Raw genomic sequence first — 90,339 nt, 5'->3', positions numbered from 1 at the left:
GCGGAGGCGACTGCCCGGGGTCGTCGTACGCGTCGGCGGCGTCCTCCTCGCGGGCCCACAGCTCCTCGAGGCGGCGCAGGGACTGCTCCCCGACCGGCTCGTAGGTGCTCGGGTCCTCGAGCCAGGCCGCGTGCGGGTCGAAGTCGTCGATGGTGCTCACCGACCCCACCCCCTGGTTTCGACCGCTCTGCCGTCCTGCTCCCAAGGCTAGGACCGACCACTGACATCCGAGCTCCGTCCGTCCTCAGGGCAGCTCGAACCTCCGCAATACAGAGCGGCACCGCAGAAGAGGCGCGAGGCGAGCCACAGCGTCGCCATCGCACTGGTACCGACCAAGGCGTCCCGCTCCCGTTTGACAGCACGGTGTGACAGGCCACGCAGAGCTGCGCTGTCGGGGCGCAGCGCGGCACCGTCGGACACTCCGCGCGTTACCGAGCTTCTATCGACCGATCAAGGATCCTTTGCGGAAGACCGCCAATCGCCTCGTCGTGGCCGCGGAGCACTTCGCTGGACCGGGGTGACTCCGTCGGGCGGTGGGCGCCGACGTGCGCCGGTCCCGCCCGTCGTCGCCGCTTGGGGCTGGCGGGCACCGCACTGGCAAGGGCATCGCCGCGCTCGTGCCCGTCGCCGTGGACTTGGGCCGGTCTGGCGAGGCGCCTCGTCTACGGAGAACTCAACGTCGTCGAGAGCAACGCCGTGCTCGCCACCCGCGACCTCTGCCGAGTGCGACCGCGCGACGATGGTTGGCCCACGCCTGGCTGCGGGACCCGCTCTTCGCCCCGTGGGGCGGTGCGCAAGGGCTCAGCGCAGGCGGGCGGCGACGTCCGGCATGGCGGCGCAGTAGTCCTCGACCAGCTGGCGGGCGACCTCGGTGGAGTCGACGAGCGGGTGGTTGGCGAAGGCGCGCCAGGCCAGCTCGCGCGAGCCCTCGTCCAGCGCCCGCAGGATCAGCTGCTCGCTCGCCTTGACGGTCGTGATGAGCCCGGCCATCTCCCCGTTGAGCGGCGCGACGGGGTGGGGGCGGACGACCCCGCGCTCCACTGTGCACGGCACCTCGAGGACGGCCGCTGCGTTGAGCTGCGGGACGAGCAGCTGCCCGCTGCCCAAGGAGTCGTTGCCGACCCCGAGGATCATCGTCGCCGCCTCCCCGGTGGCGAGGCCGGTCATGAGGTCGAGCGCGACCTCCTGGTACCCGCCGCCCTCGACGTCCTCGGTACGCCGACCGTGACGCTCCTCCTCGGGACGCGACTCGTTCATGTAGCTCGACTCGCGGTCGTGCCGCGTCGCGTCCCAGATCTGCAGGGCGCGGTCCGGCGCGGCCGCCGCCTCCCGGTAGAAGGCGCCCTGCTGGACGTCGAGGAACTCCCCACGGGTGGGCTCCCCGCCGGTGATCCGTTCCATCGCCTCGCGGTGGCGGTAGTAGTAGAAGAGGTACTCGTTCGGGATCGCGCCGATCGCGCGCACCCAGTCGAAGCCGAGGAGGCGCGCCTCCTCCATGCCGTCCAGGTGCTCGTCGGAGGCGAGCAGCTCGGGCAGGACGTCGCGCCCGTCGACGACCAGGGTGCGCAGCCAGCCCAGGTGGTTGAGGCCGACGTAGTCGAAGTCGACGCGCCGCGGGTCCTGCCCGGACACGCGCGCCGCCCGGCGCATGAGCCCGATCGGGGTGTCGCAGATGCTCACCACCCGCTCACCCAGCACGCGGCGCATCGCCTCGGTGATGATGCCGGCGGGGTTGGTGAAGTTGATCGTCCACGCGTCCGGGGCGTGGGTGGCGATCTCCTCGGCGAGCTGCAGCGCGTGCGGCACGGTCCGCAGCGCGTACGCGAGCCCGCCGGGGCCCACGGTCTCCTGCCCGAGGACGCCGAGGCGCAGCGCGGTGCGCTCGTCGGTGATCCGCCCCGCCGTCCCCCCGATACGGATCGCGGAGAAGACGAAGTCGGCGCCGGCGAGGGCCTCGGAGAGCGTCGTCGTCGTCCGCACCCGCGGGGGGCGGGCGAGGGACGGAGCGAGCTGGGCGAGGACGCTGCCGACGACGTCCAGCCGCTCGGCGGAGACGTCGTAGAGCCACAGCTCGTCGACGCGCAGCCGCGCGTCCCCGGCCGAGAGGGCCTGGAAGATCTGGGGGACGCGGAAACCGCCGCCGCCGATGACCGTGAGCTTCACGCTGTGATGACCTCCGTGCCGCTTGACCTCAGGGCGTCGAGCCCGGGCGAGCTCGACGTGGAACTGGTGACGAGGGTGTCGATCCCCTCCGGGCCGCACACGGCGAGGATGCCGGAGCCGGGGAACTTGTCGTCGTCGGCAACGAGCACGCGGCGCTCGGAGGCCGCCAGGATGGCGCGCTTGACCGGCACCTCGATGCTCGTGGAGTCGAGGACGCTGCCGTCGTCCCGCACCCCGCTCGTGCCGAGGAAGGCGATGTCGGCGGTGATCTGACCCAGCGCCTGCTCGGGCAGGGAGCCGACGAGGGAGTGGTAGGAGCGGCGCAGCACGCCGCCGAGGACGACGAGCTCGACGACGGCGTCCTCCCGCAGCTCGTCGACGACGGCCAGGGAGGCGGTGACGACGGTGACCTGGCGCCCACGCAGGTGACGGGCCACCTGGACGACCGTCGTGCCGATGTCGAGGACGACGACGTCGTTGTCCCGGACGAGGGACGCGGCGAGGGCGCCGATGCGCTCGCGCCCGGCGGTGCGGTCCCCGGCGACGGCTTCGAAGGGCCGCGCCTCGGGCTCGACGGCGCCGCCGCCGCGGACACGTTGGAGCCGGCCCTGCTTGCTCAGTAGGTTGAGGTCCCGGCGGATCGTCGACGTGCTCACCCCGAAACGCGCCGCGAGACGCCCGACGGCGACCTCGCCGTGGTCGTGCAGCTCGGCCAGGATCGCGTCCCGACGGGTCGTGGTCAACACCTGAATGAGATTAGCAGAACCGAGCATGAGCGGGCATGACTGTGCATAGAATGTCCGGACATGGAACCGGCGCCAGGCGGCGTCGTCCGCAGGGAGAGGAGCACGCGTGACCGACGAGCCCGTGGGGGAGACGGAGGCGCCAGTCCTCGACGTCTTCCTGTCCGGACCGCTCTTCCTCGACGTCGTCTTCTCCGGTCTCCCGACGCCGCCGCGGCCCGGCACCGAGGTGTGGGCGAGCGGCATGGGCTCCCTGCCCGGCGGCATCGCCAACCTCGCCGTCGCGGCGAGCCGCCTGGGTCTGTCGACCGGCCTGGCGACGGGCTTCGGCGGCGACGTCTACGGGCGCTGGTGCTGGGACATCCTCTCCGACGAGGCCATCGACCTCTCCCGGTCCACCCGCATCGCCGACCAGCACACCTCGGTGACCGTCTCCCTCGCCTACGACGGCGACCGGTCGATGATCACCCACGGACACGACCTGCCGGTGAGCTACGACGAGCTCATCGGCGACCCGCCGCCGACCCGCGCCGTCATCATCGACCTCGACGACGAGCGCGCCCGGGAGCGCTGGTGGCGGGAGGCGCGCGCCGCCGGGGCGAAGGTCTTCGCCGACCTCGGCTGGGACCCCTCGGAGAGGTGGGACGCGGGCCGGCTGGCCGCGCTCGAGGACTGCTACGCCTTCCTCCCCAACGCCGGTGAGGCGATGGCCTACACGCGCACCGACAGCCCGCAGGCGGCGGCACGCGCCCTCGCCGACCGGGTCCCGCTCGTCGTCGTGACGATGGGGGCGGAGGGCGCCGTCGCCATCGACTCCGAGACGGGCGAGGAGTGCCACGTGCCGGCCCTCGACGTCGAGGCCATCGACCCCACCGGGGCGGGTGACGTCTTCGTCGCCGCGTTCGCCCGCGGCTCCCTCGCCGAGTGGCCGCTGGCGCAGCGGCTCCGCTTCGCGGCCCTGTGCTCGGGTCTTGCCGTCCAGGAGTTCGGCGGCTCCCTCGCCGCTCCCGGCATCGGTGACCTCCACGACTGGTGGCAGCGGCTCGACACGGCGCGCGCCGAGGGCGATCCGGCCGCCGGGGCGCTGCACGACCACTACCGTTTCCTCCCGGACGTGCTGCCGGCCCGGCCTGGACGCGTGACCCGCCGGGCGGAAGCGACCTTCGCGCTCGAGTCCGACCTCTGAGCGAGTATCAACGGGGATCACCGGGCGGTACCCACCACCGCCCACGACGAAGGAGAATCAGCACCATGAGCCCACTACGAACCCGCCGCTCCACCGGCGTCGTCACAGCCGCCGTGGCGACTCTCGCGCTCGTCGCGGCGTGCACCCCCGGAAGCGGCGGCAACGACGACGAGACCGAGCCCGCCACCGACGGCGGCACGACGAGCGGGGAGGTCGTCACGGACATCTCCGGACTCGGTGACGTCACGCTCGTCGTGTGGGACCAGGAGGTCCGTGGCGGTCAGAACGAGCAGATCGAGCAGCTCAACGCCGCCTTCATGGAGGAGTACCCGAACGTCACCATCGACCGGGTCACCCAGTCGAACGACGACCTCACGACCACCCTGCGGCTGGCGCTCACGGGCGAGGACGCCCCCGACGTCACCCAGGTGAACAACTCGCGCTCGCAGATGAGCCAGTACGTCGCGGCCGGTCAGCTGCTCAACCTCGACCCGTACGCCGAGGCCTACGGCTGGACCGAGCGCTTCCCCGACTCGGTGCTCCAGAACACCCGCTACTCCGAGGACGGCGTCACCTTCGGCGAGGGCTCCGTCTGGGGCCTGCCCCAGGTGGGCGAGGTCGTCGGTGTCTACTACTCCAAGTCCAAGCTCGAGGAGCTCGGCCTCGAGGTGCCCGAGACGTGGGCGGACTTCGGCGAGCAGCTCGGCACCATCGCCGAGGCAGGCGAGACGCCCATGCTGCTCGGCAACCTCGACCAGTGGCCCGCCGCGCACGTCTTCGGCCCGATCCAGGGCGCCCACGTGGACCCCGAGGAGATCCGGGCGCTCGGCTTCGGCAACGAGGGCGCGAGCTGGGAGACCGAGGAGAACCGCGCCGCAGCCGAGGAGCTCCAGTCCTGGATCGACGCCGGCTACTTCAACGAGGGCTTCAACGGCGCCGACTACGACGCCGTGTGGCAGTCCTTCACCGAGGGCGCCGGGGTCTACCTCATGGCCGGCTCGTGGATCGGCCCGGACGTCGAGGCCGCCATGGGTGAGGACGTCGGCTTCTTCGCGCCGCCGCCCGTCGAGGCCGGCGCCGGCAAGGTGACGACCGGGGGCACCGGGATCCCCTTCGCGGTGACGGCACGCTCGCAGAACGCCGACGTGGGCGCGGCGTACATCGACTTCATCACGAGCGAGGAGGCCATGGCCGTGCTCGCCGAGACCGGCAACATGCCGGTCGTCGAGACCGCCGAGTACATGCCCGAGGCCGGCCTGCAGGCCGACATCTACGCCGCCTACGGCGAGGTCACCGAGGACGGCGCCCTGGTGCCCTACCTCGACTGGGGCACGCCCACGATGAGCGACACCCTCGGCCAGTCCCTCCAGTCCTTCATGGGCGGACAGCTCGACGTCGACGGGCTGCTCGCCGCGCTCGAGGCCGACTACAGCGAGTTCGTCGCCTCGGCGGAGTGACATGACGGCCCAGCCACGGGGCATCGTCGCGCCCGTCCCGCGGGCGGCCCGCAAGGGTCGCCCGCGGGGGCTGGGCCGGTTCGGTCTCACCCCCTACCTCTTCCTCGCCCCGGCCTTCGTCGTCTACGCGGCCTTCCTCCTCTACCCGCTGGGCCGGGCCGTGCAGATCTCCCTGTTCGACTGGGACGGGCTGAGCCTGGCGACCTTCGTGGGCCTGGACAACTACGTCGACGTCATCGCCGACGACCGCCTGCGCCAGTCCTTCTGGCACGCCCTCGTCCTCATCTTCTTCTTCTCCGTCCTGCCGGTGGCGATCGGCCTCGTCCTCGCGGCGCTCCTCGTGCGCGCCCGGGTCCGCGGCCTGCCCTTCTTCCGCACCGTCGTCTTCCTCCCGCAGGTCATCGCCATGGTCGTCGTCGCCGTCGCGTGGCGGCAGATCTACGCGCCCGACGGCCAGCTCAACACCCTGCTCGACGCCGTCGGGCTCGGCTCCCTCACCCGGGCGTGGCTGGGAGACTTCACGTGGACGCTGCCCGCCGTCGGTTTCGTCGGCACCTGGGTCTCCACGGGGCTGGTCACCGTGCTCCTCATGGCCGGCATGGCCAGGGTGCCGCAGGACCTCTACGAGGCCGCCACCCTCGACGGCGCCGGAGCGGTCCGCACGTTCCTCGCCATCTCGGTGCCGGCGGTCCGCGCGGAGATCGTCGTCGCGCTCACCCTGACGATCATCGCGGCGCTCAAGACCTTCGACCTCGTCTACGTGACCACCAGGGGCGGCCCGGGCACGTCGACGACGGTGCCGAGCTACGAGGTCTACCGCCGCGCCTTCATGGAGGGTGAGGTGGGCTCGGCGGCCGCCGTCGCCGTCGTCCTCACGATCCTCATCTTCGGCATCAACCTCGCCGTCAACCTCATCGGGGAGCGGGAGCGGTGAGGGTCTCCGCCGGGGAGCGCCTCGGGAACTACGTCATCCTCATCGCGTTCGCGGCCTTCGCGCTCGCGCCGATCGCCACCATCCTCACCACGGCCCTCGGGCCGGAGACGCCGCAGGACGCCGCCACGGGCGGCCCGGTGCACTGGGAGAACTTCGCCAGGGCGTGGGAGCAGGGCAGGTTCAGCGAGTACATGGCCAACTCGCTCCTCGTCGCCGCCGTCGTCGTCACGAGCGCGGCGGTGCTGTCGATCATGGCCGGCTACGCGCTGGGCGCGTTCGTCTTCCCCGGCTCCCAGGTGCTCTTCTACGTGTTCCTCCTCGGCATCATGGTCCCGGCCGAGGCGATCATCGTCCCGCTCTTCTTCGACTTCCAGGCGCTGGGGCTGACGAACACGATCTGGGGCATCGCGCTGCCGCAGGTGGCCCAGTCCGTCGCCTTCGGCACCTTCTGGATGCGTGCCTACTTCCGCGGCGCCAACCGCTCGATCATCGAGGCGGCCCGCCTCGACGGCGCCGGGCACCACCGGGTGCTGTGGCAGGTGCTGCTGCCGGTGGCCCGGCCCGCGGTCGTCACCCTCGTCCTCCTCACCTTCATGTGGACGTGGAACGAGTTCCTCATCCCGCTGGTCATGTCGCCCAACGCCCAGCTGCGGACGGCGCCGCTCGGCCTCGCGCTCTTCCAGGGCCAGTACACGCAGGGCACGGTGCTCCTCGCGGCCGGCGCGGTTCTCGTGGCCCTGCCGATGGTGGTCCTCTACCTCTTCCTCCAGCGTCACTTCATCCGTGGCATGCTCGAGGGAGCGGTCAAGGACTGAGCAGGTGCTTGCACAAGTGAGCATCGCGTCGTTAGGTTGTCCGCACAAAGTCCAGTGATGGGCGTCACGCGCAGACGACGTCGTCTGCTCGACGAGGAGGTAGTCGTGAAGAGAGGCATAGCCGCCGCAGCCCTTGCGGCGCTGGCACTGGGGGCGTTCGTCCCGACGGCGTCGGGTGACGAGACGCCACCGCTCACGGTGGACGAGCCCTCGATCGCCACCGAGGTCTCACCGAACAAGATCGACGTCATGGGCATCTGGGCCCACCCCGACGACGACGCGAGCTTCACCACGCCCTGCGGCGTCTGGCACGACAGGTACGACGTCCAGTGCGGCGTCATCATGCTCACCCGGGGCGAGGGCGGGTCCAACTCCGTGGGCGACGAGCAGGGCCCCGCGCTCGGCCTGCGCCGGGAGAACGAGGACCGCACCTCCCACTACCGCTCCGGGACCGTCGACATCTACAACATCGACGCCGTCGACTTCTTCTACAACACGAGCGCTGCCCTCACCGAGGACGTGTGGGGCTCTGAGCGCGTCCAGCGCCAGGTGGTCCACGTCATCCGCCAGACGCAGCCCGAGATCCTCACCGGCTTCTCGCCGTCGCTGGCATCGGGGCACGGGCACCACCAGTACGCGGGCCGGGTCGTCTGGGAGGCCGCGCAGATGGCCGCCGATCCAACCGCCTTCCCCGAGCAGCTCACCGGCCCGGACGCCGTCGACGTCTGGCAGGTCAAGACGATCACCTCCGGCGCCTCGACCCAGGGCGAGGGCGGCACGGCCGGACCGGGCTGCAACGACGGTTTCGTCCCGGCGCCGACCAACCCCTTCACCGTCGTCGGCACGTGGAGCGGCTACGACTCCCCGTACACCTGGCTCCCCGGCAACGTCCAGGGCCAGGAGCCGGGCACGGCCCAGACGTGGGCCCAGGTGGGCCGCGAGGGCAACCGGGCCCACCCCACCCAGGCGCGCGTCAAGCACACCGGGATCTGGGAGCCGCAGTGCCTGCGCTACGGCATCGCCGAGTCGCGGGTGCCCTTCCAGCCGAACGGGTCCCCGGAGAACGCGCGGGACGACGCCATCCTCTTCGGCTCGGTCATCGCCGACCCCGGCGGCATGCCCCTCGGATCCACCTACGACCTCGTGGTCGACGGCGACTTCCAGGCGCCGGGTGAGCCGTTCGAGGTGACCGTCAACGCGCGGTCCGGCGCCGGCACGATCGGCGCCGGCGCCGTGACGCTCGACGTCCCCGTCGGCTGGGCGGTGTCCGACCCGCAGGACCTGGGGCCGGTCACCGACGGCGCGCAGACCTCGGCCACCTTCACCGTCACGCCCACCGCCGACGCGACCCCTGGCCGGTACAAGCTCTCGGCGTTCTTCGACAACGGCGCCGTCACCGCGTACAACGACACGCGCATCGATCTCGTCCCCGGCGTCGAGGGCCGCTTCGAGCGCTGGGGCAACTACGCCGAGTACGAGGAGTGGGCCGAGGAGTTCACGTGGGTCGGCGGGCGCTCCGGCGCGAACTGGAAGATCGGCGCCGGCGAGACCATCTCGGTGCCGGTCGTCGTCACGAACCGCACGAGCGAGCCGCAGAGCGGTGAGGTCTCGGCCGCCGTCGAGGCTCCGCTCGAGATCTCCGAGCCCGCGACCTTCACCGACATCGCGCCCGGCGCGGAGACGACGGTGACGCTCACGCTCACCCACACCGACCCGACGTCCCTCGGCCTGGAACGGGACGCCCTCACGGTCCCGATCACGACGACGAGCGGGGCCGGCACGAGCACGGACGCGATGACGCTCGTGGTCGTCCCGACGACGGTGATCCCCGAGCTCGACACCGCACCGTCGGTCGACGGCGCGGCGGACGACGCCTACGGCGCAGCGCTCGACGTCAGCCGCCGCTGGGAGGGCGCGGACTGCGCCCCGGACGGCGTCGACTGCGGCACGGGCAGCTACGCGCGCGCCGGCTGGCACGGCGACGACCTTTACCTGTTCGTCAACGTCGTGGACGACGTCGCGAGCGCTGCCGCCACGCCCGAGCGCTGCTTCGGCCACTGGCTCGTCGACTCCGTCGAGGTGCTCCTCGACCCGCTCGGCGGGTCGCGCGACACCTCGACCACCTTCAAGACCGGCATCATGCCCGTCACCGACGACCCGACCGGCGCCGCCGGGCAGGGCCCGGACGGCCCGTGCTGGAGCCGGGACGCCGACGCCCACCAGGGCTTCTCGTCCGGGCCCCTGGCGGACCTGGTCGAGGAGGGGCCGAACGCACCGGGGCAGGAGGTCGCCGTCGACGTCGACATCGCGGAGGACGGCACCTACGCGGGCGGGGCGTACACGATCGAGGTGAAGATCCCGCTCGGCAACCTCCCCGCCGGCTTCGCGACGAGCGCAGCCCCGACGGGCGACGCCGCAACGAACGAGATCGACCCGGACTACCTCGGGTTCAACGTGACCCCGTACGACTCGGACAACCAGGACTTCATCGGCGACACCCGCCTGGCGTGGTCACCGTGGGGCAGCCAGCAGTCCGAGCCCTTCCGGTGGGGCCACGCCTACCTCGACGGGTACACCCCGCCGGAGGGTCGGCCGACCGAGCCGCAGGCGCCGATCATCCCGGACACCGCGCTGCTCGGCGTCGAGTCGCCGCAGACGATCCACCAGTCGGCGACCCGCGGTGTGACGATCTCCGGGCTGCCGGCGAGCCGGGCGATGACCGTCGACGACATCGAGATCGACGAGGAGGACGTGGCGATCAGCGTCACCTCCACCGAGCCCGGCACCGTCCGCGCCTTCCTGTGGCACGGGCAGCACGAGATCATCCCGGTCTGGGTCTCCAGCTGTGAGGGCGACGAGTACGGGTTCTCTGCGTGCTCGCCGGAGGACGGGGAGGCCGCCCCCTGGGCGCCGGACATGGGCGGTCGCCTGCTCGGGGCCGGCATGCTCGAGATCGAGGCGGGCGGCACGCTCGAGATCGGCATCGACGCCGCGACCCACGAGGCGCTGCGCGAGGACGGGTCGATCCTCATCTCCTTCCAGTCGGAGCAGGACGAGGTCAACGCCTGGCACTACCCGGTCATCGAGGGAGAGCTCCCGACCGAGGAGCCCACCGAGGAGCCGACGACGGACGAGCCGACCGAGGAGCCGACGACGCCGGCTCCCACGGACGGTCCGACGACGCCGGGTGCTCCCACCACCCCGCCCGCCGGCGGCGGGCCGGGCGGGCTGCCGTCCACCGGTGCGAACGTCGGCACGGTCGCGCTCGTCGCGCTGCTCCTGGCGCTGGCCGGCGGCGGGACGGCCCTGGCGGTCCGCCACCGCCGCACCCGCTGAGCACGGTGGGGACGCCCCGGCCTCCGGGGCGTCCCCACCCGCGCCCGCCGACAGTCGAGGTGCCGCCGCGCCTACCGTGCGAGGAGTGTCGTCTGGAACGTGTACCGGGACGCCCGGTAGATGTGACGCCCGAACTCGACGACCGTGTCGCTGTCCGCGATCGCCAGCCGCTCCATCGTGAGCACCGCCGCGCGGGCCGGCTCCATGAGGGTCCGTGCCTCCGCGGCCGTCGCCTGGCGGGCGCCGATCGTCTGGTGGGCCAGCCGCAGCCGCACCCCCCGTTCACGCAGCGCGGCGTACAGGCCGGCCCGCTCGAGGTCCGCGCGGGAGGGCGCGAGCTCGGTGCGCACGTAGTTCGTCATGAGGGCGAGCGGCTCGCCGTCGGCGTAGCGCAGGCGACGGACGACGACGACGTCGGTCCCCACCTCGAGCTGCATCCTCCCGGCGATCTCGTCGTCGGCGGGACGGAGCTCGTGCTCGAGGACCTCGGTGCGCGGCTCGCGGCCGGCCGCCGCGAGGTCGTCGTGGAGACTGGTGAGCTCCACGGAGCGGCGGATGAGCTCGGGGGCGACCTCCGTGCCCACCCCGCGCTTGCGCACGAGCATCCCCTTGTCGACGAGCTCCTGGAGGGCGCGCCTGGCGGTGGGCCGCGAGACCTGGAGCCGGTCGGCCAGCGCGAGCTCGTTCTCGATCCGCGTGTGCGGCGGCAGCTCGCCCGAGACGATCGCCTCCTGCACCACCGAGGAGATCTGGTGGTACAGCGGCACCGGGCTCGCGCGGTCCAGGTGCACCTGGGGGCGGTACATCTGCGGCGGCGTCATGGGTCCATCCTTGGATCGGCGACGAGGTGTCGGGGTGGCGGGCGAGATCCAGCTGTCGGCGAGAAGTCGGCTGTCGGTGACAACTCTGCTGTCGGCGACGGGAGGAGGGCGGGGGACGGGGGCCAGTTGTCGGGACAACCCCATCCTGCCACTGCGGCGGGCTCCCGGACGGGACATCAGTTTGTCACGACAAACGGTTGACCGGACGGAGGGGCTGGGGAAGAATCGAGGCGTCCACGGGCCGCGCGCAGGAGCGCGGCGCGAGATGAGGAGAGTGCGATGACGAGCTCGGCCCCACCGGAGGTCCTCACCTTCGGACGCAGCGGTGTCGACATCTACCCCCTGGCGACGGGAGTGGGCCTGGAGGACGTCGCGACCTTCGGCAAGTTCCTCGGGGGCAGCCCCACCAACGTCGCCGTCGCCGCCGCCCGCCTCGGGCGCAGCGCCGCCACCATCACCGGCGTGGGCGACGACCCCTTCGGGCGCTACGTGCGCCACGAGATGGTCCGGCTCGGCGTGAGCGACGCCTTCGTCGTCACCGACCCGACGCTCCACACCCCGATCACGCTGTGCGAGATCTTCCCGCCGGACCACTTCCCGCTCTACTTCTACCGCGAGCCCAGCGCACCGGACCTCCAGGTGCGGCCCGAGGACGTGCCCGTCGACGCCGTCCGCGGCGCCGGGGTCATGTGGTTCACCGTGACCGGCCTGTGCGAGGAGCCCTCCCGCTCCGCCCACCACACCGCCATCGAGGCACGCGCCCGCCGCCCGCTCACCGTCCTCGACCTCGACTACCGCCCGATGTTCTGGTCCTCCCGCGAGGAGACGACGACGGCGGTCCGCGAGCTCCTCCCGGGCGTCACCGTCGCCGTCGGGAACCGCGAGGAGTGCGAGGTGGCGGTCGGGGAGAGCGACCCGGACCGCGCCGCGGACGCGCTGCTCGAGGCGGGCGTCGAGCTCGCCGTCGTCAAGCAGGGCCCGCTCGGGACGCTGGCCAAGACCCGCGAGGAGCGCGTCGAGGTCCCGCCGACCCCGACGGAGGTGGTCAACGGCCTCGGTGCCGGGGACGCCTTCGGCGGCTCCCTGTGCCACGGCCTGCTCGCCGGCTGGTCCCTGGGCCGCACCATCGCCTCCGCGAGCGCCGCCGGCGCCATCGTCGCCGCGCGGCTGGAGTGCTCCACCGCGATGCCCACCGAGGAGGAGCTGCTCGAGGTCCTCGACCACGGCGCGCGCCCGCAGGACGTCGAGAGGCGGGTACGTGCTCACCGTTGAGGAGATCCGGCACGTGCGCCTGCACGAGCCCGGGCGGATCGCCCGGGCGCTGGCGGAGAGGCCGCGCGGCCGCCTGCCCGTGCCGGGCACCAAGCTCATGGTCATCGCCGCCGACCACCCCGCCCGCGGCTCCCTCGCCGCCGGCAGCTCCGCCATGGCGATGGGGGACCGGCGCGAGCTGCTCCGCCGCTGCGCCGCGGCCCTGGCCCGCCCGGGGGTCCACGGCTTCCTCGGCACCGCCGACGTCGTCGAGGACCTCACGCTCATGGGCGCCCTGGACGGCAAGCTCGTCTACGGCTCGATGAACCGCGGCGGCCTGCGCGGCTCGCGCTTCGAGATGGACGACCGGTTCACCGGGTACACCGCCCGCGCCGTCGCGGCGTCGGGCCTCGACGGCGGGAAGGTCCTCATGCGCGTCGACCTCGAGGACCCGGGCTCGCTGCGCACCGTGGAGAGCACGGCCCGCGCCGTCGACGAGCTCGCCGCCGCCGGCCGCACCGCGATCGTCGAGCCCTTCCTCTCCCGCCGCGAGGACGGCCGGGCGGTCAACGTCCTCACCACCGAGGCCGTCGTCACCTCCGTCGCGATCGCCGCGGGCCTCGGCGGGACCTCCGCGCACACCTGGCTCAAGCTCCCGCTCGTGCCGGACATGGAGGCCGTCGCCGCCGCCTCGACCCTCCCGGCGCTCATCCTCGGCGGTGAGGTGAGCGCTGACACCGAGGCCACCGCCGCCGGCTGGGCGCAGGCGCTGCAGCTGCCGGGGATCGAGGGGCTCGTCATCGGTCGCGCCCTCCTCTACCCCCACGACGACGACGTCGAGGGTGCCGTCGACCGGGCGGTGGCACTCCTGTGAGCGACCTCGTCCTGCGCGCCGGCGACACCGCCGGCGGCGCCTACGCCCTCGACGTCACCCCCGAGCGCGCCGGGTGGCGCTTCAGCGGCCTCAAGGTCCTCGACCTCACCCCCGGGGCCAGCGAGACGCTGGACACCGGGCCGGACGAGATGGTCGTCCTGCCGCTGTCCGGCTCCTGCGCCGTCGAGGTCCAGGGCGCCACCTACCCGCTCGCCGGCCGCCCCGACGTCTTCACCGCCGTCACCGACTCCCTCTACGTCCCCGCCGGCACCACCCTCACCGTCACCTCCGCGGGCGGCGCGACCCTCGCCCTCCCGACGGCGCGCGCCACCCGCCGTCGTCCCGTCGCCTACCAGGGCGCCGACGGCGTGCGGACCGAGCTGCGCGGCGCCGGGCAGGCCTCCCGCCAGGTCAACGACTACGCGATGGCCGGCGGGCTCGGGACCGACCGGCTCCTCGTGTGCGAGGTCCTCACCCCGGGCGGGAACTGGTCCTCCTACCCGCCGCACAAGCACGACGAGCACAGCGAGGTCGAGCGGGCGCTCGAGGAGATCTACTACTTCGTGGTTCGCCCCGGGCCCGACGGGCCGGGCGTCGCCTTCCACCGCACCTACGGCACCGCCGGCCGGCCCCTCGACCTCCTCGCCGAGGTGCGCTCCGGGGACGTCGTGCTCGTCCCGCACGGCTACCACGGCCCCTCGATGGCCGCGCCGGGCTACGACCTCTACTACCTCAACGTCATGGCCGGGCCCGCGGAGGACCGCACCTGGCTCATGACCGACGACCCGGCGCACGCCTGGGTCCGCGGCACGTGGGAGGACCAGGTCGTCGACCAGCGCCTGCCCATGACCCGTCCCGTCGAGCAGGGGGGCACGACATGACCGAGACGACACCGACGACCGTGCGCCTCACCGTGGCCCAGGCACTCGTGCGCTTCCTGTCGGTGCAGTACACCGAGCGCGACGGCGTGGAGCACCGCCTGTTCGCCGGGGTGATGGGGATCTTCGGCCACGGCAACGTCGCCGGGGTGGGCCAGGCCCTCCTGGAGAACGAGCTCGACCGCGGCCCGGGCGAGGAGCACCTGCGCCTCTACCAGGCGCGCAACGAGCAGAACATGGTCCACACGGCGGTCGGCTACGCCCGCACGGCCGACCGGCTGCAGACCCTCGCCTGCGTCGCCTCCATCGGGCCCGGCTCGACGAACATGGTCACCGGTGCGGCGCTCGCGACGATCGACCGCATCCCCGTCCTCCTCCTGCCCTCCGACACCTTCGCCACCCGCCGCCCCGACCCGGTGCTCCAGCAGCTGGAGAACGAGCAGCACCTCGACGTCTCGGTCAACGACGCCTTCCGTCCGGTCTCCCGCTTCTTCGACCGCGTCCACCGCCCCGAGCAGCTGCCCGCCAGCCTGCTGGGGGCGATGCGGGTCCTCACCGACCCCGCCGAGACCGGGGCCGTCACCGTCTGCCTCCCGCAGGACGTCCAGGCCGAGGCCCACGACTGGCCCGCCGAACTCTTCGCCCGCCGTGTGTGGCACGTGCCCCGCCCGGCGCCCGAGCCGGCGGCACTCGAGCGCGCCGCCGCCGTCATCCGCAGTGCCAGGCGCCCGCTCCTCGTCGCCGGCGGCGGGGTCGTCTACTCCGGGGCGAGCGCGGCGCTCACCGCGCTGGCCGACGCCACCGGCATCCCCGTCGTCGACACCCAGGCCGGCAAGGGGGCGATGAGCTGGGAGCACCCCTGCGCGGCGGGCGGGGTGGGGTCCACCGGCAGCGCCGCCGCCAACGCGCTCGCCGCGGAGGCCGACGTCGTCATCGGCGTCGGGACCCGCTACACCGACTTCACGACGGCGTCACGCACCGCCTTCCGCCACCCGGACGTGCGCTTCGTCAACCTCAACATCAAGGCCTTCGACGCCGCGAAGCACGCCGCCGAGATGGTCGTCACCGACGCGCGCGCCGGGCTGGACGCGCTGCGCGAGACGCTCACGGGACACCGCGTCGAGGAGGCCTACTCCCGGCGGGTCACCGAGCTCGTCACGGACTGGGCCCGCGTCACCGAGGAGTGCTACCACCGTGGCCACGGCCCGCTGCCCGCCCAGACCGAGGTCTTCGGGGCGCTCAACGAGCTCATGGGGGACGAGGACGTCCTCGTCAACGCCGCCGGCTCCATGCCCGGTGACCTCCAGGCCCTGTGGCGGGCGCGCACCCCCGTCCAGTACCACCTCGAGTACGGCTACTCGTGCATGGGCTACGAGATCCCCGCCGCCATCGGGGTCAAGCTGGCGCGGCCCGACAGCGAGGTCGTCGCCCTCGTCGGGGACGGCAGCTACCAGATGGCCCCGCAGGAGCTCGCGACCGTCGTCGCCGAGGGGCTGAAGATCGTCGTCGTCGTCCTCGAGAACCACGGCTGGGCCTCGATCGGCGCGCTCTCCGAGTCCCACGGCTCACAACGATTCGCCACCGCCTACCGCCGCCGTGACCCCGCCACCGGCCTGCTCGACGGCGAGCCGCTGCCCGTGGACCTCGCCGCCAACCTCCGCAGCTACGGCATCGAGGTCCTCGAACCGCGGTCGGTCGTCGAGTTCCGCGAGGCCTACACCGCTGCCGCGGCGGCCCGGGAGACGACGGCGATCGTCATCGAGACCGACCTCGAGGGCCAGGGCCCGCCGTCGTCGGCCTGGTGGGACGTGCCCGTGGCCGAGACCGCCCGCCTGGACAGCACCCGCCGCGCCCGCCTCGAGTACGAGCGTGCCCGGCGCGACCAGCGGCCCTACCTGTGACCGCCCGCTGGGAGGAGAGGAAGCGATGAGGACAATCCACCACTGGATCGCCGGTGCACCCTACGAGGGCGCCGCCGAGGCGACCACCCCCGTCCACGACCCCGCCACCGGGGAGGTGAGCGGTCACCTCGCTCGCGCGGACGCCGCCGTCGTCGCCGAGGCCGTGCGGACGGCCGCCGCGGCACAGCGCGACTGGGGCGCCACCTCGCTGGCGCGGCGCACCGAGATCATGTTCCGGATGCGCGAGCTCGTCGTCCGGCACACCGACGACCTCGCCCGGCTCATCACGGCCGAGCACGGCAAGACGCTGGACGACGCCCGCGGGGAGGTGGGCCGCGGCCGGGAGACGCTCGACTTCGCCTGCGGGATCAACCAGGCGAGCAAGGGGGAGTACACCGCCGACGCCTCCACCGGCGTGGACGTCCACTCCCTGCGCCAGCCGCTCGGGGTCGTCGCGGGGATCACGCCGTTCAACTTCCCCGTCATGGTCCCGATGTGGATGCACCCCATCGCCGTCGCCACCGGCAACGCCTTCATCCTCAAGCCCTCCGAGCGCGACCCCTCCGCCGCGAACCTCGTCGCCGAGCTCTACCGCGAGGCGGGCCTGCCCGACGGCGTGTTCAGCGTGGTCCACGGCGACCGGACCACCGTCGACGCGATCCTCGACCACCCGGGGATCGCCGCTGTCTCCTTCGTCGGCTCCACCCCCGTGGCCCGGTACGTCCGCGAGCGCGGCGCCGCCCGCGGGAAGCGCGTCCAGGCGCTGGGCGGGGCCAACAACCACGCCATCGTCATGCCCGACGGCGACATCGAGTACGCCGCCGCGCAGATCGCCTCCGGCGCCTTCGGCTCGGCGGGGGAGCGCTGCATGGCCGTGCCCGCGGCCGTCGCCGTCGGGGAGGCCGGGGACCTCCTCGTCGCGGCGCTGCGCCGGGAGGCGGAGCAGATCGTCGTCGGCCCCGGGGACCGCGACGGCGTCGCGATGGGCCCGGTCATCACCGCCGAGGCGCGCGAGCGCGTCATCCGCTACGCCACCGAGGCGATCGAGGCTGGCGCCGAGCCGGTGGTCGACGGGCGCGGGCTCACCGTCGAGGGCCACGAGCAGGGCTACTTCGTCGGCCCCACCGTGCTCGACCGGGTGAGCCCGGACGTCGGGGCCTACCGCGAGGAGGTGTTCGGCCCACTCCTCACGGTCGTGCGCACCGAGAGCTTCGAGGCGGCCCTCGAGCTCGTCAACTCCTCCCCGTACGGCAACGGCGCGGCGATCTTCACCGCCTCGGGGGAGTACGCCCGCCGCTTCACCCACGAGGTGGAGGCCGGGATGGTCGGCGTCAACGTCCCGATCCCCACCCCGGTGGCGTACTACTCCTTCGGCGGGTGGAAGGATTCGCTCTTCGGGGAGCACCACGCCCACGGCCCCGAGGGCGTGCGCTTCTACACCCGCAACAAGGTCGTCACCAGCCGCTGGCCCCACGTGGACCGACCCGTGCAGGCGTCGATGAGCTTCCCCTCCACCACCGACTGACCTCGAGAGGACCCACCCCCATGGTGAGCATCGCCGTCATCGGCGCGGGCCGCATCGGCGCCGTCCACGCCGCGACCGTCGCGCGCCACCCCGACGCGGAGCTGCGGCTCGTCCACGACCCCGTCGGCAACGCGGCGGAGCAGCTGGCCGCCGCGCACGGCGCGCGCGCCACCCGCGACCTCGCCGAGGTGTACGACGCCGACGACGTCGACGCCGTCATCATCGGCTCACCCACCCCGCTGCACGTCGACCACCTCGTGGGCGCGGTCCGCGCCGGCAAGGCGGTGCTCTGCGAGAAGCCCGTCGACCTCGACCTCGCCCGGGTGGACGAGTGCATCGCCGCGATCGCCGGCCACGAGGACCGGGTAATGGTCGGGTTCAACCGCCGCTTCGACCCGACCTTCGCGGAGATCCACGCCCGCGTGAGCCAGGGCGAGATCGGCCCGCTCGAGCAGCTGACGATCGTCAGCCGTGACCCCGCCCCGCCGTCACCCGCGTACGTCGGCGTCTCCGGGGGCCTCTTCCGTGATATGACGATCCACGACCTCGACATGGCCCGGTACTTCCTCGGGGAGATCGTCGAGGTGAGCGCGGTGGGCCAGCGCCTGGACCCGGCCTACGCCCACCTCGAGGACTTCGACGGTGCCGTCACCACGCTCGTCGCTGCCAGCGGGGCCGTGGCGACGATCGTCAACTCCCGCCACTGTGCCACCGGCTACGACCAGCGCCTCGAGGCGTTCGGCCCGCTCGGGTCGCTGGAGGCGCTCAACCAGACGGCGGGTTCGGTGCGCCACTCGTCGGCCACCCACGCGGGCGCGGCGGCGCCGTACCTCGGCTTCTTCCTCGACCGGTACGCGACCGCCTACCGCGACGAGCTCGGTCACTTCGTGGACGCCGTGCGCACCGGCCGGGCACCGTCCCCGACGATCGAGGACGGGCGCGCCGCGCTCGTCCTGGCGGACGCCGCCACCCGCAGCGCCGCCACCGGTGAGCGTGTCCGCCTGTCCACGGCCGCGACGACGAGGAGCCACCCATGAGGATTGCCGGAGCACCCATCAGCTGGGGCGTGTGCGAGGTCCCCGGCTGGGGGCACCAGCTGCGCCCGGACCGTGTGCTCACCGAGATGGCGGGCCTGGGGCTCACCGCCACGGAGTTCGGCCCGCAGGGCTGGCTGCCCGAGGCGCCCGCCGCGCGGGCGCAGGCGCTGGCCCCCTACGGCCTGGCCGCCGTCGGCGCCTTCGTCCCGGTGGTCCTCCACGACCCGGGGCACGACCCGGTGCCCGAGGTGGACCGCGAGCTCGACAGCTTTGCGGCGGCCGGCGGGGACGTCCTCGTCCTGTCCGCGGCCTCCGGCCAGGACGGGTACGACGAGCGGCCCGCGCTCGACGACGCCGGCTGGGCCGCGCTGCTCGGCAACCTCGACCGGCTCACCGAGCTCGCCGCCACCCGCGGCGTGCGCGCCAGCCTGCACCCGCACGTGGGGACGATGGTCGAGCGGGAGGAGGAGGTCCGCCGGGTCCTCGAGGGATCGGTGGTCCCGCTGTGCCTCGACACCGGCCACCTCCTCATCGGCGGCGTCGACCCGGTGGCGCTGGCGACCGAGCACGCCGCCCGCATCAACCACGTCCACGTCAAGGACGTCCGCCTGGACCTCGCCCGGCGTGTCCAGCGGGGGGAGACGACGTACACCGACGCGGTGCGCCAGGGCATCTACACCCCGGTGGGCACCGGCGACGTCGACTTCGCCGCGATCATCTCCGCGCTCGGCGGCGCCGGCTTCGACGGGTGGTACGTCCTGGAGCAGGACACCATCCTCACGGCCGAGCCGCCGGAGGGCACCGGCCCCCTCGAGGACGTGCGGCACTCGCTCGAGCACCTGCGTGCGCTCGCGGGGTAGGGCGCGCGCGCCGGCCCGCACCTCCCCGCTGCTCGTCACGCGGTGGAAACGAGCGCTCACACGCCCGTAACGGAGCCCGAGCATGCTTCCGGTCAACGGTCGCGCGTGGCGACCGACGACACAGGGAGATGCCCCATGCATGTCGAGCTGCAGACCCACCTGAGGAGCAGACGCCGAGCCGTCACGCGCGCGTCGGCAGCCGTGCTCGCCGCGTGCGCCGTCGCTGCCGTGCCGGTCACCGGTGCCCTCGCCGCCCCCACGTCGGCGGCTGCCGCGACGTCGGTCCATGACGAGATCCCCCTCGACCTCGCGACGGCCGGCATCCAGGAGATCCAGGCCGCCCTCGCTGCCGGTGAGCTGACCTCGGTCCAGCTGACGCGGGCCTACCTCGAGCGCATCGAGGCGTTGAGCATCGACGGGCCGGCGCTCAACGCGGTGCGGTCCATCAACCCCGCCGCTCTCGAACAGGCGGCACAGCGCGACGCCGAGCGCGCCGCCGGGACGGTGCACGGGCCGCTCCACGGCATCCCGGTGCTGCTCAAGGACCTCATCGACGTCGCCGGCATGGCCACGACCGCCGGGTCGGTGGCCCTGGCGGACTCCTACCCGGCCGCCGACGCGCCGGTGACGGCTGCCCTCGAGGACGCCGGGGCGATCATCCTCGGCAAGGTCAACCTCACCGAGTTCGCCAACTTCATGACGAGCGGGATGCCGGGTGGGTACAGCTCCCTCGGTGGCCAGGTCCTCAATCCCTACGACACCAGCCAGAGCCCGAGCGGCTCGAGTGCCGGGTCCGGCTCCGCGGCGGCCGCCGCGCTGGCCACGGTCACCGTCGGCACCGAGACGTCCGGCTCGATCCTCAGCCCCGCCCGGGCGAACTCGAACGTCGGCATCAAGCCGACCGTCGGGCTCATCAGCAGGACGGGCATCGTGCCGATCTCGGCGACGCAGGACACCGCCGGGCCGATGACGCGGAGCGTGTACGACGCCGCCGCCCTGCTGACCGGCATGGTGACGGTCGACGCCGAGGACCCGGCGACGGCGGACAACCCGAGCGTCGGTGTCGACTTCACCGCGTCGCTGTCGACGACGGCCCTGGAGGGCGCCCGCCTCGGGTACGTCGAGTCCGACGACCCCGTCTACGCCGCCGCCCTGGAGACGCTCGAGGAGCAGGGCGCCACCCTCGTGCCGGTGCAGGTCGGGCGCTCCTCCGCCGGGAGCATCCTCACCAGCGAGTACAAGCGGGACATCAACGCCTACCTGTCCCGGCTGCCCGCGGACGCCCCGATGAAGACGTTGAGCGACATCATCGAGTACAACACCGAGCACGCGGGCGCCGCGCTGAAGTTCGGCCAGACCCTGCTGCTCGCCTCGCAGGAGGTCGACCTCGAGGACCCGGACACCTACGCCCAGTACACCGCCCAGCGTGACCAGCTCGTGAGCGAGTCGCGGGAGGCGATCGACTCCGTGCTCGAGGAGAACGACGTCGAGGCGATCGTCTCCGCGTCGGCGACGACCGGGACGGCGGCGAGTGCCGGTTACCCCTCCGTCAGCGTGCCCGCCGGCTACGCGGCGACCAACCGCCGCCCGGTCAACATCGTCTTCCTCGGCACCGCGTGGAGCGAGGCGGCGCTGCTCGCCCTGGCGTCGGACTACGAGGACGCGGCGCAGGTGTGGCGGTCGCCCGAGGAGATCAACCCCTCGCTGTTCCGGTGCACCGGCATCAGCGCGGAGACCGAGTGGGACGACTCGTGCGCCCAGAACCCGCCGAGCTGGCCGGAGGAGCCGGAGCCCGAGGTGCCGGGGATGCCCGAGGAGCCCGGTGAGCCGGCGACTCCGCGGACCGGCTTCTTCCTCAACGACGGCTGGGACGCGTGGGCCGACCACGTCTTCCGCTACGGCCGGTTCACCGACGAGGTCCTCATCGGGGACTGGGACGGGGACGGGACCGACACCATCACGCTGCGCCGCGGCCGGGAGTTCCACGTGTCCGACGCCCAGCGCGGCGGCGACGCTGACCGCACCTTCACCTACGGCCGCGCCGGGGACGTCATCCTCGTCGGTGACTGGGACGGGGACGGCATCGACACGCTGGCCGTGCGCCGCGGCAACGAGTACCACCTGAAGAACAGCGTCAGCGGTGGCCCGGCCGACGTCGTCGTCCGCTACGGCAAGGCGGATGACGCCGTCGTCGTGGGGGACTGGGACGGACGAGACGGTGACACCCTGGCGGTGCGTCGCGGGGCGACCTACCACGTGAGGAACAGCGTGACGGCGGGGGACGCGGACACGGTCTTCACCTACGGCCGGTCGGGGGACACCGTCCTCGCCGGGGACTGGGACGGTGACGGCGTGGACACCTTCGCGGTGCGCCGCGGAGCGACCTACCACGTGAGGAACAGCCTCACCGGTGGCGACCCCGACCTGGTGCTGACCTACGGGCGCAGCGGCGACGAGGTCTACGTCGGGGACTGGAACGGGGACGGGACCGACACCCTCGGCGTCCGCCGCGCTCCGTGACCGGCTGATGCGCTGACCGCCCGGCGGTCGTGCTCGACCCCGCGCAGAGGCCCGCACTCGGTGGAGTGCGGGCCTCCGTCGCGTCCGCCGAGCGGTGGGCCGCGGGCGAGTAGGGCGGTAGCGTCTGGCCATGGCACCGACGAAGAGCCCCGCCGTCGAGATCGACGTGGCCGGCCGCCCCGTGCGGATCACGAGCTCGGACCGCGTCATCTTCCCCGAGCCCGGCATCACCAAGCGCGAGGTCGTCGACTACTACCTCGCCGTCGGCGACGGGATCCTGCGCGCGCTCCACGAGCGGCCGGTCACCCTCGAACGCTGGCCCAAGGGCGTGCACGAGGGCATGAAGCGGGCCACCCGCAGCGACCCGCACGGGGACGCGTTCTACCAGAAACGGGTGCCCGCCAAGGGCGTGCCGGACTGGATCGAGACGGTCGAGATCGCCTTCCCGAGCGGCCGCACCGCCGACGAGCTGTGCCCCACCGAGCTCGCCGCCGTCGCCTGGGCCGTCAACCTCGGGACGATCACCTTCCACCCGTGGCCGGTGCGGCGCGACGACGTCGACCACCCCGACGAGCTGCGCATCGACCTCGACCCGCAGCCGGGTACCGACTTCGCCGACGCCGTCGAGGTCGCTGCTGTCGCGCGGGAGTACCTCGCCGAGCTCGGCTGGCGCGGGTTCCCCAAGACGTCCGGGAACCGCGGGGTCCACGTCTACGTCCGCATCGAGCCGCGGTGGGACTTCACCCAGGTGCGTCACGCCGCGATCGCCTTCGGCCGCGAGCTCGAACGGCGCATGCCCGGGAAGGTGACGACGAGCTGGTGGAAGGAGGAGCGCGGGGAGGCCATCTTCGTCGACTACAACCAGAACGCCCGCGACCGCACGATCGCCAGCGCCTACAGCATCCGTCCGCTCGCCCACGCCCCGGTGTCCGCGCCGGTCACCTGGGACGAGCTGCCCGACGTCGACCCTCGCGACCTCACCGTGCGGACCATGCCGGCCCGCTTCGCCGAGCTCGGTGACCTGCACGCCGAGATCGACGACGTCGCCCACGACCTCACGCCGCTCCTCGAGCTCTACGCCGAGCAGGAGGCCGAGGGGCACTCGGACCTGCCCTACCCGCCGGAGTACCCGAAGATGCCCGGTGAGCCGGCGCGGGTCCAACCTTCGCGGGCGAAGAAGGCGGACTGACCGGGCCGCAGCACGACGGCGAGCCGCTCGGGTCCCGGCTCCGTCGCCATGGCCGCGCCGATCACCGTCGCCCCGGGACGCTCACCGCCGGAGGCGATCCCGGTCGATGGCACCTGCCCGAGGAGCGGTCCGCTACCGGACCAGCCGCGGCCGAACGGGGAGGTCGTGGTGACCCACCGATCGGGCGGTCACGGCGATCGCGGGAGCGAGGACGGCGAGCCATGGCAGCGCCCAGGCCCACAGGCCCATGGCGAGCAGACCGCCCTTGAAGAGTGCGGCGCCGCTGAGACCGGCGAGCCGCCGGCGTGGGTCTCGCGACAGTGACAGCGCGCCGACGACGCCCTCGTAACCGATGCCGATGAGCGTTCCCCACAGCCTCGGGTGCTCCCCGAACGTGCGGTCCCACAGTCCCTCGAGCGCCGCGGAGTGCCAGGGGGACAGCTCGGTGAGCCACCTCCCCAGCTCCGGGTAGAGCTGGGGTCTGGCCGTGACGAGCACGGTGTTGACGCCGGCGCCACCGACCATCATGGCGCCCACGGCGAGGCCCACGCCCCGCGGCCAGCGAGGTGCGGGCCGTTGCGCGCTCATGTCCGGACGGGGCCCGGCCGGCCCCCTAGACACGGGAGGACTCGGGGAGGAGACCAGCCAAATGCTCCCCCCAGGTGCGTGCCCGGTCGAGCTCACCGGGCAGGAGGGGCCCCTCCTGCCCCTCGACGTAGAAGCTCTCGGGCTGGGCCACGAGGGTGCAGCCGGCGCGACGTAGCGCCTTTGCCGCCTTCTTGCTCGCGGCGCCGGGCAGGTTCGGGTGGCGCGCATGCGTGTCGAAGGCTGCCACCGAGAGGCTGAGCCCGTCACCGGCGGACTCGATCCACTCCCGGATCCCGGTGCCACCAGGGTGGCCCCCACGCCGGGCAGCGTCCTCGCGGGTCTGTGGTCGGCTCATCCCGAACGCGTGCGTGGGACCGCCGACGACGAGGAGCGCAACGTCGAGACTGCTGGCCGATGGGGCAGAGCCCACCTCAAGCGCCTCGACCTGCAGGTGAGGGGACAGGCCGGCGGCGATCGCTTCGGCAACAGCCTTGGTGTTGCCCCACATCGACTCGTAAACGATGACTGCATCCACGGTGGTGCCTCCTCACGGAGGTGAGCTGGTCGGCGTAGCGCCGGGAGGCTCACTCCTCAAGCCCTGGCGGGAAGGACCCGCTGCCCACGATCGCGGCACGTGCCGCGGGCCGGGGCCGGTGACGACCCCGGGGTCGCACGTCCAGGATCCCGCGAGATCCACGGCCGCGCCAGGACCTTTGGTCCGCACCCTTCGTGTCCGGACGGGGGGATCAGGGACCAAAGACCCTCAACCGGGCATACCGGTCGCCTCACACTGGTGAGTGAAGTTCCATCATCGACAACCAGGAGGCGAGAACGATGGGCACTTCAACCACCAGCAGGCCTACTCCCGCAGGCGTCGCCGGCCAGGAGCGCATCGTGACATCGGTCGGGGTGCGCAGAACCCTCGCCGTCGGCCGCATCATCATCGGTTGGGTCTTCCTCTGGGCGTTCATCGACAAGACGTTCGGCCTGGGTTACATGACCCCGTCGGAGCGGGCCTGGATCAACGGGGGCACCCCCGCCCAGGGCTTCATCAAGGGCATCGAGGGTCCCTTCCACGACATCTTCCAGATCTTCGCCAACCCGTTCGGCGACGTTCTCTTCATGGTCGGTCTGCTCGGTATCGGGGTGGCCATGATGCTCGGTGCCGGGCTGCGCATCGCGGCTGTGACCGGCACGCTCCTGCTGTTCTTCATGTACCTCGCCGAGCTTCCCATGGCACTCGGTGGAACCAATCCCGTGGTGGACTCCCACTGGATCGAGGCCATGCTGCTCATCATCTCCGCCGTCACCCTCGCGGGGGACACGTGGGGCATCGGACGGTGGTGGGGAGGCAAGGTCGGCAACAGCTGGCTGCGCTGACCGGCGCAGCGCCGCCCGAGGAGCTCGTACCCAGGTCGAGCTCCTCGGGTTGTACGCCACTCCTTCACGGACGAGGAGGTCCCCATGGCTCAGGACGGTGCCGGTGTGGTCGTCGTCGGCGTCGACGGCTCGGAGAAGGACGACCGTGCCGTTGACTGGGCGGCGGACGAGGCGGCAGCGACGGCGGGCCGTCTCCACATCCTGCACTCCTTCTCGTTCCTGTTCGAGGGGCTGGGGGTCGGGCCCGAGATCGATGTGCACGATCTTGGGTCTGACCTCATCGGTGGCTACCGCGAGCGTGTCCGCCAGCGGTACCCGCAGCTCGCGGTGACGACTGAGGTCCTGCTCGAGGATCCTGCCGTGGCGCTCGTCCGGGCCTCCCGCGGAGCGAGCACGGTGGTGGTCGGGGCACGCGGGCTCGGACGCGTCTCCGGACGGCTGCTCGGCTCGGTCTCCCAGAAGGTCGCGGCCCACGCCCGCGGTGTGGTGGTCGTCGTGCGAGACACTGCTGCCGCACCCGAGGGGCCCGTGGTCATCGGCGTGGACCCCGGCCACACGGACCCTCGAGTACTGGAGTTCGGGTTCACCCAGGCGTCACGGCGCGAGACGGCCGTCCGGCTCGTCCACGCGCGCCCCACCCGGATCCGTCGGCTCACCGACCCGCGGCTGCAGCGGGAGATCGCTGGTGCCGCCGAGCAGCAGGCGATGGCCCTGGCGCAGCTCGCGGAGGACTGGGCGATCCGCTTCCCCGATGTGCCGGTGGACGTCGAGGAGATCGCCCGCCACCCCGTCGAGGCCCTCACCGCGCAGAGCGCCGACGCGTGCCTCCTCGTCGTCGGGAGCCGTGCCCGCTCACGACTCCCGGGCTTGCACCTCGGGTCGGTGGCACGCGGGGTCCTCGTGGAATGTCCGGTGGTCGCCGTTGTGCGTGTCACACCGCCGCCCTGACCGATCAGGGCCCAGCCCCACTGGTGTCAGGGAGGACGGCAAGAGTCCTGGAAGGAGGTCGTCGATGACTCACACGTGGCGGGTGGTCGGCCTGTTCTCGGCGGGTCGCGACACCCTGGCGCAGCGGGCCTGAGGGGAGCCGATCGTGCTCGCCTGGGTCGTGGCTCATGCCGGTCCCGTGGGGACAGGGCCGTTGCAGCAGGTCGAGCTCCCGGAGCCTGTCCCCGGCCCGGGACAGGTGCGCGTGCGGGTGGAGGCGTGCGGCGTCTGCCGGACCGACCTGCACCTCGCGGAGGGTGATCTTGCCCCCCGCCGACCTCGAACCGTGCCGGGTCACGAGATCGTCGGCCGGGTCGACGCGCGTGGTGATGGCGCCTACCGCTTCGTGATCGGTGACCGTGTCGGGGTCGCGTGGCTGAGGGGTACGTGCGGGCGGTGCCGGTGGTGCCGCCAGGGCCGGGAGAACCTGTGTCCCGGCGCCCAGTTCACGGGGTGGGACGCAGACGGAGGCTTCGCCGAGCTGACGGTCGTCGAGGAGGCGTTCGCATACCGTCTTCCCGAGACGGTGCGAGCCGAGTCGGCCGCGCCGCTGCTGTGCTCGGGCATCGTCGGATACCGAGCCCTGCGGCGAGCGTCGCTGCCCCCGGGCGGCCGGCTCGGGCTGTACGGGTTCGGTGCGTCCGCGCACCTCGTCGCCCAGGTGGCTGTCCGGCAGGGGGCGGTCGTGCACGTCATGACGCGTGCCCCCGCGGCGCGCGCCCTGGCGCTCGAGCTCGGCGCGGCCTCCGTGGGTGAGGCGGCTGCCCCGCCACCCGAGCCGTTGGATGCTGCGATCCTCTTCGCCCCGGTCGGTGACCTGGTGCCGCCGGCACTTCGCGCGCTGGACCGGGGCGGGATCTGCGTCGTGGCCGGGATCCACCTCAGCGACATCCCGCCGCTCGTCTACGAGCGCGAGCTGTTCTACGAGAAGGAGCTGCGCAGCGTCACCGCGAACACCCGCACGGACGGTGCGGAGTTCCTCCGGCTCGCGGCGGCGCTCGACATCAGGCCGCGCACGCACACGCGCCCGCTCACCGAGGCGGCCGACACGTTGGCCGACCTCGCCGCCGACCGCTACGAAGGCGCCGCGGTCCTCGTGCCGTAGGCCTCACCCCCGAGCAGCAGAAGGAGGCGCCGTGTTCGCGAACTGGCGGCGCACCGGAGCACGTCGCGGGGCGAACGCGGGCCGAGCGGGAGAACGCGGCGACGACCGGCTCGCGCCGGGGGACCCGTCACCGGGCGATGTGGTGGCGCTCCTGCGCGAAGGCGGGGTGTCTCCCGAGCTCCGGCCCACGGTCGGGACCACGGCGGCGACCGACGTCGAGCACGGCGGCCTGTCCGACGAGGAGGCCGCCCAGCGACTCGTGCGGGACGGGGCCAACACGCTGCCCACGGTGCACGGGCCGAGCCTCTGGCGGAGGCTCGGGGCCCAGCTGGTCAACCCCTTCGGGCTGCTGCTGTGGGTGGCCGCGCTGCTCGCCGGGGTCGCGGGCATGCCTCAGCTGTCCGTCGCGATCGTCATCGTCGTGGTTCTCAACGCGGCGTTCTCGTTCCTCCAGGAGGCGCGCGCCGAGCGGGCCGCGTCCCGCCTGCGGGCGCTGCTGCCGGCGATGGTGGCGGTGCGACGCGGTGGACGGGAGACCGAGGTCGATGCCAGCGCTGTCGTGCGCGGTGACATCCTCGTGCTGCGCCCCGGGGACCGGGTGCCGGCCGACGCGACCGTCGTCGAGAGCTCCGCCCTCCTCATCGACGTCTCCACGTTCAGCGGCGAGAGCGTCCCCGTCTCCGCGCACCCCGACGACGAGGTCTTCGCGGGCACGTTCGTCGTCGAGGGCGCGGGACTCGCGGCGGTGACACGAACGGGAGCAGCGACGAAGCTCGCCGACATCACCCGGCTCACGCTGACACCCCGAGGCCATCACACGCCGCTGTCAGCCGCCCTGCGCCGGTTCGTACGGACAGTCACGGTCGTCGCGGTCGGGGTCGGCGGGGCCTTCTACGCCGGGGCGCTGCTGGTCGGGCTGTCCGGGACGGACGGGTTCATCCTGGCGATCGGTGTGGTTGTCGCGCTCGTGCCCGAAGGACTGCTGCCCACCGTCACGCTCGCGCTGGCATGGGGAGCCGAGCGGATGGCGCACCGACAGGTTCTGGTCCGGCGCCTCGAGGCCGTCGAGACGCTCGGCTCTGTCACGTTCATCTGCACGGACAAGACGGGCACACTCACCCAGAACCAGATGACCGTCGTCCAGGCGTGGACGCCCACCGGGACCGCCTCCACCCACCAACCGGGCTACGACCCCCACGGAACCGTGGAGGTCACGTCAGCTGCCCGCCCGGCCGTCGTGCGCGCCGCGCGAGCAGCGACCGCGTGCTCCGACGGCTACGTCCTGGACGATGCCGGGCAGTGGCGCAGCCACGGGGACCCGATGGAGGCCGCGCTCGACGTCCTTGCCCAACGCCTCGGGCTGGACAGCGCGGCCGAGCGCCGCACGGTGTCAGCACGGTTCCCGTTCGACGCACGCAGGCGCCGGATGTCCGTCGTCACCGGCGAGGACGTCTTCGTCAAGGGCGCCCCTGACAGCGTGCTGCCGCTCTGCAGGCACGAGTCGCTCGACGGGGCCGGGCACGCGGATGCCGCAGCAGTCGTGGAGCGGTTCACCGCGGAGGGACTGCGGGTGATTGCCGTCGCGGGCCGCTCCACCGGTGGGACCGTTCCCGGGACCGCGAGCGAAGCCGAGCGAGACCTGGAGCTGTACGGTCTCCTGGGTCTGGAGGACCCGCCACGCCCAGACGTCGCCGCAGCGCTCGACACCTGCCGGGGAGCCGGCGTCGCCGTCGCGATGGTCACCGGGGACCACCCCGTCACCGCCCGTGCGATCGCCGACGAGGTCGGGCTGCGCACCGCTGCAGACCCGGTCTACGTCGCTGACGACCTTCCGACGGAGGAAGGTGCCCTCGGCGAGCTCATCGACCACGCGGGGACCGTCATCGCCCGCGTCTCACCGGAGCAGAAGCTACGCATCGCACGGGCGCTGCGTGCACGCGGACACGTCGTCGCGATGACCGGGGACGGCGTCAACGACGGCCCGGCGCTGCACGAGGCGGACGTCGGGGTCGCGATGGGGGCGTCGGGCACCGACGTCGCGCGAGAGGCAGCCGACATCGTCCTGCTCGATGACCACTTCGGCTCGATCGTCGCCGGGATCGAGCACGGCCGCGCCACCTACGTCAACATCCGCAGGTTCATCACCTACCACCTGACGTCCAACGTCGCCGAGCTCACCCCGTTCGTCGTCTGGGCCCTCAGTGGCGGGAACTTCCCGCTGGCGCTGAGAGTCCTTCAGATCCTCGCCATCGACATCGGTACCGACACCATCACCGCCGTTGCGCTCGGCGCCGAACCACCGGCGAAGCACCTGCTCAAGGGGCCGCCGGTGCGCGGCGCCCTGCTCAACAGAACCGCCGCCCGGCGTGCCTTCGCCGTCCTCGGCCCCGCGGGCGCCGCGATGTCGATGCTGGCCTTCCTCATCACCCTGGCTGATGCGGGCTGGTCCCCAGGTGAGCCGTTCCCCGGCCCCGGTGTGCTCGCCGCCGCGTCGGGCGCGGCGTTCTTGGCGGTGATCTTCTCGCAGGTCGCCAACGCCTTCGCGTGCCGCAGCTCGAGCAGGCCCCCGTGGCACCTGGGATGGGGCGGGAACCGGCTCCTCCTCATCGCCGTGACGGCTTCGGTGTCACTCGCCCTCGTGCTGCTCTGGGTGCCTCCGCTCGCGCACGCTCTGGGGCACACGGTCCCCCCGCCGGTCGGTTGGGCGGTGGCCGCGGCCGCGGCCGGCACGACGCTGGCGGTCGATGCGCTCGACAAGCGCATGCGGAGCGCCAGCGCGAGGGACGGACGGGCCCACCACACCGATGACACCGAGATCCACGACCCGACCTGGGGACGCATCAAAGGGGAGTGAGCGATGTCCTCGGCGACAGCTCCCGCCTCGCCCCGGCAGGTCCCGCCGGGAAGCCGTAGGTCCCTTGCGTGTCGATATACCGAGGAGGACGCTGGACGCACCGACGAAGGAGACAGCGATGGATGCAGCAACGGCCCCCCAGGGAGCTGTCGTCGCCGGTGTCGACGGCTCAGCCCTCTCCACCACTGCACTCCTGTGGGCCGCAGCCGAGGCCGAACGCATCGGCGCGCCCCTGCACGTGGTCCATGCCGTCATCGACGCCCACATGACGGGCAAGCTCATGGTCCTGGGCTCCGACGGCCCTGGCGACCCGGAGGAGCTCGGCGCGCAGGTGTGTACTGACGCCGCGAGCACCGTTTCCGCTGCGCACCCCCACCTCACGGTGACCACCGAGGTCCGCGTGGGCCGGGCTGCGCCCCAGCTCATCGAGGCATCCCGGGGGGCCAGCATGGTCGTCCTGGGCGCCCGTGGACACGGGCGGGTCGGCGGCCTGCTCGTCGGCTCGGTGTCCCAGCAGGTGGCGCTGCACGCGCAGTGCACGGTCGTCGTCGTCCGCGAGACCGACACCGCCGGGCCTGTTGTCGTGGGCATGGACGGATCACAGGAGGCTGTCGAGGCACTCCGCTTCGCCCTGCGCCACGCTGCCGGGCTCGGCACCGCGGTGAGAGTCGTGCGCGCGGAGTACGTCGAGACACCACCCGGAGTCCCGACTGGCGAGTGGTACGGCAACGTCATCGACCACATCAGGGAGCTCACCGAGACAGTGCGCTCGACCGTCGACGACGCCGTGCGGGACCATCCGGAGCTCGACATCGAGCTGCGGGTCGTCCACCAGCACCCGGTCGACGCACTCATCGAGCAGTCGACGAAGGCAAGTCTGCTCGTCGTGGGAAGCCGGGGCCTGGGAGGTTTCGCCGGCCTCCTGCTCGGCTCCGTGAGCCAGGCAGTCCTCTCCCAGGCGGTGGTCCCGGTCGCCATCCTGCCCCATGCCGGCCAGCCGCGGAACGCGCCCGAGGCTCGCGGCGTCGCGAGCTGAACGCCTCCTGCCTCTGCTGGCCGAGTGCCGCCGCTCCCCTCGCGCGAAACACGACGACATGACACACGCGACCAGCCACCGACAGGAGAGCGGTGACCGTCCGCTCGTCTCTGTCCCGCACGCCCGCGACGTGGGGGAGGTCCTCGCTGAGCTCGAGGTCGACCCAGACCGCGGGCTGCCGGCCGAGGCGACGCGCGCCCGGTTGGCGATCTACGGGGGGAACAGGCTGCCCCAGGCGGAGCGTGAGTCGTGGCTGGGGAGGCTGCTCCGCCAGTTCCACGACCCCATGATCTACGTGCTCGTCGCGGCCGGCGTGCTCACCGCTCTTCTCGGCGAGTGGATCGACACCACCGTCATCCTCGCCGTCGTCGTCATCAACGCGCTGATCGGCTTCGTGCAGGAGGGCAGGGCCGAAGGGGCCCTCGAGGGTCTCCGCGACATGCTCAGCCTCGACGCCAGTGTGCGGCGAGAGGGGGCCTGGCGCACGGTGCCCGCCGAGGACCTCGTGCCCGGCGACGTCGTGCGACTGGGCCCCGGCGACAAGGTGCCCGCCGACCTGCGCCTGCTGCACACGGCCGGTCTGCGGGTCGAGGAGTCCGCCCTCACCGGTGAGTCGGTGCCCACGGCAAAAGCCAGTGAGCCGGTCGAGGCACACGCGGGCATCGGTGACCGGCGCTCGATGGGCTTCTCCGGGACCGTCGTCGTGGCGGGCTCGGGCACCGGGGTCGTCACGGCAACCGGCACCGACACACAGATCGGGCACATCTCGACGCTGCTCGACGAGGTCGAGACCCTTGAGACGCCGTTGACCCGCGAGATGACCGCGTTCAGCAAGAGGCTCTCGCTCGTCGTGGTCGTGCTCGCCGCCCTCATGTTCGGGGTCAGCGCCGTCCTGCACAACCACACCGCGGCCGAGGTGACCCTGGCAGCGATCGGGTTCGCGGTGGCGGCGATCCCGGAGGGCCTGCCCGCCGTCCTCACCATCACTCTCGCGCTGGGGGTGCAGAAGATGGCCGGGCGCAACGCCATCACCCGGCGGATGAACTCGGTGCAGACGCTCGGTTCGGTGACCGTCATCTGCTCCGACAAGACCGGCACGCTCACCCGGAACGAGATGACCGTGCGAGCGGTGGTCACGCCCGTCGGTCGTTACGACGTGGGCGGCACCGGCTACGCCCCGGACGGCGGGATCTACCGGGCGGGCACGCCCGCGCTCCTCGAGGAGGCCCCCGACCTGTGCTCCCTCGCCGAGGTGGCCGCCCGCGCGAATGACGCTGCCGTCGAGGAGCGGGACGGGCAATGGCTCCTGTCCGGGGAGCCCACCGACGGCGCGCTGCGGACCTTCGGGCTCAAGGCCGGCTTCCCCGCCGTCGAGCAGGCCCGGGTGGCCGTCGTGCCGTTCGACTCCGACTACAAGTACATGGCCACCCTCGACGACACCGGGGACCGCGGCCTGGTCGTCCACCTCAAGGGCGCTCCCGACCGGATCCTCGACCGGTGCGACACCCAGGGCACCGGCCTGGACGACACCGAGCCGCTCGACCGCCAGCGTTGGGAGCACAAGATCGACGAGCTCGGCGCGCAGGGGCTGCGTGTGCTCGCCGGCGCGGCCCGCCATACCGACAGAACCGACCTCACCACCGACGACGTCGACGGCGGCGGGTTCACGCTCCTCGGGCTCTACGGCATCCTCGACCCACCGCGTGAGGAGGCCATCGACGCGATCCGTCAGTGCCGTGAGGCCGGGATCGCGGTCAAGATGATCACCGGCGACCACATCGGCACGGCGGCGGCGATCGGGCGGGAGATGGGGATCGGCGACCGCGCCGTCACCGGCACCGAGCTGGAGGGCGCCTCCGACGGCGAGCTGGGCACCATCGCCGCGGGGCACGACATCTTCGCCCGCACGAGCCCGGAGCACAAGCTGCGTCTCGTCCGTGCACTCCAGGCTCAGCACCATGTCGTGTCGATGACCGGTGACGGCGTCAACGACGCCCCGTCACTGAAGCAGGCCGACGTCGGGGTGGCCATGGGGATCAAGGGCACCGAGGCGACCAAGGACGCGGCCGACATCGTCCTGGCCGACGACAACTTCGCCTCGATCGAGGCCGCCGTCGAGATGGGTCGCACCATCGACGACAACCTGCGCAAGGCGATCGTCTTCCTGCTGCCGACCAACGGTGCGCAGGGCTTGGTGATCTTCGTGGCACTGCTCCTGGGGATCACGTTGCCGCTGACCCCGGTCCAGGTGCTGTGGGTCAACATGATCACCGCTGTGACCCTGTCCCTGGCGCTGGCCTTCGAGCCGTCCGAGCCGGGGATCATGTCCCGCCCCCCTCGCACGCCTGGCGGCTCCATCCTCACGCGGGCGTCGCTCGCGCGAATCGGCTACGTGTCACTGCTCATCGGTGGAGCGACGATGGCCGTCTTCCTGCTCGGGGAACGGGCCGGGGCGGACCTGGAGGTGTCGCGGACGGTCGCCATCAACACCCTCGTCCTCGGCCAGATCTTCTACCTGCTGGCCAGCCGGTTCGGCAGCAGCACGAGCCTGCGACGGGAGCTCGTCACGAGCAACCCGATCTCCTGGGTGTTCATCACCCTCATGCTGGTGCTGCAGCTCCTGTTCGTCTACACGCCGTTCATGCAGGTCGCGTTCGACTCGGCCGCGGTCACCGTCGGCCAGTGGTCGATCTCGCTGGCGGTGGGCGTGGCTGTGTTCGTCGTCGTCGAGCTCGACAAGGCCCTGGAACGCCGCTGACGGAGCACGAAGCGGCGGCCGGCGGCTCCTCGGCCGGGACGTTCGGCCCTGGTGCCCGGGCGTGCGCTCGGGAAGGATGGTTGGAGCGCACCCACCAGGTCGGCGGGCGACGGCCTCCGAACGCACCAGGGGAGTGGTCGCGATGAGCCACGACGACGCCGGCCCCCAGATCCGCACCCGGCTCCGACGGCGGGAGCCCAGGTTCCCGCTCGCTGCGCTGTGGGGGGCGCTCCTCGTCGCCGGGGGCGTGCTGCTTCTCCTGGAGGAGCTGGACCTCGTCACCGACGCCCGGTTCTTCTGGGCCGGTGCCTTCGCCGCCGTCGGTGGCGTGTTCGCGGCCGCCTTCCTGCTCGGAGCGGAGGCGTGGTGGGCGGCCATCCCGTCCGGGGCGCTCTTCGGTCTGGCCGTGACGACCGCCCTCGGGGATCCGGTCGGCGATGTGGCGGAGGCAGTGTCCGGGGGCGCCTTCCTCGGCCTGCTCGGTGCCGGCTTCTGGGCCGTGTACCTGCGCGAGCGCGGTCGGTGGTGGTCGATGATCCCGGGCGGGGCGCTGGCGACGTTCGGCGCGACAGGGGCGCTGGGAGCGCTGGGCCTCAGCTCCAACGCCCAGGGTGCGGTGCTGTTCCTCGGTCTCGGGCTGACGTTCCTCCTGGTCGCGGTCCTGCCCACCGGCGGTGGCCGGAACCGGTGGGCCTTGATCCCCGGCGGCATCCTCACCGCCCTGGGGTTGCTCATCGCCGCGGGCGCGGGCGAGGTGCTCGAACTGCTGGGGTACCTGTGGCCGGTGGTGCTCATCGGCGCCGGGATCCTCCTCCTGTGGCGGACGACGACCAGGAACCGCCATCCGCGATGAGCGAGGCCTCGGGTCCGAGACGCCGACGGTCCGCCGCCGGCGGAGCCGAGCGGCGCCGGCTGCGGCGGTGGTCCGCACGCTGCGCGTTGGCCGAGGGCGTCGGCATGGCCGTGTCCGCCGCTGCCGCGGTCGCGGCTGCCGGGTTGGTGCGCGGTCCGGCGGGCGCCGTCGGTGCATGGGGCGTCATCGTGGCGGGGGGACTGGTCGAGGGGGGTGCTCTCGGAGCAGCACAGGTCACGGCGATCGCCCCCGATGCTCCCACCGTGTCCCGGCGGCGGTGGCTGGTCGTCACCGTCGTCGTCGCCGGACTCGGCTGGGCGGCCGCCACGGCGCCGGCGGTCCTCGCCGAGGAGTCCGGCGAGAGAGCGGAACCCGCGCCTCTCATCACCCTCGCCGGGGCCGCGGCTCTCGGGCTCGTGATGGGCGCGCTGCTCGGCGGCGCGCAAGCCTGGGTGCTGCGCGGCGCCGCGGAGCTGCCCTGGCGCTGGGTGGGCGTGAGCGCCGCGGCGTGGACACCGGCGATGGTCGTGATCTTCGCCGGCGCGACCTGGACGCCGGCCGGGGCGCCCGTGCTCGCCGTGGTGGGCCTCGGAGCCATGACCGGCGTGGTGGCCGGTGCGCTGCTCGGCGGCGTGTGCGGTGCGCTCGTGCCCCTCCTCCACGCGCAGCTCCGGGCGCCTCGCCCCATCGGTCCGCGGGCAACCGTGCTCGGCCGCCTCGACGAGGCCACAGGCCCTTCGTCCCGTGACAAAGCGGGCGTGGAGGAGGACCGTGGAGACCACCGGAAGGAGGTCAGCGATGACTCACACATGGAAGGTGTCGGTCGATCTCTTCTCGACCGACGACACCGACTCGCCCGAGCACCTGACGGCGGCGCACGCCGTCCTGACGACGACGGCTGGTAACCGGATCGAGGGCTTCGGCCGAGCGAGGCTCAACCCGACGGACAGGGACGTGCCGGAGATCGGTGAGGAGCTCGCAGCGGCACGTGCGCTGCGCGACCTCGCCGACCGGCTGTTGCGTGCCACCTCGGACGACATCTCGCAGGTCGAGCACCAGAAGATCCGCTTGGCGAGATGAGGCCAGGCCAAGGAGACTGACGATGCGTGCAGCCCCGGGGGACCGACTCATCATCCACGCGGCACGGCTCGGTGGCCACGACCGAGACGGCGAGGTCATCTCCGTGCGTGACCCGCAGGGAGGCCCTCCCTACCTGGTCCGCTGGTCGGACACGGGCAGGGAGTCGCTCCTGTTCCCTGGTCGCGACACGGAGATCCACCACCACCGTCTGTCGGGGCGGGTTCCCGCCGGCACCTGAGCGGGTGAGCCGTGCCCGGCGCGGTGGTGGCACGTGCGCTGGGGACGCGACGCAGGGAGGCGCCCGATGAAGACGGCCCCGCAGCTGATCGCCCCGGACGTCCACGTGGTCACCGTTCCCGGGGTGGTGGCGGCCAACGTCTACCTCATCCGATCCGGTGGGGCATGGGCTCTCGTCGACGCCGGTTGGCCCGCAAGCGCCGAGCCGATCCGGACAGCGGTGGACGCGGTGCTCGGTCCGGGCGCACATCCGGCGGCGATCGTGCTCACCCACCTGCACCCGGACCACTCGGGAGCTGCCGGCGCGCTCGCCCGGGACTGGGGTGTACCGGTTCTCGCGCACGAGGCCGAGCTCCCCATGGCCGCCGGCCGGTACCTGCCGGAGTACGCGATGCCGCTGGACCGCTGGGTGGTCGTCCCGCTCATGCGGTTGCTGCCCGCTGCCACCCGCCGGCGAGTCGAGGCTGCCGGGGACATCACCGACATCATCAGCCCCCTGGACGCCGACGGTATCGTCCCGGGCCTCCCGGACTGGCGGTGGGTGCACACACCCGGGCACACCCCGGGTCACGTCGCCTACCTGCGCAGCAGTGACGGTGTGCTCATCACCGGCGACGCGATCGCGACGGTGGACCTCAACTCCTTCCGCGGTCTGCTGCTGCGACGCGCCGAGGTGGCCGGGCCGCCCCGGTACACCACCTGGAACTGGTCGATCGCGCTGCGGTCCGTCGAGGCGCTCGCCGCCCTCGGGCCTCGCGTTCTCGCCCCGGGGCACGGCCGCCCCCTGGCCAGTGCAGGAGCGGCCTTGGACGCCCTGGCCCGGCGCTCGCAAGGCGGGGTGTGGGGCGGCCTCGAGCCGCGCTACGCCGGCGGAACGCGGTACCGCCGCCCGCCCCGGTGGTACACCCGCCTGCAAAGGGTGGGGTTCGTGGCGACGTGGCTCGGGGTGAGCCCGGCGGACGTCGTCGTCCTGGAGGTGCCGGGACGCCGGTCGGGCCTCGTCCGGCGGACCAACGTCGTGCTCGTCCGACACGACGGCGGCCGCTACGTCGTGGCCCTGGCCGGCGAGTCGGAGTGGGTCCGCAACGTCCGCGCGGCCCACGGGCGGGTGGTCGTCGGCCGCCGCGGACGACGCCGCGCGGCCCGGCTCGTCGAGGTCCCCGTCGCGGACCGACCGGCCGTCCTGCGGGCGAACCTCCTGCGCTGGGGTCGTGCACCTGACGAGCGTGCGGTGCTCAGGGAGGCCTCGAACAACTTCGGCGTCGCGAGTCCCGCCCTCGCCGAGCTCGCGAGGGTGGCGGACCGGCACCCGGTGTTCCGGGTGCTGCCCGGCTGGGGCGAGCCGCACCCGGTCGGAGGCAGTGGACGTGGTTCCCGTGGGTGAGCCGGTCGTGCTGACGTTCCTCGGCGGCGCCGGGACCGTGACCGGCTCGAAGTTCCTGGTCGACGGCCCGGGCGGGCGCCGGCTCGTGGACTGCGGACTGTTCCAGGGCGAGCGGCAGTGGCGACGCCGCAACTGGGAGCCGTTCCCGGTCGATCCCGCGAGCATCGGGGACGTCGTGCTCACCCACTGTCACCTGGACCATTGCGGGTACCTGCCGGTGCTGGTGCGTGAGGGGTTCGGCGGCCCCGTGCGGATGACCGAGGGGACGGCCGCGCTCACCGAGATCGTGCTGCGCGACAGCGCCCACCTCAACGAGCGGGACGCCGAGAACGCCGCACGCGGCGGATACTCGCGGCACGACCCACCACTCCCGCTCTACACCACCGCCGACACGGAGCGTGCGGTCGCACGCTTCGCCGTCATCCCGTTCGACCACACGGTGCAGGTGGGCGGGGACGGGAGCACGCTGCGACTGGGACGGGCAGGACACGTCCTCGGCTCGGCAACCGTGCACCTTCGGACCGGTAGCGCCGACGTCCTGTTCTCCGGAGACCTCGGCAGGCCGACGCACCCGGTGCTCCGTCCCCGTGCCGACCCGCCGGCCGCGCGGACGGTGGTCATCGAGTCCACCTACGGGGACCGCCTGCACCCCCGGGTCACCGGAGCGCCGCACGCCGCACTGGCGGCGGCGATCCGCAGGACGGTGGAGCGCGGGGGCAGCGTCCTCGTCCCGGCCTTCGCCGTCGACCGCACCGAGCTGGTCCTCGCCGCCCTGGCGGACCTGCTCCGTCGCGGCGACATACCCGACGTGCCCGTCCACGTCGACAGCCCGATGGCGCTCGCGGCGCTGGCGGTCTACCGGGCGGGCACGGTGCGGGCGGAGCTGCGCGAGGACCTGCCCGCGCTCATCGACCTGCCCCACCTCCATGCCGCCCGGACCGTCGAGGAGTCCATCGCCCTGAACACCCCGAGGTACCCGTGCATCATCGTCTCGTCCTCCGGCATGGCCACCGGCGGCCGCGTGGTCCATCACCTGCGCCACCTGCTGCCGGACCGGCACAACACCGTGGTCCTCACCGGGTACCAGGCGGCCGGCACGCGCGGGCGGGCACTGCAGGACGGGGCCGCGGAGCTGAAGATGCTCGGCCGCTACGTCCCGGTCCGGGCGGAGGTCGTGGAGGACGAGGAGTTCTCCGTGCACGCGGACGCCGAGGAGCTCCTCGACTGGCTGCACGCCATGCCCGACCACCCCGAGACGGTGTACGTCGTGCACGGGGAGACGGCCGCCGCCCAGGCGTTCGCGCGCCGGGTCCGCTCCGAGCTCGGAAGCGTCATCGCCGTCCCCGCCCCGGGGGAGAAGGTGCGGGTCGACTGAACCCGTGCACCGTCGCTCCTCCCACCGGCTCGCTGGGACCATCGGCCCTGGTCGTCGGCGGCCGCCCCTCCTACGCTTGGGCCGAGAGCTGTTCCGGGTGCGAGCCCTGAGGGGGAGCCATGGCACCGGCACGACGCCGTCGGGGTGCTGTTCTCGTCATCACGGCGGCGGCACTGACGGTGGCGGCGTGCGTCGACCCTGATCCGCCCCCGCCCCCACCCCCGCCTCCGACGACCACCCCCGGGCCGGAGCCCACGACCAGTGCGGAACCCTGGACGTACGGCGACTCCCCGGAGCTCGACGACCTGTGGGACGCGTGCGCGTCGCACGACGCCCGGGCATGCGACGAGCTCTACCTGCGAAGCCCGAGGAGCTCGGACTACGAGTCGTTCGGCAAGACGTGCGGGGGCCGCACCGAGGGCGGGGACTGGTGCAGCAGCGACGACTCCGCGCCGACGTCGACGGCCCCGGCCGAGCCGCCCTGGCTCATCACCGACCTCGTCGGAGAGCCTGTCGGTGGAGACATGCTCGCCGCGGTGCTCGACGTCTACGACTGCCAGGTCGAGGGTGTCTTCGTGGACCACTACAAGTGCCTCGCCGACGGCATCGAGCTCGCTGTGGACAACGCAACGAACGTCTCCTCGGTCTTCCTGTACGCCGAGGGCGTGGCCGACTTCGGTGAGTTCACCGGGGAGATGCCGGGTGGGCTCCACTGGGGCGAATCGTGGTCAGACATCGAGTCGGCGTGGGGTCCGCCGGCTCAACAGTTCGACCAGGTGATCGACGACCGTTTCACGGTCGTCTACGACGCGGCGTCGAACTACTCGACCGTCACCCTCGACTTCACGGCCGACCCTCGTCGTCTCGTCCAAGCGACGTTCACCGAGTGAACGAGCGCGCGTAGCGGCCAGTCACCGGGGGAGGGGACGACCGGCCGCCGGGACGTTGGACCCTGGAGACGGAGTCCCGACAGGCACATGCTGAAGGTGCAAGCCTCCACGGAGCCACCGGCTCCACCCTCAGGAGAGGAAGTGGGAACGATGAGGCTGCACCTGCGGGACTGGGTCGCCACCGTGCTGGTGGCCGCGACCCTCATCCCGTACATCGGGTATCTCGTCCGGGGCACCATGCCCTTCATCGAGGACCCACGCGGCATGTCGGGCACGGGCCTGGTGCTCGGCCTGGCGGCCTTCGTCGTGCTCGGCATCCCGTCCGAGGCGCGGCGCGGGCACGTCCTCGAAGCCGTGCTGGCAGGCATCTCCCTGGCGATCGGCGTCGCCGCCCTGGCGTTCGCCGAGACCGTCGCCGCCGAGGTGCTGCTCGCGGCCTTCATGGTGAGCATCGTCGCGGTGCTCGCGGTCACCCTGCTGGCGCACTCCGGTGTCACGCTCCATCGTGCGGGCACCCCGATGGTGCACGCGTGACCCCCACCGGTGCCGCCGCGCGGACCCCATGGCCCGCGCGGCGGCTCCGTGCGATGGGGCGGACGGTGATCGTCGTTCTCGTCCTCGTGCTGGGCGCCGGTGGGTGCGGGACGCCCGAGGAGGTGTTGCCCACCGCCCCGGTGGGCACGACGTCGGCCGCCCCCACACCCAGCCCCTCCGGACCGGCCGACCCGCCGCGCTCCTCACCGAAGACGACGTCTCACCCCTTCCCGACGAGCCCGCCCCAGCCACCGCCCCGGCCGTCGCCGCCGGAACCGACGACGGTCGCACCCGCTCCGCCGGAGCCGACCGAAGGTCCTGAGCTACCGGCCGAGTGGCGCGGCGTCGACCTGGAGCGCATCCCCACCGACCGCCGGGTGGTCGCCCTGACCTTCGACGGCGGCGCGTCCGACGCCGGTGTCGCGCGGATCCTCGCCGTCCTGGCTCGGTCCGACGTGCCCGCGACGTTCTTCGTCACCGGCGCCTTCGCCCGCACCTACCCCGAGCAGGTGCGGGCCATCGCCGATGCCGGCCACCCGGTCGGTCACCACAGCGACACCCACCGCTCCTACCCCGACCTGACGGACGTCGAGATCCGCGCGGACCTCGCCACCGCCGAGACCGAGATCACCTCTCTCACCGGTCGGCCGGCGCGGCCGCTGTTCCGCTTCCCGTACGGCGCGCGGACGGACGCCGACATCCGGGTCGTCAACGACGCCGGGTACCTGCCCGTGCGCTGGACGGTGGACTCGCTGGGATGGAAGGGCACGAGCGGGGGACTCTCGGTCGCTGCGGTGACCGATCGGGTGCTGACCACCGCCGTGCCTGGCCAGATCGTCCTCATGCACGTGGGTGCCAACCCCGAGGACGGCACCACCCTGGACGCCGACGCGCTGCCGGACGTCATCGCGGGCCTGCGTGGGCGCGGCTACGGATTTGTCGGTCTCGACGCCCTCGTGGACTGAGCCGTACCGGGGTCGGCCGCCCCTGCCATCCCATCCGCCGCCCCTGCCATCCCATCCGTCGAGCCTCGTGAGGCGCGCCCGGGGAACCGACGTGCGGACCTCACTCCGGCAAGGGCCCGCTGCCAGCGACGGACATGGTGGCCCCGAACCACTCCCGCACCCAGTGCTGCACGGCGCGGTCGAAGGTGTCGTCGGAGTGGTGGGCGTTCAGCCACGCCCGGAAGTCGCCGCCGGCGGCGCGGTCCAGCTCCGTGCGGCACCGTTCCGGCTCGGTGACCGCCCGGTGGAGGAGGGTCTCGGCCTCGGCGGCGTCCCGGTAGACGAACGGGTAGCCGGACGGGACGAGCGCCCACACCCACGGCCGGTCCGGGAAGACCCCGACGGCTCCGGCCACCAGGGCCTCGACGTACTCGAGCCCGTAGGACTCCTCCTCCGCCGTGGCGAGGAACGCCGTCGTCCCTGCCAGGTGCTCCCAGTACGTCTGCCGGCTGGCGGTGAGCGGACCGACCCACGCCCACGGCCTCCGCGAGAGCGCCATCGCGTGCTCGGTGACGAGCTGGGACTCCTCGAGCCTGGCCTCGACGCGGATCGGGGTACGGGCCGCCACCCGCTCGACCACGTGGCGGAAGAGCGCGGGCCGCATCCGCTCGGTGACCGTGATGGCGGGGTAGAGGACGACGGGGACGGCGGGCTCACGCCGTGGTCGGGCGTGGTCGAGCCGGACCCCGAGGTTCACCCATGCGATCCGGGCCCGTCCCGACAGGTGCGGTGCCGTCCAGCGGTCGATCGTCTCGCGCACCTCGGTGGCGGTGCGCTCGGAGTTGCAGAAGGTCGGGAACAGCGCGCAGGACAGGGCGAGCGACGCCAGCTCGACGGAGTGGTCGTACATGGCGGGCGCCAACCAGACGAAGTTCATCAGCCGGGGTTCGGGGTCGCGGCGGCGGAGACTGCGCCACAGGCAGGTGGAGTCGAGCACGTCCATGTTGACGACGACGGCGCCGCGCACCTGGGCCAGGGGCACCACGTCGAATCCCTGGGCGTGCCGGGCGGGGGAGCCGATGACCTGGGCGCCGGGGAAGACCCGCAGCAGCCGGCGGACCAGCGTGGCACCGGCGTCGTGGCCGTCCACACGGCCGTCGCCGGTGATGCGGACCTCGTGGTGGCGGACAGCGACGCGCACGACACTCACCTCCCGGGGACGACGTGGCCCTCGCCCACGCGCACGGGGGCGGCGGCACGGTCCTCGCCGGACGGTGCCGGCTCGTCGGTCGTGGCGGTGGGCCCGATCCGCATGCCGTAGAAGGACCGGTGCACGAAGAACATGTGCGTGGCGAGGAAGCCGGCTGCCAGGACGAGGACGGCGGTCCGGTGGCCCTGCGCCGTGAGGGAGACGGCGAGCTCGACGGCGAGCAGACCGAAGAGGGTGGTGAACTTGATGACCGGGTTGAGCGCCACCGAGGACGTGTCCTTGTACGGGTCGCCCACCGTGTCGCCGACGACGGTGGCGTCGTGCAGGGCGGTGCCCTTGGCGTGCAGGTCGACCTCGACGATCTTCTTCGCGTTGTCCCAGGCACCCCCGGCGTTCGCCATGAAGATCGCCTGGTAGAGCCCGAAGGCGGCGATCGAGATGAGGTAGCCGACGAAGAGGTACGGCTCGAGGAAGGCGAGGGCGAGGGTGGCGAAGAACACCCCGAGGAACATGTTGAGCATGCCCTTCTGCGCGTACTGGGTGCAGATCTCCACCACCCGGCGGGAGTCCTCGCTGCTCGCCCGTGTCGCGCCAGGTTCCAGCCGGATGGTGCGGCGGATGAACTCCAGCGCCCGGTAGGCGCCGGTGGTCACCGCCTGGATCGACGCCCCGGTGAACCAGTAGATCACCGCGCCCCCGGCCACCAGGCCGAGGAGGAAGGGCGGGTGGAGGAGGGAGAGGCCGTCCAGGCCCGTCGTCAGTCCCTCCGTCAGGGCCATGATGATGGAGAAGGTCATCGTCGTGGCCCCGACGACGGCGGTGCCGATGAGCACCGGTTTCGCCGTCGCCTTGAAGGTGTTGCCGGCGCCGTCGTTCTCCTCGAGCAGCTCCTTGGCCCTCTCCCAGCGCACGGGGAAGCCGTGCTCCCGGCGGATCTCCTCGTCCACGCCGGGAAGGTCCTCGATCATCGACAGCTCGTAGACGCTCTGGGCGTTGTCGGCGACGGGCCCGTAGGAGTCGACGGCGATCGTCACCGGCCCGAGGGACAGGAACCCGAAGGCGAGCAGGCCGAAGGCGAACACCGCGGGCGCGACCATGTGGGACGCGAGGTCCTGCTCCGCGACGACGTACGCGCCACCCATGAGGGCGACGACGATCATGCCCAGCCAGTACGCGGAGAAGTTCCCGGCAACCAGCCCGGAGAGGATGTTGAGCGAGGCCCCACCCTGACGCGAGCTCTTCACGACCTCCCGCACGTGCCGTGACCCCGTCGAGGTGAAGATCCGCACGGCGTCGGGGATGAGCGCCCCGGCGAAGGTGCCGAGGGAGACGATGAGCGCGAGCTGCCACCACAGCGGCCCCGCGTCGAGCGGCGCGAGGACCACCAGGCTCGTGGCGAAGGTCGCCGCGATCGACAGGACCGCGGTGAGCCGCATGAGGGTCGTCAGCGGCCGCTCGAAGTCGAGCCTCTCGGCACGGACGTAGCGCGCCCGCACGGCGGCGTCGTTGAGCAGGTAGCCGGCCGCGGAGGTGAGGACCATGGTGATCCGCACGGCGAAGATCCACACGAGCAGCGCGGACTGCATGGCCGGCTCGGTGACGGCGAGGAGCACGAAGGTGATGAGCGCGACGCCCGTGACGCCGTAGGTCTCGAAACCGTCGGCGCTCGGGCCCACGGAGTCGCCGGCGTTGTCGCCGGTGCAGTCGGCGATGACGCCGGGGTTGCGGGCGTCGTCCTCCTTGATCTTGAAGGTGATCTTCATGAGGTCGGAGCCGATGTCGGCGATCTTCGTGAAGATGCCGCCCGCGATGCGCAGCGCGGCCGCGCCGAGGGACTCCCCGATGGCGAAGCCGATGAAGCAGGCCCCGGCGATCTCCCGCGGCAGGAACAGCACGATGACGAGCATGGTCATGAGCTCGAGGCTGATGAGCACCATGCCGATCGACATGCCCGACATCATCGGGATCCGGTGGACCGGAAGGGGCCGCCCGCCGAGGGCGGCGAAGGCGGTGCGGGAGTTCGCCAAGGTGTTCACGCGGATCCCGAACCAGGCGACCGAGTACGAGCCCGCCATACCGACGAGGCTGAAGGCCACGACGACCGCCACCCGGCCCCACGCGAGGTCCACGAGCAGCCCGAAGTACACGAGGATCACTGCGGCGATGAAGCTCCACAGCAGGAGGAGGAAGCGGCCCTGCTGGCGGAGGTAGGCCTTGCACGTGGCGTAGATGAGTGCGGCGACCTCCCCCATCGAGGGATGCTCCGGCAGTCTGCGCAGACGGAGGAAGACGACCACCCCGAAGGCGATGCCGAGCGTGCAGACGACCAGTCCGGCGGCCAGCAGGGTGGTCCCGGCCACCCCGCCGAGCACGGTGGTGGCGGTGAGGTCGGGCAGGACGAGGTCGATCTCGCCCCGCGGCTCCTCCTGGGCCGCGGCGCCCGCTGCGGGCGCGAGCACACCGAGGAGGGCGGCGAGGCCGACCACGCCGGTCATCGACCTGTGCTCTCCGGGACGCCGGAGTCGGAGAAGTCCTCTGCGCACGACAGACCCTGTCCCCTGAGGCGGACGGCAGGGACGCCTCGCGACGGCACTGCCGCTGTGTTCCGAGACTACGACCGAGCACCGACAGGCACCCGTGACCTTCGGCCCGGTCGCTGCGGCCGAGGTTACTCCTGCTCCGCACGCCCCCACCAGGGCCTTGTCGACGAGCACGAGCAGCGGGACCATGTGCGCACCGGCAGCGAGGACCAGGAGGGGGCACGATGAACAGGTTGGAAGGACGGGTCGCGCTCGTCACCGGCGCCGCCAGCGGCATCGGCCGCGCCACCGCCGAGCGCCTGGCACAGGAGGGCGCGGCCGTCGTCGTCACCGACATCCAGGACGAGATGGGGCAGGAGACCGTCCGGGGGCTCACCACCGCGGGCGCTCGGGCGGTCTTCGTCCACCACGACGTCACCTCCGAGGAGGACTGGGGGTCGGCGGTCACCCGGGCGGAGACCGAGTTCGGCGGGCTGGACATCCTGGTGAACAACGCCGGGATGGGCGACCTCAAGACCATCGAGGAGACGACGCTCGCCGAGTGGGAGCGCACCGTGGCCGTCGACCAGACCGGCGTGTTCCTCGGGATGAAGCACGCCGCGGCTCTGCTCGCCGCCTCCGGGAACGGTGCGGTGGTCAACATCAGCTCGATCTTCGGCACGTCCGGCGGGTTCGGGACGTCCCCGGCGTACCACGCGGCGAAGGGAGCGGTGCGCACCTTGACCAAGAACGTCGCGCTGCACTGGGCGGACAAGGGGGTTCGGGTGAACTCGATCCATCCCGGGTTCATCGAGACCCCGATCCTCGAGTCCGCCAAGGGCACCGCGTTCGAGCAGGCGATGATCGACCTGACCCCGATGGGGCGGCTCGGCCGCCCCGCCGAGGTCGCCGCGGGTGTCGCCTACCTCGCCAGCGACGACGCCGCCTTCGTCACCGGCCTGGAGCTCTACATCGACGGCGGGTACCTGGCGCGCTGACGACAGGCCCGCGGTGGGGCGCATAGCGACAGGTACCGGACCTTCGGCCTGTTCGTCGGCGTCGAGCACGTCCTAGGCTGGATGCGCACAGTGCTCACGAGGAGGAGGGCGCATGCCGCGGACCCGAGACATCCTGCGGCGCTTCCGTCCCGCCGGTGCGCCGGGTGCAGCATCGGTCACCGGGGTCCCGGTCGACCGCGCCGCCGAGCTGGCCGCCGAGCTGCAGCCCGTGCTGGAGCGCCTCGCGGGGACCCAGGTCGAGGCTGCCGGGATCAGGCGTGACGCGCACGCCGCGGCCCGGGCCCGTCGCGAGCAGGCGGCGGCGGAGGCGGCGGCGCTCGTCGCTCAGGCGCACCGCGACGCCCCGGCGGAGCGTGCGGCCGCCGCGCTGGCGGTGACCCGGCAGACGGCGCGGCAGTCCGCTGCGCTGCGGCAGGCGGCCGAGCAGGAGGCGGCCGCCGTCCGGTCACGCGCAGCGGAGCGGCTGCCCGGCTTCGTGGAGCGGGCGCTCGGCATCGCGCGCGCGGCGCTCGCCGAGGAGCAACAGTCATGAGCACCGGGTGGGTGGCCGGATCCGTGCGGGCGCGGGCCCTGGCCCGCAGGCGTGTGGGCGCCGCAGGCGCGCGCGACCTCGCCACCTGCCCGGGCCTCGCGCCCGCGCTGCAGGTGCTGGCGCGCTCGCCGTACGGCCACGCCGTCCGGCCGAACCAGACGCTGGCCGCAGCTCAGCACGCCGCCGGCGAGGCGATCCTGTGGAACGCGCGAGTACTCGCGGGATGGCTCCCGCGTTCGGGGGTGGAGGCGGTCCGCCTGCTCACCGCGGCCTTCGAGCTGGCGAACGTCGACTCCCACCTCGCCGGTCTTGCCCGCGGGACGCGTGGCACACCGTTCGAGCCGTACCACCTCGGCGCGCTCAGCACCGCCTGGACGAGAGTGGCACCCACGACCGACCTGCCGGCTGCCGCCGCCGCCCTGGCCGCCTCCCCGTGGCGGGTCCGTGGCGCGGCCTCGCGGCGTGAGCTCGCTCTGGCGCTGCGGCTCGCGTGGGCCGACGCCGTCATCGCGGGGGTCCCCGAGGCGGTCGACTGGGCGCGCGGGGGGACGGTGCTCCTGCTGTCCCGCGAGGTGCTCCTCCTGAGACGTCACCTGCCTGCGGCCACCCTCTCCCGTGCCCGGCAGGTGCTGGGTGCGGGGCCGGTGGACCTCCTTGCCCGTGGCGAGCCCCCGCGTGAGCTGCACGCGCACCTGCCCCGGGACGCCCGCTGGGTGCTGGAGGACGTCCCCGGCGTCACCGACCTCTGGCGTGCCGAGGCGGCCTGGTGGCACCGCGTGGAGAACGACGGCTTCGCTCTCCTGCGGGAGTCGCGTCCCGGGCAGGGCGCGGTGGTCGGCGCGCTCGCTGTCCTCGGGACGGACCTCTGGCGGGTGCGGGCGGCCCTGGAGAGCGCTGCACGGGGCGGCTCCGGAGCGGCGCTGGAGGCGTTCGATGCCGTGGCGTGAGCTCGCCGAGCCGGTGCGGATGCAGCGGGTGGCTCTCGTCGCCCCCGTGGCGGCGCTGCACGACGTGCTCCGCGAGGTGGCCGACGCCGGCACGGTCGAGCTCGCGCGCCCGGCGGAGGGACCGGCCGCCGGGGAGCTGGAGACCTACGCCCGGACGGCGGTCGTCCGCGGGGAGGCAGCCGCGCTCGCCGGTTGGACACCGGCCGCCGAGGTGCCCGCCCTCGCGGCACGGCTGGCGGGCGTGGGCGGCGCCGTCGTTCCGACCCCGACGCCACGCGGACTGGACCCCCCGACGCTCCTGCCGGGCGGCGGCACCGCCCGCCGCTCCTTCACACCGCTGGTCGAGACCTACGGCACGGTTCCCTACGCGGACGTCGATCCCACGGTCGTGGCCGCCGGCGCGTACATGCTCATGTTCGGGATGATGTTCGGCGACGCCGGCCACGGCCTGCTCCTCGTCCTCGCGGGACTGCTCGTGCGCGCCGGCCGCCCCGCCGCCCTGTCCCGCGTCCGCGGGCTGTGGCCGTTCGTCGTCGGGTCGGGCGCGTGCGCGGTCGTGTTCGGGCTCCTGTACGGCGAGTTCTTCGGGCCCACCGGCGTGGTGCCGGTCCTGTGGCTCAGCCCGCTCGAGGAGCCGCTGACGCTGCTCGCCGTGGCCCTCGGTGTCGGGGCGGTGCTCCTCGCCGCTGCCCAGGCCATCGGGACGGTCAACCGGTGGCGGGAGGGCGGGTGGACCTTCGCGCTCGCCTCCGCCTCGGGGGTGGCGGGCGTCGCACTCCTCGCGGGCCTCGGTGGGATCGTCCTCGGCGCCGCCACCGGGTACGGCCTGCTCGTCGCGCTCGGGGTCGCCGTCATGGTCACCGGGGTGGCCCTGGCGTTCCTCGGCTTCCTCGCGGCGTCCGGCGGAGGAGGTGCGGGCGTGACGCAGGCGACCGTCGAGGTCTTCGACGCCGTCCTGCGGCTCGGCACCAACCTCGTCTCCTTCGCTCGCCTCGCCGCGTTCGGGTTGACGCACGCGGCCCTCGGGATGGTCGTGTGGGACGGCACGACGGCGCTTGCTGGGGCAGGGGTGCTCGGCCTCGTCGGCGCCGTCGTGCTCTTCGTCGTCGGCAACGCCGTGACGTTCGCCCTCGAGGCGCTCGTGGCGGGCGTCCAGGCACTGCGGCTGGAGTACTACGAGCTCTTCTCCCGGATCTTCACCGCCGAGGGCCGTCCGTTCCGGCCCTGGCACGTCCCGCTCGACGCCGAGGCTGCGGCCCCGGCGTCGGCACCTACCTCGAGGAGCCTCCCATGACGCCCTGGGTGCTGACCCTGCCCGTCGTCCTCGTCACCGCCGTCGCGATCCCTGTGCTGCTGCGTCGTCGGCGCCGGACCGCGGTCCGCGTCATCGTCGGACTCGACGTCGCGGTCCTGGTCGGCGCTCTCGCCATCCTCGCCGTCACCGTGGCCGCCACACCGGGGGTCGCGCAGACCGTGGCCGCCGCGGAGCCGGCCACGGACGGCGGGGCGGCCGGGTCGGCGCTGATCGCCGCCGCCATCGCCGTCGCCGGCTCGTCCCTCGGTGCGGCCATCGCCGTCGCCTACACCGGGTCGGCGGCTCTGGCGGCGATGAGTGAGCGGCCCGAGCTCTTCGGTCGGGCGATGGTCATCGTCGGCCTCGCCGAGGGCATCGCGATCTACGGGCTCATCGTCGCGATCATCCTCCTCGGGCGGGCGTGATGGGCCGCATCGCCGTCCTCGGCGAGGAGACGTCCGTCGGCGCCTTCGGGCTCGTCGGTGCCCTCGTCCTGCCCGCGGACGACGACCGCGCCGTGCTCGCCGCCTGGGCCGGCCTCCCCGGGGACGTCGACGTCGTCGTCCTCACCGCGGGGGCCGCCCGCGCGCTCGGGCCTGCGCGCACCGGCCGGCCGCGCCCGCTGACCACGGTCCTGCCCGAGGGCCCGCCATGACGACACACCCCGCCGCCGGGGACCCCGCACCCGACCTGCTCGCCCCCGTCCGAGCCGCGCTGCTCACCCGGGCGGACGCCGACGCACGGGCCGAGCTCGCCGCGGCAGACGCGGAGGCCGGCGACCTCCTCGCCCGCGCCCGCACCGAGGCCGGGGCGGTGCGGGACGCGGCCCGCACCGAGGGCAGGGCCGACGGCGCCGCGCTCGCGGCCGCGGAACGGGCGCGGGCGCGTCGAGAGGCTCGGGCGGTGGTGCTGGCCGCCCAGCGTGAGGCTTACGAGAACCTGCTGGCGCGGGTGCGGGCGGCGCTGCCGGAGCTGCGCGCGGACCCGGCCTACCCGGCCTGGCGGGAGCGGGCGGTGGCGCGGGTGGGCGGTGTCCTCGGCCCCGACGCCGTGGTGGCCGACATCCCGACCGGCGGGGTGGTGGGGCACGCCCCCGGACGGAGCGCGGCCGCCTCCCTCACCGATCTCGCCGACCGGGCAGCTGCGGCGGCCGACGCCGACGGGCTGTGGACGCCATGAGCGTCGTGCGCGTCTCCGGCTCGCTCGTCGAGATCGAGCCCGAGCCCGGGGTGGCGATGTCCGACCTCGTGCTCCTCGGCGAGCGTGGGCTCGTCGGTGAGGTGGTGGCGATCACCGAGCGCCGGGTCACCGTCCAGGCCTACGAGGACACCGGCGGCCTGGCCCCCGGCGCTCCGGTGCACCCGCAGGGGGCGCCGCTCTCGGCCCCGCTCGGCCCGGGCCTGCTCGGCGGGGTGTTCGACGGCCTGCTGCGCCCGTTGGTGACGGCCGGACCGTGGCTGGTACCCGGGCGTGCGGCGTGGGGGCAGGACGAGCGGCGCTGGCCCTTCCTGCCGGCGGTGTCCGTCGGTGCCGCCGTCGTGGCCGGTGAGGTGCTCGGCACGGTGCAGGACGGCCCGCTCACCCTGCGCGTGGCCGCGCCCGCCGCCGGGGTGGTCGACGACGTCGCGCCGCCGGGGCCGGTGGACGCGGATTCCGTCGTCGCCCGGGTGCAGGGTGAGGAGGTCAGGGTGACCAGCCGGTGGCCTGTCCGCCGTCCGCGGCCGCACCAGGAGCGGATCGAGGTCGCCGAGGCCTTGCACACCGGCCAACGGGTGCTCGACCTGCTCTACCCGGTGGCGCGCGGCTCGAGCGCGGCCGTCCCCGGCGGCTTCGGGACCGGCAAGACCGTCCTCCTGCAGCAGGTCGCCAAGTGGTGCGACGCGGACGTCATCGTCTACGTCGGCTGCGGGGAGCGCGGCAACGAGATGGCCGACGTCGTCGCCGAGCTGTCCGAGCTTGCCGACCCGCGCACCGGGGACCGGCTGCTGGAGCGCACCGTCATCATCGCGAACACCTCGAACATGCCGATGATGGCGCGCGAGGCGAGCATCTACACGGGCGTCACGGTTGCGGAGTACTTCCGGGACATGGGCCACCACGTCGTCGTCATCGCCGACTCCACCTCGCGGTGGGCCGAGGCGCTGCGCGAGTTCGCCTCGCGCAGCGGCGACCTGCCGGCCGAGGAGGGGTACCCGGCAGGGCTCGCCTCGGCGCTGGCCGCGTTCTACGAGCGGGCCGGCCACGTCCTCACCCTCGGCGGCCACCACGGGTCGGTGACGATCATCGGGGCGGTGTCCCCGGCGGGTGGGGACATGACGGAACCGGTGACCGCCCACAGCCAACGGTTCGTGCGCTCGGTGTGGATGCTGGACCGGGACCTGGCCTACGCCCGGCACTACCCGGCGGTCGCCTGGGCGGGCTCCTTCTCCCGCGACGCCAGTGCACTCGCCTCCTGGCACGCGCAGCAGGGCGACCCCGCATGGGCGCGTCGGCGCGAACGGGTCATCGCCCTCCTCGCCGACGCCGACCGGCTCAGCGCCCTCGCCGAGCTCGTCGGCGCCGGTGCGCTCCCCCCGGCCGAACGGATGGTCATCCTCGGTGGCCGGCTGCTGCGGGAGGGGGTGCTCCAGCAGAGCGCACTGAGCGTCAACGACTCCCACTGCTCGCCCGCCAAGGGGGCGGCCCTCGTGGAGGCCGTCCTGGCCGTCGTCGACCGCTGCACGGCACTGGTGTCCGCGGGCACGCCGGCCGCGGCGGTCGAGGAGAACGACTTCGGACCGCTGCTTCGCGTGGCGCGGGAGACCGCGCCCGACGACACCGCCGGGGTGCTGCAGTGCATGGAGACAGTCCTCGCCGCCCTCGGGGCACCGCCATGACCGTGGTCGTGGACTACACCGACATCACCGAGCTGCGCGGCCCTCTGCTCGTCGTGCGGCGGGTGAGCGGCGTCGGCTGGGACGAGGCAGCGCTCGTGGACACCGGCGACGGCTCCCCACGGCACGGCGCCGTGCTCGAGGTCGACGGCGACCTCGCCGTCGTCCAGGTCCTCGAGGGGACGGAGGGACTGCGCCCCGGCGGCACGCGGGTGCGCTTCACCGGCGAGGTGATGCACGTCCCGGTGGGGGACGGGTGGCTGGGCCGGGTGTGCAACGGGCGGGCCGAGCCGCTCGACGGCGGCCCGCCCGTCCTCGGGCGCCGCCGGGCGCCCGTCTCGGGGTACCCGCTCAACCCCGTCCACCGCGAGCCGCCGTCGGAGCCGGTGCTCACCGGCGTGTCCGCGATCGACGCCCTCACGACGCTCGTCCGAGGGCAGAAGCTCCCGGTCTTCTCGGTCGCCGGGCTCCCGCACCTCGCGCTCGCCACCCAGGTCGCCGCGCAGGCCACCGCCGGCGGGGACCCGTTCGCAGTCGTCTTCGCCGGGATGGGACTCACGCACCTCGACGCGGCGGCGGTGCGCGACGGTCTCGAGGAGCGATCGGCCGCCGGTGAGCTGGTGCTCTTCCTCAACACGGCCGACGACCCCGTGGTGGAGCGGATCCTCACCCCGCGGGTGGCGCTCACGGTCGCCGAGCACCTGGCCTTCGACACCGGCCGGCACGTGCTCGTCGTCATGGCCGACATGACGGCGTACGCCGAGGCGCTGCGTGAGGTCTCCGCCGCACGCGGGGAGATCCCCGGCCGGCGGGCCTACCCCGGCTACCTCTACAGCGACCTGGCCTCGCTCTACGAGCGCTGCGGTCGGGTTCGGGGCCGCCCGGGGTCGGTGACCGTCCTCCCGGTCCTCACCATGCCCGCCGGGGACATCACCCACCCTGTCCCGGACCTCACCGGCTACATCACCGAGGGGCAGGTCGTGCTCTCACCGCAGGTTCAGGCCCAGGGCGTGTACCCGCCGGTGGAGCCGCTGAGCTCCCTGTCCAGGCTCATGCGCAAGGGCGCCGGGCCGGGGCGTACCCGGGCCGACCACCTCGACGTCGCGGCACAGGTGCTCGCCGCGCTCGCCCGCGCCCGCCAGACCCGGGAGCTGGCCGACCTCGTGGGCAGCGACGCGCTCGCCCCGACCGATCGCCTCTACCTCGGCTTCGAGCGCGAGGTGCGCGCGCACCTGCTCGACCAGCGACCGGACGAGGCCCGCACCCTGGACCGGACGCTCGAGCTCGCCTGGCAGGCGCTCGCGGTCCTGCCGCGACGCGAGCTGACGATGCTGCCCGCCGCGCTCCTCGACGAGCGGGGGCTGTGATGGCCGGCGTCTCCCAGGCCCCTCCCGGCCGCGCCGGGCGGCTGTGGTTGCAGCACCGGCTCACCACCGCCCAGCACGGGAGCGAGCTGCTCGACCGCAAGCTGCGGATCCTGCGGACCGAACGCGAGAGCCACAGCCTGCTGGTCGAGCGCACCGGTCGTGCGCTGGTGGCGGCGACGACCGAGGCCCACCGGTGGTCGCTGCGTGCCGCGGTGCTGGTCGGGCAGGCACCCCTGCACCTGGCCGTCGCACCGGCGCCCGCAACCGTCGAGATCTCGTGGGGGGAGACCATGGGGGTGCGGTACCCGGTGACCGCGCGCTGCGTGTTCCCCGAGCCGGCCGGGGACGAGCCGGCCCCCGGGAGTGCGGCGCTCGTCCTGGCGAGGGAGGCCTGCGCCCGGGCACTGGACGCGGCCGCGGCGCACGCGGCGGCGCAGGCTGCGGTGCGGGTGCTGGAGGAGCAGGAGGCCGCGACCCGGCGGCGGCTGCGGGCGATCGAGGACCGCTGGGTACCGCGGCTCCGGGCGGCACTGGCGGAGGCCGAGCTGCGGCTCGAGGAGGAGGAGCGGACCGAGGGCCTCCGGCTCCGGTGGGCGGCCGGCACGGGGCGTGCGGGGGAGGGGTAGTCCGGTGGACCAGCGGGTCTTCGGCAGGGTCCTGGTCGCGGTGGACGACTCGCCCGGTGCGCTGGCCGCGGTGCGCGTCGCCGTCGCGCTCGCGGCGCACACGGCTGCCGTGGTCCGCTTCCTCCACGTCGGTGGTGACGGTGAGGCGGCCGGTGCCCTCACCTCGATGGGACGCGGGACCGGGCTCGCCACCCGCAGCAGCGACGCCGCGGCGTCCCTGCTCCGGCACGTCGGGACCGTGGCCGAGCAGCGCGGGGTGGCCTCCGAGGGGGCGAGCGGGTGGGGCCACCCGGCCGCCCTCGTCCTCGCGGAGGCGCGCCGCTGGCAGGCCGACCTCGTCGTCATCGGGAGGTCCGGCGCCCGGGGTCCGGGGCGGACCGCCGTCGGGTCGGTCACCCGTGAGGTGCTGGAGTTCGCCGACGTCCCGGTCCTCGTCGTCCCGCGGTCCGAGAACCAGCCGCGCACGGAGTGACGCACCACCCCCGGGACATCGTGGTGCCCGCTGTCCCACGCCTCTCCCGAGGCCCCCCGCGCCCACCGTGGGAAACGGCGAGGTGACCCGGGCGGAGGCGCCGGGATGTCCGACATCGGTGATGATGGCGAGTGGAGCGGCGCTCGCGCGCGCGCTGCGGCGGGTGACGCTCGCGCCGACGCGGGCCCGGGTAGCTACGCGACCGTCCGGAACGGACCGGGCGGGACTCGCGCGACGGACTGCCGACTCGCTTCCCGCCTGCCGCCCCCGCCGTCGTCGCGGCTTCGCCTATGTCTGACGTCCGGGACAGTACGTCAGGAGTGAGGTCCCAGCGGTGCTCTCCATCGCCGTGCCCCTCGAGCTGACCTCGGATCGTTTCACGGAGGTCGTGCACCCGTCAGCGAAGGTGTGGATACACCACCCGGAGCTGCAGGATCCGAGCGAGCTCGACGCCGAGGTCGTCGGCTGGCTGACGCTGGCGTACGCGCACGCAGGCTGACGCCGAGCGATGCGACCTGCACGCACGGACCCCCTTCAGGGCGAGACCTTCCAGCGCGCGCGCCCGACCGTGGCTCTTGGTCAGTTCTTCGGTCCGGATGACCGTGCCCTCGGTCGTGGACCATGGTCCGTCTCGGGCGCGGGTGCGACCCGGACGACGGCGACGACCGGTGCCTCATGGAGGACACCGCGCGCCACCGAGCCCAGGCGCAGGCCGGTGAGACCGGTGCGACCGCGGCTGCCGACGACGAGGAGGCCGGCGGTCGCGCTCTCCGCCGTGAGGACGTCCACGGGGTGACCGATGCGCTCGAACACCTCGACCCGAACCTCGGGATAGCGCCCGGCACAGTCGTCCACGAGCTGGGCAAGCGCTCGTGCCTGGTGCTCGGCGAGCGCTGCCCGCACCTCGCGCCCCCACGGGTCGTTGGCGTACTGACCGAGTGCGTGCACCAGGCGCAACCTGACCCCGCGCCGGGCGGCTTCCGTGTAGGCGAAGTCCAGCAGCTGGGGCGCACTGTCGAGCGGGTCGACGCCCACGACCACCGGCCCCCGTGGCACGCGGACGACGTCGCGGACGACGACCACCGGGCCTGCGGCGTGTGCGGCCACCTTCTGCGACACCGAGCCGAGCATCCGGCCGGCGATGCGCCCCACGCCACGGGCGCCGACGACGACGACGCGGGCCTGGCGGGATGCCTGGACGAGACTGACCGCAGGGTCCTCGAGGATCGCCTCGGTCGACACCGCGAGCTCCGGATGGCGGGAGCGTGCTCGTCCGGCGCACCGCTCGGCGACCTCGGCGGCGCGGTTCTCCGCGTCGACGGTGGGATCGACGACCAGCCCCACGGGCAGGACGGGGTAGCAGTGGAGGATGTGGAGCGTGGCACCGGTGCTTGCCGCCTCGTCGGCGGCCCAGTCGACGGTCCGACCGTCCTTGTCCGAGCCGTCGACACCGACGACGACCGCACTCTCACGTTGGTGTGTCATCGTCGACCTCCCGTGCCCTCGTGAGAAGCGTGGCACCCGTCGGCCGGTCTGTCGAGACCCGTCCGTGCCCCCGCCGTCACCGCTGACGATCCCCGAGGATGACCCAGTCGGAGACTCTCGACACGGGCTAGCGGGACGGAGGACAATTCGGACAGCAGCGCAGGACGCGCGTTCCCCGATCCACCCGGCCACGGGATGTTCCATGACTGACATCTCACTCGCGGACCTCGTGTCGCGCCCCACCGTCGGTATCCGTCGGGTCCTTCCGCGGTCGGCCGCGCCCGGCTTCTTCGGTCCTGCGCTCAACCGGGTTGCCACGGCACTTGACGCGGCAGGGGCCGAGCCGGCCGGCCCGCCCTTCGTCCGGTACCGGGGCAGCCCGGCAGATGTCGTCGACATCGAGGTCGGCTTCTCCCTGACCGTCCCGTACAGCGAGTCCGGGAGCCTGACCTGTGACCACCTGCCCGCCGGGCCCGCGGTCCAGACCGTCCACATCGGCCCCTACGAGCACCTGCCGCGCACCTACCGGCGGATCGCGACCTGGGCGGCCGGCAGATCGCTGTGGCTCCGGGAGGACCTGTGGGAGGAGTACGAGTCCGACCCGACGACCGACCCCGATCCCATGACGTGGCGCACGCGTGTCGTCTGGCCGGTCGCCCTGCGCCGTTCAGGACCAGCCGACGGCCTGGACCGCAGCGCCTTCCTCGCCCGGCCGATGCTCGACTACCGGCGGGCCCGGGAGTTCGGGGAGTCTCTCTCCGACATGGCCCCCTGAGAGGCCTCGAGAACGCGACCCCCGTGACCTTTCAAGCGGCTCACGCCGCGCGTCCACCAGGGCTACGATGAGCGTGCCGCCACAGCGGCAAGTGCTGTCCTGACGAGGGTGTTGGCGATGGACGAGAAGCAGTTCGACAGGATGCGGAACGGAGTCGGGTTCGTCGCGGCGCTCGACCAGAGCGGCGGGAGCACCCCGGGCGCGCTGCACCGTTACGGCATCGAGAGGTCCGCGTACGCCTCCGAGGCCGAGATGTTCGACCTCGTCCACGAGATGCGCGCGCGCATCATGACCAGCCCCGTGTTCGACGGGGACCGGATCATCGGCGCGATCCTCTTCGAGGACACGATGAATCGCTCGCTCCACGGGCAGCCCACGGCCCAGTACCTGTGGCAGCGCAAGCGCATCGTGCCGATCCTCAAGGTGGACAAGGGGCTGGAGGGGGAGGTCGCCGCCGCCCGGCTGATGAAGCCGGTTCCCGATCTCGAGGACCTCCTGGCACGGGCGCGCAGCCACGGGATCTTCGGGACGAAGATGCGGTCGGTGATCAGCGCGCCGGGCGAGGGTGTCGACGCCGTCGTCGCCCAGCAGTTCGCGCTCGCCCTGCGGATCATCGCGGCCGGGCTCGTTCCCATCATCGAGCCCGAGGTCGACATCCACGCACCCGACAAGGCGCGGGCCGAGGAGCTTCTCAAGGCCGGTGTCGCGCGGCAGCTGGACGCCCTGTCCGCAGACCAGCTCGTCATGCTCAAGCTCACGCCCCCGGACGTCGACGACTTCTATCGCGACCTTGTCGAGCACCCGAACGTGCTGCGGGTCCTGCTGCTCTCCGGCGGGTACAGCCGGGCGGAGGCCAACGCCCGGCTGGCTCGCAACCACGGTGCAGTCGCGAGCTTCTCGCGCGCGCTGACCGAGGGGCTGCACGTGACGCAGACGGAGGACGAGTTCGACGCCGTGCTCGACGAGTCGATCTCCTCCATCGCGGACGCGTCCCGCACCTGATCCGCAGCAGCTCGACGGCCACCGGCGGACAAACCGGTCGGGTGTCGGGCCCGCGCGCGTCGGCTGCGGGCCACACGATGCGCGTGCGCCAGGTCGCCGGGTCCGGCTCGGTGGTCGGGTCGGACTCGTACTGCTCCCACATGTCGTCCAGCAGCGTCAGGCCGTGCTCGGTCGCCCAGCTCTCCACCACGCGGTAGGTCTGGCGGAGTGTCGCGTAGGGCCCGACGTGCACGGCCGAGACAGCCGGGCCACGGGGCAGTCGACCGGGTGCGAGGTCACCGTGCGCGTCGAACGGCGCGTCCACCGGGAAGCCGGCCTCCACGTCGACGTCGGGAGTCGGACGGCCGCGGTAGCGAGCGAACGGCGGACCGGCGGGCCGAGTTCCGGCCCGCTCCAGGGCGGTGAGGATCTCGTGCAGTGCCGGGTCGAAGAACGCGGGGATCGCGGTGACGCTCAGGGGTTGGGCGTCCGGCCGGGACAGCCGACCAGGTCCGGTCGGGCCCAAGGGGCCGGTGCGTCCCCGCCGTCGGCTGATGTCGCACGGCTCTCCCATCGTGGGGACCGTGCCCAGCGGACCACCAGGGTCGAAGGTCCCGCCGTCGCACGGTGCTGCGCCGCCGCGATCGAGAGGATGGCGGGAGAACACGCTGCTGGTTGAGCTCAGCGTCGCCCACGGAGGGCCATCGCCGGTCCGGAGAACAGCGCGAGCCCGAGCACGAAGCCGAAGTCGTACCAGTTGCCGTTGTTGTCGACCTCGTAGATGTTCACGGTGTCGGTGAACAACGACACGATGAACGTGATCGGCAGGATGATGCCGTGCCACAGGCCCAGCCAGAACCCGGCACCCCCGGGTTCCGCGACGGCATTGACCCCGGCGGCGCAGCCTCCCACCGCCAGGGCCAGGGCGGCCACGACGAGGATCGCAGCGGGGCGCCTCCGAGCGGTCATGGTGCTCACCTCCACCACGAGCGAACCGGCACGGACCGGGTGCTGTCGAGGGACCAACGTCCCACCCGGCGTTGGTGTGCGAGCTGACCGTGTCCACCGTGGACGGCCGGTTCCCGGGCGAGGGTCGGTGGTGCACGGTGACCCGACGGCTCGACGCCGAGATCTCCGGCTCCGGGAGCATCGGGCACACCGGCGGCGCGGACGTGTCCAGGACGATCACCGGGTCGCGCAGCGTCGTCCCGCGCTGAGGGCGGCCGCGAGCGGCAGTCGGCGTACTGACGCCGTTGCCGCACCGGCCGCCCGTGGCGTGGTACCCCGGACCACGTCGCGGTCAGCGCGAGAGGACCACTTTCAAGGCCTTCGTCTCGGCCGCCCGGCCGAAGGTGTCGTACGCGTCGAGCATCTGGTCGAGCGTGAAGCGGTGGGTGGCGAACCTCTCCGCGGGGATCTTCCGGGAGGCGACGAGCTTGAGCAGCATCGGGGTGGTCGACGTGCTGACCAGACCGGTGGTGATGGTGACGTCCTTGATCCACAGGTCCTGCATCGCGAGCTCCACCGGGTGCCCGTGCACGCCGACGTTGGCGACGTGACCGCCAGGGCGGATGAGCTCGGTGCAGAACTGCAGCGTCGCGGGGACGCCGACGGCCTCGACCGCGACGTCCACGCCCAGCCCGTCCGCCGTCATCCGGCGGACCTCGTCCTGCCACCCGTCCGTGCCGCTGTTGACCCCGTCGGTCGCGCCGAACGCCAAGGCCTGCTCGATGCGGTTGTCGTCGAGGTCGATCGCGATGACCCGTGAGGCGCCGTAGAGGCCGAGGGTCATCATCACGGCCAGCCCGATCGGTCCCGAGCCGACGACGGCGACGACGTCGCCCGGCTTCGTCCCGCCGTTGCGCACACCGATCTCGAAGCCGGTGGGCAGGATGTCGGAGAGCATGACCGCGGCCTCGTCGCTGACGCCGTCCGGCAGCTTGTGCAGCGAGGTGTCGGCGAACGGCACCCGGACGTACTCGGCCTGGGTACCGTCGATGAGGTGGCCGAAGATCCACCCGATCCCGCTCTCGCCCTCGTCGGCGAGGCAGTGGGCGTACAGGCCCGCGCGGCAGTAGGAGCAGCGTCCGCACGCGCTGATGCACGAGATGATGACGCGGTCGCCGACCGCCACCGTGGTGACCGCCGTGCCCACCTCCGTCACGGTGCCCACGCCCTCGTGGCCCAGGATGCGTCCCTCGGCGACGGCGGGCACGTCGCCCTTGAGGATGTGCAGGTCGGTCCCGCAGATGGTCGTGGTGTCGATGCGGACGATGACGTCCGTCGGATGCTGGATCGTGGGGTCCGGTACGTCCTCCCAGTTCTTCTGGCCGGGACCCTGGTAGGTGAGCGCCTTCATGTCGGAGACTCCTTCGTCGTCCTGGAGCGACCCCGCTCGGGATGGGCGGAGCCTGCCGACCACCAGCGTCCCTCAGCAGGGCACACCCGGTAAAGGGGCAACGAGCGTCCACGACGACCCGGCGGCGGGATCCGTCCGGTGGACCCCGTGTGGGCGGCTCGCGCCACGGACTTCGGTCCCGGACGCGCTCCGGCAGGCGGGGGACGGGCCGTTGGTCCCTGGCGCTCGGCCGTTTGCGGCGGCGAGCCTGGTGGGTAGACCGAGGAAGGTGATCGCGATGCCAACCGCCGTCGTCGGAGGCCGGTCTGCGTACCCCGTCCATGTCGACGCCCAGCCGGCGCCGGACGATCCGTCGCGCTGGCTGTGGCTCGTCAAGTGGGTTCTCATCATCCCCCACGTCCTCGTCCTCGCCGTCCTGTGGGCGGCGTTCGTCGTGCTCAGCCTCGTCGCCCTCGTGACGATCGTGGCCACCGGTCGCTACCCGCGCGCCATCTTCGACTTCAACGTCGGCGTGCTGCGGTGGAGCTGGCGGGTGGCGTACTACTCCTACGGCGCCCTGGGCACCGACCAGTACCCGCCCTTCAGCCTGGACGAGCACCCCGAGTACCCCGCCCACCTCGACGTCGTCTACCCCGAGCGGCTCTCCCGCGGGCTTGTCCTGGTCAAGTGGTGGCTCCTGGTGCTCCCGCACTACGCGGTGCTCGTCCTGATCGTCGGCATCGGCGCGCAGGCCGCCCGCCAGATCGAGGGGCCGTACTGGATCTGGGAGGGCGGCCTCATCGCCCTTCTCGGCTTCTTCGCGGGTCTGGCGCTGCTGTTCACCGGCATGTACCCGCGCGGGCTGTACGACCTCCTCCTCGGGCTCAACCGCTGGGTGCTGCGTGTGGCCGCCTACGCGGGGCTCATGACCGACGCGTACCCACCCTTCCGACTCGACCAGGGTGGACCCGAGCGCATGACGCTCTCCGGTGGCCCGCCGCCCCCAGATGACTCACCTGCCACTCGGACCACGTCCACGCCGACCCATCCGCAGAGCCTTCCCCCGCGGTCGTCGTGGACGCCCGGCCGGGTCGTCGCGGTCGTGGCCGGCTCGCTGACCGCGCTCCTCGGCGTCCTCGGCGTCGTCGGGGGCGTCTCCCTCATCGTCTGGCAGACCTCCCGGGAGGACGGCTACGTGATGGCCCCGGCGTGGGAGGTCGGCACCGCCGGGTACGCCGCGGTCAGCGACGAGGTGGTCCTCGAGGGCTCGTGGCTCGACGAAGGTCTGGGGAGGGTACGGCTGGACGTCGTGGGTGACGGCGAGGTCTTCGTCGGGATCGCGACCGCTCGGGACGCTGCCGCGTACCTCGAGGGAGTCGCACGGGCCGAGCAGTCCCGCGGCATGGCCGACCGCGAGCTCGACGGCGGCCCGCCCGCTGTCCTTCCAGCCGAGGCAGGCATCTGGATCGCCTCTGCCACTGACACCGGCCCGGTTGAGCTCGACGTCGCGCCTCAGCCGGGCCGGTACGTCGCCGTCGTCATGGACGCCGCCGGGAGCGCCGGCGTGGACGCGACGGTGCGCGCCGGCGCGACCCTGCCGTGGCTCGGCCCGGCCGCAGCGGCCACCCTCGCCGGCGGGCTCGTGCTCGGGGCTGCCGGTGTCGTCGTCATCGTGCTGGCCGTCCGGGCAGCCGGACGTGCGGGGCAGCCGCGCGGGGGCTGACCCGGGCTCGACGCACAAGGGCACTACGGGAGTCCCGTGGGACTCAGGCCGGCTGCTCCTCCGAGACACGCCCGCGCGTGTAGTACAGCACCGGGCCGACGAAGTTCACCGCGATGATCGCGGCCCACCGCGCCTTGCTGCCGCGGACCAGCTCAGGTCTGCGCACGGCGAGATCGGTCCACGCCGAGACAGCCAGAGAGACTTGCACCGATGCGAGCGCCACGACCACCACGCGTTGGCCCCTGCTGAGCTCGCTCCACCGCTTCGCCACCATTGCCACTCCTCGTCCGTCGCGGTCGGCGCGCCGTCCGCCGGCGCCCCGTCCCCGCGAGGTCCATTGTCTCCGTCGAGTGTCGTGCCCGCCAGGAAATGGGCGGACGGCTGAGCCAAGGACGGCGTTGAGCACGACGCGGCCGCACCGGTCACACGTCGCTGTCAACCCCTCCCGCCCAGGCGCTCCGGGGCTCTTTACGGGCCGACGCGGCGTGGGGCATGCTTGTCGTGCTCAGCGGCCCCGCATCTTGGCGCCGGTCTCCTCAGCGCGAGACGGACAACGCTGTCCCCGACAGGGAGTGAACCATCATGGACGTGGTTGTCGTGTACGAGACGCACTTCGGACAGACTCGCGAGATCGCCGCGCACATCGCCGACGGCGCCCGTGAGACGGGGGCGGCAGCGGTGGTGGTGGCGGTCGACCACGCGACGCGCGAGCAGGTGGACGGTGCCGACCTGCTCGTCGTCGGTGGCCCGACACACGTGCGCGGCATGAGCCGCCCCTGGTCACGGGAGCGGCTGCACGCCCAGGAGCTGGGGACCCACGGCGAGATCGCAGCCGGTGTCCGCGAGTGGCTGGCGGGTCTCCCGGCCGCGAGCGCCGGGAAGCACGCCGCAGCGTTCGACACCCGGCTCCCGTCCGCGTTGGCGGGCGGCGCCGCGCGGGGCGTCGCACACGGACTGCGTGAGCACGGTTTCTCCCTGGTGGCAGCTCCCGAGGGCTTTCTGGTCGAGGAGGCCGACGGGCCGCTGCGCGAGGGAGAGCCAGCACGAGCCCGTGCGTGGGGAGCCCAGCTCGTGACGGCACTGGCGGACGCCCAGCGCTGACGGCAACGTGCCGGCGGGGGTGAGGGGAGCCTGTCCTTGCTGGACAGGTACGTCCTTCGGGCGTACGACTGAGCCATGCGAACGCTCCTCGGCGGCCTTCGCCAGTACCCGGTGGTGATCGCGACCCTCGCGACGGGGGCGGTCGGCGCCGTGCTGGAGGTCACCGGGCAGCCCGTCGCTGCGCGCTGGACGGTCTCGGCCTTCGTCGTCGTCGTCGCGCTCCTGCAGCTGCGCGGCATGGTGGCGGACCTGCGGGCCGGCAGCTACGGGATCGACCTGCTCGCCGTCACCGCCATCGGCTCTGCCGTCGCCGTGGGGGAGTACTGGGCCGCACTCGTCGTGTGCCTCATGCTCACGGGCGGTGAGGCGCTGGAGGACGTCGCGGCCGGACGCGCGCGGCGCGAGCTGACGGGCCTGCTCGAGAACGCGCCGCGCACGGCGCACCGCAGGGACGGCGACGGGCTCACCGACGTCCCCGTCGACGCCGTCGCCGTCGGCGACCTTCTCCTCGTGCGTCCCTACGAGGTTGTCCCGGTCGACGCCGTCCTGGAGTCCGCGGCCGCCACGCTGGACGAGTCCTCCCTCACCGGGGAGCCCCTGCCGGTGGACCGCGACCGTGGCGAGGTGCTCCTGTCCGGGGCGGTCAACGGCGGCGAGGCCATCGACGTCCGCGCCGCGGCCACCGCGGCGGAGTCCCAGTACCAGCGGATCGTCGAGCTCGTCCGGGAGGCGCAGGAGTCCAAAGCGCCCTTCGTGCGTCTCGCCGACCGTGTGGCGGTGCCCTTCACCGTCGGGGCCCTCGCGCTGGCTGTCGCCGCGTGGCTCCTCTCGGGCAACCCGGCCCGGGTGGCGGAGGTGCTCGTCGTCGCCACGCCCTGCCCGCTCATCATCGCCGCCCCGGTCGCCTTCATGGGCGGCATGTCCCGTTCGGCGCGCAACGGCATCATCGTCAAGAGCAGCGGCACGCTCGAGCAGCTCGCCCGCCTGCGCACGGTCGCCTTCGACAAGACCGGCACCCTCACCTACGGAGAGCCCCGCGTCACCGCGGTCCACGCCGAGGGGAGCGGACGGCGCGAGCTGCTGACCCTCGCCGCCGCCGTCGAGCAGTACTCGAGCCACCCGCTCGCCGCCGCCGTCGTCGACGCCGCCCGCTCGGGCGGTGCGACGGTCCCGAGCGCGGCCGACGTCATCGAGGTGCCCGCGAACGGGGTCCGCGGCACCGTGGACGCCCGCGCCGTCGTCGTCGGCAGTGCCCGGTTCGTTGCACGCGAGACCGGCACCGAGCCGCCCCGCCCACCGGAGGGGCACACCGCGGTGCACGTCGCCGTGGACGGGCGCTACGCCGGCTACGTCGCGCTCGCGGACGAGATGCGTGTCGAGACCCCCGCGACGATGGCCGCCCTGCACCGCGCCGGGGTGCGTTCCACGATGATGCTCACCGGCGACGGCGAGCACGTCGCCCGCCACATCGCCCGGCAGGCGGGGATCGACGACGTCCGCGCCGAGCTCCTCCCGCAGGACAAGGTCGACGCCGTCCGGACCGCCGCGGCGAGGCCGACGATGATGGTCGGCGACGGCGTCAACGACGCTCCCGTCCTCGCCGCCGCGGACGTCGGGGTGGCGATGGGCGCTCGCGGGTCGAGCGCGGCGAGCGAGTCCGCCGACGTCGTCATCACCGTCGACGACCTCGCCCGCAGCGCCCGCGCCGTCCACATCGGGCGGCGCACGATGCGGGTGGCGTGGCAGGCGATCGGGATCGGCGTCGTCATGTCCGTCGCGCTCATGCTCGTCGCCGCGGCGGGGATGCTCCCGGCGCTCGTCGGCGCCTGGCTGCAGGAGGTGGTCGACCTCTCGTGCATCCTGTGGGCGCTGCTCGCGATGCGACCGAGCCGGGCGGAGCGGGCGGAGGCCGGGCTGCTGGCCGCTGCGGCGTCGGCCTCACGCGACCGGCGGGGCAGGGCGGACCTCCGGTCCGACGCGCCGCTCGTGGCCGGCGCGGGCTGAGAGCCGCGACGCGCCGGCCGCCTCAGCTCAGCACGTCGGCCAGGTCGAACCTCATCGGCTCCTCGAGCTGCTCGTAGCCGCAGGACTCCGGCTCCCGGTCCGGCCGCCAGCGGCGGAACTGCGCACTGTGCCGGAAGCGGGTGCCCTCCATGTGGTCGTAGGCGACCTCGAGGACCCGCTCGGGGCGCAGCGGCACGAAGGAGAGGTCCTTGCCGGCCGACCAGCGGCTCTGCGCGCCGGGCAGCCGGTTCTTCTCGTGCGCGGAGGCGTTCTCCCAGTCCGCCCAGGGGTGCTCCTCGCCCTCGGCGAGGCGCAGCGGGGTGAGCTCGTCGACGAGCTCCGCACGCCGCTTCATCGTGAAGGAGGAGGCGACGCCCACGTGCTGGAGCCGTCCGCCGTCGTCGTACAGGCCGAGGAGGAGCGAGCCGACGACGTCGCCGCTCTTGTGCCAGCGGAAGCCGGCGAGCACGCAGTCGGCGGTGCGCTCGTGCTTCGTCTTGAGCATGAGCCGCTTGTTCGGCTGGTAGGTGAGGTCGAGCGGCTTGGAGACGACGCCGTCGAGCCCGGCGCCCTCGAAGAGGTCGAGCCACTCGCGGGCCAGCGCTGTGTCCGTCGTCGCGCGGGTGAGGTGGACGGGCTTCTGGGCGCCGGCGAGCGCCTCCTCCAGCCGCTCCCGCCGTTGCGCCATCGGCAGGGCGGTGAGGTCCTCGTCGTCGAGGGCGAGGAGGTCGAAGGCGACGAAGGACGCGGGTGTCTCCGCCGCGAGCAGGCGAACCCGGGAGTCGGCGGGATGGATGCGCTGGAGCAGCGCCTCGAAGTCGAGCCGCTCGCCGCTGACGATGACGATCTCCCCGTCGACGACGCAGCGCTCGGGCAGCTGTGCGCGCAGGGCCTCGACAAGCTCGGGGAAGTACCGCGTCATCGGCTTCTCGTTGCGGCTGCCGATCTCGACGTCGTCGCCGTCCTTGAAGATGATCGCGCGGAAGCCGTCCCACTTCGGCTCGTACAGGTACTCACCCTCGGGCACGTCCGTGACCGACTTCGCGAGCATGGGGGCGACCGGCGGCAGCAGCGGGAGGTCCATCCCGCAGACGCTAGCGGCCCACCTGCGCCGGCGCAGGTCGCTCGGGGAGGCACGCCCCTACGGGAGGCGCCAGTCGTTGCTCTCCAGGTGCGACCCCGCCTGCGGCCCCATCTGGAGCATGCCGCCGTCCACCGCCCACGAGGCGCCGTTGACGTAGCCGGCCTCGGGCCCGCACAGGAAGGCGACGACGGCGGCGATCTCGCGGGCGTCACCGGGCCGGGCCACCGGGATGCCGGGTCGCTCCTTGCCCTCCATGACCGTCTCGTCCTCCTGGCCGGTCATCGGCGTGGCGATCTCCCCGGGCGCGACGGCGTTGACGGTGATCCCGTGCTCGGCCAGCTCGAGGGCGGCGACCTTGACGAGGAGCCCCAGCCCGCCCTTGGCCGCGCAGTACGGAGCCGCGCCGACGCGCGGGGCGTGCTCGTGGACGCTCGTGATCGCCACGATCCGCCCGCCGGTGCCGCCGGCCACCATGTGCCGCGCCGCCGCCTGGAGGCAGCAGAACGCGCCGTCCAGGTCCACGGAGACGACTTCTCGCCACGTCGCGAAGTCCATGTCGAGCAGCAGCTCGGAGCTGCCGGTGCCCGAGGACATGACGAGCGCGTCGACCCCGCCCATCGCCTCGGCGAGCTCGTCGACGACGGTCGTGCCGCTCTGCGGGTCGGTGAGATCCAGGCGGCGCACGTGCGCCGTCGCCCCGAGGGAGCGGACCTCCTCGGCGGTGCGGTCGGCACCGTCCTCGTCGGTGTGCCAGGTGAGGGCGACGTGCCGGCCCGGTGCCGCCAGGGCGACGGCGGAGGCCTTGCCGATGCCGGAGTCGGCGCCGGTGACGATGACCCGGCGTGGCTGCACGCCCTCCTCGCGGGGGTCGGGCTGCGCCGTCGTGCTGCTCTCGCTCATGGTCATGTCCTCCGGTCAGCGGCGCTCCGACCGTAGGCGTTGCATGGGTCCGCCGCATCCGCAGGGGTGAGCAGCGTCACACGGAGGCCCGTGCGGGTGTCCGAGGGCCGCCGCTGCCGCTCCGCTAGCCTCGCCGTGCCCGATCCCCGAACCGAAAGGGTCCCCTCGTGTCCACCCCTCCTCCCAGCCCCTACCAGCCGCCGCAGGGCCAGCCCGGCCAGGTTCCGCCGCCGCCGCCCGCCTACCCGCAGGGCGGGCAGCCCCAGCAGCAGTGGGGCTACGGCGCCCCGGGCGCGCCGCAGGGTCAGCCGCAGGGCCCCGGCGGTGAGTCGCCGAAGAGCTTCTTCGCCGCGCTCTTCGACTGGAAGTTCCACACCCTCATCACGCCCAAGCTCGTCAGCTTCGTCTACCTGGCGTTCATGGTGCTCTCGGCGCTGTACTGGCTGTTCCTCGTGTTCGTCAGCTTCGCCGCGGAGCCGGTCATGGGCGTCCTCGTGCTGCTCGTGGGACCGATCATCCTGCTCGTGACGCTCGCGTTCTTCCGGATGACGCTCGAGTTCTACTTCGCGCTCGTGCGGATGTCCGACGACATCCACCGCAGCCAGGGCCTCCCGCGCTCCTGACCCGCGCGTGACACTGCGCCCCGTGCCACCGGCACGGGGCGCAGTCGTCTGTCAGGACAGCAGGCGGGCGAGCTCGCCGGCCTCGTGGACGACGGCGTGGGCGCCGTCCTCCTCACCCGGCCGCGCGTAGCCCCACCGGACGAGGACCGTCGGCAGGCCGTGCACGCCCGCGCCCTCGACGTCGTGGTAGCGGTCCCCGACCATGACGGGGCGGGTGAGGTCGACGCCGTGCTCGCGCAGCCCGGTGAGCGCGTCCTCGACGATGTCGGCCTTGGCGGCGCGGGTCTCGTCGTCGGAGGCGCCGCGGATGACGGTGAAGTACCGGGCGAGGCCGGCGTCCTCGAGGATCGGCACGGCCAGCGACTGCCGCTTCGAGGTGGCCAGGGCCACCGGAACCCCGCGGGCGTGGAGGTCGCGGACGAGGTCGGCCATGCCCGGGAAGACGGGCGCCTGGTGCATCCGCTCGTTGTACCGGTCGCGGTAGTCGGCGACGACGGCGGACAGCTGGTCCTCCGGGACGCCGACGAAGGCGCGGAAGCCGTCACGGATCGGCGGCCCGACGAAGCGCAGCAGCTCCTCCTGCGGCTGCGCCGGGTAGCCGAAGTGGGCGAGGGTCTCGGCGATCGAGGCGGTGATGACCGGCCCGGAGTCGCTGATCGTGCCGTCGAGGTCGAGGAGGACGGCCGTGGGCCGCATCGGCTCGAGGGAGACAGGGGCGAAGGCGTGCGTCACTCGGGGGTCCTTGCTCGGGGAACGGGGGCTCCCTCCAGGGTCGCACGGACGGGCGTGGTCACCGATGTCGGTTGCGCCGGGGTAGTGTGACGTGGACAACTCGATACGCCGCCCACCCGCGGCGGGAGAGTCCCGCCCCCGTGCGGGCGCCGAAGGAGCAAGCCCTCCCGCTAATCTCTCAGGCCCCGGTACCGCCGCGATCAGGCAGCTCTGGAAAGCAGCGCGTCAGCGCTCACCGACGGTGCAGGCGAGCCCGTGCTCGCGAAAACTCTCAGGTCCCATGACAGAGCGGGGAGGACCCGTCCCCCAGCCATCTGGAGCCGTGTCCATGTCCTCACCGACCTTCGCCGCCCGCCACATCGGCCCCCGCGCCGCCGACACCGCGGCCATGCTCGGGTCCCTCGGGCACGCCGACTGGCGCCCGCTCCTCGAGTCCGTGCCGCCCGCCATCCGTCAGCAGCGGCCCCTGGACCTGCCGGCCCCGCGCACCGAGGCGCAGGTCCTCGAGCGGCTGCGCGAGCTCGCCGCGCGCAACGTCCAGCGGGTCCAGATGATCGGCCAGGGCTACTACGGCACCCACACCCCGAGCGTCATCCAGCGGGGCGTCCTCGAGTCCCCCGCCTGGTACACCGCCTACACCCCCTACCAGCCGGAGATCTCCCAGGGCCGCCTCGAGGGCCTGCTCAACTTCCAGACGACGGTCGCCGACCTCACCGCCCTGCCCGTCGCGGGCGCCTCGCTCCTCGACGAGGCCACCGCCGTCGCCGAGGCCGTCCTCCTCATGCAGCGGGCGAACAAGGTGTCCAAGGCCGCCACCGTCGTCCTCGACGACGAGCTCCACCCCCAGACCCTCGCCGTCGTCACGGCGCGCGCGGAGGCGGTCGGGATCACCGCCGTCGTCGCCGACCTCGACGGCGGCCTCCCGCACCTTTCCGACGGCGTCACCGGCCTGGTCCTCCAGCAGCCCGGGACGTCCGGCCGCCTGCGCGACCAGTCCGGCCTCATCGCCGAGGCGAAGGAGCGCGGCGCGCTCGTCACCGTGGCCGCCGACCTCCTCGCCCTCACGCTCATCACCCCGCCGGGGGAGCAGGGCGCAGACGTCGCCGTCGGCTCGGCCCAGCGCTTCGGTGTGCCGCTGTTCTTCGGCGGCCCGCACGCCGCGTTCATGGCGGTGCGCGAGGGCCTGGAGCGCCAGCTGCCCGGCCGGCTCGTCGGCGTCTCCAAGGACAGCGAGGGGCGCCCTGCGCTGCGGCTGGCGCTCCAGCCGCGCGAGCAGCACATCCGCCGGGAGAAGGCGACGAGCAACATCTGCACCGCGCAGGCGCTGCTCGCCGTCGTCGCCGGCATGTACGCCGTCTACCACGGCCCCGACGGGCTGCGGGAGATCGCCCGCCACGCCCACGGCGCCGCCCGCACCCTGGCCCTGCGGCTCACCGCCGGCGGGGTCGCCGTCGTCCACGACACGTTCTTCGACACCGTCACCGTCCGCGTGCCCGGGCGGGCCGCCGTCGTCGTCGACGCGGCCGAGAGTGCTGGGGTCAACCTGCGGCTCGTCGACGCCGACACCGTCGGCGTCTCCTGCGACGAGACGACGACGCCGGAGCACCTCGCCGCCGTCCTCACCGCGTTCGGGGTCGAGACGTCCGAGGCGGGTGACGGCGGCTTCGAGATCCCGGCGGCCCTGCGGCGGACGAGCGAGTTCCTCACCCACCCGACCTTCCACGCGCACCGCTCCGAGACGCAGCTGATGCGCTACCTGCGGCGCCTGTCCGACCGGGACCTCGCGCTGGACCGGACGATGATCCCGCTCGGCTCGTGCACGATGAAGCTCAACGCCGCCACGGAGATGCAGGCGATGCTGTGGCCCGGCTTCGCCACGATCCACCCGCTGGCGCCGGACCACCAGACCGAGGGCTGGCGCGAGCTCATCGCCGAGCTCGAGACCTGGCTCGCGGAGATCACCGGCTACGACCGCGTCTCCATCCAGCCCAACGCCGGCTCCCAGGGCGAGCTCGCGGGCCTCCTCGCGATCCGCGGCTACCACCGCTCCCGCGGCGACGACGAGCGCACCGTCTGCCTCATCCCGTCCTCCGCCCACGGGACGAACGCCGCCTCCGCCGTCCTCGCGGGCATGCGCGTCGTCACCGTCAGGACGGCCGACGACGGCTCGATCGACACCGCCGACCTCCACGCCCGCCTCGAGCAGCACGGGGAGCAGCTCGCGGCGATCATGCTCACCTACCCCTCGACCCACGGCGTCTTCGACACCGAGGTGCGCGAGGTGTGCGAGGCCGTCCACGCGGCGGGCGGGCAGGTGTACGTCGACGGCGCGAACCTCAACGCGACGATCGGGCTCGCGCAGCCGGGCGAGTTCGGCGGCGACGTCTCCCACCTCAACCTCCACAAGACCTTCTGCATCCCGCACGGCGGCGGCGGCCCCGGCGTGGGCCCGGTCGCGGTGCGCGAGCACCTGGCCCCCTTCCTCCCGGGGGACGCCGCCGGCGACGGCGCGGTACCCGTCTCCGCCACCCGGTACGGGTCCGCGGGGGTGCTGCCCATCTCCTGGGCCTACATCGCGCTCATGGGTGCCGAGGGCCTCGCGGCCGCGACGCGCAGCGCGCTGCTGGCCGCCAACTACGTCGCCCGGGCGCTGGACCCGTACTTCCCGGTCCTCTACACCGGGGCGGACGGGCTCGTGGCCCACGAGTGCATCCTCGACCTGCGCGAGCTGACCAGGCGCTCGGGGGTGACGGCCGAGGACGTGGCCAAGCGGCTCGTCGACTTCGGCTTCCACGCCCCCACGCTGTCCTTCCCGGTGGCCGGCACCCTCATGGTCGAGCCCACCGAGAGCGAGGACCTCGCCGAGCTCGACCGCTTCGTCGAGGCGATGGTGACGATCCACGGGGAGATCGAGCAGGTCCTGGACGGGCAGGTCGACGTCGCCGACAGCCCGGTGCGCCGCGCACCCCACCCGGCCGCCGACGTCGCCACCGACACCTGGGACCGGCCCTACCCGCGGGACCAGGCCGCCTTCCCCGTCCCCGGGCTGCGCCAGGACAAGTACTTCCCGCCGGTGAGCCGCGTCGACAACGCCTACGGGGACCGCAACCTCGTGTGCGCGTGCCCACCGCCCGAGGCCTTCGAGGAGGACCGATGAGCGGGAAGGACACGGCCCTGCGCGCCGAGCACGAGGCGCTGGGGGCGACGATGACGAGCTTTGCCGGCTGGCACATGCCGCTGCACTACGGCTCCCAGCTGGCCGAGCACCGCGCCGTGCGGGAGGCAGCGGGGCTCTTCGACCTCAGCCACATGGGCACCGTGTGGGTCGACGGGCCGGGGGCGGGCGCGTTCCTCGACCACGCCGTCGTCGGTTCGATCTCCACCCTCGAGGTGGGCCGGGCGAAGTACACGCTGCTGTGCACGCCCGAGGGCGGCATCGTCGACGACCTCATCGTCTACCGGGTGGGGGTGGACCGGTTCCTCACCGTGCCCAACGCGGCCAACACCGTGACCGTCCTCGCCGAGCTGGGGGAGCGCGTGGCCGGGTTCGACGCGCGGGTCACCGACGCCACCGAGGAGACGGCGCTGCTCGCCGTCCAGGGGCCGCGCGCCGTCGAGACCGTCACGGCGCTCGCGGACGGACCGGTCGAGGACCTGCGGTACTACTCCGCCCGCTCGGCCGTGGTGGCCGGGCACGCGGTGCTGCTCGCCCGCACCGGGTACACCGGGGAGGACGGCTTCGAGATCCTCGTGCCGGGGGATGACGCCGTCGCCGTGTGGCGGGCGCTGCTCGACGCCGGCGGCGAGAGCGGGCTCGTCCCCGCCGGGCTGGCCGCCCGCGACTCGCTGCGGCTGGAGGCCGCGCTGCCGCTGTACGGCCACGAGCTGGGCCGGGACGTCGACCCGTTCACCGTGGGGCTCGGCGGCATCGTCGGGCTGCGCCGCAAGACGGCGGACTTCGTCGGCCGCGCGGCCCTCGAGCGCATCCGCGACTCGCACGAGAACCGGGAGCCGGGCCGGCGGGTGCTCGTCGGCCTCGCCGGCCAGGGCCGCCGCGCCGCGCGCCAGGGCGCACCGGTCCTGGTGGGGGAGGAGGAGGTCGGCGTCGTCACCTCCGGCCTGCCCAGCCCCACGCTGGGCCACCCGATCGCCCTCGCCGTCGTCGACCGGGGCGTCGCGGAGGTCGGCACCGCCCTCGCCGTCGACGTGCGCGGGCGGCGCGAAGCCTTCACCGTCGTCGAGCGTCCGTTCTACCGTCGTCCCTGACCCACCTGCCGAGGAGAAACCATGGCCACTATCCGTCCCGACCTCAAGTACACCGCCGAGCACGAGTGGGTGGACGACTCGATCACGCCCGTGCGCGTGGGCATCACCACGGTGGCGACCGACGCGCTCGGTGACATCGTCTACCTCGACCTGCCCGAGGTCGGCGCCGAGGTGACGGCGGGGGAGACCTGCGGGGAGGTGGAGTCGACGAAGTCGGTCTCCGACCTGTACGCGCCGCTCACCGGCACGGTGACCGCGGTCAACCAGGAGGCCCTCGACGACCCCGCGCTCGTCAACCGCGACCCCTTCGGGGACGGGTGGCTCTTCGCCGTCGAGGTCGTCGAGGAGTCCGAGCTGCTCGCTCCCGAGACCTACGCCGAGACGACGGGCGCCGAGATCGCCTGACCCGTCGCTCCGCCCCCCTCACCGCCGAGAGCCGACTTACCGCCGACAGCCGACTTACCCCCGACAGCCGACTTACCGCCGACAGCCGAGTTGTCGGCGGGAGCTCACCCGCTGATCGACGGCCCCGCCTCCTCCGGCACGAGGACGACGACGCAGCGGTGCTCACGCTCCATCGCGGCGCGGTACTCGTCCCAGTTCTCGTGCTCCCCGGAGATGCGGCGGTAGTAGTCGACGAGCAGATCCATGGCCTCGGGCAGGGGGACGATCTCCACCCGCCCGGTGAGCTGGACCCACGGTCCGAAGAAGCGCTCGGTGATGACGCACAGGGACGCCCGCGGCGTCCGCCTGAGATTGCGGACCTTGACCGCCGTCTCACGGGTGCTGATGAGGAGACGACCGGTCCCGTCGAGGGCGGCGAGCACCGGGGACTGCTGGGCGTCGCCGTTCCGCCGGCGCGTGGCGAGGATGCCGCGCGGGTTGGCCCGGACGAAGTCGAGTGCCGTGTCGATGTCCATGAGGCATGGTGGCGCGCCGACGGCGGTCAGCGCACGCGGGGCGCGTGCGTCGGTAAGTCGGCTCTCGGCGGTCGGGTCGGCTGTCGGGCAGCAGGAGCCGGGCCGCCGGACGATCCTCGCAGCGCGGCCGGGAGGGCGCGGGCCGGTGTTCCCGTGCCACGCTACGGACGTGACCCCGACCCCCGACGCCGAGCTCGTGCCCGTCGCCCGGGAGCTCTACGGCCACGAGCCGGCCGAGTTCATCGCGGCCCGCAACGCGCGCGCCGCCCAGGTGCGCAAGGCGGGGGACCGGGAGCTGGCGACGAGCATCAAGGCCCTGCCCAAGGCCTCGGTCGCGGCGTGGGCGGTGGGTGCTGTCGCCCGGCAGCATCCCGAGGAGCTCGACGCGCTCGGCGAGCTCGGCGCCGACCTGCGCGTGGCTCAGGCGACGGCCACACCGGCCGAGCTGCGTGCGCTGAGCAGGCGCCGCCGTGAGCTGACCGGCGCGGTGACGCGCACCGCGGCGCGGCTCGCCGAGGAGCGCGGTGTCGGGCTCTCCGGCGCGGCCCAGGAGCAGGTGGAGATGACGTGGTCCGCCGTCGTCATCGACACCGCCGCCGAGCGGGCGGTCCGCAGCCTGCTGCTCGTCCGGGCGCTCGAGCCGGGCGAGGGGCTGGAGGACGCCGTGGCCGTGCCGGGCGTCGTCGACGCCGACGAGCCGGCGGGGGAGCCCGCGGCACCGCCCCGCAGGAAGCGGCCCTCCCGGCAGGCCCCGTCCACGAGCGCTGAGCCGGCGGCGGACGACGACGCCCCGCCGCGACGGGCCATCAGTCGCCGCCCGCGCACGACGGAGCGCGAGGAGGAGGCCCCGCCGCGCCGGGCCATCAGTCGCCGGCCGCGGAGCGCGGACCGCGACGAGGAACGCGAGGAGGAGACCCCGTCGCGCCGTGCGGTCAGCCGCACCCGTCGCGCGCCCGAGCCGACCGCGGAACCGGCGGACACCGCCCGCGAGGTCCGGCGCGCCGAGCGTGAGCTCCGCGCCCGGGAGCGTGTGGCCGAGCACGCCCGGAGCGAGCTCGAGGAGGCCGCCGAGGAGCTCTCCCGCGTGGAGGCGCAGGTGCTGCAGGCGGCGGCCCGCACCGAGGAGCTGCGCCGGGAGCTGGAGACCCTGGAGGAGCGGCTCGCCGAGCTGGACGAGGAGCGCGCGCAGGCCGCCGAGGAGCGGGAGGACGCCGAGGCGCGTGAGGAGGCGGCCCGCCTCGCCGTCGAGGAGGCGCGGGAGCGGCTCAGCGAGCTGAAGGACTGACCCGCCACCGGATATGTCCTGGCTATCGCGGCTCCCGCAGGGCAGGCTGGCCGGGACCGCTCCGCCCACGAGACACCTGGAGGGACGATGGCTGACACCACGCCCGAGTCGCAGCCCGAGACGGCCAAGGAGAAGATGCGCCAGGCGCTCGAGCGCAAGAACGAGCGCGCGCACCAGAACAACCAGTCGCGTCAGAACACCGGCACGGTGCACGGGAGCCAGGTCAACGGCGGGGGCAAGCGCACCTTCCGTCGCAAGTCCGGCTAGACCGGGGCTGCGCCGCGTCGCTCGACGGCGCGGCGCAGCTCGGCGAAGGCCTCCGCCAGTCGCGCCGGCGTGAAGTGGGCGTTGAGGCCGCTCGGGTTCGGCAGCACCCACACCCGCGTCGGGCCCAGGCGCAGGCCCTGCTCCCCGTACGTGGCCCGCGGCTGGTCGAAGGCCGTGCGGTAGGCGGTGACGCCGAGCACGGCGAGCCACGCGGGACGGTGCTCGGCGACGTCCGCCCGCAGCCGCTCCCCGCCCTCCCGCAGCTCGGCGGGGGACAGCTCGGCGGCGGTCGCCGACGCACGCTCGACGACGTTCGTCACCCCCAGCCCGAGCGTGAGCAGCTCCTCCTGCTCGGAGGGGTGCAGCTGGCGCGCCGTGAAGCCCGAGCGGTGCAGCGCCGGCCAGAACCGGTTGCCCGGCCGGGCGAAGTGGTGCCCGGACCACGCCGAGTAGAGCCCGGGGTTGATCCCGCAGAAGAGCACGCGCAGGCCCGGAGCCGCGAGCAGCGGCAGCGTGCGGTCGGCCGAGGCGAGCAGCTCCTCGCGTGTGGGGCGCCGGTCAGTGGGCATGGCCCGAGCCTAGGCGGGCGGGCACAGGTCAGTCGGGGAGCGCGTCGATGAGCGGCTCGAGCACGGCGGACACCGCCTCCGCGGCCTCGGTGGGACGCTGCTCGACGATCGCGCGGACGAGCTGGGCGTGCTCCTGCGGGTGCGGGTCGACGTCCGCGTCGACGTCGTCGGCGAGCACTTCCGCGTAGATCGGCGTGAGGCCGTCGTAGAGCTCGACGAAGAGCTCGTTGTGCGTCGCGACGGCGACGGCGCGGTGGAGGTCGAGGTCCGCGGCGGTCCGGAGCCGACGGTCGTCCTGCTCCCACGTGCGGCTGCGGGCGTCGAGGGCGGTCTGGAGGGCCACGACGTCGGTGTCGGTTCGGCGCCGCGCCGCGATCCGCGCGGCCGCGCCGTCGATGGCGGCCCGCAGCTCGAGGCCGTCCCGGCGCCGGGCGCGCGTCGCACGTCGCGCCAGCGAGGTGACGAGCTCGGAGCGCGCGATGACGAAGGTGCCGCGCCCCTGCTCGCGCCGGACGAGGCCCGCCTGGACGAGTGACTGGACGGCCTCCCGCACCGTGTTGCGCCCGGCGCCGACCCACGCCATGAGCTCGGCCTCGACCGGGATCCGTTCCCCGACGGGCCACTCGCCGGAGGCGATCGCCTCGTGGAAGCGCGCCGTGACGGCGTCGGTCATGCTCGGCGCCTTGCGCACGGGGGGTTGCTGTGCGCTAGTGTCTGCCCGATTCATCCCATCATCCTACCTTTGAGGTCGACATGAGCGACAAGGCCCGGGCCAGCGTGCTGCCCCTCCTGGCGATCGTCCTGACCGCCCTGAACCTGCGCACGGCGGTCACCGGCTTCACGCCGCTGCTCGACACGATAGGCGCCGACCTCGACTTCGGGCCCTCCCTGTACGGGGTGTTCGGCACGATCGTCACGGCGTGCTTCGCCGTGTTCGGCCTCGCCGCGGCGCCCGTGGCGCGCGCGCTCGGCCTGGAGCGGACCCTCGCCGTCGCCGTCGCCTTCACCACCGGAGGCATCGTCCTGCGGGCGCTGGCCCCGTCCACGGGGGTGCTGGTGGCCTCCACCGTCCTCGCCTTCGTCGGCGTCGGCGCGTCCAACGTCCTCGTCATCCCGCTCGTGAAGAAGTACTTCTCCGCGCACCTCAAGGCGGTGAGCTCGATGTACATCGCACTCCTCCAGGTGGGGCAGTTCGTCGCGCCCCTCGCGGCGGTGCCCGTCGCCCTCGTCGCCGGGTGGCGCTGGGCCATCGCGATGTGGGCGTCGACGACCGCCGTCGCCGTCGTGCTGTGGGTCGTCCTCGCGGCACGCGCGGGCACCGCCGCGCCGGTGGAGGCCGGGCCGCAGCGCCTGGGCGGAGCGTGGCGCACCCCGCTGCTGTGGTCGCTCGTGCTCATGATGGGCATCACCAGCCTCAACGTCCACGCGATCTTCACCTGGCTCCCGGCGATCCTCATCGACGCCGGCGCCGACCCCGAGTCCGGGGGTGCGCTCGTCGCGCTCTTCTCGGTCATCGGGCTGCCGGCGGCGTTCGTCGTCCCGCCCCTGGCGATCCGGCTCCGCAACCCCTTCGGCATCGTCGTCGTGTGTGTCGCGGCCATGGTGGCGGGCTATGCCGGCCTCCTGGTCTCGCCGGACGCGGGCGCGGTCGTGTGGGTGGTGCTCCTCGGGCTCGGCGTGAGCACCTTCCCCCTGTGCCTCACGCTCGTCAACGCGCGCACGCGCACGACGGCGGGCTCGACCGTGCTCTCCGGCGCCATGCAGGGCGTCGGTTACGCCATCGCCTGCATCGGCCCGTTCGGCGTCGGTGCCCTCTACGCGGGATCCGGGTCGTGGACGCGGGCGTTCGTCGTCCTCTTCGCGAGCCTCGCGGTCCTCCTCGTCAGCGGCTTCGTCGCCTGCCGTCCCACGCTGCTCGAGGACCAGGTGCGCCCGGCGCCGGTGCCAGCACGCGTCTGACCGTGCCCGGGCGGGCGGGCCGCGGGTCACGTGCCCGTGCCGGACCGCCGCGGACCTGACAGGGTCGGGCCATGGAGCGCGTCACCGACAAGCTGTACTCCTGGGCCTCGGTCATCGACCCGCAGGCCCTGGCCCAGGCGCGCCTGACGGCCGAGCTGGACATCGTCGACCCACACGTGGCCCTCATGCCGGACGCGCACGTCGGCATGGGCGCGACCGTCGGTTCGGTCATCCCCACGGTGGGCGCGGTCATCCCCGCGGCGGTGGGCGTGGACATCGGCTGCGGGATGGTCGCCGTCCGGACGCAGTTCACCGTCGAGCGGCTGCGCGGGGCCGGCCGGTCGCTGGCGGTCCTGCGCGAGGCCGTCGAACGAGCCGTGCCGCTCAGCCCGGGCAACTACAACCGCAAGGTGTGGGGCCGTGCTCCGCGGGCCGTGGCCGAGCTGGAGCGCCTGGCCCGCGAGGAGGACGTCACCCCGGAGGGCTACGCGAGGAACTGGCGCCTGCAGCTCGGCTCGCTCGGTGGAGGCAACCACTTCATCGAGGTGACGGCGGACGAGGAGGGGCGGGTGTGGACCTTCCTCCACTCCGGCAGCCGCGGCGTGGGCAACCAGATCGCCCGCCGCTTCATCACCGCCGCCCAGCGGGCCGCCGACCGCCGCGGTGACCATCTCGCCGACCGCAACCTCGCCTACCTCACCGAGGACGATGCCGAGCACCACGCCTACCTCGCCCACCTCCACTGGGCCCAGGAGTTCGCCCGTCTCAACCGTGAGGTCATGATGGACCGGGTCGTCGACGAGCTCGGCCGCTTCCTCGACGAGGACGTGCAGCGCCTCGAGGAGGTCAACTGCCACCACAACTACACCGCGGTCGAGCAGCACGCCGGCGGGCGCCGTCTCATCTCCCGCAAGGGCGCGATCGCTGCTCACGCGGGCGTGCGCGGCCTCATCCCCGGTTCGATGGGCACCGCGTCCTACGTCGTCACCGGCAAGGGGGAGGAGATGTCGCTGTGCTCGGCCCCGCACGGCGCCGGCCGGGCGTACTCCCGCACCCAGGCCCGCCGCACCTTCACCCAGGCCGACCTGCGGCGGCGGATGGCCGGGATCGAGTACCGCGACCTCGCCGCCTTCGTCGACGAGATCCCCGACGCCTACAAGGACGTCGACGTCGTCATGGCCGACGCCGCGGACCTCGTCTCCGTGGACCACGTGCTGCGTCAGCTCGTCAACGTCAAGGGCCAGTGAGCGTGCCGCGGCCGCGCATTCGGGGAAGCGGGAAAATGTGGTGCAGGCCACGGGCTGGCAATTTGTTGCCAGTTCTGCGATGATGATATGTGCTGGCTCGCGGAGGTCGGGCGCTCCCACTGGATGTGGCTGCGAATTCCTCCGTGTCCTCACGCCGCCCGGACGATGTCGGGAATTCAGCGGTAGGGCGGTTGAGACAGTCGTCGGCTGCCTTTTCAGGTATTTGCCGGCACCGAGTGTGGCGCTCTTTTAGCGAAGGGTCACGCGTTGAATTTCACCACTGGTCAGATTGTCGTCCACCCCCATCACGGACCGGCGACGGTCAAGAAGGTCTCCACGCGCACCATCCGCAAGGAGAAGGTGACCTACGTCGAGCTGGACGTCCACAACTCCGACCTGGTCGTCACCATGCCGGAGAACCGCGCTGCCGAGGTGGGCGTCCGTCCCGCCGTCGACGTCGCGGGCGTCCGGGAGATCATCGACGTCCTCCTCGCGCCGAGCCCCGAGCAGGAGACGGTCTGGTCGCGCCGCATCAAGGCCAACGGCGACCGCCTGCGCACCGGTGAGATCCTCATCATCGCCGCCCTCATCCGTGACCTGACCCGGAGCAACGAGGAGAAGCGTCTCGCCTTCGGGGAGATGAAGCTCCTGCGCGACGCGAGCGGCCCCTTCGTCACCGAGCTCGCCCTCGTCCTGTCCCGCACCGAGGAGGACGTCGCCACCATGGTCGACGCCGCGATCCTCGAGGGCGTCCGACCCGCCATCGACCAGGAGCTCGCCACCGCGAGCTGACCCGCGGCGCCCGCCGGGGGCACCTAGGCTTGGTCGCATGAGACTTGGTGACCTGGCTGCCGCACTGGACCTCGAGCCGCCCGCCGAGGCGGAGGCATCGACCGAGGTGCGCGGCGCCACCCACCAGGCCGACTGGGCGGGCCCCGGCGACGTCTTCGTCGCGGTCCGCGGCGCCCGCGTCGACGGCCACGGCTTCATCGCCGACGCCGTCGGGCGCGGCGCCGTCGCCGTCCTCGGCGAGGGCCTCCCCGACGGCGTCGCCTGCCCGGTCCCGTACCTGCGGGTGCCGCGCGCCAGGGCCGCCCTCGCCGACGCCGCCGCGGCCCTCGCCGGCCACCCGAGCCGCGAGCTCACCGTCCTCGGCGTCACCGGCACCGACGGCAAGACGACGACGTCCGCGCTGTCGCGCCACCTGCTCCGCTGCGCCGGCCGCCGCACCGGGCTGCTCTCGACGATCGGCTACGAGCTGCCCGACGGCGTGCTGCGCCAGCCGCCCACGCACTTCACCACCCCCGAGGCGCCGCAGGTCCAACAGATCCTGCGAGCCATGGTCGACGACGGCGCCTCGGACGCCGTCGTCGAGGCCTCCTCCCACGCGCTCGCCCTCGACCGCGTGCGCGGCGTCGACTTCGACGTCGCCGTCTGGACGAACCTCACCGGGGAGCACCTCGACTTCCACGGGACGATGGAGCGGTACTTCGCCGACAAGTCCCTCCTCGTCCAGCGCGCCCGCCACGCCGTCCTCAACGCCGACGACCCGTGGACCGAGCAGCTCCTGCCGATGGCGCCCAGCCGCACGACCTACAGCGCGGAGGGCCGGGAGGCCGACTGGTGGGCAGCGGACGTCGTCGAGGGGCCGGACGACCTGCGCTTCACCGTCCACACCCCGGACGGCTCCGCCGCGGCCGTGCTGCCGATGATCGGTCGCTTCAACGTCGCCAACGCCCTTGCCGCCATGGCCGGCGTCCACGCTGCCGGCGTGCCGCTCACCGAGCTCGTCGCGGGGCTGGCGACATTTCCCGGGGTCCCCGGGCGGATGGAAATGTGCGAGCGCCGGGACGGCGACCCGCGGGTCATCGTCGACTTCGCCCACACCCCGCCGAGCCTCGACAAGGCGCTCGCCACCGTGCGCGTGACGACCGAGGGCCGCCTGTGGGTGGTCATCGGGTCCGCCGGTGGGCCCCGCGACCCCTCCAAGCGGGCCCCGCTGGGGGAGGTCGCCACCCGGATGGCCGACGTCGCCATCCTCACCGAGGAGGACCACCGCGACACCCCGCTCGCCGAGATCCTCGCCGAGATGGAGCGCGGCGCGCGTGAGGCCGGGCGCTCGAACTTCCTCAGCATCGGTGACCGGCGCGAGGCGATCCGCCACGCCGTCGGCCAGGCCGCCCCCCAGGACACGGTGGTGCTCGCCGGCAAGGGTCCGGAAGCCACGCTCGAGCGGGACACCGAGACGATCCCGTGGGACGAGATGGGAGAGGCGGCCGCGGCCCTCGCGCGTCGCCGGGAGCAGCACACCGCCGCCACACCGTAGCGCCCCGGGCCGAAGGTCCCCGATCTCCCGCCGTCCACCGCGCTATGAAGGAGGTGGAGGCGATGATCATGACGAGGTCAGCCGACAGGAACCGCCCGGTCATCGTGGGGGTCGACGGCTCCGCGCTCGCGGACGCCGCGGTCCTCTGGGCGGCGGCCGAGGCGGAGCGCAGGGGCACCTCGCTGCACGTCGTCCACGCGTTCGTCCACCTCCACGCCGTGGGTGGGTACGTCGCGGTGCTCGACACCGCCGACCCGCTCGAGATCGGCGGCGAGGTGTGCGAGCGAGCGGCACGCACGGCCCGCGAGGCGTTCCCGGCGCTCACCGTCACCACCGAGGTCCGCGTGGGCCGCGCGGCGCCCGAGCTCATCAAGGCCTCGCGCGAGGCCACCACGCTCGTCCTCGGTGCGCGCGGGCACGGTCGCGTCACCGGCCTCATCGTCGGCTCGGTGTCGCAGCAGGTGGCGATGCACGCGCAGTGCCCGGTCGTCGTCGTCCGTGGAGGTGCGGAGCGCGGACGCGTCGTCGTCGGCGTCGACGGCTCCCCGGCCGCGGCGGGCGCGCTGCGCTTCGCGGTCGAGCACGCCGCCGCGACCGGTGCGCCGGTCCGGGCCGTGCGGGCCGAGTACGTGGAGCTCCCCATGGGCGCGCCTCCGGGCGACTGGTACAGCGACCTCGTCGACAGGTCCGAACGGGCGACCGAGGCGGCGCGGCGCGCCGTGGAGGAGGTTGCGGCCGACCACCCTGCCGTCGACATCGAGCTGCAGGTGGTGCGCCGCCACCCCGAGGCCGCCCTCGTCGAGGCGGCCGACGGTGCGAGCCTCCTCGTCGTCGCCAAGCGCGGTCTGGGCGGGTTCGCCGGTCTCATGCTCGGCTCGGTGAGCCAGAGTGTGCTCTCCCGCGCGAAGGTGACGGTCGCGGTCGTCCCCGGCGGGGAGGAGCCCGAGCACCCCGACGACCCGCAGGCGGCGTGATCCCGCTCAGTCGCCGAGGTGGCGCAGGTAGCGTCCGGGAGCGTCGAGGAAGGCACGCCAGTGGCGCACGACCTCCAGCTCGTCCCAGGCCACCTCGGTGATGCCGGCGTCGTCGAGCTGGAGGACACGCGCACCCGGCAGCGCGGTGAGGATGGGGGAGTGGGTGGCGCACAGGACGTGCCGCTCCCCGGCGGCGAGCTGGGCGAGGACGTCGAGGAGCGCGAGGGACGTCGAGAAGGACAGCGCCGACTCCGGCTCGTCGAGGAGGACGACGCCCGCCGTACGCACCCAGGAGCCGGTGAGCATCTCGACGAAGGACTCACCGTGGCTCAGCTGGTGCAGCCGGTGCGGTGACGGCGGCCCGTCGGCCGGCGCGGAGGCGTCCTCGAGGTAGCTGACGAAGCGGTGCATCGTCTCGGCACGGAGGAAGAAGCCCCGGCGCCAGGCCGCCCGTTCCCTCCACACCGGACGGAGGCGGTCGCCGAGGTCGGAGCGGTCGCTGGCGCGGCCGCGCTCGGCGCCGCCGGCGTGGTCGGTGGACCCGCCGTCGGCCGGGATGCCGAGAGCCTCGGCGACGGCCTCGACGATCGTCGACTTCCCCGCCCCGTTCTCCCCCACGAGGAAGGTGACGCCCGGGGGGATCTCGAGACCGTGCTCGAGCAGGTGGGCGACGGCGGGCACGGAGTCGGGCCACGACGCGGCGTCGACGGACGCGTCCGGGTGGCGCTCGATGCGGAGCAGGGCGGGCACGCGCCCACTGTGCCAGGGCGTGCCGACACTCAGCCGGTGGGTCCGACGTGGGCGACGCTCGTCGTGTACCCGTGGGCCAGGCCCTGGGTGAGCGCGGCGACCAGGGCCGGGACGTCCTCGGCGGCGACCCGCACCGTGCCGGTGCACACGTGGCCGTGCCACAGCGACAGGACGACCACGCCGTCGTCATGGTGCCAGGACACGCGCAGGGCTCGTCCATCGCCGCGGACGTCCGCGACGACCTCGCCCCGCGCGGGCAGCGCGACGATGCGTCCCATGGCCCCATGATCCTCCGCCGAGCCTGGTCTGACCAGACCCTCGCGAGTAGCGTCGGGCCATGAGGTACGGCGTCGTCGCGTCCTTCGGGTCGGTCGAGCAGGTCCTGGGCGTGGCGGTCGCCGCCGAGGAGGCCGGCTGGGACGGCTTCTTCACCTGGGACGGCATCAGCGTCGGGACGATGGACACCTTCGACCCCTGGGCGCTGCTCGGGGCGGTCGCCGTCTCCACGTCCCGGATCCGGCTCGGGGCGATGGTCTTCGCCCTCGCCCGCCGCCACCCGTGGAAGGTGGCGCGGGAGGCGATCACCGTGGACCACCTCTCCGGCGGGCGCCTCGTCATGCCGGTGGGCCTCGGCGCCGTCGACGACGGCGCGTTCCGCCGAGTCTCCGGCGCGCCGACCGAGCGGCGCACCCGCGCCGAGCTCCTCGACGACTCCCTCGCGATCCTCGACCTCGCCTGGCGCGGGGAGCCCTTCAGCTTCGCCGGCACCCACCACCGGGTCGAGGACCTCGTCTTCCGGCCGACGCCGGTGCAGCGGCCCCGGGTGCCGGTGTGGGTGGTCGGGGCGTGGCCCTCGACGCGGTCGATGGACCGGGCGCTGCGGTGGGACGGGGTCCTGCCCCAACCGATGGGCGGGGTGGGAGAGCCGGTGACCCCACAGATGGTCACCGACATCCGGGCGCTCGCGGCCGAGCGGCGCGCGGACGGGGGAGCGGGCTTCGACGTCGTCGTCGAGGGAGTGCTCAGCGAGCGTGACGCGGCTGCGACCACCCGCGTGCGCGAGCTCGCCGACGCCGGGGCGACGTGGTGGGTGGAGTCGCGATGGGAGGGGGAGGAGTCGCGGCCCGAGAACGTCCTCGCGCACGTCCGGAGAGGGCCGCCGCGGGTCTAGCCTCGAGCCGGCGTCCGGATCCCGCCACCAGGGCGAGAGGAGCGCCGCCGACACGCCGCACGCACCGCGCGGACCAAGGGCGCACCCGGCCGCGGTTGTCGTGGGACCTGCCACCCCTATCGAACGTGCGTTCGAGTATGCTGGTCCCGTGTCCTCCACCGGACCGACCATCCTCCACGCCGACCTCGACGCGTTCTACGCCTCGGTCGAGCAGCTGCTCGAGCCCGCGCTGCGGGGGCGGCCCATCGCCGTGGGCGGCAGCGGCCGCGGGGGCGTCGTCCTCGCCGCCTCCTACGAGGCCAAGGCGCACGGCGTCCAGGGCGGCATGGCCGGGTGGAAGGCCGCACAGCTGTGCCCGGGCCTCACCTTCGTGCGTGGCTCCTTCCACCGCTACCAGGCCATCGCCGACGACGTCATGGCGATCCTCGGGGACGTCACGCCGCTCGTCCAGCGGATCTCCATCGACGAGGCCTTCCTCGACGTCTCGGGTTCGACACACCTCTTCGGGGCCCCCGCCGCGATCGGCGCGATGCTGCGGCAGCGGGTGCGCGCCGAGGTGGGCCTGCCGATCTCGGTCGGCGCCGCCCGCACCAAGCACCTGGCCAAGATCGCCTCGCAGGTGGCCAAGCCGGACGGGCTGGTCGTCGTCGAGCCCGACGACGAGCGCGGCTTCCTCGACCCCCTTCCCGTCGGTCTCATCTGGGGCGTCGGCCCGGTGACGAAGCAGCGGCTAGCCGACCGCGGGATCCACACGATCGGCGACCTCGCGCGGTCCGAGCGCTCGGCGATGGAGCGCTACCTCGGGCGCGCGACGGGTGGGACGCTGCACAGCCTGGCGCACAACGAGGACCCGCGCCGGGTGAGCACGTCCACCCGTGCCCGCTCCGTCGGCGCCCAGTCCGCCGTGGGCCGGCGCCCGGCCACCCCGGAGCTCGTCCGGGAGGTGCTCAGCCACCTCGCCGAGCGCGTCGCCGGCAGGCTGCGCGCGAAGGACCGCGCCGGGCGCACCGTGACGGTGCGGGTGCGCTTCCTCGCGATGCGCTCGGTCACCCGCTCCCTCACGCTCCCCGGCCCGGTCTCCGCGACGCTCACCCTCACCGAGGTCGCCGAGCGCCTCGCGTGGCAGGCGATCGACGAGGAGGAGGGCGAGCGGCCGGAGATCACGCTGCTCGGCATCTCGGTGTCGAAGCTGACCTCGCAGGCGGCCATCCAGCTCGAGCTGCCGCTGCCGCCACCCGACCCGTGGCGCCCGGGGTCCGAGACCGGGGCCGCGCGGTGGGCGCTGGACCGGTCCGTGGACGCGGCCCGCGAGCGCTTCGGGCGCTCCGCCGTCGGCTACCTGCCCGCCGCGATGGGCCGCGCCGCCGGGGTGCCCGAGGCGTTCCGGGAGCTGGCCGAGAAGGAGCTGTGAGGCGCCGTCAGTAGCCGCGCCCGATGTCGACGGCGTGCCGGGGCGTGCGCCCGACGGCCAGCGCGGCGCGGGCCGCGACGATCGCCTCGACGACGTCCTCGGGTTCGGTGGGTCCGGAGACGTGCGGCGTCACGGTCACCTGCGGGTGGGTCCAGCGCCAGTCCTCGGCGGGCAGCGGCTCGGTCTCGTGGACGTCCAGGACGGCGCGGCGCACCCGGCCGGCGTCGAGGGCCGCGCGCAGGTCGTCCAGGACGAGGCTCGCGCCGCGGCCGACGTTGACGACGACGGCGCCGTCGAGCCGCTCCAGCAGCGTCGCGTCGAGGAGCCCGCGGGTGCCGTCGGTCAGCGGGAGCGCGTTGACGAGCGCCGCGCACGACGCGAGCCGCGGTCCGACGTCGGGAAGGGCGACGACGTCGGCGAAGGCCGCCGCCGGCGTGCCACGGGTGTTGACACCGACGACCCGGAACCCGGCCCCGCGCAGCGCCTCCGCGACGCCCGAGCCGATCTCGCCCGTCCCGAGGACGACGACGGTCCGTCCGGCGACCCGCGGTGACGGCAGCGGCTCCCACCGCGCCGCCAGCTGCTGCGCGGCGTACTCGCGCAGGTGCCACGCGTCGGCGAGGAGGTGGGCGAGCACGTAGCTCCCGATCGCGGCCGGCATGCCGCCGACGGTCCGGGTGAGCACGACGTCGTGGCCGGTGAGCTCCTCGATCACGCGGTCGACACCGGCCATCGGCAGGTGGAACCAGCGGACGGACGAGTCGGCGAGGTTCGGGGGGACGCTGAAGCCGGTGTAGCTGTCGGCCCACGCGGCGTCCTCGGCCGACAGCGGGCCGTGCGTGACCGTCCGCGTCCGGAGGTCCGGCAGGGCGGTGGCGAGCTCGCCGGCGAGCCGGGCGCCGTCGCGGCCGGCCAGGAGCATGCGGTGGGGGACGTGAGGCACGACGTCGACCGTAGCGTCAGCCGTGCGCCAGGTCCCAGTACAGTTCGGAACCGATGCAGACCTGGAGGAGGGCCGATGCCGCCGCGTGACCCGTTCCCCGGCCGCCAGCTGCCGCGCCCGAGTGAGCTCACCGAGCTCCTGCGGTTCAAGCGACCGACCCTCAACGCCCGCCGGCGCCGGCTCGACGCCGCCCTCACCATCGAGGACCTCCGCGCGATCGCCAAGCGGCGCACCCCCGCAGCGGCCTTCGACTACACCGACGGCGCCGCAGAGGGCGAGCTGTCCCTGCGCCGCGCCCGGCAGGCGTTCCAGGACATTGAGCTGCACCCCTCGATCCTGCGCGACGTCTCCCGCGTGGACACCTCCACGACCGTCTTCGGCGGCCCCTCGGCCCAGCCCTTCGGGATCGCACCCACCGGCTTCACCCGGCTCATGCACACCCACGGCGAGCACGCGGGCGCGGCCGCCGCCGGCGCGGCCGGCATCCCCTTCACGCTCTCGACCCTCGGCACGGCCTCCATCGAGGACGTCACGGCGGCCAACCCGCACGGCCGCAACTGGTTCCAGCTCTACGTCATGAAGCAGCGCGACATCTCCTTCGGGCTCGTCGAGCGCGCCGCACGTGCCGGTGTCGACACGCTCATGTTCACCGTCGACACCCCCGTGGCCGGTGCGCGTCTGCGCGACACCCGCAACGGCTTCTCGATCCCCCCGCAGCTGTCCTTGCGGACGGTCGCGAGCGCCGTGCCGCGCCCGTGGTGGTGGTACGACTTCCTCACCACCCCGCGGCTGGAGTTCGCCTCCCTGTCCTCGACCGGCGGCACGGTCGGGGAGCTCCTCGACTCCGCGATGGACCCGTCGGTCACCGACGCGGACCTCGCGACGATCCGCGGGATGTGGCCCGGGCGCCTCGTTGTCAAGGGCGTCCAGACCGTCGCGGACGCCCGCCGGCTCGTCGATCTCGGCGTCGACGGGATCGTCCTGTCCAACCACGGCGGGCGCCAGCTGGACCGCGCACCCGTGCCCTTCCACCTCCTGCCCGACGTCGTGCGCGAGGTCGGCGCACACACCGAGGTCGCGCTGGACACCGGGATCATGAACGGCGCCGACGTCGTCGCCTCGGTCGCCCTGGGGGCTCGCTTCACGCTCGTGGGCCGGGCCTACCTCTACGGCCTCATGGCCGGTGGGCAGGAGGGCGTCGCGCGCGCCATCGAGATCCTGTCCGGGCAGGTGGCACGCACGATGCGGCTCCTGCAGGTCGCCTCGCTCGAGGAGCTCGGGCCCCAGCACGTCACCCAGCTCCAGCGACTGGTGCCCCGGCCCCGCCCGTAGGCCTCAGCGACGGCGGCCGGTGCGCCGGCGCAACCGGCCGAGCAGACCCCGCCGCCCGTCGGGGTGCACGCGGGCGAGCGGCCGGCCCCTGGCGCTCCCGGCGGGCGGGACGTCGAGCTCGAGGTCGGCGACGACGGCGAGGTCCGGCCGCTCCTCCGGCGCGCCGACCACCCGCCCCCCGAGCCAGGCGGTGCGCAGCTGCCCGCCGTCGATCTCGAGCACCGCGAGGTTGTTGTCGAACCACGGACCGGCGATCCCGTGCCAGCGCCACGGCGGCTCGGGCAGGCGCGCCAGCCGGGAGAGGAGCGCGCCCAGCGGCCGGGCCCCGTGCGAGCCGAGCGCCGCGACGGCACGCAGCGCCCGGGGCAGCGGGTTGCGGATGGGGGAGCACACGAGCTGGAGCATCCGTGAGCCGGACGCGCGGTCCACCTCGGTGATGTAGGAGAAGTGGACGTCACCGGACAGGAAGAGCACCGACGACGGCGGGGCCCCGCGCCGTCCGTCGGCGACCTCGGTCACCATGCGCGCCACCGCGGCGAAGGACCGGCTGAAGGCGCCCCAGTGCTCGAGGTCGAGCTCCTGGCGCAGCCACTCCCCGGCCGTCGCGAGCCGGCGCCCGAGCCTTCCCCCGGCGAGCGCCTCGTCCAGCGCCTCGACGCGGTGCAGGCCCATCGGCAGGAGGAAGGGCAGGGACGTCGCGACCAGCAGGTGCTCGACGCCGCCGGTCAGCTGGTCGTCCAGCCACCTCATCTCCGCGTCGTCGAGCATGGACCGGCGAGCCGGGTCGAGCTCCCGCGCCGCCCGCGAGTCGACGACCACCAGCCGCGAGCCGCCCAGCGGGTGGGTGTAGCTCCACCGGTAGCTCTCCGGCTCCCGGTCGGCGCGCTCGGCGAAGGCATCGACGGCGTCGCTGAGGTCGACCTCCTCCGCGGGCGCTGCGGCTCGGCGACGCTGCAGCTCGACCCACAGCGGGTCCTCCTCCCGTTCGGCGGCGGACAGGTTCCCCAGGTGCTGGTAGACCCAGTACGAGCCGAGCGCGGCGACGATCCGCCCGTGCCACCAGGTCGTCGCCTCCATCTGCCGGCGCCAGGTGAGGGAGGTGTTCCAGTCGTCACGCACGTCGTGGTCGTCGAAGATCATGAGCGTCGGCAGCCGGGACAGCAGCCAGCGCAGGGCCGGCTCACCCCAGGCGAGGCGGTAGAGGTGGGCGTACTCCTCGAAGTCCGCCAGCTCGTCGCCCGGCTCCTCGGTGATGTCCCGGCGCGCCTCGATGAACTCGCGCATCTCGGCCGACGTCGCGTCGGCGTAGACCTGGTCACCGAGGAGCAGGAGGAGGTCCGGTGCCTGCCCGAGCGGCCCCACCTCGCCGTCGGCCAGGGCGAGCGCGTAGGTGCGTAAGGCGTCCACGCCGTGGGTGAGGTGGTGGACGTCGTCGTGCGGGACGCTCGTGCGGCACGAGCCGAAGGCCAGCCGCACCGGGCCGTCGTCGGCCCGGGCCGACAGCGTGCTCGCGGGGAAGGGGGTGTCGGGAGCGGGCCAGGCGACGACGTCGTCGACGAGGACCTCGTACGCGACCCTGCCTCCGCGACGCAGGCCGGTCACCTCGACGAGTGCGTAGTGGTGGCCGTGGACGGCGAAGGTCGGGGCGGACCAGGTCCCACCGCCGTCCGTCAGGCGCACGGTGGCCGTGGCCGCGCGGGCGGTCTCCACCCACACCGCGGCCGAGGTGCCCTCGACGCGGCGGACCATCGGGCCCAGCACGAGCTCTGCTGCCATGGGAGCAGTGTGCTCGCGCGGGGGCGCCCGCGTTGCCCGATCGGGCCCTGTGCGTGGCTGCCCTCGGGCTCTACCATCGAGCCAGCGCCGGCAGGGCGCCGGCCGTTGGACGGGGAGGTCCTTCATGACTGGTCGAGTGGTCCACTTCGAGATCCCCTTCGAGGACAAGGACCGTGCCAAACGCTTCTACAGCGACGTCTTCCACTGGCAGGTGGAGGAGATGCCCGAGCTCGACTACGTCGGCGTGCAGACCGGCCCCACGGGCGAGGACGGCATGGCGACCGAGCCCGGCTACATCGGCGGTGGGATGACAACCCGCGGCGGGTCGAACACCGCCACCGTCGTCGTCCTGGACAGCAAGGACATCGACGCGGACCTGGCCCGGGTGGAGTCCCACGGCGGTGAGGTGGTCCAGCCGCGCACGCCGATCGGCACCATGGGCTTCGCGGCGTACTTCAAGGACTGCGAGGGCAACGTCGTCGGCCTGTGGCAGAGCGCCTGACCTCGTCTCACAGGAGGAGGGTCGTGGCCGTGTAGGGAGGAGGGTCGTGGCCGTGTAGCCGGCGGCTGTCGCCGTCAGCGCGAACGCGGGCACGTACGCGGCGAGCGGGTCGCGCGCCCGGGCGTGGGCGACGAAGGCGCCGACCATGAGGAGGAGGACGCCGGCCCCCGCCGCGACACCGGCCCACCGCACCCAGACGCCGACGACGATCCCGACGGCGCCGGCCAGCTCGAGCACGCCGACGGCCCGGTACAGCGGCCACGGCACCCGCAGGTCGTCCGCGACGGCGCGCATGAACCGCTGGCCCGTCACCGTGCTCAACCCGGCGACGAGCACGATGACGCTCGAGAGCACGGCCAGGACGATACGGGCGGTCTCCACGCGGCGAGCCTGCCTCACGGGCCTGCGGGCGACCAGCGGGAGCGACCGGCACCATGGGCGCGTACCGGTCGCCGGTGCCGCCGGACCAGCCGTCCGTGACGGCTGTCACAGGCCCCGGTTAGGGTGCCTCATGGCCCTGATCCCCGAGAAGCTCCGCCTC

Annotated in this window: 82 protein-coding genes, 2 pseudogenes and 1 riboswitch (1 of these 85 only partly in view); of the genes and pseudogenes, 61 read left to right on the top strand and 23 right to left on the bottom strand. The window is 73.4% G+C overall.

What is annotated here, in order from left to right; translation table 11 throughout:
- Nucleotides 1–801 precede the first annotated feature (801 nt).
- Both GD632_RS06675 and GD632_RS06670 read right to left on the bottom strand, forming a co-directional pair.
- A complete protein-coding gene (locus tag GD632_RS06675; protein WP_152190096.1) occupies nucleotides 802–2,163 on the bottom strand; it encodes a 6-phospho-beta-glucosidase in 1,362 nt (453 codons plus the stop codon).
- Complete coding sequence (locus GD632_RS06670) at nucleotides 2,160–2,909, bottom strand: DeoR/GlpR family DNA-binding transcription regulator (RefSeq protein ID WP_152190093.1); 750 nt, start codon at nucleotides 2,907–2,909, stop codon at nucleotides 2,160–2,162. The genes GD632_RS06675 and GD632_RS06670 overlap by 4 nt, the downstream gene beginning before the upstream one ends.
- Before the next feature lie 106 nt (nucleotides 2,910–3,015).
- On the opposite strand from GD632_RS06670, the gene GD632_RS06665 reads away from it, so the two are divergent.
- From GD632_RS06665 to GD632_RS06645, 5 genes are all read left to right on the top strand, one after another.
- Entirely contained in the window at nucleotides 3,016–4,092 is a 1,077-nt protein-coding gene (locus GD632_RS06665; protein ID WP_152190091.1) for a carbohydrate kinase family protein, read from the top strand.
- A gap of 65 nt (nucleotides 4,093–4,157) precedes the next feature.
- Entirely contained in the window at nucleotides 4,158–5,549 is a 1,392-nt protein-coding gene (locus GD632_RS06660) for an ABC transporter substrate-binding protein (protein ID WP_152190089.1), read from the top strand.
- Nucleotide 5,550: 1 nt separating this feature from the next.
- Complete coding sequence (locus GD632_RS06655; RefSeq protein WP_152190087.1) at nucleotides 5,551–6,483, top strand: carbohydrate ABC transporter permease; 933 nt, start codon at nucleotides 5,551–5,553, stop codon at nucleotides 6,481–6,483.
- Complete coding sequence (locus GD632_RS06650; protein WP_152190085.1) at nucleotides 6,480–7,298, top strand: carbohydrate ABC transporter permease; 819 nt, start codon at nucleotides 6,480–6,482, stop codon at nucleotides 7,296–7,298. The genes GD632_RS06655 and GD632_RS06650 overlap by 4 nt, the downstream gene beginning before the upstream one ends.
- 105 nt (nucleotides 7,299–7,403) lie before the next feature.
- Nucleotides 7,404–10,634, top strand: a complete 3,231-nt coding sequence (locus GD632_RS06645) for a PIG-L family deacetylase (protein ID WP_193311378.1) — start codon at nucleotides 7,404–7,406, stop codon at nucleotides 10,632–10,634.
- Nucleotides 10,635–10,705: 71 nt separating this feature from the next.
- Here GD632_RS06645 and GD632_RS06640 read toward each other — a convergent pair whose 3' ends face one another.
- Nucleotides 10,706–11,455: a GntR family transcriptional regulator gene (locus GD632_RS06640; protein WP_226924675.1), complete on the bottom strand. Its 750-nt coding sequence runs from the start codon at nucleotides 11,453–11,455 to the stop codon at nucleotides 10,706–10,708.
- 279 nt (nucleotides 11,456–11,734) lie between these two features.
- On the opposite strand from GD632_RS06640, the gene iolC reads away from it, so the two are divergent.
- The 9 genes from iolC (at nucleotide 11,735) to ligD (ending at nucleotide 23,490) form a co-directional block, all read left to right on the top strand.
- On the top strand, nucleotides 11,735–12,727 hold the full coding sequence (gene iolC, locus GD632_RS06635) for a 5-dehydro-2-deoxygluconokinase (RefSeq protein WP_152190080.1): 993 nt from the start codon (nucleotides 11,735–11,737) through the stop codon (nucleotides 12,725–12,727).
- On the top strand, nucleotides 12,714–13,580 hold the full coding sequence (locus GD632_RS06630) for a Cgl0159 family (beta/alpha)8-fold protein (protein ID WP_152190078.1): 867 nt from the start codon (nucleotides 12,714–12,716) through the stop codon (nucleotides 13,578–13,580). The genes iolC and GD632_RS06630 overlap by 14 nt, the downstream gene beginning before the upstream one ends.
- The gene (gene iolB / locus GD632_RS06625) at nucleotides 13,577–14,461 is read left to right on the top strand and encodes a 5-deoxy-glucuronate isomerase (RefSeq protein ID WP_152190076.1); all 885 of its coding nucleotides are present in this window, start codon (nucleotides 13,577–13,579) and stop codon (nucleotides 14,459–14,461) included. Before GD632_RS06630 ends, iolB begins: the two co-directional genes overlap by 4 nt.
- Nucleotides 14,458–16,359, top strand: coding sequence for a 3D-(3,5/4)-trihydroxycyclohexane-1,2-dione acylhydrolase (decyclizing) (gene iolD, locus GD632_RS06620; RefSeq protein WP_152190073.1), 1,902 nt, complete (start codon nucleotides 14,458–14,460; stop codon nucleotides 16,357–16,359). Before iolB ends, iolD begins: the two co-directional genes overlap by 4 nt.
- Before the next feature lie 25 nt (nucleotides 16,360–16,384).
- Nucleotides 16,385–17,884 carry a CoA-acylating methylmalonate-semialdehyde dehydrogenase gene (locus GD632_RS06615; RefSeq protein ID WP_152190070.1) on the top strand — a complete coding sequence of 500 codons (1,500 nt, stop codon included), beginning with the start codon at nucleotides 16,385–16,387 and terminating at the stop codon, nucleotides 17,882–17,884.
- A 20-nt stretch (nucleotides 17,885–17,904) separates the two neighbouring features.
- The gene (gene iolG / locus GD632_RS06610) at nucleotides 17,905–18,921 is read left to right on the top strand and encodes an inositol 2-dehydrogenase (protein WP_152190068.1); all 1,017 of its coding nucleotides are present in this window, start codon (nucleotides 17,905–17,907) and stop codon (nucleotides 18,919–18,921) included.
- Nucleotides 18,918–19,781, top strand: a complete 864-nt coding sequence (locus GD632_RS06605) for a TIM barrel protein (protein ID WP_152190066.1) — start codon at nucleotides 18,918–18,920, stop codon at nucleotides 19,779–19,781. Before iolG ends, GD632_RS06605 begins: the two co-directional genes overlap by 4 nt.
- A 135-nt stretch (nucleotides 19,782–19,916) precedes the next feature.
- Entirely contained in the window at nucleotides 19,917–22,301 is a 2,385-nt protein-coding gene (locus GD632_RS06600; RefSeq protein ID WP_226924674.1) for an amidase family protein, read from the top strand.
- A 130-nt stretch (nucleotides 22,302–22,431) separates the two neighbouring features.
- Nucleotides 22,432–23,490: a non-homologous end-joining DNA ligase gene (gene ligD, locus GD632_RS06595; protein WP_152190063.1), complete on the top strand. Its 1,059-nt coding sequence runs from the start codon at nucleotides 22,432–22,434 to the stop codon at nucleotides 23,488–23,490.
- A 132-nt stretch (nucleotides 23,491–23,622) separates the two neighbouring features.
- Here ligD and GD632_RS06590 read toward each other — a convergent pair whose 3' ends face one another.
- Together GD632_RS06590 and GD632_RS06585 are read right to left on the bottom strand one after the other, a co-directional pair.
- Nucleotides 23,623–24,078 (bottom strand): hypothetical protein, encoded by a 456-nt coding sequence (locus GD632_RS06590; RefSeq protein ID WP_152190061.1) that lies wholly within the window; start codon nucleotides 24,076–24,078, stop codon nucleotides 23,623–23,625.
- A gap of 25 nt (nucleotides 24,079–24,103) precedes the next feature.
- Nucleotides 24,104–24,613, bottom strand: a complete 510-nt coding sequence (locus GD632_RS06585; RefSeq protein ID WP_152190059.1) for a flavodoxin family protein — start codon at nucleotides 24,611–24,613, stop codon at nucleotides 24,104–24,106.
- Between the two features lie 299 nt (nucleotides 24,614–24,912).
- Here GD632_RS06585 and GD632_RS06580 point away from each other — a divergent pair, with 299 nt between their 5' ends.
- From GD632_RS06580 to GD632_RS06510, 14 genes are all read left to right on the top strand, one after another.
- Nucleotides 24,913–25,458, top strand: a complete 546-nt coding sequence (locus GD632_RS06580; protein WP_152190056.1) for a DoxX family protein — start codon at nucleotides 24,913–24,915, stop codon at nucleotides 25,456–25,458.
- Between the two features lie 84 nt (nucleotides 25,459–25,542).
- A complete protein-coding gene (locus tag GD632_RS06575; RefSeq protein WP_152190054.1) occupies nucleotides 25,543–26,406 on the top strand; it encodes a universal stress protein in 864 nt (287 codons plus the stop codon).
- Between the two features lie 145 nt (nucleotides 26,407–26,551).
- The gene (locus tag GD632_RS06570) at nucleotides 26,552–27,550 is read left to right on the top strand and encodes a zinc-dependent alcohol dehydrogenase family protein (protein WP_152190045.1); all 999 of its coding nucleotides are present in this window, start codon (nucleotides 26,552–26,554) and stop codon (nucleotides 27,548–27,550) included.
- Nucleotides 27,551–27,716: 166 nt separating this feature from the next.
- The gene (locus tag GD632_RS06565; protein WP_152190176.1) at nucleotides 27,717–30,404 is read left to right on the top strand and encodes a cation-translocating P-type ATPase; all 2,688 of its coding nucleotides are present in this window, start codon (nucleotides 27,717–27,719) and stop codon (nucleotides 30,402–30,404) included.
- 118 nt (nucleotides 30,405–30,522) lie between these two features.
- On the top strand, nucleotides 30,523–31,440 hold the full coding sequence (locus GD632_RS06560; RefSeq protein ID WP_193311377.1) for a universal stress protein: 918 nt from the start codon (nucleotides 30,523–30,525) through the stop codon (nucleotides 31,438–31,440).
- Nucleotides 31,441–31,498: 58 nt separating this feature from the next.
- Nucleotides 31,499–34,198: a cation-translocating P-type ATPase gene (locus GD632_RS06555; protein WP_152190041.1), complete on the top strand. Its 2,700-nt coding sequence runs from the start codon at nucleotides 31,499–31,501 to the stop codon at nucleotides 34,196–34,198.
- 142 nt (nucleotides 34,199–34,340) lie between these two features.
- Nucleotides 34,341–35,051: a hypothetical protein gene (locus GD632_RS06550; protein WP_152190039.1), complete on the top strand. Its 711-nt coding sequence runs from the start codon at nucleotides 34,341–34,343 to the stop codon at nucleotides 35,049–35,051.
- A gap of 798 nt (nucleotides 35,052–35,849) precedes the next feature.
- Nucleotides 35,850–36,131, top strand: a complete 282-nt coding sequence (locus GD632_RS06540) for a dsRBD fold-containing protein (protein ID WP_152190034.1) — start codon at nucleotides 35,850–35,852, stop codon at nucleotides 36,129–36,131.
- 22 nt (nucleotides 36,132–36,153) lie between these two features.
- Nucleotides 36,154–36,369, top strand: coding sequence for a DUF1918 domain-containing protein (locus GD632_RS06535; protein WP_152190032.1), 216 nt, complete (start codon nucleotides 36,154–36,156; stop codon nucleotides 36,367–36,369).
- Between the two features lie 66 nt (nucleotides 36,370–36,435).
- Nucleotides 36,436–37,752: a nitroreductase/quinone reductase family protein gene (locus tag GD632_RS06530; protein ID WP_152190030.1), complete on the top strand. Its 1,317-nt coding sequence runs from the start codon at nucleotides 36,436–36,438 to the stop codon at nucleotides 37,750–37,752.
- Nucleotides 37,745–39,127 (top strand): MBL fold metallo-hydrolase RNA specificity domain-containing protein, encoded by a 1,383-nt coding sequence (locus GD632_RS06525; protein ID WP_152190028.1) that lies wholly within the window; start codon nucleotides 37,745–37,747, stop codon nucleotides 39,125–39,127. The genes GD632_RS06530 and GD632_RS06525 overlap by 8 nt, the downstream gene beginning before the upstream one ends.
- A 119-nt stretch (nucleotides 39,128–39,246) precedes the next feature.
- Nucleotides 39,247–40,017 carry a hypothetical protein gene (locus GD632_RS06520; RefSeq protein ID WP_152190025.1) on the top strand — a complete coding sequence of 257 codons (771 nt, stop codon included), beginning with the start codon at nucleotides 39,247–39,249 and terminating at the stop codon, nucleotides 40,015–40,017.
- A 150-nt stretch (nucleotides 40,018–40,167) separates the two neighbouring features.
- Entirely contained in the window at nucleotides 40,168–40,551 is a 384-nt protein-coding gene (locus tag GD632_RS06515; protein WP_193311376.1) for a hypothetical protein, read from the top strand.
- A 65-nt stretch (nucleotides 40,552–40,616) separates the two neighbouring features.
- Nucleotides 40,617–41,516 carry a polysaccharide deacetylase family protein gene (locus tag GD632_RS06510; RefSeq protein WP_226924672.1) on the top strand — a complete coding sequence of 300 codons (900 nt, stop codon included), beginning with the start codon at nucleotides 40,617–40,619 and terminating at the stop codon, nucleotides 41,514–41,516.
- Between the two features lie 100 nt (nucleotides 41,517–41,616).
- Here the strand turns inward: GD632_RS06510 and GD632_RS06505 are convergent, their stop codons facing one another.
- Entirely contained in the window at nucleotides 41,617–42,696 is a 1,080-nt protein-coding gene (locus tag GD632_RS06505) for a glycosyltransferase family 1 protein (protein ID WP_152190020.1), read from the bottom strand.
- Nucleotides 42,697–42,701: 5 nt separating this feature from the next.
- Entirely contained in the window at nucleotides 42,702–45,200 is a 2,499-nt protein-coding gene (locus GD632_RS06500; RefSeq protein WP_152190017.1) for a sodium-translocating pyrophosphatase, read from the bottom strand.
- A gap of 269 nt (nucleotides 45,201–45,469) precedes the next feature.
- On the opposite strand from GD632_RS06500, the gene GD632_RS06495 reads away from it, so the two are divergent.
- The 12 genes from GD632_RS06495 to GD632_RS06435 all read left to right on the top strand — a co-directional run bounded on the left by GD632_RS06495 (nucleotide 45,470) and on the right by GD632_RS06435 (nucleotide 54,853).
- Complete coding sequence (locus GD632_RS06495) at nucleotides 45,470–46,222, top strand: SDR family NAD(P)-dependent oxidoreductase (RefSeq protein ID WP_152190014.1); 753 nt, start codon at nucleotides 45,470–45,472, stop codon at nucleotides 46,220–46,222.
- A gap of 112 nt (nucleotides 46,223–46,334) precedes the next feature.
- Nucleotides 46,335–46,775: a hypothetical protein gene (locus GD632_RS06490; RefSeq protein WP_152190012.1), complete on the top strand. Its 441-nt coding sequence runs from the start codon at nucleotides 46,335–46,337 to the stop codon at nucleotides 46,773–46,775.
- Nucleotides 46,772–47,722, top strand: coding sequence for a hypothetical protein (locus tag GD632_RS15935; RefSeq protein WP_193311375.1), 951 nt, complete (start codon nucleotides 46,772–46,774; stop codon nucleotides 47,720–47,722). The genes GD632_RS06490 and GD632_RS15935 overlap by 4 nt, the downstream gene beginning before the upstream one ends.
- Nucleotides 47,709–49,016 (top strand): V-type ATPase 116kDa subunit family protein, encoded by a 1,308-nt coding sequence (locus GD632_RS06475; RefSeq protein ID WP_152190006.1) that lies wholly within the window; start codon nucleotides 47,709–47,711, stop codon nucleotides 49,014–49,016. Before GD632_RS15935 ends, GD632_RS06475 begins: the two co-directional genes overlap by 14 nt.
- Nucleotides 49,013–49,441, top strand: coding sequence for an ATP synthase subunit C (locus GD632_RS06470; protein ID WP_152190004.1), 429 nt, complete (start codon nucleotides 49,013–49,015; stop codon nucleotides 49,439–49,441). The genes GD632_RS06475 and GD632_RS06470 overlap by 4 nt, the downstream gene beginning before the upstream one ends.
- Complete coding sequence (locus GD632_RS06465) at nucleotides 49,438–49,671, top strand: hypothetical protein (protein WP_226924671.1); 234 nt, start codon at nucleotides 49,438–49,440, stop codon at nucleotides 49,669–49,671. Before GD632_RS06470 ends, GD632_RS06465 begins: the two co-directional genes overlap by 4 nt.
- Nucleotides 49,668–50,195 carry a hypothetical protein gene (locus GD632_RS06460; protein ID WP_152189999.1) on the top strand — a complete coding sequence of 176 codons (528 nt, stop codon included), beginning with the start codon at nucleotides 49,668–49,670 and terminating at the stop codon, nucleotides 50,193–50,195. Before GD632_RS06465 ends, GD632_RS06460 begins: the two co-directional genes overlap by 4 nt.
- Nucleotides 50,192–51,892 carry a V-type ATP synthase subunit A gene (locus tag GD632_RS06455; protein ID WP_152189997.1) on the top strand — a complete coding sequence of 567 codons (1,701 nt, stop codon included), beginning with the start codon at nucleotides 50,192–50,194 and terminating at the stop codon, nucleotides 51,890–51,892. The genes GD632_RS06460 and GD632_RS06455 overlap by 4 nt, the downstream gene beginning before the upstream one ends.
- Nucleotides 51,889–53,256, top strand: coding sequence for a V-type ATP synthase subunit B (locus GD632_RS06450; RefSeq protein ID WP_152189994.1), 1,368 nt, complete (start codon nucleotides 51,889–51,891; stop codon nucleotides 53,254–53,256). Before GD632_RS06455 ends, GD632_RS06450 begins: the two co-directional genes overlap by 4 nt.
- The gene (locus tag GD632_RS06445; RefSeq protein ID WP_152189992.1) at nucleotides 53,256–53,882 is read left to right on the top strand and encodes a V-type ATP synthase subunit D; all 627 of its coding nucleotides are present in this window, start codon (nucleotides 53,256–53,258) and stop codon (nucleotides 53,880–53,882) included. The genes GD632_RS06450 and GD632_RS06445 overlap by 1 nt, the downstream gene beginning before the upstream one ends.
- Before the next feature lie 4 nt (nucleotides 53,883–53,886).
- A complete protein-coding gene (locus GD632_RS06440) occupies nucleotides 53,887–54,354 on the top strand; it encodes a universal stress protein (protein ID WP_193311374.1) in 468 nt (155 codons plus the stop codon).
- Between the two features lie 334 nt (nucleotides 54,355–54,688).
- Complete coding sequence (locus GD632_RS06435; RefSeq protein WP_193311373.1) at nucleotides 54,689–54,853, top strand: DUF5655 domain-containing protein; 165 nt, start codon at nucleotides 54,689–54,691, stop codon at nucleotides 54,851–54,853.
- Between the two features lie 80 nt (nucleotides 54,854–54,933).
- Here the strand turns inward: GD632_RS06435 and GD632_RS15930 are convergent, their stop codons facing one another.
- The gene (locus tag GD632_RS15930; protein WP_193311372.1) at nucleotides 54,934–55,839 is read right to left on the bottom strand and encodes a universal stress protein; all 906 of its coding nucleotides are present in this window, start codon (nucleotides 55,837–55,839) and stop codon (nucleotides 54,934–54,936) included.
- 202 nt (nucleotides 55,840–56,041) lie between these two features.
- Between GD632_RS15930 and GD632_RS15925 the strand changes: the two genes are divergently transcribed.
- Together GD632_RS15925 and GD632_RS06420 are read left to right on the top strand one after the other, a co-directional pair.
- Complete coding sequence (locus tag GD632_RS15925; protein ID WP_193311371.1) at nucleotides 56,042–56,614, top strand: GyrI-like domain-containing protein; 573 nt, start codon at nucleotides 56,042–56,044, stop codon at nucleotides 56,612–56,614.
- 117 nt (nucleotides 56,615–56,731) lie between these two features.
- Complete coding sequence (locus GD632_RS06420; protein WP_152189985.1) at nucleotides 56,732–57,616, top strand: fructose bisphosphate aldolase; 885 nt, start codon at nucleotides 56,732–56,734, stop codon at nucleotides 57,614–57,616.
- 79 nt (nucleotides 57,617–57,695) lie between these two features.
- On the opposite strand, the pseudogene GD632_RS16480 reads toward GD632_RS06420, so the two are convergent.
- The 3 genes and pseudogenes from GD632_RS16480 to GD632_RS06405 form a co-directional block, all read right to left on the bottom strand.
- Nucleotides 57,696–58,169 (bottom strand): annotated as a pseudogene (locus GD632_RS16480) (GyrI-like domain-containing protein); the annotation flags it as partial.
- 107 nt (nucleotides 58,170–58,276) lie between these two features.
- Entirely contained in the window at nucleotides 58,277–58,564 is a 288-nt protein-coding gene (locus tag GD632_RS06410; RefSeq protein ID WP_152189980.1) for a hypothetical protein, read from the bottom strand.
- 331 nt (nucleotides 58,565–58,895) lie between these two features.
- Nucleotides 58,896–59,954 carry a zinc-dependent alcohol dehydrogenase family protein gene (locus GD632_RS06405; protein WP_152189978.1) on the bottom strand — a complete coding sequence of 353 codons (1,059 nt, stop codon included), beginning with the start codon at nucleotides 59,952–59,954 and terminating at the stop codon, nucleotides 58,896–58,898.
- Nucleotides 59,955–60,231: 277 nt separating this feature from the next.
- On the opposite strand from GD632_RS06405, the gene GD632_RS06400 reads away from it, so the two are divergent.
- Nucleotides 60,232–61,656 (top strand): DUF4389 domain-containing protein, encoded by a 1,425-nt coding sequence (locus GD632_RS06400; RefSeq protein WP_152189975.1) that lies wholly within the window; start codon nucleotides 60,232–60,234, stop codon nucleotides 61,654–61,656.
- Nucleotides 61,657–61,699: 43 nt separating this feature from the next.
- Here GD632_RS06400 and GD632_RS16385 read toward each other — a convergent pair whose 3' ends face one another.
- Nucleotides 61,700–61,822 carry a hypothetical protein gene (locus GD632_RS16385; protein WP_264371880.1) on the bottom strand — a complete coding sequence of 41 codons (123 nt, stop codon included), beginning with the start codon at nucleotides 61,820–61,822 and terminating at the stop codon, nucleotides 61,700–61,702.
- Between the two features lie 416 nt (nucleotides 61,823–62,238).
- Between GD632_RS16385 and GD632_RS06390 the strand changes: the two genes are divergently transcribed.
- Nucleotides 62,239–62,757: a flavodoxin domain-containing protein gene (locus GD632_RS06390; RefSeq protein ID WP_152189970.1), complete on the top strand. Its 519-nt coding sequence runs from the start codon at nucleotides 62,239–62,241 to the stop codon at nucleotides 62,755–62,757.
- 75 nt (nucleotides 62,758–62,832) lie between these two features.
- Nucleotides 62,833–64,761, top strand: a complete 1,929-nt coding sequence (locus GD632_RS06385) for a heavy metal translocating P-type ATPase (protein ID WP_152189968.1) — start codon at nucleotides 62,833–62,835, stop codon at nucleotides 64,759–64,761.
- Between the two features lie 22 nt (nucleotides 64,762–64,783).
- Here GD632_RS06385 and GD632_RS06380 read toward each other — a convergent pair whose 3' ends face one another.
- Both GD632_RS06380 and GD632_RS06375 read right to left on the bottom strand, forming a co-directional pair.
- Nucleotides 64,784–65,845, bottom strand: coding sequence for an ATP-dependent DNA ligase (locus GD632_RS06380; RefSeq protein ID WP_152189966.1), 1,062 nt, complete (start codon nucleotides 65,843–65,845; stop codon nucleotides 64,784–64,786).
- Between the two features lie 57 nt (nucleotides 65,846–65,902).
- Nucleotides 65,903–66,745, bottom strand: a complete 843-nt coding sequence (locus GD632_RS06375) for an SDR family oxidoreductase (protein ID WP_152189963.1) — start codon at nucleotides 66,743–66,745, stop codon at nucleotides 65,903–65,905.
- A 167-nt stretch (nucleotides 66,746–66,912) separates the two neighbouring features.
- Here GD632_RS06375 and GD632_RS06370 point away from each other — a divergent pair, with 167 nt between their 5' ends.
- Nucleotides 66,913–67,368, top strand: a complete 456-nt coding sequence (locus GD632_RS06370; protein ID WP_152189961.1) for a DUF4282 domain-containing protein — start codon at nucleotides 66,913–66,915, stop codon at nucleotides 67,366–67,368.
- 51 nt (nucleotides 67,369–67,419) lie between these two features.
- Here GD632_RS06370 and GD632_RS06365 read toward each other — a convergent pair whose 3' ends face one another.
- On the bottom strand, nucleotides 67,420–68,100 hold the full coding sequence (locus GD632_RS06365; RefSeq protein WP_226924669.1) for an HAD hydrolase-like protein: 681 nt from the start codon (nucleotides 68,098–68,100) through the stop codon (nucleotides 67,420–67,422).
- 112 nt (nucleotides 68,101–68,212) lie between these two features.
- Nucleotides 68,213–68,304, top strand: a riboswitch (glycine riboswitch).
- 124 nt (nucleotides 68,305–68,428) lie between these two features.
- Between GD632_RS06365 and gcvP the strand changes: the two genes are divergently transcribed.
- Genes gcvP through gcvH form a run of 3 tightly spaced genes read left to right on the top strand, consistent with a single transcriptional unit; the run spans nucleotide 68,429 to nucleotide 72,771 of the window.
- Nucleotides 68,429–71,257, top strand: a complete 2,829-nt coding sequence (gene gcvP / locus GD632_RS06360; protein ID WP_226924667.1) for an aminomethyl-transferring glycine dehydrogenase — start codon at nucleotides 68,429–68,431, stop codon at nucleotides 71,255–71,257.
- A complete protein-coding gene (gene gcvT / locus GD632_RS06355; protein WP_152189956.1) occupies nucleotides 71,254–72,366 on the top strand; it encodes a glycine cleavage system aminomethyltransferase GcvT in 1,113 nt (370 codons plus the stop codon). Before gcvP ends, gcvT begins: the two co-directional genes overlap by 4 nt.
- A 21-nt stretch (nucleotides 72,367–72,387) precedes the next feature.
- A complete protein-coding gene (gcvH, locus tag GD632_RS06350) occupies nucleotides 72,388–72,771 on the top strand; it encodes a glycine cleavage system protein GcvH (protein WP_152189954.1) in 384 nt (127 codons plus the stop codon).
- A gap of 104 nt (nucleotides 72,772–72,875) precedes the next feature.
- Here gcvH and GD632_RS06345 read toward each other — a convergent pair whose 3' ends face one another.
- Nucleotides 72,876–73,286: a PPOX class F420-dependent oxidoreductase gene (locus GD632_RS06345; RefSeq protein ID WP_152189951.1), complete on the bottom strand. Its 411-nt coding sequence runs from the start codon at nucleotides 73,284–73,286 to the stop codon at nucleotides 72,876–72,878.
- A 169-nt stretch (nucleotides 73,287–73,455) separates the two neighbouring features.
- Between GD632_RS06345 and GD632_RS15915 the strand changes: the two genes are divergently transcribed.
- Together GD632_RS15915 and GD632_RS06335 are read left to right on the top strand one after the other, a co-directional pair.
- The gene (locus GD632_RS15915; protein WP_193311369.1) at nucleotides 73,456–74,571 is read left to right on the top strand and encodes a coiled-coil domain-containing protein; all 1,116 of its coding nucleotides are present in this window, start codon (nucleotides 73,456–73,458) and stop codon (nucleotides 74,569–74,571) included.
- An 87-nt stretch (nucleotides 74,572–74,658) separates the two neighbouring features.
- Nucleotides 74,659–74,838 carry a DUF5302 domain-containing protein gene (locus GD632_RS06335; RefSeq protein ID WP_152189949.1) on the top strand — a complete coding sequence of 60 codons (180 nt, stop codon included), beginning with the start codon at nucleotides 74,659–74,661 and terminating at the stop codon, nucleotides 74,836–74,838.
- Here the strand turns inward: GD632_RS06335 and mug are convergent.
- On the bottom strand, nucleotides 74,835–75,407 hold the full coding sequence (mug, locus tag GD632_RS06330; protein WP_152189947.1) for a G/U mismatch-specific DNA glycosylase: 573 nt from the start codon (nucleotides 75,405–75,407) through the stop codon (nucleotides 74,835–74,837). The two genes, GD632_RS06335 and mug, sit on opposite strands and share 4 nt — an antisense overlap.
- Nucleotides 75,408–75,435: 28 nt before the next feature.
- Entirely contained in the window at nucleotides 75,436–76,080 is a 645-nt protein-coding gene (locus GD632_RS06325) for a FadR/GntR family transcriptional regulator (RefSeq protein WP_193311368.1), read from the bottom strand.
- 80 nt (nucleotides 76,081–76,160) lie between these two features.
- On the opposite strand from GD632_RS06325, the gene GD632_RS06320 reads away from it, so the two are divergent.
- The 5 genes from GD632_RS06320 to GD632_RS06300 all read left to right on the top strand — a co-directional run bounded on the left by GD632_RS06320 (nucleotide 76,161) and on the right by GD632_RS06300 (nucleotide 81,913).
- Entirely contained in the window at nucleotides 76,161–77,366 is a 1,206-nt protein-coding gene (locus GD632_RS06320) for an MFS transporter (protein WP_226924665.1), read from the top strand.
- A 71-nt stretch (nucleotides 77,367–77,437) separates the two neighbouring features.
- Nucleotides 77,438–78,613 (top strand): RtcB family protein, encoded by a 1,176-nt coding sequence (locus GD632_RS06315; protein ID WP_152189942.1) that lies wholly within the window; start codon nucleotides 77,438–77,440, stop codon nucleotides 78,611–78,613.
- 267 nt (nucleotides 78,614–78,880) lie between these two features.
- Entirely contained in the window at nucleotides 78,881–79,405 is a 525-nt protein-coding gene (locus GD632_RS06310) for a CarD family transcriptional regulator (protein WP_193311367.1), read from the top strand.
- A gap of 37 nt (nucleotides 79,406–79,442) precedes the next feature.
- Nucleotides 79,443–80,939 carry a UDP-N-acetylmuramoyl-L-alanyl-D-glutamate--2,6-diaminopimelate ligase gene (locus tag GD632_RS06305; protein ID WP_152189938.1) on the top strand — a complete coding sequence of 499 codons (1,497 nt, stop codon included), beginning with the start codon at nucleotides 79,443–79,445 and terminating at the stop codon, nucleotides 80,937–80,939.
- A 68-nt stretch (nucleotides 80,940–81,007) separates the two neighbouring features.
- Entirely contained in the window at nucleotides 81,008–81,913 is a 906-nt protein-coding gene (locus GD632_RS06300) for a universal stress protein (protein ID WP_193311366.1), read from the top strand.
- Between the two features lie 6 nt (nucleotides 81,914–81,919).
- Here GD632_RS06300 and GD632_RS06295 read toward each other — a convergent pair whose 3' ends face one another.
- Nucleotides 81,920–82,663 (bottom strand): AAA family ATPase, encoded by a 744-nt coding sequence (locus tag GD632_RS06295; protein WP_152189934.1) that lies wholly within the window; start codon nucleotides 82,661–82,663, stop codon nucleotides 81,920–81,922.
- Between the two features lie 29 nt (nucleotides 82,664–82,692).
- Nucleotides 82,693–82,941 carry a hypothetical protein gene (locus GD632_RS06290; RefSeq protein WP_152189932.1) on the bottom strand — a complete coding sequence of 83 codons (249 nt, stop codon included), beginning with the start codon at nucleotides 82,939–82,941 and terminating at the stop codon, nucleotides 82,693–82,695.
- Between the two features lie 59 nt (nucleotides 82,942–83,000).
- Here GD632_RS06290 and GD632_RS06285 point away from each other — a divergent pair, with 59 nt between their 5' ends.
- The gene (locus GD632_RS06285) at nucleotides 83,001–83,834 is read left to right on the top strand and encodes an LLM class flavin-dependent oxidoreductase (protein WP_152189930.1); all 834 of its coding nucleotides are present in this window, start codon (nucleotides 83,001–83,003) and stop codon (nucleotides 83,832–83,834) included.
- Between the two features lie 148 nt (nucleotides 83,835–83,982).
- Nucleotides 83,983–85,245, top strand: a complete 1,263-nt coding sequence (gene dinB, locus GD632_RS06280) for a DNA polymerase IV (RefSeq protein WP_152189927.1) — start codon at nucleotides 83,983–83,985, stop codon at nucleotides 85,243–85,245.
- Nucleotides 85,246–85,252: 7 nt separating this feature from the next.
- On the opposite strand, the gene GD632_RS06275 is transcribed toward dinB, so the two are convergent.
- Entirely contained in the window at nucleotides 85,253–86,188 is a 936-nt protein-coding gene (locus GD632_RS06275; protein ID WP_152189925.1) for an NAD(P)-dependent oxidoreductase, read from the bottom strand.
- Nucleotides 86,189–86,263: 75 nt separating this feature from the next.
- Here GD632_RS06275 and GD632_RS06270 point away from each other — a divergent pair, with 75 nt between their 5' ends.
- Nucleotides 86,264–87,520, top strand: a complete 1,257-nt coding sequence (locus GD632_RS06270) for an alpha-hydroxy acid oxidase (RefSeq protein ID WP_152189923.1) — start codon at nucleotides 86,264–86,266, stop codon at nucleotides 87,518–87,520.
- A 3-nt stretch (nucleotides 87,521–87,523) separates the two neighbouring features.
- Here the strand turns inward: GD632_RS06270 and GD632_RS06265 are convergent, their stop codons facing one another.
- Nucleotides 87,524–89,296: an alkaline phosphatase D family protein gene (locus tag GD632_RS06265; RefSeq protein WP_226924663.1), complete on the bottom strand. Its 1,773-nt coding sequence runs from the start codon at nucleotides 89,294–89,296 to the stop codon at nucleotides 87,524–87,526.
- A 124-nt stretch (nucleotides 89,297–89,420) separates the two neighbouring features.
- Between GD632_RS06265 and GD632_RS06260 the strand changes: the two genes are divergently transcribed.
- Nucleotides 89,421–89,798 carry a VOC family protein gene (locus tag GD632_RS06260; protein ID WP_152189920.1) on the top strand — a complete coding sequence of 126 codons (378 nt, stop codon included), beginning with the start codon at nucleotides 89,421–89,423 and terminating at the stop codon, nucleotides 89,796–89,798.
- A 72-nt stretch (nucleotides 89,799–89,870) separates the two neighbouring features.
- Here the strand turns inward: GD632_RS06260 and GD632_RS16475 are convergent.
- A pseudogene (locus tag GD632_RS16475) lies at nucleotides 89,871–90,152 on the bottom strand (DoxX family protein); the annotation flags it as partial.
- A gap of 157 nt (nucleotides 90,153–90,309) precedes the next feature.
- On the opposite strand from GD632_RS16475, the gene sppA reads away from it, so the two are divergent.
- Nucleotides 90,310–90,339: the beginning of a signal peptide peptidase SppA gene (gene sppA, locus GD632_RS06250; RefSeq protein WP_152189917.1), read on the top strand. It continues 1,572 nt past the right edge of the window; 30 of the gene's 1,602 nt are visible here — the first part of the coding sequence; it begins with the start codon at nucleotides 90,310–90,312; the stop codon falls past the right edge of the window.

The organism is Georgenia satyanarayanai, from assembly GCF_009193135.1.
GTDB lineage: Bacteria > Actinomycetota > Actinomycetes > Actinomycetales > Actinomycetaceae > Oceanitalea > Oceanitalea satyanarayanai.
This window is presented reverse-complemented; position numbering and strand designations above follow the sequence as displayed.

What these genes read in the sequence shown, in the direction of transcription:
- GD632_RS06535 (WP_152190032.1), top strand. Translation starts at nt 36,154, where the DNA reads ATGCGTGCAGCCCCGGGGGACCGACTCATCATCCACGCGGCACGGCTC.
- GD632_RS06495 (WP_152190014.1), top strand. Translation starts at nt 45,470, where the DNA reads ATGAACAGGTTGGAAGGACGGGTCGCGCTCGTCACCGGCGCCGCCAGC.
- GD632_RS06400 (WP_152189975.1), top strand. Translation starts at nt 60,232, where the DNA reads ATGCCAACCGCCGTCGTCGGAGGCCGGTCTGCGTACCCCGTCCATGTC.
- GD632_RS06445 (WP_152189992.1), top strand. Translation starts at nt 53,256, where the DNA reads ATGGCCGGCGTCTCCCAGGCCCCTCCCGGCCGCGCCGGGCGGCTGTGG.
- GD632_RS15925 (WP_193311371.1), top strand. Translation starts at nt 56,042, where the DNA reads ATGACTGACATCTCACTCGCGGACCTCGTGTCGCGCCCCACCGTCGGT.
- GD632_RS06515 (WP_193311376.1), top strand. Translation starts at nt 40,168, where the DNA reads ATGAGGCTGCACCTGCGGGACTGGGTCGCCACCGTGCTGGTGGCCGCG.
- iolD (WP_152190073.1), top strand. Translation starts at nt 14,458, where the DNA reads ATGACCGAGACGACACCGACGACCGTGCGCCTCACCGTGGCCCAGGCA.
- GD632_RS06420 (WP_152189985.1), top strand. Translation starts at nt 56,732, where the DNA reads ATGGACGAGAAGCAGTTCGACAGGATGCGGAACGGAGTCGGGTTCGTC.
- GD632_RS06520 (WP_152190025.1), top strand. Translation starts at nt 39,247, where the DNA reads ATGGCACCGGCACGACGCCGTCGGGGTGCTGTTCTCGTCATCACGGCG.
- GD632_RS06615 (WP_152190070.1), top strand. Translation starts at nt 16,385, where the DNA reads ATGAGGACAATCCACCACTGGATCGCCGGTGCACCCTACGAGGGCGCC.
- GD632_RS06475 (WP_152190006.1), top strand. Translation starts at nt 47,709, where the DNA reads ATGCCGTGGCGTGAGCTCGCCGAGCCGGTGCGGATGCAGCGGGTGGCT.
- GD632_RS15935 (WP_193311375.1), top strand. Translation starts at nt 46,772, where the DNA reads ATGAGCACCGGGTGGGTGGCCGGATCCGTGCGGGCGCGGGCCCTGGCC.
- ligD (WP_152190063.1), top strand. Translation starts at nt 22,432, where the DNA reads ATGGCACCGACGAAGAGCCCCGCCGTCGAGATCGACGTGGCCGGCCGC.
- GD632_RS06385 (WP_152189968.1), top strand. Translation starts at nt 62,833, where the DNA reads ATGCGAACGCTCCTCGGCGGCCTTCGCCAGTACCCGGTGGTGATCGCG.
- GD632_RS06300 (WP_193311366.1), top strand. Translation starts at nt 81,008, where the DNA reads ATGACGAGGTCAGCCGACAGGAACCGCCCGGTCATCGTGGGGGTCGAC.
- GD632_RS06285 (WP_152189930.1), top strand. Translation starts at nt 83,001, where the DNA reads ATGAGGTACGGCGTCGTCGCGTCCTTCGGGTCGGTCGAGCAGGTCCTG.
- gcvP (WP_226924667.1), top strand. Translation starts at nt 68,429, where the DNA reads ATGTCCTCACCGACCTTCGCCGCCCGCCACATCGGCCCCCGCGCCGCC.
- GD632_RS06290 (WP_152189932.1), bottom strand. Translation starts at nt 82,941, where the DNA reads ATGGGACGCATCGTCGCGCTGCCCGCGCGGGGCGAGGTCGTCGCGGAC.
- GD632_RS06605 (WP_152190066.1), top strand. Translation starts at nt 18,918, where the DNA reads ATGAGGATTGCCGGAGCACCCATCAGCTGGGGCGTGTGCGAGGTCCCC.
- GD632_RS06580 (WP_152190056.1), top strand. Translation starts at nt 24,913, where the DNA reads ATGGGCACTTCAACCACCAGCAGGCCTACTCCCGCAGGCGTCGCCGGC.
- GD632_RS06345 (WP_152189951.1), bottom strand. Translation starts at nt 73,286, where the DNA reads ATGGACATCGACACGGCACTCGACTTCGTCCGGGCCAACCCGCGCGGC.
- GD632_RS06600 (WP_226924674.1), top strand. Translation starts at nt 19,917, where the DNA reads ATGCATGTCGAGCTGCAGACCCACCTGAGGAGCAGACGCCGAGCCGTC.
- iolG (WP_152190068.1), top strand. Translation starts at nt 17,905, where the DNA reads ATGGTGAGCATCGCCGTCATCGGCGCGGGCCGCATCGGCGCCGTCCAC.
- GD632_RS06320 (WP_226924665.1), top strand. Translation starts at nt 76,161, where the DNA reads ATGAGCGACAAGGCCCGGGCCAGCGTGCTGCCCCTCCTGGCGATCGTC.
- GD632_RS06335 (WP_152189949.1), top strand. Translation starts at nt 74,659, where the DNA reads ATGGCTGACACCACGCCCGAGTCGCAGCCCGAGACGGCCAAGGAGAAG.
- GD632_RS06660 (WP_152190089.1), top strand. Translation starts at nt 4,158, where the DNA reads ATGAGCCCACTACGAACCCGCCGCTCCACCGGCGTCGTCACAGCCGCC.
- mug (WP_152189947.1), bottom strand. Translation starts at nt 75,407, where the DNA reads ATGCCCACTGACCGGCGCCCCACACGCGAGGAGCTGCTCGCCTCGGCC.
- GD632_RS06380 (WP_152189966.1), bottom strand. Translation starts at nt 65,845, where the DNA reads ATGGACCTCCCGCTGCTGCCGCCGGTCGCCCCCATGCTCGCGAAGTCG.
- gcvH (WP_152189954.1), top strand. Translation starts at nt 72,388, where the DNA reads ATGGCCACTATCCGTCCCGACCTCAAGTACACCGCCGAGCACGAGTGG.
- GD632_RS06575 (WP_152190054.1), top strand. Translation starts at nt 25,543, where the DNA reads ATGGCTCAGGACGGTGCCGGTGTGGTCGTCGTCGGCGTCGACGGCTCG.
- GD632_RS06405 (WP_152189978.1), bottom strand. Translation starts at nt 59,954, where the DNA reads ATGAAGGCGCTCACCTACCAGGGTCCCGGCCAGAAGAACTGGGAGGAC.
- GD632_RS06550 (WP_152190039.1), top strand. Translation starts at nt 34,341, where the DNA reads ATGAGCCACGACGACGCCGGCCCCCAGATCCGCACCCGGCTCCGACGG.
- GD632_RS06470 (WP_152190004.1), top strand. Translation starts at nt 49,013, where the DNA reads ATGACGCCCTGGGTGCTGACCCTGCCCGTCGTCCTCGTCACCGCCGTC.
- GD632_RS06270 (WP_152189923.1), top strand. Translation starts at nt 86,264, where the DNA reads ATGCCGCCGCGTGACCCGTTCCCCGGCCGCCAGCTGCCGCGCCCGAGT.
- GD632_RS06590 (WP_152190061.1), bottom strand. Translation starts at nt 24,078, where the DNA reads ATGAGCGCGCAACGGCCCGCACCTCGCTGGCCGCGGGGCGTGGGCCTC.
- GD632_RS06530 (WP_152190030.1), top strand. Translation starts at nt 36,436, where the DNA reads ATGAAGACGGCCCCGCAGCTGATCGCCCCGGACGTCCACGTGGTCACC.
- GD632_RS06390 (WP_152189970.1), top strand. Translation starts at nt 62,239, where the DNA reads ATGGACGTGGTTGTCGTGTACGAGACGCACTTCGGACAGACTCGCGAG.
- gcvT (WP_152189956.1), top strand. Translation starts at nt 71,254, where the DNA reads ATGAGCGGGAAGGACACGGCCCTGCGCGCCGAGCACGAGGCGCTGGGG.
- GD632_RS06500 (WP_152190017.1), bottom strand. Translation starts at nt 45,200, where the DNA reads ATGACCGGCGTGGTCGGCCTCGCCGCCCTCCTCGGTGTGCTCGCGCCC.
- GD632_RS06540 (WP_152190034.1), top strand. Translation starts at nt 35,850, where the DNA reads ATGACTCACACATGGAAGGTGTCGGTCGATCTCTTCTCGACCGACGAC.
- GD632_RS06460 (WP_152189999.1), top strand. Translation starts at nt 49,668, where the DNA reads ATGACGACACACCCCGCCGCCGGGGACCCCGCACCCGACCTGCTCGCC.
- GD632_RS06560 (WP_193311377.1), top strand. Translation starts at nt 30,523, where the DNA reads ATGGATGCAGCAACGGCCCCCCAGGGAGCTGTCGTCGCCGGTGTCGAC.
- GD632_RS06655 (WP_152190087.1), top strand. Translation starts at nt 5,551, where the DNA reads ATGACGGCCCAGCCACGGGGCATCGTCGCGCCCGTCCCGCGGGCGGCC.
- GD632_RS06260 (WP_152189920.1), top strand. Translation starts at nt 89,421, where the DNA reads ATGACTGGTCGAGTGGTCCACTTCGAGATCCCCTTCGAGGACAAGGAC.
- GD632_RS06325 (WP_193311368.1), bottom strand. Translation starts at nt 76,080, where the DNA reads ATGACCGACGCCGTCACGGCGCGCTTCCACGAGGCGATCGCCTCCGGC.
- GD632_RS06555 (WP_152190041.1), top strand. Translation starts at nt 31,499, where the DNA reads ATGACACACGCGACCAGCCACCGACAGGAGAGCGGTGACCGTCCGCTC.
- iolC (WP_152190080.1), top strand. Translation starts at nt 11,735, where the DNA reads ATGACGAGCTCGGCCCCACCGGAGGTCCTCACCTTCGGACGCAGCGGT.
- GD632_RS06640 (WP_226924675.1), bottom strand. Translation starts at nt 11,455, where the DNA reads ATGACGCCGCCGCAGATGTACCGCCCCCAGGTGCACCTGGACCGCGCG.
- GD632_RS06410 (WP_152189980.1), bottom strand. Translation starts at nt 58,564, where the DNA reads ATGACCGCTCGGAGGCGCCCCGCTGCGATCCTCGTCGTGGCCGCCCTG.
- GD632_RS06375 (WP_152189963.1), bottom strand. Translation starts at nt 66,745, where the DNA reads ATGAGCGAGAGCAGCACGACGGCGCAGCCCGACCCCCGCGAGGAGGGC.
- GD632_RS06450 (WP_152189994.1), top strand. Translation starts at nt 51,889, where the DNA reads ATGACCGTGGTCGTGGACTACACCGACATCACCGAGCTGCGCGGCCCT.
- GD632_RS06315 (WP_152189942.1), top strand. Translation starts at nt 77,438, where the DNA reads ATGGAGCGCGTCACCGACAAGCTGTACTCCTGGGCCTCGGTCATCGAC.
- GD632_RS06305 (WP_152189938.1), top strand. Translation starts at nt 79,443, where the DNA reads ATGAGACTTGGTGACCTGGCTGCCGCACTGGACCTCGAGCCGCCCGCC.
- GD632_RS06490 (WP_152190012.1), top strand. Translation starts at nt 46,335, where the DNA reads ATGCCGCGGACCCGAGACATCCTGCGGCGCTTCCGTCCCGCCGGTGCG.
- GD632_RS06265 (WP_226924663.1), bottom strand. Translation starts at nt 89,296, where the DNA reads ATGGCAGCAGAGCTCGTGCTGGGCCCGATGGTCCGCCGCGTCGAGGGC.
- GD632_RS15930 (WP_193311372.1), bottom strand. Translation starts at nt 55,839, where the DNA reads ATGACACACCAACGTGAGAGTGCGGTCGTCGTCGGTGTCGACGGCTCG.
- GD632_RS06455 (WP_152189997.1), top strand. Translation starts at nt 50,192, where the DNA reads ATGAGCGTCGTGCGCGTCTCCGGCTCGCTCGTCGAGATCGAGCCCGAG.